Genomic DNA, 96,718 nt, shown 5'->3' with positions numbered 1-96,718 from the left:
CACCGCGCCACTGGCGGATGTGGCGTGAACGCCTTATCCGCCCTACATGTGTGTTCCGTAGGCCGGATAAGACGCGGCAAGCGTCGCATCCGGCACTTGCACCGCGCCACTGGCGGATGCGACGTAAACGCCTTATCCGCCCTACATGTGCAATCCCGTAGACCGGATAAGACGCGGCAAGCGTCGCATCCGGCATTTATTGCGCCGCTGCGTACAGGCCGACAATCTGCTCCAGGCTGGCGGTACGCGGGTTGCTGCGCAGACAAATATCTTCCTGCGCGGCCTGCGCCCATGCACCGTAATGCCCGGTTGTTGCACCCACATCAGCCAGCCGCTTGTTGATCCCAACTTCCGCTATCAGCTCACTTACCGCATTAATAGCGTCACGATCGTCGGATTTTTTAGTTCGCAGCGCCCGACCAACCTGGCTAAACCGATCACGACAAACCATCCGGTTAAATTCCATCACCGTTGGCAGCAACATGGCGTTCGCCAGACCGTGCGGAATATGCAGCGCCGCCCCTGGCTGATGCGCCATCGCGTGGCATAACCCAAGCCCGGCGCTGGAAAACGCCATTCCCGCCATACATGAAGCCAGCAACATACTCTCGCGCGCAGCCAGGTCGTGACCGTAACCCACCGCTTTCGGCAGCGATTGACCAATCATCGCAATGGCGCCAATCGCCAGGCTGTCGGTAAATGGGGTGGCGTTCAGCGCGCTATACGCTTCAATGGCGTGAGTTAACGCATCGATGCCAGTCATCGCCGTGACATGCGACGGCACGCCTTCGGTTAGCGCAGCGTCGAGGATCGCCACATCCGGCATCAGCGAGGCATGTGCTAACACCTGTTTGCGCCCGCTTACCGCATCGATAATCACCGTCACGTTAGTCGTTTCAGAGCCGGTTCCGGCGGTCGTTGGAATGGCAATCAGCGGCAATCGTGGTTGCAGAACGCTGGTTTCTGACATTTTTGCCAGCGTGCTATCGGAATTCGTCACCAGCAACGCCACGGCTTTCGCTGCATCGAGCACCGAGCCACCGCCAAACGCGATGACACCATCGCAGCCTGATTCACGCAGCTGCGCCACGGCTGCGCACACGTCAGTAATGCACGGTTCGCCCACCGGACACGGCCAGAGCGTCATGGCGATGCCTTTAACGGCCAGGCTACGCGTCAGCCCGGCGGTCATCCCTGCCTGATGCAAAAAGCTGTCTGCCATCACGAACAGATGTTTCAGCCCACGCATTTGCGCTTGCTGCCCGCAACTGCTCACCGCGCCCGGACCGCAGAGTGTGACAGGCGGGACGCTAAATGTTTTTACCCGTTGCAGATTCAGGGTATCGAACGCCTGAAAGAGCGCGGTCTGCAATTCATTTTGCATAGATCCCCTCCGCTTTCTCTCGCCCGCTACTGGCGATCGCCAGTGGGGTCATAAACAAACTGTGCTGCGGTAAATGCACCTGTAACGCCGGGAATTGTTTGCGAAACAGTTCCGCCACGCCCGGTTGCATACAAGAGCCGCCCGCCAGCCATAAATCAGTAATGCCCTGCCCTTCAATATGCCGGGCGACAATGTCCGCCATTTTTTCGTACACCGGTTTCACCGCCGGCCAAATCTCTTCACCGTGACCGCGCTTGTACTGCTCTGCCTCTTCCAGCGAAATACGACGATTTCCGGCGAGAGTCAGAGAGATGTGATGTCCGCCAGTCGCTTCATCCGCCGAGTACGTCACTTTGCCCTTTTTCACGATGGCAATGCCGGTAGTGCCGCCGCCGATATCCACTACACCTGCGTTGTCCAGTTGCAGCAGATCCGCGACTGCGGTTGGCTCATCCAACACATGGCTCACTTCCAGCCCGGCAGATTCCAGCACGTTGATGGAAATACGCGGGTCCGTACCAGGAGGAAATGAAGTCGCCGCATGGCTAAAACGACGACCGAATTGCTGCTCAAGAGTGTCGAGATGGCGACGAACAATGGTGACAGCGCCGAAGAAATCCCAGACGATGCCGTCGCGGACCACATCGGCCCAGTCGAGGCATACCGCCACCGGCTGACCGTCGCGGTCGACAACCATCGACACCACATCGCAGGTGCCCAGATCCACCCCTAACCACAGCGGAGATTCCGTCGCGGCAGGCGTCTGGTTACACAGCGTTGCCGCCGTTTGCAGACGTGGGGTGAGCCATTGTTCGTCGTGCGCCATCGGTTACTCCTTAAACAATGCGAAACGCATCGACTAATACACAGCGACGCAGACGGACAAACGTCCGCGCGCTGGTTACCCCTTCACCGGTTGGCGTGGTGATGGTCATGGTGGTCCAGCCTTCCCCGCCCAGCCCCAGCCCGGCAATGCACGGTCCGTTCTTAACGAAAATGCTGGTATCAATGGCGTTCGCCATCTGGTTCATGTTCTCAATATTGCGCGAGTGCATTGCCGCCGTGTGGTGGCAACCGCCTTCCAGTTTCACCGCCAGCGCAATGGCATCCGCCACGTTGGCCACGCGCACGACGGGCAGCACCGGCATCATCAGTTCGGTCACAGCAAACGGATGTTCTGCGGTGGTTTCTACAAACAGCAATCGCGTTTGTTCCGGAACTTTAAGGCCGATTGCCGCCGCGATTTTCGCCGCATCGCGACCTACCCAGTCACGGCTGACGGCGCCTTTTCCGCGCTCGTCGATATTTTTCAGCAACACCGGTTGCAGTTGCTGCGCCTGCTCTGCGGTCAGTTTCACCGCGTGCTGGCCTTCCATCAGACGCATCAGTTCATCGGCTACGCTATCAACAACAATCAGCACCTTTTCATCGGCACAGATGATGTTGTTATCGAAAGAAGCGCCTTTGACGATGGACTGAGCGGCACGGGCGAGGTCGGCGGTTTCATCCACCACCACTGGCGGGTTACCGGCACCTGCGGCAATCAGGCGTTTATTGGTGTGTTTGCGCGCCGCTTCCACTACCGCTTCGCCGCCCGTCACCACCAGCAGGCCGATGCCCGGAAACTTGAACAAGCGTTGCGCGGTTTCGATATCCGGATTGGCCACGGTAACCAGTAAGTTTTCCGGCCCGCCTGCGGCAACAATCGCCTGGTTGAGCAGCGTAATCGCCCGCTGGGAGACTTTTTTCGCCGCCGGATGCGGGGCAAAAATGACGCTGTTGCCCGCGGCAATCAGGCTGATGGCGTTGTTAATTACGGTTGCCGCCGGGTTTGTGGAAGGCGTCACCGAAGCCACCACGCCCCAGGGCGCGTTTTCAATTAAGGTCAGGCCGTTGTCGCCCGTCAGCACCTGCGGAGAGAGACACTCAACGCCGGGTGTGCCGCGCGCCTGGGCGACGTTTTTGGCAAATTTATCTTCAACGCGGCCCATACCGGTTTCACTGACGGCAAGTTCCGCTAAATCTCTGGCGTGTTTTTCGCCTGCTTCACGAATGGCAGCAATGGCTAACTGGCGCATTGCCACGCTCTTTAACCCTTGCTGGGCAACTTTGGCTGCCGCAACGGCGTCATCCAGGGAAGCGAAAACGCCCATCTCATGAACGGCGGCGGGCGGTATGTCACTGCTTTGCATTTTCAGCAGTACCGCTTTCACCACCTGTTCAATATCCTGTTGATTCATGATGTTCTGCCTTATTTGTGGAAAATTACCTGACCGCCAGACACCACCTCATCGACGATGCCAATCACGCACAGATCGACCGGTGACGTTTCGCTTTTATGCGCCTGGCGGGCGGAACTGCCACTCACCAGCAACACCCACTCCCCGGTTCCCGCGCCAATATTGTCGATGGCGACGGCACATTGCCCGTCAGGATTACCTTGTGGATCAATCATTTCCACCATCAGCAATTTGTCATGCGCCAGTCCGTGATGGCGTACGGTACAAACAATTTGTCCAGTGACGACTGCCAGTTTCATACCCGCCTCCGTGGCGTATTTCAGGTAAAAGCTCCCCCTACCCTCCGCGGAAGGTAAAATGAAAAAGGAGAGAGCGTGACGCCCGAATCGACGTCACACAGGGTGATTACAGGTTGCTGCTGTCGCCTTTCAGGCCGATCGGGAAGACTTCTTCCAGGTCGCCGTGCGGACGCGGGATAACGTGTACAGATACCAGCTCGCCAATACGCTGTGCCGCTGCGGCACCGGCATCGGTCGCGGCTTTACAGGCTGCAACATCACCGCGAACCATCGCAGTACACAGGCCGCCGCCAATCTGCTTCACGCCGACCAGTTTGACGCGCGCAGCTTTCACCATCGCGTCAGAAGCCTCAATCAGTGCAACCAGGCCCCGGGTTTCGATCATTCCTAATGCTTCCATTGTGTTTTCCTCTTTATAGGGGTCCAGAACGGGACCGTTCATTCAACCAGTGTTTGTAAACTGCTTTCGCGGTTCACTTCTGTCTGACGCGGCACAGCTGCCACCAGCGCCAGCTCGATAATTTCCTGCACGCTACAACCACGAGAGAGATCGTGCATCGGCGCGGCAAGTCCTTGTATCAATGGCCCGACGGCACGATATCCGCCAAGTCGTTGTGCGATTTTGTAGCCAATATTTCCGGCTTCCAGCGACGGAAAAACCATCACATTGGCTTTGCCCTGTAGCGAGCTGGCAGGCGCTTTTTGCGCCGCCACTTCCGGCACGAAGGCGGCGTCAAACTGTAATTCTCCATCCACCACCAGCTTTGGTGCGCGCTCACGGACGATGTCTGTCGCCTGCTGCACATTGGCAACGCAGGGGTGACGGGCGCTACCGTTGCTGGAAAACGACAGCATCGCCACGCGCGGCTCTTCTCCGGTGATGGCCTGCCAGGTTTCGGCGCTGGCAAGCGCGATATCCGCCAGTTGTGCCGCCGTCGGCTGTGGCACCACGCTGCAATCGGCAAAGCCCAACGCCGGGCCGCTATACTGTGGCAGCATCAGGAAGATGGATGAGAGCGTTTTACAGCCTGGCTGCAAGCCGATAATGCGTAATCCGGCACGCAGCACATTTGCCGTGGAAGAGAGATTGCCTGCAATGCAGACATCCGCTGTACCGGCGCTAACCATTGCGGCGGCGAACATCAGCGGATCGGTGAGTTTTTCCAGCGCATCCGGCGGCGTTTTTTCGCCCGCACGGGCCAGCCAGCGATGGGCAAATTCTTCCCGCATTGCGAGGTTGCCATGCGGATCAATCACCTGTAGGCCATCCATCGCCACGCCGTGACTGAGCGCAAACTGGCGAAGTTCAAACGGATTGGCGACCAGAATGGGCGTTGCCAGACCTTGTTGATGTAAATATTGCGCAGCTTTCAGCACACGTTGATCTAACGCATCCGGAAAAACCACTCTGGCGGGCGCTCGCAACGCCAGTTCACGACAACGTTCAATAATCATTGCGTCTCCCCCAGTCGTTGTTGGATCTGCTTCACCGTAAGCGGCTGCTTCGTTACGCTCAGGATCATCATCACGTAAACCGTGCTCGAAAGGCGGTTCAGCGCCTGCAAGATGTCCGGGCGTAATACTTCAAAACTACGAGTGATAAACACCTGCGCCGCTACGGTTTCGGTTTCCCGCACTTTAGTGCGTAGCAGATTCAGCAACGCCGCATCGCGTCCGTGGCTGGCTTCCGGCACCAGATGATCGTGGTCGAGATAGCGCAGCGGCTGGTGAGAAAGCCGATGCAGATCTTCATCAGAAAGCCCGACAATCGCCTGGCAGCCCAGCGATTCCCCCAGCGCATCGGCGCGCATAATGTTGCCAAGACGCGAACGGATGTCCGCCAGCCACGGCTGCCACGGTTCCGCCAGTTCAATTTGCAGCCACACTGTCAGCGCAATGGTGCTGTCGAGAACGGCGCGAAAACCCAGGCGCGGATCGCTTTTGGCGACCATTTTTTCAGCCGACAGGTGAGTCAGCGTGTCCGGCTTTTTTGCCACCGGCTGGCGGCACAGTTCGCAGCACGCCTGCGGATGTTCATCGCTACTGGTCAGTCCGTGAACGGGCTGCGGCTGCTGCTGTTCATCGTCAACAAACAGGCAGCCCTGCTCGTCAATAAACTTGATGCGCAGATGGCGGCTTTCCAGTAACTCCCGGGCAGAGGGCGTCAGGCGACTGTCCGCAGGGAGATGGATCTCTGCGCCTTCGCTGAGCGTATGGTTCGCTCTTAGCCATGCTTCGGTGATGAAATCTTTCATAGGGATTGCCAGTTAGCCGGCCAGGCGACATACAGGAATTTCACGCTGGATGTCGTACCAAATTCGATGCTGGAACCTTTCGGGATAAACATCACGTCGCCCGCTTTGGCGATCATGGTTTCGCCTTCGTGGCGAACATGCAGCTCCCCTTCCAGTACCATGTCGATTTCGTCGTAGTTCAGGGTCCACGGGAAGAAGGCGTTGTCCCACTGCATGAAACCAGCGGCCATACTGCTGCCGTCGTCTCCGGTCACAAGATCAGTTAAGCCCACGCAGTGCGGTTCAGCGCCATCGAAACGACCAAACTTGACGCTGCTGCCATCAATCACTTTGATGCCGCCTTTGCCGGTCACCGATTTGAAGCTCGGCTGCATTGCCCCCTGCTCCAGCGACTGCTTTTCCTTCATCACTTTTTCCATCAACTGCGCGACCAGGCTTTCGGTAAACTGGCCTTCCGGCAGCTGGGCAATGATGGTTTCGCGGATGCGCTGGCTTTCGGTTTTATCGGCTGACGCACTGGCGGGAACGGATGCCGTTACAGGCGTCGATTCATCGCACTCGGTGATGGTAAAACCCAGTAGATCCGCCACTTCGCGCGCTTCAGGGGTAATAATGCTGGCGCGCAGAACCACGGACATTGCCTGTTCGCCGCGCGCGTGTGCTTCACGAATATCATTCGCTGTGATGAGTTTTTTCACCTGCTTCCTCCTGTTCGGTGAGAGATGCCAGATAATCCACCAGTTGCTGCACGCTTTGCGGGTCATGGTTGTTTAGCGCGAAAATTGGCTCTTCAAAGCCAGTCTCAAGCAATAACTGTCGCGTTGCGGTGACGTCAGCATCCGGCATGTCCGTTTTACTGATGACGGCGATTTGCCGTTTACTGGCGCCAATATCCAGCAGCCCGGCAGGTAATCGGCTTTCTGGATCATTTGCGCCGTGGACATATATCAGCATGTCCACATCCTGTAGCGTGGTTATTAAGGCGTGATACCAACGGGGATGGCTAAAATATTCACCCGGAGTATCAATATCGCCATTATCATTAAATTCCACGGCCTGTGTTTTTCTGGCGAGGGTATAATCTCCCTGCAACGCATTAAATAACGTTGTTTTTCCTGCCCCGACGCTACCCACAAACGCAATTCGCTTCATGAATGCCTCGTATTAACTTTTGGTCATTTCACACAGCGTATAATTTAATAAACGCCCTAAACCGCTGACGGTTTGTGATAACGCTTCTTCGACTGCGCCCACCGAGCCATAAATCACCAATGCGCCGCTGAAGCGGTCGAGAAAACCGATGTGTACATCGGCAGCTTTTAATGCTAAATCACCGGCAATCATCGCTGTTTCTCCGGGAGTTAGCGTCATAATGCCAATTGCGCCAGCATCCGGAACGCCGATTTTCTTCGCCAGTTCTTCACCCGGATGCGCAATCAGATGCGCCAGCGTGACCTGTTTCCCGGGTACGAATTCCTGAATGATGCGTTCTTTGTCCATGAGTCGCCGCCTGTAAAAAAACGTGCGTGTATCGTGACAATTTTTCGTCAGAGTAAATAACAAAATTCGGCAAACGCGTTTAAAAGGTGAGGTAGATCACTAAGAATGGAGAGATATTTACCGTGATAGATAAACTTTCATATGCAGAGCATGAATAAATATAAAGATATTACTTTATTTTTATGTCGGGTAATTTATTTGCTATTAGTAAAAGCAGTAAGACGTATTAATAATATAAAATCGCTTACCCCGAATTACTCAGGGTAAGCGTGATAGTTAAGGAAGAATTACAGCGGTTGGGTTTGCGCTTCAACCACGGCGAGCGCCACCATGTTGACGATACGACGTACTGACGCGATCGGTGTTAACACGTGAACCGGTTTCGCCACGCCCATCAGCACCGGGCCGACGGTGACACCTTCCGAGCTGGAAACGCGCAGTAAGTTGTAACTAATACGAGCAGCTTCCATGTTCGGCATCACCAGAATATTGGCGGAACCTTTCAGGGTACTGTCCGGCATACGGTCGTTGCGAATCGCTTCTACCAGCGCCGCATCACCGTGCATTTCACCATCAATCATCAGCTCAGGCGCACGTTCCCTGACCAACTCCAGCGCTTTACGCATTTTGCTCGACGACGGGCAGTCAGAAGAACCGAAGTTAGAGTGCGACAGTAAGGCAACGCGCGGCTCAATACCGAAACGACGGACAGTTTCTGCCGCCATCAGCGTGATCTCCGCCAGCTCTTCTGCGTCTGGGTCATCATTAACATAGGTATCAGCAATAAAGGTGTTACCACTCGGCAGCAACAGCGCGTTCATTGCGCCTGCGGTGTGAACGCCATCGCGATAACCAAAGACATTTTTCACTACGCTAAAGTGTTCGTGATAATCGCCCACCGTTCCGCAGATCATCGCATCGGCTTCACCACGCTGAACCATGATCGCACCGATCACCGTCGGGTTGCTGATCAGCGCACGTTGTGCCTGTTCCTGAGTGACACCACGACGCTTCATGATCTGGAAGTATTCGCTCCAGTACTCTTTAAAGCGTGGATCGGATTCGTTATTGACGATCTCAAAATCAACGCCCGCTTTGATCTGCAAGCCCAGTTTCTGAATACGCATTTCGATCACGTTCGGACGGCCAATCAGGATCGGTTTTGCCAGTCCCAGGGTTACCAGTTCCTGCGTCGCATGCAGAACGCGCGCCTCTTCCCCTTCCGGCAGAACAACGCGCTTCGGCGCTTTGCGAGCCTGGGAGAATATCGGCTTCATAAACAGGTTGGTTTTGTAAACGAACTCGGTCAGCTTGTCGATGTAGACGTCAAAATCGGCAATCGGACGCGTCGCCACGCCGGACTCCATTGCCGCTTTGGCGACCGCAGGGGCGATCTTAACGATCAAGCGCGGATCAAACGGTTTTGGAATAATGTATTCGGGGCCAAAGCTCAGATCCTGATCACCATACGCAGAAGCCACCACTTCGCTCTGTTCGGCATGGGCCAGTTCCGCAATCGCGCGGACTGCCGCCAGTTTCATCTCTTCATTGATAGCCGTTGCGCCAACATCCAGCGCGCCTCGGAAGATGAACGGGAAGCAAAGCACGTTGTTGACCTGGTTTGGATAGTCGGAACGACCGGTACAGATGATGGCATCCGGACGCACTTCTTTCGCCAGCGGCGGCAGAATTTCTGGTTCCGGGTTCGCCAACGCCAGGATCATCGGCGCGCGGGCCATTTTCTTCACCATTTCCTGAGTCAGTACTTTCGGGCCGGAACAACCAAGGAAAATATCCGCGCCTTCAATCACATCGTCGAGGGTACGTTTGCCGTCATCCACCACCGCGTAAGCCGCTTTGGTTTCCGCCATGTTCGGCTCACGACCCTGATAAATAACGCCTTTTGAGTCGCATACCACGATGTTATGTTTTTGCAGACCCAGCGCCACCAGCAGGTTCATACAGGCAATTGCCGCTGCGCCCGCACCAGAAACTACCATCCGTACGTCAGAGATATTTTTCTCTACTACGCGTAAGCCGTTGAGAATGGCGGCGGTGCTGATGATTGCCGTCCCGTGTTGGTCGTCATGGAATACCGGAATGTTCATCCGCTGGCGCAGTTTCTGTTCAATATAGAAACATTCTGGCGCTTTAATATCTTCGAGGTTGATACCGCCGAAGGTCGGTTCAAGTGCGGCGACCACTTCGATAAATTTGTCCGGGTCGAGTTCATCAACTTCGATGTCAAACACATCTATCCCGGCGAATTTCTTAAACAGAACGCCCTTACCTTCCATCACCGGTTTGCCTGCCAGCGCGCCAATATTACCCAACCCCAGCACTGCAGTACCGTTAGAGATAACTGCCACCAGGTTGCCGCGCGCGGTATATTTGTAGGCGTTTAACGGATCTTTTTCGATTTCAAGACAAGGCGCGGCGACACCCGGTGAATAGGCCAGCGCCAGATCGCGCTGCGTTGCCAGAGGTTTGGTCGGAGAAACCTGGATTTTTCCTGGTACAGGAAATTCATGGAAATCAAGTGCACTTTGTTTTAACTGCTCATCCATTTGGTTGTTCCTTTCACGTAACGTTCACAAAAATAGGTGTGGGCAACTGCCTCAGCCCACAACGTGGCGCACATTATTACCTTGCCGGAGCGTCGAGACTCTGAGCAAGCCCAAACTCTCCCCCATCAAATAATGTTTTGGTAATAATCCCATAACACCGATGTTACCTGCTTCATCCAGCAATACCATGCCTGTCTGCTATGCTTTTTTGATGCGTTTAGCGAAATTTCTCAGAAGTGTGAATTAACGCACTCATCTAACACTTTACTTTTCAAGGAGTATTTCCATGAACGAGTTAGACGGCATCAAACAGTTCACCACTGTCGTGGCAGACAGCGGTGATATTGAGTCCATTCGCCATTATCATCCCCAGGATGCCACCACCAATCCTTCGCTGTTACTCAAGGCTGCCGGTTTATCACAATATGAACATTTAATAGACGATGCTATTGCCTGGGGTAAAAAAAATGGCAAGACCCAGGAACAACAAGTCGTCGCGGCCTGCGACAAACTGGCAGTCAATTTCGGTACAGAAATTCTCAAAATCGTACCCGGTCGCGTGTCGACAGAAGTTGACGCACGCCTCTCTTTTGACAAAGAAAAGAGTATCGAAAAAGCGCGCCACCTGGTGGACTTGTATCAACAACAAGGCGTTGATAAATCACGAATTCTGATAAAACTGGCCTCAACCTGGGAAGGAATTCGCGCAGCAGAAGAACTGGAAAAAGAAGGCATTAATTGCAACCTGACGCTGCTGTTTTCCTTTGCTCAGGCACGGGCCTGTGCAGAAGCTGGCGTTTTTCTGATTTCACCGTTTGTAGGTCGTATTTATGACTGGTATCAGGCGCGCAAACCGATGGATCCGTATGTGGTAGAGGAAGATCCGGGTGTCAAATCTGTGCGCAACATCTACGACTACTATAAGCAGCATCACTACGAAACCATTGTGATGGGAGCCAGCTTCCGTCGTACCGAACAAATCCTCGCGTTAACCGGATGTGACCGTCTGACCATCGCGCCGAATTTGCTGAAGGAGTTGCAGGAAAAGGTTTCGCCAGTGGTTCGCAAACTGATCCCGGCATCGCAATCCTTCCCTCGCCCCTCCCCGATGAGCGAAGCGGAATTTCGTTGGGAGCACAATCAGGATCCGATGGCGGTAGAAAAACTGTCTGAAGGCATCCGCCTGTTCGCCGTTGATCAACGCAAACTGGAAGATCTTCTTGCCGCCAAATTCTAAAACCAGCCACGGAGTGTTTTATGTCCCGAAAAGACCTTGCCAATGCGATTCGCGCGCTCAGTATGGATGCGGTGCAAAAAGCCAATTCTGGTCATCCCGGCGCGCCGATGGGCATGGCCGATATTGCCGAAGTGCTGTGGAACGACTTTCTTAAACATAACCCCACCGATCCGACCTGGTATGACCGCGACCGCTTTATTCTTTCCAACGGTCACGCCTCGATGTTGCTCTACAGTTTGCTACATCTGACTGGTTATGACCTGCCGCTGGAAGAGCTGAAGAACTTCCGTCAGTTGCATTCGAAAACCCCAGGTCACCCGGAGATTGGCTATACGCCAGGTGTTGAAACCACCACAGGTCCACTTGGACAAGGTTTGGCGAACGCGGTTGGACTGGCGATAGCGGAGCGCACGCTGGCAGCGCAGTTTAACCAGCCAGATCATGAGATTGTCGATCACTTCACCTATGTGTTTATGGGCGACGGCTGTCTGATGGAAGGCATCTCTCATGAAGTCTGTTCGCTGGCTGGAACGCTGGGACTCGGCAAGCTGATCGGCTTTTACGATCACAACGGTATTTCGATTGATGGTGAAACCGAAGGCTGGTTTACCGACGATACGGCAAAACGGTTTGAAGCCTACCACTGGCATGTTGTCCACGAGATCGACGGCCACGATCCGCAGGCGGTTAAGGAAGCGATCCTTGAAGCACAAAGCGTGAAAGATAAGCCGTCGCTGATTATCTGCCGCACGGTGATTGGCTTTGGTTCGCCTAATAAAGCGGGTAAGGAAGAGGCGCATGGCGCTCCGCTGGGCGAAGAAGAAGTCGCGCTGGCACGGCAAAAACTGGGCTGGCATCATCCACCCTTTGAGATCCCCAAAGAGATTTATCACGCCTGGGATGCCCGCGAAAAAGGTGAAAAAGCCCAGCAGAGCTGGAATGAGAAGTTTGCCGCTTATAAAAAGGCCCATCCACAACTGGCTGAAGAGTTTACCCGTCGGATGAGCGGTGGTTTACCGAAGGACTGGGAGAAAACGACTCAGAAATATATCAATGAATTACAGGCAAATCCGGCAAAAATCGCTACCCGTAAAGCGTCGCAAAATACGCTTAACGCCTACGGCCCTATGCTGCCGGAGCTGCTCGGTGGTTCGGCGGATCTGGCCCCAAGTAATCTCACCATCTGGAAAGGGTCTGTGTCGCTGAAGGAAGATCCGGCGGGCAACTATATTCACTACGGGGTGCGTGAATTTGGCATGACCGCTATCGCCAACGGCATCGCGCACCACGGTGGCTTTGTGCCGTATACCGCGACGTTCCTGATGTTTGTTGAATACGCCCGTAACGCCGCGCGGATGGCGGCACTGATGAAAGCGCGGCAGATTATGGTTTACACCCACGACTCGATTGGCCTGGGAGAAGATGGTCCGACGCACCAGGCTGTTGAGCAACTGGCCAGTCTGCGCTTAACGCCGAATTTCAGCACCTGGCGACCGTGCGATCAGGTGGAAGCAGCGGTGGGCTGGAAGCTGGCGGTTGAGCGCCACAACGGGCCGACGGCGCTGATCCTCTCAAGGCAGAATCTGGCCCAAGTGGAACGTACACCGGATCAGGTTAAAGAGATTGCTCGTGGTGGTTATGTGTTGAAAGACAGCGGCGGCAAGCCGGATATTATTTTGATTGCCACAGGATCAGAGATGGAAATTACCCTGCAAGCGGCAGAGAAACTGGCGGGCGAAGGGCGTAATGTTCGCGTGGTTTCCCTGCCCTCGACCGATATTTTCGACGCCCAGGATGAGGAATATCGCGAGTCGGTATTGCCTTCTAACGTTGCGGCCCGCGTGGCGGTAGAAGCGGGTATAGCCGATTACTGGTACAAATATGTTGGTTTGAAAGGGGCGATTGTCGGGATGACGGGTTACGGGGAGTCTGCTCCGGCGGATAAGCTGTTCCCGTTCTTTGGCTTTACCGCCGAGAATATTGTGGCAAAAGCCCATAAGGTGCTGGGAGTGAAAGGTGCCTGATGCTGATTGCCGGATGCTGATTGCCGGATGCTGATTGCCGGATGCGACGCTGACGCGTCTTATACGGCCTACAGCGTCTTATCCGGTCTACATGTCCCCGCCATTTTGTTTAACGGGTGATCCACAACGTGGGCCAGGCGTCTGGCCCATGCCAGTTATCGCAGGTCGGTTCTGCGGCGTAACGCACCAGGCGAAAACGCTGGCCATCAAAACGCCAGCGCGCCTGAATGCCACAATCGCTTAATCCGCGACCTTTCGCTAAGGTCACCAGTTCACGCGTTTTTTCATCAAATGTTGCGTTCATCAGTTCCAGTTCATTCGTCTCCTGACCGTTGTTGAACGGCAAACGTAACCGTACCGGGCGCGAGGCAAGCGGCTTTTTACGCGACACAATCCATGCCAAATCAATGGTGTTATAAGCACCTGCCTCACAGCTAATCATCATCAGCGCTTTATCATCGGTCAGTGCTGTAACGCTCACCTCACGCCGCAATGGATCAAGCGAGCAGCGCAGACCATTCATTCGCCAGTTTCCATAATCCAGCAAATCGTTACGTTCTTCGAGTGAGAGTGGCGTCGGCGTTGGGTTAACCACCGCGACCTCTTTCAACGCAGGCGCTGGCGGTACGCTGAGCGGCGGTTCGTCCCCTTTCTTTATCCACGCGGTTTCACTGCCAACGCGCTTTTGCTGGGCATCAATAAACAACAACGCCGCTTTTAAGCCATTCAAAGAAATGGTCTGATCGCCATCGCGTAAGGTGATTGCCTTCCCTTCCTGAATCATCTGCAAAAACGCGGTGATGGTTGCCGTATCATCGGTTACTAATAACCATGATGAAATCCGCCACTTGTCACCACTTAACGCCAACGGCTCACCATCTAACAGCAGCCGTGGCGCTATTTCCCCTTCCGACACATCCGGTGATTTCAACCCGCCGCGCTCAATACGTAAAACAGCGTCGGTATGCGCCCCGGCGCTGCGGCTCAGGGTCATCACCAGTCCATTATGATCGCCAGTATTGCGCGCCACGCAGAAGTTTTGGTTATTACAGGTGACCTGCCAGTCGGAAAACGCCCGTTGCGCTGGTGCCGCCCACGCCAAAGACGTCGGCAACAAAGCGAAAAAAAAGAGAAGGAAAATGCGATAGCGCATGGACGGTACGACCCCAGAAGTTCAAACAAACAGCACAAGTCGTATCTTCGTTGCGCAGGTAGCGCGGCTCAATCGGATTTATCGGATTGAGCCAATAATAAACTACGAAATATTATTGTTATTTTTCAGTCCATTAAATGTGACGTTTGCAAATAGTTAAGCAATAACACCGTCTTACCGTCTCGTATCTCACCGGTTTTGATCATCTCCAGCGCCTGGCTGAACGGCAGCTCGAGCACTTCAATATCTTCATCTTCGACACCGCCACCGGCGTTAGCGCGCTGATTGTCACTGTATTCGGCGATAAAAAAGTGGATTAGCTCAGTCACACCGCCTGGCGACATATACAGTTCAAATAATTTGCGCACTTCGCCCACTTCATAACCCGTCTCTTCAATCGCTTCTTTGCGAATGCACACTTCCGGTTCGTCGTTATCCAGCAACCCGGCGCAGGTTTCAATCAGCTGCCCGCTTTCATTGCCATTAACCCAGGTAGCGACGCGGAACTGACGAATCAGAACCACGGTCTTTTTCTTCGCGTTGTACAGGAGGATCGTCGCACCATTACCGCGATCGTACACTTCACGTTTATGGCGGATAACTTCGCCATCTTTGCGGGTAAGATCGTAGGTAATGTTGTGCAGGGTGAAATAGTTATCGGAGAGAATTTTGTCTTTAACGAGGGTGATTTGTTGCGTCATACCGACTCCACAGCGCGAAATGAACAATTATCTTACGCTGTGAAGTCGAGTTTGTCTGCGCAGGCTATCAGTGAGATTTGACTGATTTTACGCCCAGCCAGTCAATGATCCCCTGTGCCGCATGACGTCCTTCTGCCATTGCGGTAACCACCAGATCCGCACCACGTACGGCATCGCCACCGGCGAAGATTTTCGGATTGGTGGTCTGGTAACGGTACTGGCTTTCAACGTCCGCCACGATGCGTCCCCATTTATCCACCGTTACACCGTGCGACTCCAGCCACGGCATCCCGTGCGGATTAAAGCCAAACGCCATGATCACCGCGTCGGCTGGCATCACAAATTCACTGCCCTCAATCGGTACCGGACGCCGACGCCCTTGTGCATCCGCTTCGCCAAGACGCGTGCGCAGGAAACGAATCCCGCAGACATGACCTTGTCCATTCAGCTCAATCGCCACTGGCTGAACATTAAACTCAAAGTTCGCCCCCTCTTCGCGGGCGTTCTTCACCTCTTTTTTCGAACCTGGCATGTTGGCTTCATCACGACGGTAGGCACAGGTGACGTTGCTCGCGCCGTGGCGCAGCGCAGTACGCACACAATCCATCGCGGTATCCCCACCGCCCAGTACTACCACATTCATCCCGGCGGTATTAATAAATGGCTCTTCCGGTAACTCTTCAAGTCCCATCACCTGTTTGGTGTTGGCAATGAGGAACGGCAGCGCGTCATAAACGCCCGGCGCATCTTCATTAGGTAAACCCGCTTTCATGGAACGGTAAGTGCCTACGCCAACGAAGACTGCATCGTATTGTTCCAAAAGCGAATCCAAAGAGACATCTTTACCCACTTCACAATTGAGTTCGAAGTGAATCCCCATCGCGCTGAAGATTTCCCGACGGCGTGCCAGCAGGGATTTATCCAGTTTGAAAGAAGGAATGCCGAAAGTGAGCAAGCCACCGATTTCGGGATGGCGATCGTACACCGTCACCGCCACGCCATTGCGCGTCAGGACATCCGCACAGGCCAGCCCTGCCGGCCCCGCGCCAATAATCGCCACTCGCTTGTCGACTTTGGTGACATGACTTAAGTCAGGACGCCAGCCTTTCGCCAGCGCCTGATCTGAAATATAGCGTTCAATATTGCCGATAGTCACCGCACCGTGCTCATCGCGAATAGTACAGGCACCTTCGCACAGACGGTCTTGCGGGCAGACGCGTCCGGTAATTTCCGGCAGGGTGTTGGTCTGGTGAGAAAGCTCAACGGCGGCGTCGATGTTTCCAGATTTCACCAGTTCAATCCATTGTGGAATGTGGTTATGCAACGGGCAGGTCCATTCACAGACGCTATGCTCGCCGCACTTCAGGCAGCGCGAGGCTTCCCGTTGAGCCTGGTCGGCACGAAACGGCAGATAAATTTCATCAAAACCGGTTTTGCGCGCTTCAATCGCCAGTTTATCCGGCTCGCCACGCGCGGGCGTTGCCTGCATTTGCTCGACTTTACTCATTACCGGCATTTCTTGTGCCGCGGTACTGGCATGCCACGGTTGATGTTCCTGGCGCGCGGTGCGCAGGCGGCGGGATTTCGCCATGCCGGAGAGTGCGGAGTCGGTCACCAGTTGCAGCGCGTCCGCCGGGCAATTCTCGACACAGGCAGGGCCGTTTTCGCGCCCTGCACACAGGTCGCATTTATGCGCGGTGGCTTTAACTTTACCCACGGCGACGGGCGTCAGGACGATTTGCATCGTACCAAATGGACAGGCCACCACGCAGGATTTACAGCCAATACACTTTTGCTGATTGACCTGAATGCTGTCATCAACGTGGCTGATCGCGCCATTAGGGCAGCTACGGGCGCAGGGCGCATCTTCACAATGGTGACAGGTCACTGCGCTACGTTGCTGCTGATGTTTAATAACCGTAATTCGGGGGTGAAAATGGTGCTGACTCAACACGTGTTGCTCATCATTGTGAGCCATCACACAGGCCACTTCACAAGCATGGCACCCCAGACATTGCTGACTGTTGGCCATAATAAAACGATTCATAACGACCTTCTTTTTTGGTTGTAAAAACCTTATTCTTTATATGAGTGTTGTTATTACCCGACTTAGACGGGGATCGGCAATGTTCATGTGCCCAGAACAAGTAACTATTTCGCTATAAACTGTGGCAGATCAAATAATCTCATCGCTTATCAAATTGCGTTTCAGCGAGCTGTAACATTCATTATTTTATGTGGAGAAGACGCGTGTGATTGTCAAACGCCCCGTCTCGGCCAGTCTGGCCCGGGCCTTTTTTTACATTGTGCTGCTGTCGATTCTTTCCACGGGTATCGCTCTGCTAACTCTGGCGAGCAGTTTACGCGACGCTGAGGCTATCAATATTGCCGGATCGCTGCGTATGCAGAGTTACCGCCTGGGCTACGACTTGCAAAGTGGCAGTCCACAACTTAATGCTCATCGCCATCTGTTTCAGCAGGCACTGCATTCACCGGTATTAACCAATCTCAACGTCTGGTATGTGCCAGAGGCAGTAAAAACCCGCTATGCGCATCTGAATGCCAACTGGCTGGAGATGAATAATCGGCTCAGCAAGGGTGATTTGCCGTGGTATCAGGCCAATATCAATAATTATGTCAATCAGATAGACCTGTTCGTGCTGGCTTTACAGCACTACGCTGAACGAAAAATGCTGCTGGTGGTGGCGATTTCGCTGGCTGGCGGTATTGGCATTTTCACGCTGGTCTTTTTTACTTTGCGCCGCATACGCCATCAGGTGGTAGCCCCGCTGAATCAACTGGTTACCGCCAGTCAGCGTATTGAACACGGGCAGTTCGACTCGCCGCCGCTGGATACCAGCCTACCCAATGAACTGGGCCTGCTTGCAAAAACCTTTAACCAGATGTCGAGCGAGCTGCATAAGTTGTACCGCTCGCTGGAAGCGTCAGTAGAAGAAAAAACTCGCGATCTCCACGAGGCCAAGCGTCGCCTGGAGGTGTTGTATCAGTGTTCGCAGGCACTGAACACCAGCCAGATTGATGTGCATTGTTTCCGCCATATTTTGCAGATTGTTCGCGACAATGAAGCGGCTGAATATCTGGAGCTGAACGTTGGGGATAACTGGCGGATTAGCGAAGGGAAGCCAAACCCTGAGCTGCCAATGCAGATTTTACCGGTCACCATGCAAGAGACGGTTTACGGCGAGTTGCACTGGCAAAATAGCCACGTGTCATCATCAGAACCACTACTTAACAGCGTTTCGTCGATGCTGGGACGCGGTTTGTACTTTAATCAGGCGCAGAAGCATTTTCAGCAGTTACTGTTGATGGAAGAACGTGCGACCATCGCCCGCGAACTACACGACTCTCTGGCCCAGGTGCTTTCTTACTTACGTATCCAGTTGACGTTACTGAAGCGTTCGATACCCGAAGATAACGCCACTGCACAAAGTATCATGGCCGATTTCTCCCAGGCGCTGAATGATGCTTATCGGCAGTTACGCGAGCTGTTAACCACTTTCCGCCTGACGCTACAGCAGGCGGATCTTCCCTCTGCGCTGCGTGAAATGCTGGATACATTACAAAACCAAACCAGCGCCAAACTGACGCTCGACTGCCGTCTGCCAACCCTGGCGCTGGATGCGCAGATGCAGGTGCATTTGTTGCAAATTATTCGCGAAGCGGTGCTGAACGCCATGAAGCACGCCAACGCCAGCGAAATTGCCGTTAGCTGCGTCACCGCGCCGGATGGCAATCACACAGTTTATATTCGCGACAACGGTATTGGCATCGGTGAACCGGAAGAACCCGAAGGCCATTATGGTCTGAATATCATGCGCGAGCGCGCGGAAAGATTGGGTGGGACGCTGACTTTTTCGCAACCTTCCGGCGGCGGCACGTTAGTGAGTATTAGCTTTCGCTCTGCGGAGAGCGAGGAAAGCCAGCAGATATGATGCTGCCTACTGTTCATTAAATACTGGCATTTTAGGTTCAGTATAAAAGGGCATGATAATTTACATTATCTCCTTTTTTTCTCCACGATTGGCTCGTACCTTGCCGCTACAGTGAAGCAAGGCATGCCCATAACGATACGCAGAACTACGAGGTCCTCTTTTAATGGCGAATTTCTTTATTGATCGCCCCATTTTTGCCTGGGTGCTGGCAATTCTGTTGTGTCTGACAGGAACCCTGGCCATTTTCTCATTGCCCGTTGAACAGTACCCGGATCTCGCACCACCGAATGTGCGAGTGACCGCTAACTATCCTGGCGCATCAGCCCAGACACTGGAAAACACCGTGACCCAGGTTATCGAGCAGAATATGACAGGCCTCGATAACCTGATGTATATGTCATCACAAAGCAGCGGTACTGGACAGGCGTCAGTAACGCTCAGTTTTAAAGCTGGCACAGATCCGGACGAAGCAGTGCAACAGGTGCAGAACCAGTTGCAGTCGGCCATGCGTAAACTACCGCAGGCGGTGCAAAATCAGGGCGTGACGGTGCGTAAAACCGGCGATACCAACATTCTGACCATTGCCTTCGTCTCAACCGATGGTTCGATGGATAAACAGGATATTGCCGATTACGTTGCCAGTAATATTCAGGACCCGTTAAGCCGCGTGAACGGCGTTGGTGATATCGACGCTTACGGTTCGCAATATTCGATGCGTATCTGGCTGGATCCGGCAAAACTGAACAGTTTCCAGATGACCGCCAAAGATGTCACTGACGCCATTGAGTCGCAGAACGCACAGATTGCGGTTGGGCAGCTTGGCGGTACACCGTCGGTCGATAACCAGGCACTCAACGCCACCATTAACGCCCAATCACTGTTGCAAACGCCAGAACAGTTCCGTGATATCACTCTGCGGGTAAATCAGGACGGTTCGGAAGTGAAACTAGGTGATGTCGCCACCGTCGAAATGGGAGCGGAGAAATACGATTATCTTAGCCGTTTCAACGGTAAACCAGCCTCGGGGCTGGGGGTAAAACTGGCCTCCGGTGCGAACGAAATGGCAACGGCAGAACTGGTGATCAACCGTCTGGATGAACTGGCGCAGTATTTCCCGCCCGGACTGGAGTACAAGGTGGCGTATGAAACCACCTCGTTTGTTAAGGCCTCCATTGAAGACGTAGTGAAAACGCTGCTGGAAGCTATCGCCCTGGTTTTCCTCGTTATGTATCTGTTCCTGCAAAACTTCCGCGCCACGCTGATACCCACTATCGCCGTGCCGGTGGTGTTGATGGGAACCTTCTCCGTACTTTACGCCTTCGGTTACAGCGTCAACACCTTAACCATGTTCGCGATGGTGCTGGCGATCGGTCTGCTGGTGGATGACGCCATCGTGGTGGTGGAAAACGTCGAACGTATTATGAGTGAGGAAGGACTCACTCCTCGCGAAGCCACACGTAAATCGATGGGGCAAATCCAGGGCGCACTGGTCGGGATTGCAATGGTGCTTTCTGCCGTATTTGTGCCAATGGCCTTCTTTGGCGGCACCACCGGGGCTATCTATCGCCAGTTCTCTATAACCATTGTTGCGGCAATGGTGCTGTCGGTTCTGGTGGCGATGATCCTGACTCCGGCATTGTGCGCCACGCTACTTAAGCCACTGAAAAAAGGTGAGCATCACGGGCAGAAAGGCTTTTTTGCCTGGTTTAACCAGATGTTCAACCGCAACGCCGAACGCTACGAAAAAGGGGTAGCGAAAATTCTCCACCGCAGCCTGCGCTGGATTTTGATTTACGTTCTGCTGTTAGGCGGCATGGTGTTCCTGTTTCTGCGTCTGCCGACGTCGTTCCTGCCTCTGGAAGACCGTGGCATGTTTACCACCTCGGTACAGTTACCCAGCGGTTCGACTCAGCAACAGACTCTGAAAGTGGTGGAACAGATCGAGAAGTATTACTTCACCCATGAGAAAGACAACATCATGTCGGTGTTTGCCACTGTCGGTTCTGGCCCAGGAGGGAACGGGCAAAACGTGGCACGAATGTTTGTCCGCCTGAAAGACTGGAGCGAACGCGACAGTAAAACAGGCACCTCGTTTGCCATTATCGAACGTGCAACAAAAGAATTTAATAAAATCAAAGAAGCTCGCGTTATCGCCAGTAGCCCGCCTGCTATCAGCGGTCTTGGCAGTTCCGCTGGATTTGATATGGAGTTGCAGGACCACGCCGGGGCTGGTCACGATGCGCTGATGGCCGCGCGTAATCAGCTGCTGGCGCTCGCGGCGGAAAACCCAGAACTTACTCGTGTGCGCCATAACGGTCTGGACGACAGCCCGCAATTGCAGATTGATATCGACCAGCGCAAAGCGCAGGCGCTGGGCGTTGCCATTGACGATATTAACGACACGCTGCAAACCGCGTGGGGCTCGAGCTATGTGAATGACTTTATGGATCGCGGTCGCGTGAAGAAAGTCTATGTGCAGGCTGCCGCGCCGTATCGCATGCTGCCAGATGACATTAACCTGTGGTATGTGCGTAACAAAGACGGCGGCATGGTGCCTTTCTCCGCCTTCGCGACCTCTCGCTGGGAAACAGGCTCGCCGCGCCTGGAACGCTATAACGGCTATTCTGCGGTAGAGATTGTCGGGGAAGCCGCCCCGGGCGTCAGTACGGGTACCGCGATGGATATTATGGAATCGTTGGTGAAGCAGTTGCCGAACGGCTTTGGACTGGAGTGGACAGCGATGTCGTACCAGGAACGACTTTCCGGTGCGCAAGCTCCGGCGCTGTATGCCATTTCATTGCTGGTGGTATTCCTGTGTCTGGCTGCACTTTATGAAAGTTGGTCAGTACCGTTCTCGGTAATGCTGGTTGTACCGCTGGGGGTTATCGGCGCACTGCTGGCAACCTGGATGCGTGGGCTGGAAAACGATGTGTACTTTCAGGTTGGCCTGCTAACAGTCATTGGTTTGTCGGCGAAAAACGCCATCCTGATTGTTGAGTTTGCCAACGAAATGAATCAAAAAGGCCACGACCTGTTTGAAGCTACGCTCTACGCCTGCCGTCAGCGTTTACGTCCGATTCTGATGACATCGCTGGCGTTTATCTTCGGCGTATTGCCGATGGCGATCAGCAGTGGTGCCGGTTCCGGTGGTCAACACGCAGTCGGTACCGGCGTAATGGGCGGGATGATTTCTGCCACCATTCTGGCGATTTACTTCGTGCCGCTATTCTTTGTGCTGGTGCGTCGTCGCTTCCCACTGAAGCCTCGACCAGAATAAGCAATAAAAAAGGCGACATACGTATGTGTCGCCTTTTTCAACTCTCTGATAAAGAACCTGACGTCAGGTTCTTTCATTTCCTGTTCTGGAAATTACTTACGAAGCATAACTTCGATAAAGTCTTTCCAGTTCCCCAGTTCACGTTCAATCATAACAACCTCTCTTATAATTATGGGTATTCTACGGAAACAATATACCGTGGTGAAGCTAATTTATTCGATTGCTGTGATTACTACCTCCGGGGCAAAGCCTACGTTAATACTATGGCCCTGTGACAGGGATTTTTATGTGATGAACAGCAACATTTCGACATATTCATACGGATTCTAATACTGAATTAATTCTGTTTAAAATACAAAAATATACCAAGAGGAACATTCTTAATAATGGCATTAAAATTGTTCACAACCATTTAATAATTGTTAAGTTAAATACCTTAATAATGTTATATTGCCTGATAATCATTTACGGGAAATATGTATCAACCGCCAAATGATTAGTTATTCTTAATAATCGCAAAAGGATTCATTATGGTTACCCTTTACGGTATCAAAAATTGTGACACCATTAAAAAAGCACGCCGTTGGCTGGAAACCAATAACATCGACTTTCGCTTTCACGATTACCGTGTTGATGGCCTGAACAGTGAATTGTTGAACTCTTTTATCAATGAATTAGGCTGGCAAGCGTTACTTAACACCCGTGGCACCACCTGGCGCAAGCTGGACGAAGCCACCCGCAACAATATCACCGATGCGGCCTCCGCTATGGCATTAATGACTGAAATGCCTGCAATCATCAAACGCCCATTGCTCTGTGCGCCAGGGAGGCCTATGCTGCTGGGTTTCAGTGAATCCAGTTATCAGCAATTTTTCCATGAGGTGTAGTCTATGTCGTGTCCGGTTATTGAGCTGACACAGCAGCTTATTCGCCGCCCATCCTTAAGTCCTGATGATGCAGGATGTCAGGCAATCATGATCGACCGTCTGCAGGCAATCGGTTTTACCATTGAACGCATGGATTTTGCGGATACGCAGAATTTTTGGGCATGGCGCGGACAAGGAGAAACCCTGGCCTTTGCCGGACATACTGACGTAGTCCCCCCTGGCGATGCCGACCGTTGGATCAACCCACCATTTGAGCCAACCATTCGCGATGGCATGTTGTTCGGGCGCGGCGCGGCTGATATGAAAGGCTCGCTGGCGGCAATGGTAGTGGCAGCAGAACGTTTTGTCGCGCAACATCCCAACCATAAAGGCCGACTGGCGTTTCTGATCACCTCAGACGAAGAAGCCAGCGCCCACAATGGCACGGTCAAAGTCGTCGAAGCTTTAATGGCGCGTAATGAACGGCTGGATTACTGCCTGGTCGGTGAGCCGTCGAGTATCGAAGTGGTTGGCGATGTAGTGAAAAATGGCCGTCGTGGATCGTTAACCTGCAACCTTACCATTCATGGCGTGCAAGGGCATGTGGCCTACCCGCATCTGGCTGATAATCCAGTACATCGCGCAGCACCTTTCCTTAATGAATTAGTGGCTATTGAGTGGGATCAGGGCAATGAATTCTTCCCGGCGACCAGTATGCAGATTGCCAATATTCAGGCGGGAACCGGCAGTAACAACGTTATTCCGGGTGAACTGTTTGTGCAGTTTAACTTCCGCTTCAGTACCGAACTGACTGATGAGATGATCAAAGCACAGGTGCTTGCCTTGCTGGAGAAATATCAACTGCGTTATACGGTGGATTGGTGGCTTTCCGGGCAGCCATTTTTGACCGCGCGCGGTAAACTGGTGGATGCAGTCGTTAACGCGGTTGAGCACTATAATGAAATTAAACCGCAGCTACTGACCACAGGCGGAACGTCCGACGGGCGCTTTATTGCTCGCATGGGGGCGCAGGTGGTGGAACTCGGGCCGGTCAATGCTACCATTCATAAAATTAATGAATGTGTGAATGCTGCCGACCTGCAGCTACTTGCCCGTATGTATCAACGTATCATGGAACAGCTCGTCGCCTGATGAGTCGTTCTGTAAGAGGAAATAAGCATGGACTGGCTGGCTAAATATTGGTGGATTCTGGTGATTGTCTTTTTGGTGGGCGTCCTGCTGAACGTGATTAAAGATCTCAAGCGCGTCGACCATAAGAAATTTCTCGCCAACAAGCCGGAGCTTCCCCCGCATCGTGATTTCAACGATAAGTGGGACGATGACGACGACTGGCCGAAAAAGGATCAACCGAAGAAGTAAGCTGAGGGGCCGGATAAGGCGTTAACGCCGCATCCGGCAACGGAGAACAATGCCTGATGCGACGCTCACGCGTCTTATCAGGCCTACTCAGCTGTTATTACATCATTTCAATTACATCATCATCGCCAGGCTTACCGCCACTTAGCGCTTCGTCGAAATAATGTTTCGGAATGGTATAACGCAAGTGATCCAGGGCAAATTGCATACTGCGATTGTCGATCGCATGGCCTAAATCCTCCACGATATCCAGCGTCACATCACCACCGGCACTGATTAACGCTTCCTGCGCCGCAACCGCATGCGCCAAATCGATAACCGGATCTTCACCACCATGAATCAAGTGAATTGTCGTGGCCGTAGACGCGGTTTCCGGCAGGCTGGCATAGCGTCCGTTAAAAGCAATGACGCGTGAGGCAAGGCCAGGCTCGGCTTTAATACTCTCCAGCGCCATAATCGCGCCTTGTGAGAAACCGATTAGCGCCGTGGCGTTAGCCCCTACTCCGCTCTGTTTCTGCCAGTAGCGCACCGTCTCAATAAACGTCGGCATGATGGCATCCACACGCGCCTGGCGATTATCTTCCGTAATACCCTGCACCGAAAACCACTGGCGCCCCGCCGGATTACCGCTCGGCTCCGCGCCACCGACACTCACCACCAGCGCATCCGGGAACAGCGGTGCAAACCAACTGCCGATCTCCCCCATCGCTACGGGGTTATCGCCGACACCGTGAAAAAGCAGCAACAACTGTTGCGCAGGTTTATCCGGGCTTTGAACAACAAAATGGTCATGTTTCATGGCGAACTCCTTAACTGATGTCATTAATTTTACGCCGCTGACTCACAATGACCATGGGATAAAATTGAAGGAGTCAGTGAAAAAATTGCCATTGCGTTATGCGATCGCGCAGGCGTTCAGTGCGGGTATCATCAAGCGCGAATAGCGCCTGTGCCGCCTCTTCACGCTGACGGGCCAACAACGCCTTACGCCCCGAAAGTTTAAGTGTGGTACATAACTGCGCGTCGCTGACGTTTTTCTGCAAGCACCCACGCAGCGCTGGTAATGTCAGTTCGCTGATTTGCAGCAGACGCATTAAACAGCCTAATGACGTTAAAAGCGGACGATGAGCGAAAGCAAAACCAGCCAGTTCCAGCCAGTCGCCGTCAGTAACCACGATATCGTTAAGCGGATCGACTGGAATAGTTTCGCCATTCCACTGCGCGATAATTTGCGCATCGCGGCGTAAACGAAAATGCTCACGTTCTGCCAGCTGTTTACCCGCTTCGCTAATCGGTAACAACGCCATCGCCGTATAACAGCCGCTGCTGGCTTCGCGATGATTGCCCATCCGCACCAACACAAAACCACAGCGTTGCCAGAAACGCCATAATTCCTCGGTGTAGCCAAAGCTTACCGAAAGGTAGTCGAGGCCAGGTGTATATTGCAAAGCGCTGGCAATGAGCTGTTGCCCAACGCCTTCGCGCTGACGCGCCGGATGGACTGCAATCCGGCTGACCCGCCGTCCGCGCAATGTCGCCGCCTGTGGATTGCTGCCGTGCGCCGCCAGCGACTGGGCCACCAGATTACCCCGCGGGCGACGAAAACCCGCCCATACCGCCTGACTGAGTTCTTGAGATAATCCGCCCTCATCCACCAGCCACAGCGCCCCGGCAATCTCGTTGTCGCCAGCCGCCTGTAAAAAATGTTGCCCTGGTGCATCCATCATCCGGCGTAAATCCAGCGGCGAGGTCCGGTAATGTGCACCAGACAATAGCTGATATACCTTTAACGGCGTTTCTGGTTCGCTTCGCCATAACGTCTGTTCAAATGCGGAAATGACGATATTGCCTTGTGGTTCGTGAGTGAAGTTTTCGTCGTCAAAAACCAGTGCCTCACTGACTATTTTTTCCAGCGGGCATCCCTGCGCCCAGCGGATCGGCTGTTGCAATTCAAAACGCTGAAGACGCGGAAAGCGAGCGCAAAATTTCAGCAAAAAACCACGTCCGGTGCCTTCATAGCCCTGTACCGTTGTAGTTAACAAAGTGCGTGAGAAACGCGATACCAGTTGATGCAACAGTGGCGCAGGTATGGCTGCGGCTTCATCGACCACCAGCCAGTCGGCTTGCTCATCGCTGGCTAACAAGGCATCCGGCGCCACAAAGCGATACTTCTCGCCCGCAAACTGAGCCAGCACATCCGTTGCAGCCTTCGCAGGTGCTGTAACAATCGCACTGCCAGAGATACGGGAAATGAGTTGCCCCGCCAGCGCCGACTTACCGCGCCCGCGCGCAGCAGTTACCGCAGCCACGCCCGGCGGCATGGTCAGCAGTTGCTGTAATATGTGCTGTTGTTCTGGTTGCGGCTCGCCAGTAGCAGGACGCCAGTCTGAATAAGGAGCAAAATGCGCCAACCTGAACGGCTGATTTTGTCGCCAGAGGATAGCGTTGTTATCCGCCGCAAGTACGCGTTTGAGATGTTGGACAAAATGCGGAGTCGCAATAGGACCAGGGCAATCACTCCAGCGCAGCGAATCGACATCAGGATAGTTTTCCCATTCTTCCCACGCGGGGAGCAACAACACCAGCCAGCTTCCCGCTTTCAGCGTTCCGCTAAGTGCCGCAAAGGCAGCGGCATCAAAACCCTGGCTAGCGTCGAATACCGCATGCCGGAACTCGCGCCCAAGTAAAGTTTGTAGTGCTGATGGCGTACAGTGGTTTTCAGAAGCTGGCTGCGGCGAAACCCACAGCCAGTCGCCCGGTAATGCGTCACGCAACTTAAGCGCATACCCACCGCACCAGCTTCCTTCGCCGCTCAACACTAACAAGCGGCGAATCCCTTCGCGTTTCATTTGCGCTGTTAATGTGTGAAGCGCAGTCAGTTCAGCCATCCCTGCCCCGGAAGTTAAATGCTTTTACCAAAAGTATTGCATTGTGCCGGATCGCCGCTGTCGAAACCACGTTTAAACCAGCTGTAGCGTTGCTGAGATGTACCATGGGTAAAGCTGTCTGGCACCACCTGCCCCTGACTTTGCTGTTGTAAACGGTCATCGCCGATGGCCTGCGCCGCGTTCAGCGCCTCTTCCAGATCGCCGGTTTCCAGAACGCCTTGCTGCTGCATGCTATGCCCCCAGACACCGGCAAAGCAGTCGGCCTGGAGTTCCATACGCACAGATAAGCGGTTGACTTCCGCTTGCGTCGCGTTTTGTTGCAATTGACGGACTTTCGGCTCGATGCCTAACAGTTTCTGCACGTGATGACCGACTTCATGGGCGATAACGTACCCTTGAGCAAAATCACCATCCGCGCCCAGTTTGTCTTTCATGTCATCATAGAAGGAGAGATCGATATAGACTGTGCCATCCGCCGGGCAATAAAACGGTCCCATAATGGACTGCCCCGCCCCGCAACCGGTGCGAGTCATTCCACGGTACATGACCAGCTTCGGTTGCTGGTAGGTCTTACCCATCTTCTCGAATTGCTGTCCCCAGGTGTCTTCCGTGGTTGCCAGAATCACCGAAGTGAATTTTGCCGCTTCGTCTTCATTTGGGCTAATTGAACGCGTTGATTGCTGTTGGGAAACGGGCTGCCCGGTCATCAATCCAGTTAAATCAACACCATAGTAGCCAGCGACCAACACAACCACCAGTAAAATTAACCCACCTTTACCGGTTGGTAGGCGAAAACCGGGACCGCCCATTGACGGACCACCGGAGCTGTTTCGCCTGTCTTCAACATTGTCACTTTCACGACGCCCTTGCCAGCGCATAGATACCTCAACAATATATTCATTATAGGAATGATCGTAGGTGGTTCAGGGGAAGATTACCACAGGAAAACGGGAGGAAATGATGGAGGAATGAGCGTTCAATGCACATCTTACGAGAGCGGTTGTCTTGCCGTGCCAGCAGCACGGCAAGACGATGAACAGAAAAATCAGTCCAGCTGTACACCCAGGCGGCGGGCGACGGCTTCATAGGCTTCGATCAGGCCACCGAGGCTCTGGCGGAAACGGTCTTTGTCCATTTTCTCCAGCGTTTCTTTGTCCCACAGGCGGCTACCGTCCGGGGAGAACTCATCACCCAGTACCACTTCGCCTTTGTACAGACCAAACTCCAGCTTGAAATCGACCAGAATCAGACCGGCATCGTCGAACAGTTTTTTCAGCACGTCGTTCGCTTTGTAGGTCAGCTCTTTCATGCGCGCCAGGTTCTCTTTGCTTACCCAGCCAAAGGTTTCGCAGTAAGATTCGTTGACCATCGGATCGTGCATGGCGTCGTTTTTCAGGAACAAATCGAACAGCGGCGGGTTCAGCTCAATACCTTCTTCGATTCCAAGACGTTTCACCAGAGAGCCAGCAGCACGGTTACGTACGACACACTCAACCGGCACCATATCCAGCTTTTTCACCAGACATTCGGTATCAGAGAGCAGACGCTCCATTTGAGTCGGGATACCCGCTTCAGCCAGTTTGCTCATAATGAAGTAGTTGAACTTGTTGTTCACCATACCTTTGCGATCAAACTGCTCAATGCGCGCGCCATCCCCTGCTGACGTATCATTGCGGAATTCGAGCACCAACAGGTCCGGGTTTTCCGTGCTGTATACGGTTTTCGCTTTACCACGATACAACTCAGCTTGCTTTTGCATCTTTATCACTCCTGGGTGTGAATTAACGTTTTAAAATCTTTTGCTGTCTGGTGTGCCTGTCGTTTTGTCGGCTGTACCGTGAATACCTTAACCGACCTACGCCGACAAACAAATTTCGTGCGAATTAACGCTAAAATCGCGTTTTTCTGCTGACGCACACGTTTGCGTATCATATCAGAAAAAAGGGCCGGATAACTCCAGCCCTGTATTTTTACTTGCTAAACGCAGCCTGGAAGACTGATACCAGTGCGTCGTTTTGGCTTTGGGTCAGCGTATGACCTTTTGGATCAATAAACTGTAAGCTGCTGCGGTTATCTAAATCACCGACCTGCAATTTGTAGTCGCCGGATGCCAGTTCAGGATCACGGGCGCCCAGTTCCTGCCAGTCGCTGTCAGACAGTGGCTTATAAGTTACGGCCATGCTGCCCTGTGAACGAGTGCTGTCGGTCACTTTCATGCCCACTTTTTCCAGCGCAGCAGGCAGACGTTGCCATACTACGTTGAACGGACCACGCACGACCAGCATCGGTAAACCAGTGTCGTCAGCGCCGCTTTGTACATCCATTGTTGTGGAAGCACGGTTTTGCGCCGCATTAGCCGCGTCAGTGACGGATTTATCCAGGCCAGCGGAAATGACGTTCATCATCTCAGCACTGTAACGCTGCATAGACGCCGCATCTGCAACCGGTTTGCCAGCCTGCTCCAGGTTCAGCAATTTCACCGTTACCGCCTGCTGATAACCCTGCGGTTTAACAGAGATTTGATAACGACCACGATACTGCTCGTCTTCGTCCAGACGGTTCCATTGTACCCAATCGGTGGTCAGCGTCTGACCGGCATCATCGCGTTGGGTAATGGTATAGTTTTTCGCCTGCAGCACGCTAACGACCTGCGGCCACAGAGTATTGCCACGACCATTTTCCACCAACAGCGAAGCGGTATCGCCCGTGAACTGGGTACGCGCGCCTGAAACCAGCGCCAGCGGCTGGGCTGGTGGACGAATATCTAACGCTTTGCCAACTGCGCCACTACCGTTAGTTACCGGAATCGCATAGTCGCCGGAGGTCACCGGCAAAATCATTCCTGCCGGGGCGTGAAGTTCTGCAAGCGGTGCCGCTTCCAGGTAGGCTTCATCGCCGCTCACCTGACGCTTATAACGTGAGTCCGAACTACAGGCTGCGAGTAAAAGAACAAGCGAAACACCCGCAACCTTCGCCAGGCGCGACTTTTGTACAGAGTAAGCCATCAAATCTCCCTAAACTTTACAGCAAACCGGCATGCTTAAGCGCCGCTCTGACCGTCTCACGACCACTGTCGGTGATTGGCGTCATTGGCAGGCGTAGCGTATCGGTCGCCACAAGACCCAGTTCCTTACATGCCCATTTCACCGGGATTGGATTGGGTTCGACAAATAGTTTGTTGTGTAATGGCATCAGACGCTGATTAATAACGCGTGCCTCGGCAAAATGCCCTTCTGCCGCCAGTTTGCACATCTGGGCCATATCTCGCGCTGCGACGTTAGCCGTAACGGAAATTACGCCATGACCGCCTAACTGCATGAAGTCCAGCGCGCTCGCATCATCGCCGCTCAGCAGAACAAAATCGTCTGAAACCAGCTCTTTGATCTGGTTTACCCGCGTTAAGTTCCCTGTTGCTTCTTTGATTCCGACAATATTTTTTACTTTCGCCAGACGGCCCACCGTTTCTGGTAGCAGATCGCAACCAGTACGGGACGGCACATTATACAGAATTTGCGGCAGGTCAGTATGTTCAGCGATGGCTTTGAAATGCTGATACAGACCTTCTTGCGATGGGCGGTTGTAATAAGGGGTTACCGTCAGGCAGCCAACAATACCGCTGTCGTTGAAGCGCTGCGTCAGGTTAATGGCTTCTGTGGTGGCGTTAGCACCGGTCCCGGCAATCACCGGAATGCGCCCATCAGCCAGCTCCAGCGTCATCATCACGACATCGACATGCTCGTCATGGTTCAGAGTGGCGGACTCACCAGTAGTACCAACAGAAACGATCGCCGAAGTACCGCTGGCGACATGATAATCAATCAGTTTTTTTAAGCTAGCCCGACAGACATTACCTTTTTCATCCATCGGAGTAACAATCGCGACAATACTTCCCGTGAACATGGGCCATCCTCTGTGCAAACAAGTGTCTCAATGGTACGTTTGGTATGGCATTAAAAGCAAGCAAACAGAACCGTTCTGATTGTTGTATGCATGTTTTTTTTATGCTTTCCTTAGGAACATCTCACCCCCTTAAAGGAATAACCAGTTTGACACTGTCATCGCAACATTATCTGGTGATCACTGCGCTGGGTGCCGATCGCCCAGGAATTGTGAATACCATCACCCGTCATGTCAGTAGTTGCGGCTGTAATATCGAAGACAGTCGCCTGGCGATGTTGGGAGAAGAGTTCACGTTTATCATGCTGCTTTCCGGTTCATGGAACGCCATCACCTTGATTGAATCAACGTTACCGTTGAAAGGCGCCGAGCTGGATCTTTTAATCGTGATGAAACGAACGACCGCTCGCCCACGTCCACCAATGCCCGCATCTGTCTGGGTTCAGGTCGATGTGGCGGACTCCCCGCATTTAATTGAGCGCTTCACAGCACTTTTCGACGCGCACCATATGAACATTGCAGAACTGGTGTCACGCACGCAACCTGCTGAAAATGAAAGGGCTGCGCAGCTACATATTCAGATCACCGCCCACAGCCCGGCGTCTGCGGACTCAGCAAATATTGAGCAAGCGTTCAAAGCACTATGTACAGAACTCAATGCGCAAGGCAGTATTAACGTCGTCAACTATTCCCAACATGATGAACAGGATGGAGTTAATTAATGAATCCACTGAAAGCCGGTGACATCGCACCGAAATTTAGCTTGCCGGACCAAGACGGAGAACAAGTTAATTTGACCGACTTCCAGGGACAGCGTGTTCTGGTTTATTTCTACCCGAAAGCCATGACCCCCGGCTGTACCGTACAGGCCTGCGGCTTACGCGATAACATGGAAGAGTTAAAAAAAGCGGGCGTTGATGTGCTCGGTATCAGCACCGATAAACCTGAAAAACTTTCCCGTTTCGCAGATAAAGAACTACTTAACTTTACGCTTCTGTCCGATGAAGACCACCAGGTGTGCGAACAATTCGGCGTCTGGGGCGAGAAGTCTTTCATGGGCAAAACCTACGATGGTATTCACCGTATCAGCTTCCTGATCGATGCCAACGGCAAAATCGAACACGTATTTGACGATTTCAAAACCAGCAATCACCACGACGTAGTGCTTAACTGGCTAAAAGAACACGCCTGATTACTTTGCTCCATTCCGTGCTGGCTGCGCTTGCGGCCAGCACATTTCACATCCGGTGATGTAAATCACGCCTGCGACACTCGTTTCAAAGCCCTTTTCGCTGAAGATTACTCTTGCGGGATTTGACCATCCGGCCAGGCATGGATTACTGCTTTGATTAGCGTTGCCAGTGGGATAGCGAAGAATACGCCCCAGAATCCCCACAGCCCGCCGAAAATCACCACCGATAAAATAATCACCAGCGGATGCAGGTTCACGGCTTCAGAGAACAACACCGGTACGAGTAAGTTGCCGTCCAGCGCCTGGATAATCAGATACACCGCGAAGCAGCTCCAGAACTCGGTGCCAGCGCCAAACTGGAATAGCGCCACGCCGACCACCGGAATGGTCACCACAAATGCGCCAATGTACGGAATAAGCACCGAGAAACCGACTAGCACCGCCAGCAGCAGAGAATAGTTCAGCCCGAAGAGTAAGAATCCCAGCCAGGTGGCGATCCCCACCACGATCATCTCCAGTACCTTGCCACGGATGTAGTTGGTGATTTGCTGGTTCATCTCCTTCCACACCTGCCCTGCCAGTCCACGGTTGCGCGGCAGCACCCGACGAACGGCATTCAGCATTTGCTCTTTGTCTTTCAGCAGGAAGAAGACCATCAATGGCACCAGCACCAGATAGACGGCAATGGTCAGCAAACCGACCAGCGAGGCGAGGGAGATTTTCACCACTGAATCGCCCATGGTAAGCATCCGGCTACGCATATTGTCAGCCATCGCATCAATAATGCCCGCGTCCATCAACGCCGGATAACGGCGCGGCAACGTGGCGGCAAAATCAGAAAGCTTATTGAGCATGCCCGGCATATCGCGGATTAAATAAATGCCCTGTTGCCAGGCGATAGGCATGACCACAAATGCCATCAGTAGCAGGATGCCAACAAACAGGACCAGCACAATCGACGTCGCCCAACGGCGGGAACAGCCAATAGATTGCAGGCGCACAGTGGGCCATTCCAGCAAATAGGCCAGCACAATAGCCACCAGCAGCGGCGCGAGTAATCCACTAAAGAAAAAGATAATGCCAAAACCGGCAACTAAAATAACCAGCAAGGCAATCGCTTCCGGGTCGCTAAAACGGCGGCGATACCATTGCATCAACATTTCGAGCATAAAGACCTTCCCTGAACCTCAAGAGGGGGATTGCGATCCGCAATTGTATCGAAATGTCACAAAAAAGACTTCGCTTTTTATGACGGATTAAGGAAACTGAAAAGCCATTTGAGTGGGCTAATCTTCGTCGTTACACTCAAAGGCGGCGCGGTGGGAACGATATTTCACAGTATCGGTCAAATGACTATCTCCAGAAATACAGGACAGAGGTTATGTTCAGGCAGTTGAAAAAAAACCTGGTTGCTACCCTCATTGCTGCTGTGACCCTCGGTCAGGTAGCCCCGGCGTTTGCCGATAGCGCAGACACCTTGCCGGATATGGGAACCTCCGCAGGAAGCACGCTTTCCATTGGTCAGGAAATGCAGATGGGCGACTATTATGTTCGCCAGTTACGCGGCAGCGCGCCGTTAATTAATGATCCGCTATTAACGCAATACATTAACTCGCTGGGGATGCGTCTGGTTTCGCATGCCAATTCAGTTAAGACGCCATTCCATTTCTTTCTGATCAATAACGACGAAATTAACGCCTTTGCTTTCTTTGGCGGCAACGTAGTGCTGCATTCTGCCCTGTTCCGTTATTCCGATAACGAAAGCCAACTGGCTTCGGTTATGGCGCATGAAATCTCCCACGTCACCCAGCGCCACCTGGCGCGAGCGATGGAAGATCAGCAACGTAGCGCACCACTCACCTGGGTCGGGGCGTTAGGTTCTATTTTACTGGCGATGGCCAGTCCGCAGGCGGGAATGGCAGCGCTGACCGGTACGCTGGCGGGAACACGCCAGGGGATGATCAGCTTCACCCAGCAAAACGAACAGGAAGCAGACCGCATTGGGATTCAGGTGCTGCAACGCTCGGGGTTCGATCCACAGGCGATGCCGACCTTCCTCGAAAAATTGCTCGATCAGGCGCGTTACTCTTCGCGTCCGCCGGAAATTTTGCTGACTCACCCGTTGCCGGAAAGCCGTCTGGCTGATGCTCGTAACCGTGCTAATCAGATGCGCCCGATGGTGGTGCAATCGTCAGAAGATTTCTATCTGGCGAAAGCGCGTACTCTAGGGATGTACAATTCCGGACGTAATCAGCTCACCAGCGACTTGCTGGATGAATGGGCGAAAGGCAATATTCGTCAGCAACGGGCGGCACAGTATGGCCGTGCTTTACAGGCGATGGAAGCCAATAAATACGACGAGGCGCGTAAAACGCTGCAACCGTTACTGGCGGCAGAACCTGGCAACGCATGGTATCTCGATCTGGCTACCGATATCGATCTTGGGCAAAACAAAGCCAATGAGGCGATCAATCGCCTGAAAAATGCCCGCGATTTACGCACCAGTCCGGTGTTGCAGCTCAACCTGGCAAACGCATATCTGCAAGGCGGTCAACCGCAGGAAGCGGCCAATATTCTGAATCGCTATACTTTTAATAATAAAGATGACAGCAATGGCTGGGATTTGCTGGCACAGGCGGAGGCCGCGCTAAATAACCGCGATCAGGAACTGGCTGCGCGAGCAGAAGGTTATGCGCTGGCCGGGCGACTCGACCAGGCCATTTCTCTGTTAAGTAGCGCAAGTTCGCAGGTGAAATTAGGCAGCCTACAACAAGCGCGTTACGATGCGCGCATCGACCAGTTGCGCCAGTTGCAGGAACGCTTTAAGCCTTATACCAAGATGTAATTCGCATTAAAGGAAGAACAATGACCAAACAGGTAAAAATCTACCACAACCCACGCTGCTCAAAGAGCCGTGAAACGCTGAACCTGCTGAAGGAAAATGGTGTGGAGCCGGAAGTGGTGCTCTATCTTGAGACACCCGCCGATGCGGCAACGCTACGTAATTTGCTGAAAATGTTGGGGATGAATAGCGCCCGTGAACTGATGCGCCAGAAAGAGGATCTTTATAAAGAGTTGAATCTTGCAGACAGTTCGCTTAGCGAAGAAGTGCTGATTCAGGCGATGGTGGATAATCCGAAGCTGATGGAACGCCCGATTGTGGTCGTGAATGGCAAAGCGCGTATTGGTCGCCCACCGGAGCAAGTGCTGGAAATCGTTGGTTAAGATGTACCCTTTCGGTAGCTAAGGTACATTGCCGGATGCGACGCTTGCCGCGTCTTATCCGGCCTACAAATACTACGAATACAATGGACGCGCATCCGACAATAAACGTCCTGTCTACAGCTTCAGGATCTCTTTCACAAACGGAATGGTCAACTTACGTTGTGCCGTAATCGATGCGCGATCCAGCTGATCCAACGTCATAAACAACGTGCGCATTTCTCTGTCGAGCCGCTTCAGTAAGAAACGCCCCACATCTTCCGGCAGTTCAAAACCACGCAAACGGGCGCGTAACTGTAATGCCTGCAATTTGTCTTCATCAGAAAGTGGCTGCAACTTGTAGATCTGCCCCCAGTCGAGACGTGACGCAAGATCCGGTAACCCCAGATTCAACTGACGAGGTGGACGATCACCAGTGATCAGCAACCGTGTTTTACCTGACTCCAGAATCCGATTGTAGAGATCAAAAATCGCCATCTCCCACAACTCATCGCCAGCAATACACTCAATATTGTCGATGCAAACCAGTGACAGTTGCTCCATACCATCGAGCACTTCCGGAACAAACCAGGTGCGTTTATCCAGCGGGACATAACCTACCGCATCGCCACGCTGCGACAATTCCGCGCAAGCCGCGTGCAGCAGATGGCTGCGCCCCGCGCCTTCGCGTGCCCAGAGATAGATGTAACCGCTATGTTCCTGACGCAGCACGTTTTTCATCGCGGCCAGTAAAGAGGAGTTATCCCCCGGCCAGAAACTTGCAAAGGTTTCGTCGTCAGGAAGATAAAGTGGCAAAGAGAGCTGTGCCGGTGTGTTCAGAGATACCTCAACCAGGGATTTCACAAAATCACGAGAAGTTTACCACAGAATTCCATCATGTTTGAACCGGGCAGCATTACTGCCCGGTCGCTACATTATTTTTCTGTTATATCGGCGTCTTCTGCATCCAACACCACTTCTTCCGGACGGATCACGCTAATCAATTTAAAGATCAGGCTTAAGCCAATGCCGACGATGGTCGCCAACGCCATACCTTTCAGCTCTGCCGCACCGATGTTTACCTTCGCGCCGCTGACGCCGATGATCAGGATCACGGAAGTCAGGATCAAGTTCTGTGCTTTGTTGTAGTCCACTTTCGATTCAATAAGTACGCGAATACCAGAAGCGCCGATGACACCGTAAAGCAGCAGCGAAACGCCGCCCATCACCGGCAGTGGGATCATCTGGATAGCAGCAGCCAGTTTACCAACACAGGAGAGCAGAATGGCGAAGATCGCCGCACCACCGATTACCCAGGTACTGTAGACGCGGGTGATCGCCATAACGCCGATGTTTTCCCCGTAGGTAGTGTTTGGCGTGGAACCAAAGAACCCGGAGATAACGGTCGACAGGCCGTTAGCGAACATGGAACGGTGCAGGCCAGGATCGCGCAGCAGATCTTTTTTCACGATGTTAGCCGTTACCACCAGATGCCCCACGTGTTCGGCAATAACCACCAGCGCCGCAGGCAGAATGGTCAAAATGGCAAACCACTCAAAGCGCGGCGTGTAAAAGGTCGGCAGAGCAAACCAGTGAGCATTAATAATCGGCGTGGTATCGACAATACCCATTGCGAAGGAGAGCGCGTACCCCACCAACACGCCAATCAAAATCGGGATAATCGCCAGGAAACCGCGGAACAGAACGGAACCTAAAACCGTAACCGCAAGGGTAGTAATGGAGATAATGATGGTTTTGGAATCTGGCGTTTGCCCTTCAGCCGGGAGTAAGCCAGCCATGCCAGCAGCCACGCCCGCCAGCTCCAGACCGATGACAGCAACGATTGCCCCCATTGCCGCTGGAGGAAACAGCACATCCAGCCAGCCAGTCCCTGCTTTCTTCACAATAAAAGAAACCAGACAGAACAGCACGCCGCACATAATAAAGCCGCCCAGCGCGACTTCATAACCCAACGGCAACAGCAATAACACCGGAGAAATAAAGGCAAAGCTCGAACCAAGATAAGCCGGAATTTTCCCTTTACAGATGAAGAGATACAGCAGCGTTCCGATACCGTTAAATAACAGTACGGTCGCCGGGTTGATATGAAATAAGACGGGCACCAGGACGGTTGCACCAAACATGGCGAACAAATGTTGTAAACTAAGCGGGATTGTCTGTAAAAGTGGCGGTCTTTCACTCACCCCGATAGCACGGCGCGTCATAGTATTATCCTCTGTATATTATGTGTTATAGGCGCTTTACTCAAAAAAAAGCCGACTCTTAAAGTCGGCTTTAATTATTTTTTATTCGTTATTTCGTACCAAAGATTTTATCACCAGCATCGCCGAGGCCCGGGATAATGTATCCGTGCTCATTCAGCCCCTGGTCAATCGATGCGGTATACAGCTCGACGTCCGGATGCGCTTTTTCCAGCGCAGCGATACCTTCTGGCGCAGCCACCAGCACCAGCACTTTAATGCTGCTGCAGCCCGCTTTTTTCAGCAGGTCGATGGTCGCGATAACGGAACCACCGGTTGCCAGCATTGGGTCAACGATCAGCGCCATACGCTCATCGATGTTAGAAACCAGTTTCTGGAAGTACGGTACCGGCTCCAGTGTTTCTTCATCACGGTACATACCGACTACGCTGATGCGCGCGCTCGGAACGTTTTCCAGAACACCGTCCATCATCCCCAGACCCGCACGCAGAATTGGCACCACGGTAATTTTCTTACCTTTGATCTGGTCGATTTCTACCGGGCCGTTCCAACCTTCAATAGTGACTTTTTCCGTTTCGAGGTCGGCGGTCGCTTCGTAAGTCAGCAGGCTACCCACTTCGGAAGCGAGTTCGCGAAAGCGCTTGGTGCTGATATCTTGCTCACGCATCAGTCCCAGCTTGTGTTTGACGAGTGGGTGTTTGACTTCCACGATCTTCATACTCTTTCTCCTTTGAGGGCAGCCACAAAAAAAATCGACGGATTATACCGCCTTTTTTTAAGGCGGCAATATAATTTTCGTTGACTTTAGACAAACCAACAACGATTAGATAATAAATTATTTTATATTCAAATGGTTACTAATTACAAATATCGCTCAGAACAATCATTCATTGTCTTTGTTTATGCATCACTTCACTACAATGTAGGCTGAAAAAGGTTATGTAAAGCAGTCTCGCAAACGTTTGCTTTCCCTGTTAGAATTGCGCCGAATTTTATTTTTCTACCGCAAGTAACGCGTGGGGACCCAAGCAGTGACCGATAAAACCTCTCTTAGCTACAAAGATGCCGGTGTTGATATTGACGCGGGTAATGCTCTGGTTGGAAGAATCAAAGGCGTAGTGAAGAAAACGCGTCGTCCGGAAGTCATGGGCGGTCTGGGCGGCTTCGGTGCGCTGTGTGCATTGCCGCAAAAATATCGTGAACCCGTACTGGTTTCCGGCACTGACGGTGTAGGCACCAAGCTGCGTCTGGCGATGGACTTAAAACGTCACGATACCATTGGTATTGATCTGGTCGCCATGTGCGTTAATGACCTGGTGGTGCAAGGCGCGGAACCGCTGTTTTTCCTCGACTATTACGCAACCGGAAAACTGGATGTTGATACCGCTTCAGCGGTGATCAGCGGCATCGCGGAAGGTTGTCTGCAATCGGGCTGTTCACTGGTGGGTGGCGAAACAGCAGAAATGCCGGGGATGTATCACGGCGAAGATTACGATGTCGCTGGTTTCTGTGTTGGGGTGGTAGAAAAATCAGAAATCATCGACGGTTCTAAAGTTAGCGACGGCGATGTGCTCATTGCGCTCGGCTCCAGCGGCCCGCACTCGAACGGTTACTCGCTGGTACGCAAAATTCTCGAAGTCAGCGGTTGCGACCCGCAAACTACAGAGCTGGACGGAAAACCTTTAGCCGATCATCTGCTGGCGCCAACCCGTATTTATGTGAAGTCAGTGCTGGAATTGATTGAAAAGGTTGATGTTCACGCCATTGCGCACCTGACCGGCGGCGGTTTCTGGGAAAACATTCCTCGCGTATTACCTGAAAACACTCAGGCAGTGATTGATGAATCCTCCTGGCAGTGGCCGGAAGTGTTCAACTGGCTGCAAACAGCAGGTAACGTCAGCCGCCATGAAATGTATCGTACCTTCAACTGCGGCGTCGGGATGGTTATCGCCCTGCCTGCTCCGGAAGTGGACAAAGCTCTCGCCCTGCTCAATGCCAACGGTGAAAACGCGTGGAAAATCGGTATCATCAAAGCTTCTGATTCCGAACAACGCGTGGTTATCGAATAATGAATATTGTGGTGCTTATTTCCGGCAACGGAAGTAATTTGCAGGCAATTATTGATGCCTGTAAAACCAACAAAATTAAAGGCACCCTACGGGCAGTTTTCAGCAATAAGGCCGACGCGTTCGGCCTTGAGCGCGCCCGCAAAGCAGGTATCGCAACGCATACGATTATTGCCAGCCAATTTGACAGTCGGGAAGACTATGACCGGGAGTTGATGCACGAAATCGACGTGTACGCCCCCGATGTAGTCGTTCTGGCCGGTTTTATGCGCATTCTCAGCCCAGCGTTTGTTTCCCACTACGCCGGGCGTTTGCTGAACATTCACCCTTCCCTGCTACCGAAATATCCCGGTTTGCATACCCATCGTCAGGCGCTGGAAAATGGCGATGAAGAACACGGTACATCAGTGCATTTCGTCACCGATGAGCTGGACGGCGGCCCGGTGATTTTGCAGGCTAAAGTTCCGGTTTTTGCCGGTGATATGGAAGATGAAATCACCGCTCGCGTGCAAACTCAGGAACATGCTATTTATCCGCTGGTCATTAGCTGGTTTGTTGATGGTCGTCTGAAGATGCATGAAAACGCCGCGTGGCTGGATGGTCAGCGTCTTCCACCGCAGGGCTACGCCGCCGACGACGAGTAATCTTCCGCATATTTAAAGCGCCAGCGCTACTGCTGGCGCTTCTCATTTATCCTGTAAATCGCAGGCTTCAGCAGTTTTTTTCCCCCTTTTCTGGCATAGTTGGACATCTGCCAACATTGCTCGCCATAATATCCAGGCAGTGTCCCGTGAATAAAACGGAGTAAAAGTGGTAATGGGTCAGGAAAAGCTATACATCGAGAAAGAGCTCAGTTGGTTATCGTTCAATGAACGCGTGCTTCAGGAAGCGGCGGACAAATCTAACCCGCTGATTGAAAGGATGCGTTTTCTTGGGATCTATTCCAATAACCTTGATGAGTTCTATAAAGTTCGCTTCGCTGAACTGAAGCGACGTATCATTATTAGCGAAGAACAAGGTTCTAACTCTCATTCCCGCCATTTGCTGGGCAAAATTCAATCCCGCGTGCTGAAAGCCGATCAGGAATTTGACGGCCTTTACAATGAACTGCTACTGGAGATGGCGCGTAACCAGATCTTCCTGATTAATGAACGCCAACTCTCCGTTAATCAACAAAACTGGCTGCGTCATTATTTTAAGCAGTATCTGCGCCAGCACATTACGCCGATTTTAATCAATCCTGACACTGACTTAGTACAGTTTCTGAAAGATGATTATACCTATCTGGCGGTGGAGATTATTCGTGGCGATACCATCCGTTACGCGCTGCTGGAGATCCCATCAGATAAAGTACCGCGCTTTGTGAATTTACCACCAGAAGCGCCGCGTCGACGCAAGCCGATGATTCTTCTGGATAACATTCTGCGTTACTGCCTCGATGATATTTTCAAAGGCTTCTTTGATTATGACGCGCTGAATGCCTATTCAATGAAGATGACCCGCGATGCCGAATACGATTTAGTGCATGAGATGGAAGCCAGCCTGATGGAGTTGATGTCTTCCAGTCTCAAGCAGCGTTTAACTGCTGAGCCGGTGCGTTTTGTTTATCAGCGCGATATGCCCAATGCGCTGGTTGAAGTGTTACGCGAAAAACTGACTATTTCTCGTTACGACTCTATCGTCCCTGGCGGCCGTTACCACAATTTCAAAGACTTTATTAATTTCCCTAATGTCGGCAAAGCGAATCTGGTTAACAAACCGCTGCCGCGTTTACGCCATATCTGGTTTGATAAAGCCCAGTTCCGCAACGGTTTTGATGCCATTCGCGAACGCGATGTTCTGCTCTATTACCCTTATCACACCTTTGAGCACGTACTGGAACTGTTGCGTCAGGCCTCGTTCGATCCGAGCGTGCTGGCGATTAAAATCAACATTTACCGTGTGGCAAAAGATTCACGCATCATCGACTCGATGATCCACGCTGCGCACAACGGCAAGAAAGTGACCGTGGTGGTTGAGCTACAGGCACGTTTTGACGAAGAAGCTAACATTCATTGGGCGAAGCGACTAACCGAAGCTGGCGTGCACGTTATCTTCTCTGCGCCGGGGCTGAAAATTCACGCCAAACTGTTCCTGATTTCACGTAAAGAAAACGGTGAAGTCGTGCGTTACGCGCATATCGGGACCGGGAACTTTAACGAAAAAACCGCACGTCTTTATACCGACTATTCGCTGCTGACCGCCGATGCGCGCATCACCAACGAAGTGCGGCGGGTGTTCAACTTTATTGAAAACCCATACCGTCCGGTGACATTTGATTATTTAATGGTGTCGCCGCAAAACTCCCGCCGTCTGTTGTATGAAATGGTGGATCGCGAGATCGCCAGCGCACAACAAGGACTGCCCAGCGGTATTACTCTGAAACTGAATAACCTGGTCGATAAAGGACTGGTCGATCGTCTGTATGCAGCATCCAGTTCCGGCGTGCCGGTAAATCTGCTGGTACGCGGGATGTGTTCGCTGATCCCCAATCTGGAAGGCATTAGCGACAATATTCGTGCTATCAGCATTGTTGACCGTTACCTTGAACATGATCGGGTCTATATTTTTGAAAATGGTGGCGATAAAAAGGTTTACCTTTCTTCCGCCGACTGGATGACGCGCAACATTGATTATCGTATTGAAGTGGCTACGCCGCTGCTCGACCCGCGCCTGAAGCAGCGGGTACTGGATATCGTAGATATTCTGTTCAGCGATACGGTGAAAGCACGTTATATCGATAAAGAACTCAGTAATCGCTACGTTCCCCGCGGTAATCGCCGGAAAGTTCGGGCGCAGTTGGCGATCTACGACTACATAAAATCACTCGAACAACCAGAATAACCTATGCCAATACACGACAAATCCCCTCGCCCGCAGGAGTTTGCTGCGGTCGATCTTGGTTCAAACAGTTTCCACATGGTTATTGCCCGTGTGGTGGATGGCGCCATGCAGATTATTGGCCGCCTGAAACAACGGGTACACCTGGCAGATGGTCTGGGGCCAGATAATATGTTGAGTGAGGAGGCGATGACGCGCGGTTTAAGCTGTCTGTCGCTGTTTGCCGAACGCTTGCAAGGTTTCTCTCCTTCTAGTGTTTGCATTGTCGGGACACATACACTGCGCCAGGCGCTGAACGCTACTGATTTTCTGAAACGCGCCGAAAAGGTTATTCCCTATCCGATTGAAATTATTTCCGGCAACGAAGAAGCTCGTCTGATTTTTATGGGTGTGGAACATACCCAGCCGGAAAAAGGTCGCAAACTGGTTATTGATATTGGCGGCGGCTCAACGGAGCTAGTAATTGGAGAAAATTTCGAACCGATTCTCGTCGAAAGCCGCCGGATGGGTTGCGTTAGCTTTGCCCAGCTTTATTTTCCGGGCGGGGTCATCAATAAAGAGCATTTTCAGCGCGCACGCATGGCGGCTGCACAAAAACTGGAAACATTAACCTGGCAATTCCGTATTCAGGGTTGGAACGTTGCTATGGGGGCTTCCGGTACGATTAAAGCCGCCCATGAAGTGTTGCTGGAAATGGGCGAGAAAGACGGCATCATTACACCAGAGCGCCTCGATAAACTGGTGAAAGAAGTATTGCGTCATCGAAATTTCTCGGCGTTAAGTTTGCCGGGTCTGTCGGAAGAACGGAAAACGGTTTTTGTTCCTGGTCTGGCGATTTTGTGTGGTGTCTTTGATGCCTTAGCCATTCGCGAACTGCGGCTTTCTGACGGGGCGCTGCGTGAAGGCGTTTTGTATGAAATGGAAGGACGTTTCCGCCATCAGGATGTGCGTAGCCGCACCGCCAGCAGCCTGGCCAACCAGTATCACATTGACAGTGAACAGGCCCGACGGGTGCTCGACACAACTATGCAAATGTACGAACAATGGCGGGAACAGCAACCGAAGCTGGCCCATCCACAACTGGAAGCATTACTGCGCTGGGCCGCCATGCTGCATGAAGTCGGATTAAGCATTAATCATAGCGGCCTTCATCGCCATTCGGCGTATATCCTGCAAAACAGCGACTTGCCAGGATTTAATCAGGAACAACAACTGATGATGGCGACGCTGGTGCGTTATCATCGTAAAGCGATTAAGCTCGACGATCTGCCGCGCTTTACGCTGTTTAAGAAAAAACAGTTCCTGCCGTTAATTCAACTGTTGCGTCTTGGCGTATTACTTAACAATCAACGTCAGGCAACCACAACACCGCCGACATTGACTCTGATTACTGATGATAGCCACTGGACGTTACGTTTTCCGCATGACTGGTTTAGCCAGAACGCGCTGGTATTGCTTGATCTGGAAAAGGAGCAAGAATACTGGGAAGGCGTGAGTGGCTGGCGGTTAAAAATTGAAGAAGAAAGCACGCCGGAAATCGCGGCTTAATATGAAATAAAAACGGGCCAACCTGTTGCGTTGGCCCAAATGAATTACGCGCTTTCTCGAACAGGTTCTCTTTCAGCCGTAATCGCAATTAACGGCTGCGGTTCACCAATCAAAGAGCCTTGCAGGTAATCAATACCCAAAGAGTGTACGGCTTTGCGAATCTCTTCATTTTCAACATACTCCGCAACCACTTGCATTTTCTTCATTCGTGCCAGATGACAAATCGATGCCACTATCTGGTAATCCAGGCTATTCGAGGCAATATTACGGATGAAGCTGCCATCAATTTTTAATAAATTGGCATTCACATTTTTTAGCCGTGCATAGCTTGCGTATCCGGTACCGAAATCATCAATAGCAATCTGGCATCCTAACTCCTGCAGATGTTGTAACGTGTTCTGTGCCTGCTTAACATTGGTAAGGGCATTACTTTCGGTGACTTCAAAGATAAGCTGCCACGCCTCTATTTGGTATTTCGCCAATAACTTACTAAGTTTAACAGGAAAGCGAGCCTGACAAACTGAAGTTGGCGACAAATTAATCGCAAATCGTTGGGCGGGCATTTTCTCTTTATTTTCCGCCATAAATTGCAATGTATGTTCGATGACCCACATGTCGATACTGGACGATAAGCCAAATTCATGCGCAACCGGCAAGAAATTATCAGGATTGATGAGTTCATCATTCTCCCCTCTCATACGCAGCAAAATTTCATGATAGACATCGCCGCGCACTCCAATAATTGGCTGGGCCATAAGGCAAAAATCGTCGTGCTCAAGCGCCTGCTGTAGCCGATTCATCATTGCCACTTTGTCTTTTAATTCTCGTTGCAGATACATTGCTCCGCGACGCTGCATATTTTCCGGGGCATTAGTCACTATAGAGAGTTCAGCAACCGTACTTAGCTCACCTAACAGCAAATAAATATGATTCACTGGCGAACGGACATAGCAATAGCTGACACCAATCTGTGGTTGCAATGGCATATCATCCCAAAAGAAACGAAACTGCTTAAGATGGTTATCCAATGCGATAATGCGCTCCTGGTGAGACTCTGTATTCAGTCGCAGCGCGAGATCATTGCCAGAAAGCTGATAAACGTCTTCTCCGGGTTCCAGTAAAGGTGCCAGCCAATGTGAAAGCTTTTGTTTGTATTGGATACGCAACATGATGCCATAGTTCTTTACCAGCATTTCCATACCGGGAATGCGTAAATAACATAGCGCGGACCAGGGCGCATCACGCAGCGCGCGATTCAAAGCGCGGATATTCGGCAGATGAACAACCGGGTCCACGTAAGCCAGTCGCTGAATGCGTCTGGTCACCGCTCGTTGACGCGTTGCCAGAACAGCCATGTAATTGACGATAAAAGAAAATACCAGATAGCTGGAGGAGGTTATGGTTAGTTGAGTGGTATACCCATGATAAAGGGGAATATAATTCTGGTAGCTATGAATACTGATCATCAGCACTATTGCCCAGAGCAACGAGATCAGCTTGTAGCCATAACGCATCGCTCCCCACATCATCAGCGGCAGCAATAACGACAAGGTATAGTTGGTGCTGAAAATTGTGCTTTTTTCATTTAAAGGCATACATAGCAGAAATAACAATGCGCCCAGAGCAAGCAACCACAGCGCGAACTCTTTTTTTGTAACTTTACTGTCAATCTGTTGTTTTAATTGAGAATAATAACTTCGTAAATAAAATGGATTTCGTACAGAACGAATGATGAAGTAGCAAAGCGGGACGCCTATCAGATTACCCACCAGCAAGGCCTGGTAATTGATTAAGGTTCCCAGATTTAAGGGCATGACGCCAACCAGATTTGTTCTGCTCGCCAGTAAACCTACAAACGCAGCAAACTGGAAGAGCACCAGAAACAACGTTGCAGGGAAAACAATCTGCCAAAAAATGCGCTGGGAAATTAAGCGGGTATCACCATGTGAAACGTTGTTACGCCGGGGCGTAAACACCTTATAGCCCCCCCAACAAAGAATAATAATGATAATGAAATTAACCGTTAACGAGAGCGTTTCATAAAAACCAAGTTCGGCATACTTACGAACAAAAATCCCTAAAGCAATACCTGGTAATGCTGCCCAGCTAAAAAACATCATCATGCTGATCATCAGCGCAAGCGGCAGATAAAAGAGAAAAACTTCACCAGAAGAAATATGTGCGAAAGTATTTATATGGGCGAAAACAGGCAAGATTATAGACGGCAGGATCAGCGGAAGCCCCCACCATTTATCACGTATATTTATATAAGTTGCATTCAATTTCATAGATGCTCAGCAGAACCCCCTACATCCTGAAAGGGTGTATTCAGACAGGCATCCCACCTGACTTCGATGGATGATTATTCATCGCTATTAAGGAGCATTGATTTTAAGTGTCATATGAAAGTTCCAATTGATATATATCAAACAAAATTACCCTAATTAATGAATTATTACGTTTATAATGTTAGCTCGTCATTATTACATCATTGTTGTAAATAATTAAATTAACTTCCATAACATTAAAACATGTATCAGCTAACGCTTTTTTACATAATGAACAATTGACCATTGAGTCTGGGTATGCCTTAATGTAAGTACCGTCCATGGCATGGACATACCTTGAGGAACCCTTTGTGAGTCAGCCAACCAGTATGCGAAAACGACACCGATTTAACAGTCGCATGACTCGTATCGTATTGCTTATCAGCTTTCTCTTCTTCTTTGGCCGCTTTATCTACTCGTCCGTTGGCGCCTGGCAGCATCATCAGAGCAAAAAAGAAGCTCAGCAATCCACACTCTCTATCGAATCCCCGGTACAACGTTAGCGATTACCTTCGTCACCTTTACTGAACAAGACAGCTCAATACTGTCAGACACGGTTGCTCTTTGTTGTTATCAAAGCGGCAGGCATTTATTTATCTAAATTTTACCTCTTTGTCCTGATTTCGAATCATTCTGCAATAAGATGCAATGTATATTAGACATAATATATATGTTTTTATTATGCGTTAACGCGTATTTATTTACTCAATGAATTCAAATAAATTTAATCTATTCCTCCATAGTCTATACATTTACTTTCCTCTTTCGATGATCTTAAATGTCTTGTTTTTCGTAAAGTCTATAACAAGGAATAGTGATGAAATTTAAAAAATGTCTTCTGCCTGTGGCAATTTTAGCGTCATCCATGTTGGCAGGATGCCAATCAAATGCTGACGATCATGCCGCCGATGTTTATCAAACTGATCAACTGAATACCAAACAAGAAACCAAAACCGTTAATATCATTTCCATTCTACCTGCAAAAGTAGCGGTAGATAATTCGGAAAATAAAAGGGCAGCACAGACGTTTGGCGCACTGATTGGTGCTGTCGCTGGCGGTGTGATTGGACATAACGTAGGGTCTGGCAGCAATTCAGGTACTACTGCGGGTGCAGTTGGCGGCGGTGCCGTAGGTGCGGCTGCAGGTTCTATGGTGAATGATAAGACGTTAGTGGAAGGGGTTTCGTTAACCTATAAAGAAGGGACCAAGGTGTATACCTCTACTCAAGTGGGTAAAGAGTGCCAGTTCACAACGGGTTTAGCCGTTGTCATTACCACTACGTATAACGAAACTCGCATTCAGCCAAACACAAAATGTCCTGAAAAAAGATAGCAATCAGGAGGACTCATGAAGAAAGTTTTTCTTTGCGCCATTTTAGCCGCTGTTAGTAGCTCGGCTTTCGCCTCTTCATTACAGGATCAACTTTCAGCTGTCGCTGAAGCTGAACAGCAAGGTAAAAATGAAGAGCAAAGACAGCATGACGAATGGGTAGCAGAGCGCAACAGGGAAATTCAGCAAGAGAAACAACGGCGCGCAAACGCTCAGGCCGCCGCCAATAAAAGAGCGGCGGCAGCAGCAGCGGATAAGAAAGCTCGCCAGGATAAACTGGACGCCGAAGCCACTGCGGATAAAAAACGCGATCAAAGTTATGAAGATGAGCTGCGCAGTTTAGAGATTCAGAAACAAAAACTGGCGCTGGCGAAAGAAGAAGCCCGCGTTAAGCGCGAGAACGAATTTATCGATCAGGAGCTGAAGCACAAAGCCGCGCAAACTGATGTCGTGCAATCTGAAGCTGACGCTAACAGGAATGTGACAGAAGGTGGTCGCGATTTGATGAAAAGCGTGGGTAAAGCAGAAGAGAATAAATCGGACAGTTGGTTTAACTAATCGATGTCAGTCACTTCAAGCCTATGATTCGTGAGGATTATAGGCTTTTTTATATTGCTGACTTTAGTCCGCAATATAAAAAACCCTCTGTAGCAACAGAGGGTTTTGTTCATTCATAGTGCAGGAATTAAATCATTCCCACTCAATAGTCGCTGGTGGCTTGCCGCTGATGTCATACACCACGCGGGAAATACCGTTCACTTCATTGATAATGCGGTTGGAAACACGCCCCAGGAAGTCGTACGGCAGGTGCGCCCAGTGTGCTGTCATAAAGTCGATGGTTTCGACAGCACGCAGAGAGACAACCCAGTCATACTTACGACCATCGCCCATTACGCCAACGGAACGTACTGGCAGGAAGACGGTGAACGCCTGGCTGACTTTGTCGTACAGGTCCGCTTTACGCAGTTCTTCAATGAAAATGGCATCAGCACGGCGCAGCAGGTCACAATACTCTTTCTTCACTTCGCCCAGCACACGAACGCCGAGGCCCGGTCCCGGGAACGGGTGACGGTACAGCATGTCGTATGGCAGGCCCAGCTCCAGACCAATCTTACGCACCTCGTCTTTGAACAGCTCTTTCAGCGGTTCAACCAGGCCCATCTTCATCTCTTTCGGCAGGCCACCAACGTTGTGGTGAGATTTGATGACGTGTGCTTTACCGGTTGCAGACGCGGCAGATTCGATAACGTCAGGGTAGATGGTGCCCTGCGCCAGCCACTTCACGTCTTCCAGTTTCAGCGCTTCCTCATCGAATACTTCAACGAAAACGCGACCGATGATTTTACGTTTTGCTTCTGGATCGTTTTCGCCAGCCAGCGCTGACAGGAAGCGATCTTCTGCCGGAACGTGAACAATGTTCAGCCCAAAGTGATCGCCAAACATATCCAGAACCTGCTCTGCTTCATTGAGACGCAGCAGGCCGTTGTCGACGAATACGCAAGTCAGGTTTTTACCGATAGCGCGGTGCAGCAGCATTGCGGTTACGGAGGAATCCACGCCACCAGAAAGGCCGAGGATGACTTTATCGTCGCCCACCTGCTCGCGGATGCGGGCTACGGCGTCGTCGATAATTTTTGCTGGCGTCCACAGGGCTTCACACTGACAGATATCCAGTACAAAACGCTCCAGCATACGCATGCCCTGACGGGTGTGAGTCACTTCCGGATGGAACTGCACGCCGTAGAAACGTTTTTCTTCGTTGGCCATAATGGCAAACGGGCAGTTTTCGGTGCTGGCAACGGTGATGAAGTCGGACGGAATAGCGGTAACTTTATCGCCGTGGCTCATCCAGACGTCTAGCAGCGGTTTACCGTCTGCGGTCAGAGCATCTTCGATGCCGCGAACCAGTGCGCTGTCGTTAACGACTTCAACCTGCGCATAACCAAATTCACGTTCGTTAGAGGCCTCAACGTGACCGCCCAGCTGCATTGCCATGGTCTGCATGCCATAGCAAACGCCAAATACCGGTACGCCTGCTTCAAAGACATACTGCGGCGCACGCGGGCTGTTTTCTTCGGTGGTACTTTCCGGGCCGCCGGAAAGAATAATGCCGCTTGGATTGAAGTCACGAATTTGTGCTTCTGTCACATCCCACGCCCACAGTTCGCAGTAAACGCCCAGCTCACGCACGCGGCGCGCAACCAGTTGAGTATACTGGGAACCGAAGTCCAGAATGAGGATGCGATGCTTATGAATGTTTTCCGTCATTGACGCTTATTCCGAGGCAAGTGAAACAGATAATATAAATCGCCCGACATGAAGTCGGGCGAAGAGAATCAGGAGCCCAGACGGTAGTTCGGGGACTCTTTGGTGATGGTCACGTCGTGAACGTGGCTTTCCTGAATACCCGCACCGCTGATACGTACAAACTCCGCTTTAGTACGCAGTTCGTCGATAGTACCACAGCCAGTCAGGCCCATACAGGAGCGCAGGCCGCCCATCTGCTGGTGAATGATCTCTTTCAGACGACCTTTGTAGGCTACGCGACCTTCGATACCTTCCGGCACCAGTTTGTCGGCAGCGTTGTCGCTCTGGAAGTAACGGTCAGAGGAACCTTTAGACATCGCGCCCAGAGAGCCCATTCCACGGTAAGATTTGTAAGAGCGGCCCTGGTAGAGTTCGATTTCACCCGGGGATTCTTCAGTACCAGCCAGCATGGAGCCGACCATCACCGCGCTTGCACCTGCGGCGATGGCTTTCGCGATATCGCCGGAGAAGCGAATACCACCGTCAGCAATAACCGGAATACCGGTGCCTTCCAGCGCTTCAACTGCGTCAGCAACGGCAGTGATCTGCGGAACACCGACACCAGTAACGATACGAGTCGTACAGATAGATCCAGGGCCGATACCCACTTTAACCGCGCTGCAACCTGCTTCTGCCAGAGCGCGTGCGCCCGCAGCTGTTGCCACGTTGCCGCCGATGATTTGCAGATCCGGATATTTAGCACGAGTTTCACGGATACGCTGCAGAACGCCTTCAGAGTGACCGTGAGAGGAGTCGATCAGCAGAACGTCAACGCCTGCGGCAACCAGCGCGTCAACACGCTCTTCGTTACCCGCACCTGCGCCAACCGCAGCACCAACACGCAGACGACCTTGTTCATCTTTACAGGCGTTCGGTTTACGTTCCGCTTTCTGGAAGTCTTTCACGGTGATCATGCCGATCAGGTGGAATTCGTCATCAACCACCAACGCTTTTTCAACGCGTTTTTCGTGCATTTTTGCCAGCACCACTTCACGGGCTTCGCCTTCACGCACAGTTACCAGACGCTCTTTCGGCGTCATGTAAACGCTAACCGGCTGGCTCAGGTCGGTCACAAAACGCACGTCACGACCAGTGATGATACCGACCAGTTCGTTTTCTTCGGTAACAACCGGGTAGCCAGCAAAGCCGTTACGCTCGGTCAGTTCTTTCACTTCACGCAGAGTGGTTGTCGGCAGCACGGTCTGCGGATCAGTTACCACGCCAGATTCGTGTTTTTTCACACGGCGAACTTCTTCAGCCTGGCGCTCAATGGACATGTTTTTGTGGATAAAGCCGATACCGCCTTCCTGAGCCAGAGCAATAGCCAGGCGCGCTTCCGTTACAGTATCCATTGCTGCGGAAAGCATAGGGATATTCAGACGAATCGTTTTCGTCAGCTGGGTGCTGAGGTCAGCAGTATTCGGCAGAACGGTAGAATGAGCAGGAACGAGGAGAACGTCGTCAAACGTCAGAGCTTCTTTAGCGATACGTAGCATGGGCAATATCTCGACCAGAGTGGTTAATAAATATTGCCGCGGCATTATACAGAGCGTAACCGATTGCATCTACCCCTTTTTGCAAATAATGCTTGCGCTCCCCGGTCAGCACGTTACTATCGATTGAATAACCTGCTGATTTAGAATTTGATCTCGCTCACATGTTACCATCTCAATCCCCCGCAATTTTTACGGTTAGTCGCCTGAATCAGACCGTCCGTTTGCTGCTTGAGCAGGAGATGGGGCAAGTGTGGATCAGCGGCGAAATTTCTAATTTCACGCAACCGGCTTCCGGTCATTGGTACTTTACGCTTAAAGACGATACCGCCCAGGTACGCTGCGCGATGTTCCGCAACAGCAACCGCCGGGTCACCTTTCGCCCGCAGCACGGGCAACAGGTTTTAGTTCGCGCCAACATTACGCTCTATGAGCCGCGCGGCGACTACCAGATTATCGTAGAAAGTATGCAGCCGGCCGGTGAAGGCTTGCTACAACAAAAGTACGAACAGCTCAAAGCGAAATTGCAGGCTGAAGGTTTGTTCGATCTGCAATACAAAAAATCACTCCCCTCCCCTGCGCATTGCGTTGGTGTGATCACCTCAAAAACCGGTGCTGCGCTACATGATATTTTGCATGTGTTAAAACGCCGCGATCCGTCTCTGCCGGTGATCATCTACCCCACTGCCGTTCAGGGCGATGATGCGCCGGGGCAAATTGTTCGCGCCATTGAACTGGCGAATAAGCGCAACGAGTGCGATGTGTTGATCGTCGGGCGCGGCGGCGGTTCGCTGGAAGATTTATGGAGCTTTAACGACGAACGCGTGGCGCGGGCGATTTTTGCCAGCCGCATTCCGGTAGTCAGCGCCGTCGGGCATGAAACCGATGTGACGATTGCCGATTTTGTCGCTGATCTGCGTGCGCCAACGCCGTCAGCCGCCGCTGAAGTGGTGAGCCGCAATCAACAAGAGTTACTGCGCCAGGTGCAATCGGCCCGTCAACGGCTGGACATGGCGATGGATTATTATCTCGCCAACCGCACGCGTCGCTTTACGCAGATTCATCACCGATTACAGCAACAGCATCCGCAGCTCCGGCTGGCACGCCAGCAAACCATGCTTGAGCGCCTGCAAAAACGGATGAGCTTTGCGCTGGAAAATCAGCTTAAGCGTGCCGGGCAGCAACAGGTGCGATTAACACAGCGGCTGAATCAGCAAAATCCACAGTCGCAGATTCATCGCGCGCAAACGCGTATTCAGCAACTGGAATATCGTCTGGCTGAAACCCTGCGCGCACAGCTTAGCGCCACGCGTGAACGTTTCGGTAATGCGGTGACGCATCTGGAAGCGGTTAGCCCACTGTCAACGCTGGCACGCGGTTATAGCGTCACCAGCGCCGCAGATGGCGCGGTGTTAAAGCAGGTGAAACAGGTAAAAGCGGGCGATACGATGACCACGCGTTTAAATGATGGCATTGTGGTAAGCGTAGTGAGCGACGTGACGAAAACCCGCAAGCCACGCAAAAAAACGGCTAATCCGTAGGTCGGACAAGATGCGCCAACATCGCATCTGGCAATATCACCAAGTCAGCACCAGATACAACCGTGTCATCACTGAAAGCAGGTGATTAAACCTGCTTTATTTTGCAGAACTACACTACAATCCTGCCCCCCAGTGTCTTCAAACATCCCGCATTGCTCGGAAGATAAATAGGGATAGCTTGGCGTAATTGAAGGCCACCCCAACGAGCTAAAACTTGTGTGTAGCGTTTCTAACTCACTGTACGTTGGCGCATTGCTCATACTTCCACACTGTTTTGCTATATCCCATTTGCCTGAATCAACTCTGTGTCCCAATGCCCAGGTTTCGTTGACTGCATTTGGTGCCACCACAGCAACCGCATCAGAAGGTAATTCTGTTTTCAACAGAGGTCGATGTAATGTTTTACCTTTCACCACTACCGTGTCTGCCATGTGTCCCCAGAAGTGCGCAGAAGAAACATTGGGACTGGTTAATACGGTGAAAATAGTGTCCATCGTTGCTGTCAATGTTGGGTACTCATCCAGTGTTACCGTTAGTGGTGTTTTATAACCTGGCGTATTATCCTGGCGAACCGTAAAGCTTGCCGTGCCGTCTGCCCCGTCACGCCACTGATCTTGTCCCCACTGGCAGCTAACAGGGTAGCCGCTCCTGATGATGACTGAATGGTAATATCATCCATTGCTGCCACATTACCATACAACGTCGCCCCCGTATTACGCGGCGAAGCATCGCCGCGTTTCAGGGTAAAGGCCACGTTCGGCACCGGTTTCCCGGCGCCGTCTTTGACCGTCACGGTCAACGGCATCGCCTCGCCTTTTTTCACGACCGCCGCCTGATAAGCGGCATCAAACGCCGTCGATGTGAGCGTCACGTTCGATACGGAAACGTGCGGATGCACCAGGCACGCCTGGAAGGCGCGAGATTTATTCGTAGGCAATTGCTCCGTATACAGATCAATTGACTCGCAAGCATTCGTACCGGGCTTCGGAGGACAGGTGGCGTTGGTCCACCACGCATAGCCACCCTGTTTCACCGGCCAGCCAATCGCGTCCACGATGCTGCCATTCGGATAGCGATCGTATAACGATTCAAGTTCATCCAGCGACGGATGGCGCGCATCTTCACACGGGTCAACATCGGGGTTACTTCTTTGTCCTATCGAATAGAGCGCAGGCCAGTCTTCATTATTATATTTCACCGCACTGACATTCATACCTCCGCCAGTGGTTGCGCCTAATTCAGCCAACAGTTTTGGCCGCTCAAACTCTGTACCGTCTGCGCCGCTCACCGTTTCCGGCATATGGCCCCACATGTTTGCCTTCGGAGTATCCGGGCTGGTGACGACGCTGAAAATCACGTCAACCGAGGCGGTTGGCCTCGCACTGCTACCCATTGCCGTGGCGCTTATCGGCGTTTTCAACCCGTTCGAGTTGTCCTGGTGGAGATTCAGCGTTGCCTGCCCCTGTGCATCAGTCTGAATAAACAAATAACTGTCATTGCTCTGCCCGTTCATGGTGGCATTCTGCATAGACTGCGCCGGGGCGAAGGTATCAAATACTAAATCATCGGTGTTAGCGCTACTGGTGGCATCCGCCCCCTGGCGGTTTTTACTGACGCCGCGCATAATGCCCACCGACTCATATGGCGCAGGCGATCCATCGGCGAGCGTAACCTTGATTGTCAGAGAAATCGGCATCCCCTTATGCGCCTTTCCGGCAGACTGCGCGCTGTCCCAATTTTCCGGGGCGACGGACAGGGTAATATTACCCACCGATTCAGCTTCGTTCAGACAGGTCTGAGAATACGTCTCAGAAGAGGTGTAACTTATCAGCCCAACGAGCCCGGCCCTGAGATCGATAAACTTATAGGAAGGACTGGTCGAGCTTGCACTCGAAGAGACCGTCCGCGACCAGAAAAACGGTTTCGAAGGCGCGGATTTATCCAGCGGCCAGCCCTGTTCTGACTCTATCGCTCCTGAGGGATATGCTTCATATAATGATTGCAAATCGTTGATAGTAGGAAGCTTATCTTTACATCCGCCCTGTGCGCCACTCAGCGCATTGTTAATAGTGAGCCGCTGCCAACTCTCGTTATTGATGAGTAAGGAAACCGAAGAACCGGCTTCAGCTCTTAACAACGGTCGATGAAAGACCTTCCCATTTTTCGCGGTTAAGGTTTCCGGCATATGTCCCCAGAAGTTCGCGTCTGGCGTATCCGGGCTGGTCACGGTAGTGAAAATAGCACTCAGGGTGTTTGATGTGATTCCCCGACCGTCATCGATTTCTGCTGTTAGTGGGATACGCGTCCCCTGGCCTTGATACTGCTGCCAGAAAGTCAGAGTGAGCGTACCCTCGCCGTCGGTCATGCTGTAGTACTTCTCACCGTTGTCGAGATAGATACTGGGATTATTGTAGCTATCGTGTATATAAATCAGTGATCCCTGATTGGTGATTTTGCTTTTATTAGTCGAATTAGAAATACGAGGCTCCGTGATAGCATGATTCAGGGTAATCGGCACATCACCTTTAGGATTCCCCTGGGCATCGCGCGTTGTCACCGTCATGGTGATCAGATCGCCAGTCTTTGTGTAGTTGGTTCTGACTTTTACTGCTTCAAAACCATCATATTTCGCCGTCTGGGCTGAACTCAATTCGATGGCGCTCGCCACTGAATTGGCCGTCGTCTGACAGGTCAGATACCCCATATCGGCTGACGCCAGGCTACTACTGGTGCCGTCATTCAGTTTCACGCTTTTATATTTACGATCGCTGTTGCTCTTCTCATCCGGTGTGCTGGAATCATAATTTTTCAGCACTGGCCAGCCATCAACTTCATGTCCATGCCAACTGCCGGAGAGCGCAACCAGTGCGGAATGAGAAGGAATATAGTCAACGCCGCAGCCATTATTTTTGGTATTTCCTGCCTGAGCTTCGGTAAACATGGCCCAGAATTCATTATCTTCTTCAGGCGATTTGCGTTTTGCCGCAGGGCTACCAGTTAACTCAGCGAACAACAGTGGGCGTTTAAAGGTTAACCCTCCAGCCTCCAGCGTTTCTGGCATATGCCCCCACATTTTGGCTTTTGCGCTATCCGGGCTGGTGACCACGGTGAAGATGGTATCTAGCGTCGCTTTTTTGGTCGGTTCGGAGTAGAGCGCGGCGGTGAGCGTCGTTTTGGTACCGTGAGTATCCGGGCGAGTAATATTGAGAATTTTGCTGCCGTCGCTGCCAGTCATACCGGTATAAACGGTAGTGGTATCGTTTAGCGTCACTTCATCAGGCTGACCGCCATCGACAACCACGGAAGAAACGATACCATCGCCACTGCCTGCCGTATGGCGCTCGCCGGAACGGGTATAGCCATCGCCGCGCCCGAGGGTAAACGGCATATCCGGCATCGGGTTGCCTGCCGAATCTTTTATCGTCACCCTCACCTGTAGCGTTTCGCCTTTTTTCAGTTTCGCGGCACTCAGAGCGCTGGTCCATTGCGCCTGATCTACTGCCTCCAGAGTAATACTGCTGGCTGAAGGGTTCGCCGTGGTCAGGCAGCTCAGATAAATGGGCAACTCGTTGTTATTCACCACCCTGCCGTCATTCAACCAGTTGGCGTAGAGATGCGGCACTTTATCAGCGGGCGTGCTGCTCCAGTACTCTTCATCCTGAGTTGGCCATCCGTGAACGGTCTGAATCGCGTTGTTGCTGTTGGCTGCATACAGCGCAGCCAGTTGCGTCCTACGCGGAACTTTATTTATTTCACAACCTCCGGCAGCGGTGTTTTCGATATCCGTCTGCGCCACGCGCACCCACTCTTCGTTATTTTCAGCCTGCGATCTCTGCCCGCCGCTCACTTCCGAGATTAATTTCGGGCGAGTAAAAGTCATAGAGTCAACTTTTATCGTGTCATCCATATGTCCCCACATTTTCGCCCCCGTTACATCGGGGCTGGTAGGTACAGTAAAAATCACATAGTAGTTTACCGTGTTTGGCAGTGCAGAATTGGTGGGGGTAACGATGAGTTTGGTTTTTAAGCCTACCCCCTGTGGCTGCTCAATAATGACCGTCGCCACGCCCCGTGCGTCTGTAATACCGGAGTAAATCATTGAAGACTGCGCAGTGCCATATTGCATACCGTTCAGCGTAATTGCCCCAGAGGTAGGATCGGTATAGCCGGTTGATAGCTCTTCACGGTTCAGACTAATATCTTTGGTAATCGTAAAAGCGGCATAAGGAACAGGGGCATTATTATTAACCCCATTGACGGTATGTACCGTCATGGTGATTTTCTCCCCCACTTTCGCTTTAGCAAGCTGCGAATCCGGCGAAATATCTCTGTCAGTATTCACTACCACGTGTGCCACCAGTTCGTTCGCCGAACAGGTAAGATAATTTGGTTTAAAACCCGAATAGGTGTCGACGTTCCCCGTCGCCAGATCAACAGATGTGTGTGTATCGGGCAACTGTGCCGCAGAGAGATAATCGTAGTTTACCGTTGGCCATCCGAACTCCGTGCCGATAGTGTTACCCTGGTGGCCTGCATATAAACTCTCCAGCGAGATTTGCGACGGAATATGTCCCACGCCACATTCCGCTTGCATGCTGGTTTTCTGGTCAAATAGCGCCCAGTCTTCGTTATTTTCACGCACCGAACCGATTTCATGGGTCGTTTCATCCGCTAACCGCGGACGTTTGTAGAGATTACCAGCTTCGATAATACCTTTACTCATATGTCCCCACATGCGGGCATACTCACTGTCCGGGCTGGTGACAACAGTGAAGATGACATCTTTGGCATCCGTTGCGCTGTAATTACTGCGCATAGCCGCCGTAAGATGCGTTTTTACGCCAACACCATCGGGCTGGCTTAGCGTCAGTGTGGCCTGGCCATTGGCATCTGTAATGCCTTCATAATTATGCACATCGACCTGTCGCAAATTTGCACCACCAGCTATTTGTACCGGATGCGCTTCCCAGGCAGGATCAGATTGATTCTTACGGTTAATACCATCATCCAGATGCAGGGAAAAATAGTAATAGGCTAACGGCTGATCGTTATTTTTACTGTCAGTGATGGTCAGACGCATGACTGCGTTCTCGCCAACATGTGCTTTCATCGCCTGCGCCGTATCGTCAAAATTTGCAGGCGTCAGGACAATTTTCGGCTCCACATCAGGCGCTTCTTTATCGACACAACTGACCAGAAACCGGGCACTGTCTGACATTTGCGACTCGCTGCGATTAGAGACATCTGCCGCATGGTGCTGCCCGGTTATCCCCGCCAGCGACGACCAGTAATAATCCCCCTGCATTGGCCAGCCGGCAACCTCCTGGATTGAAGTCGGAACCACCGTTGCCATCGCGCCAAACTGGCGCATTCCCGGCAGAATCTCGCAATGGTTATCGGCCCCACTCCAGCTGAAGGTTGACCAGGTTTCGTTATGGTCACCAACTGTGCCATCCTCATTACTCACTTCCGCTGCCAGTTTCGGGCGACTGAAGGTGTATTGCTGGGCTTTCAGCGTATCCGCCATATGCCCCCACATATTGGCCTGCGGTACGTCAGGGCTGGTGAATACGGTAAAAATAACTGCCGTTTCGCTGGTTTGAGTAATTCCCGGCAGGCTGACCACCAGCGGCGTTTTCACCCCCGGCCCCGCAGGCTGAGTTACGGTGATGGTCGCAGTACCGTTGACATCCGTCGTACCGCGATACTCCGTCGACGTAGTGGTAAGTTCCGTGCTGTCCAGGATGACCGGATCGTTATTATTTGTCGCCCCCTGTCGGTTTAAGGCGTCTTTCCGTTTAATAACAAAGGGAATCTTTCCTGCCAGGTTACCCTCACAGTTTTTAGTGGTGACTGTTAAGGTTATTGAACTGCCGACGGTGGTTTTTGCTGCCTTTAGCGAATCATCAAAACCGCTGGCGTTCACCGTCACTAAATCGCCCTGGGCTGGGGCAATATTGAGCGTAACCTGCTTTTCATTGAGCAATACCGCGCCCTGATTCGGCACGCCGGTAAAGGTAAAGAGATTCAGCGTCGGGAGCGTTTCTTTAGGGTCAAACTGCGGGATCGCCACCAGCTTATGTCCCGCAAGGTTTTGTGCGCAGAAGGAGCGATCGGGGCGAGGTTGTGGATTAAGTGGCACATCAGGTGTGGCAGCCTCTGCCCAGACCAGCGAGACGGCAGGCAACGTCTGGTTTTGCCAGCGCAGCAATGGCGGGTTATTGAACATGTCGCCTTCGGTGTCGCTCGGGTTAATTAACATCATACTGGTCGCGCTGGCGTCAACGCTGAAGCTACTCGGGGTCGCAGCACTGGCGACATCATGCTCTTTGGCGGGATCAAGCTGGACGCTGCCCTGATAAACGGGCACGCTGGCGCTGTCTGCTATGGGAGGAGTACCGTTAATAGCATCGGTTGAAGCATCTGATTGTTGCCACTGCCCGCCTTTTAAGGCCGCCACTGCAGGCGCAATCAGAGATAGCATTAAAACCGCCGTTATCGCTTTTATCAGTTTCAAAGTCCCACCCATGATTGAAACCTGCCCGTTTAAAGTTTCGTTTTCACCTCAACCCACTTTGCTTAACGCTGGCTAAGCAAAGTGCGCGGAAAAACACCATTCCCTTACGGGAATGGTGCTGGAAACGATTATTTTCTCTGGTAGTCGATAGATAAGCCGTAGCCCTGGACACCATCGTTGCCGAGGACAACGCCACTTCCGGCAAAATCGAACGCGGTTTTCGCTTCGGCATTGGTAACAGGGATAACCAGGTCGCTGTTGTTATAAGTCGGATTAACAAGACCACCGGCTGTGCCCAACTGGAGGCTGGTTCCGGTAAAGCGCCAGCGATAGTTGTACTGGCTGGTAACCTCTTCGCCTGCATCATAAGTACTGTTGTTGTTTTTATCTTTCCACAACATGACTTGATAGGTGGTATTCGTTTTGAGTTTCGTCGTTTTACCCAATAGATTCGTATTGATGTCTTTTTCGTGAATTACGACATGGACTGCATCATCGAACACCGGACCTTCAGGAATATCATCGCTGTCAGAACCACCACCTGCATTGGTGGAGAGGTCAAGCATCACAACCTGGTCCGCAACGTTCGGATCACCGGTTGTCGTGGTTGGCGTGATCTTCAAGCCTATGTATCGATCAGCATCCGCAGCCGCGATGGTATATGTATCGCTCCCTACGGTACCAATCTCTTTAGGATCCGTGCCTGACTGGTCGCTATAACTCATCCACTGGAGGGTTGCTTTAGTCGCTGTGTTATTGTCATCAAGGTCCCCTTGGGTATCACCAATCGCCCAGCTGGCTGTCAGTGTGTCACCCACATGAAACTGCTTATCACCGTCCGTTGTGACCGTGCGGCTGCCACGATCAATAGCAATAACGACATGTGATTTATCAGCATCGCTCGTTTCTGATGCGCTACGAGTGATCCACGGCACGGTCCCCTGAATGGTGCCGGTACTTTGTGATTCTGACTGCCACTGACCCGCCCTGAGATTACCCTGCCCTTCAGCCATCGCGGCAGGCACTGCACAGTATCCCGCTAAAGCCAGCGCCAGCGCGACTTTCGTCATCGGCCGCGTTAAATGATTGTTCATTCAATTCTCTCCTTGATTAATATCCAGCACGCCGATCTAATGCTTGCTGTAAACCACACGTAATCCATACCCCTGCACGCCATCTTCTTTTTGGGCACCAAATTTCTGTACGGCCTCTTCGTTTGTCGCAGGGATGACAATATCTTCATTACTGGTATTCGATTGCGCACCGGTATAGCCATTGACGCTGTGCCCGGTAAACTCCCACTGGTAGTCGTATTGCGCCATTTCCTCTTCCGTCAGTTTTTCCGACTGCTGGAAAACGCCATCGTTGTTGACATCGCGCCACAAGACAAAGCGATAGGCATTATCAACAGGCAAATGCTCTTTCTCATTGCCGATAAGATTGACAGGGTTAGTCGCAGATACACGGTAGATAAAGGCATTAACATCATTGCCCCCCGCGCCGAGGAAAGTCACATCTACATAGTTACTGTCGTCATACGGCGCGGCTCTCGCTTTCCAGCGGAAAGTACCGGGTAGCGTACTGGAGAGCGTAACGGTGCCTTTTTCTTTATCCTGCTTAGCGATAAAGACGCAGGGATTCTCGGTTGAACAGGGTTTATTGGTGAGCGTAACTTTTTTATCCTGCGCATCGTAAAGCTGCGGCGAAAGGTTATCTACTGACAGAGCATTGCCGTTGCGGTCAGTGTCATCCCCAAAGCTATCGGTGACGTCGAGATCCATCACCACGCCATCGACGCCGTCTGCCTGGGCGCTGGCTTCGTGGCTGTGATTGTTCTCATCCGGCACATCTGCGATGTTGTTGACGATCAGCTCAATTTTACGATCCTGCTGCACGGTGATTTCCACCACACCGGAGTTTTGCCGGTTGCCCTTTTCATCTTCCAGCGCCAGACGCACGCGCCAAGTATTGAGTTTTTCCTGGTCGGCAGGATCGGAGCTGTACTGCCAGGCGGGCAGCACCAGATCCCAGTGGTTGTTGTTACCTTCAGTGATGGTATTCGCTTTAACAACAGGCATGACCAGCGTGCGGGAAGCGTTATTTTTCGCCTGCCACGAGGCGGCGACAATTTTGTAATGGTGGTTGATCAGCGCGTTGATGGTCCATTTACATTTTTCCAGGCCAACCGCTTCCTCTGGCGTGTCTTTAATCACGCATTCCGGGTGCTCATTGGTGGCGTCTGCTTTAAGCCACAAGGTGACATCAAGTGGGTCTTTTTCTTTGTATTCCAGCACGATAAAGTTATTACGTTCGACGAAGTCATGGCGGCTGCCCATCAGCGAATGAGCGACTTTGACGTTATCGCTATTCAGTTGATCTTTTAGCGGAACACCGAACTGATAGTTAATCGTGGCGTTAACACTAAGATCACTGTTATCTCCGGTACCAGCTTTATAGTCCGTCCCGACCGTCAGTAACGGAACGGGTTGATAGCTCACGCCGAGCGTCACTGCATAGGGATCTTTTTCTAAATTATCGGTGCCGAAGAGCGCCACTTCATCACCATAATATTGCTCGAAAACAATTTTGCCCCCCAGCTGCGGATAAGAAGGTAACCAGGCTTCCGCCCGGATATCCCAACCACGTGCGGGTCGTTCTAAATAGAAATCAAAATCTTTTGAATCTTTCCAGTCTGAAAGCGGATGATAATAGTTACCAGAAAATTTTAAATAATCCGTCCAGGCTTCTGTTCCTAAGCCTAAACGGCGATGTCCGCGGGTGAAATCATAATCATAAAATATATTTCCCCCCAGAAGCCATTTATCAAAATTATGTCTTACGCCTAAACCTATATTACCTATCGTGCGCTCTTCTTTTCGTTGCGCAGAAAACTGACTGAAATATACCGTACTCTGATTATCATACCAGGGGACAAAATAGTCGATTGAACTGCCGTCCAGATCGCCATCCTGACCGATGGAAAGGTTAGTGCGAACTTTACCATAAGGAGAAAGCGCACCTTCGATATAAGACTGTGCGGATGATGTGATTTGCCCTTGCAGATAGCTTCTCGCCTGGGATTCAAGCGCTTCTGGAGTCAGGTTCTCGAAGCCCTGCTGGGCGGACTCGGTAACGTAATTGGCACCACGTTCCTTGACGGATTTGCCTTTGTTACTTTGTTCTTCTTGTTGAGCAGCTTCGCTTGCCAGATCAGGTAATGAAGATTCGCTTTGCTTAATATTTATCTCCGGTGCTGCATAAGCAGCACCGGAGATAAATATTAGTGTTATATAGCGGATCCATTGCAACATGTTTTTCCCTGTGGGAATTTAATTCTAAAATAATGTCTAATATTGTATTCCAGATAACGCAGCAACTGCACACCAGAAGTGCTAAACATAGTCTTAAAGTATAACAATGAGACTTTGCTCATTTTTAATTAGTCGTTAATCTAATAGAGATGAGATTATAATATTTATATTAGGAATATATGATGCGAAATCATATATTCCAGTGATATTAAGAAATGACAAATTCAATACGGGTTTTAGAAATTAAACCGTGACCATGCTGGCAGAAATAATCCACCGCACCACACGCTTTTAACACCTGTAACGGTTGGTGGCAGTCAGGGCAAAGTGCCTGGACGGTGAAATCTTTGTCGCAAGTTACGCAGTGAGCCGTCTCGCCTTGGCGTTCGAGAGGATTTTGGCAGATTGGGCAGCTGAGTTCCATAAATGATCCTCATATTTTCATGGGTTTCCCTTTCCATATGGAAAGGGAAACCAGATAAGTAATTACTTACTTTTCTTGATATGCTTCATCAGGCGCTTACGCTTGCGCATCTGGGTCGGCGTCAGGGTGTTACGCTTGTTCGCATATGGGTTTTCCCCTTCTTTGAACTGAATACGAATCGGCGTCCCCATTACGTCCAGAGACTTGCGGAAATAGTTCATCAGATAACGCTTGTAGGAATCCGGCAGGTCTTTCACCTGGTTACCGTGAATCACCACAATCGGCGGGTTATAACCACCAGCGTGGGCATATTTCAGCTTCACGCGACGCCCGCGAACCAGCGGCGGCTGGTGATCTTCAACAGCCATGGTCATGATTCGTGTCAGCATAGACGTACCCACGCGACGGGTAGAGCTGTCATACGCTTCACGCACTGATTCAAAGAGGTTACCAACACCACTGCCGTGCAATGCAGAAATAAAGTGCACGCGAGCAAAATCGATAAAGCCCAGACGGAAGTCCAGCGTCTCTTTCACCTGCTCTTTCACTTCCTGGCTCAGGCCATCCCACTTGTTCACCACAATCACAAGTGAGCGCCCACTATTGAGAATAAAGCCCAGCAGGGAGAGATCCTGATCGGAAATACCTTCGCGTGCATCAATGACCAGCATCACCACGTTGGCATCTTCAATTGCCTGCAACGTTTTGATTACTGAGAACTTCTCTACCGCATCGGTGATTTTGCCGCGTTTACGTACGCCTGCGGTGTCAATGAGTACATACTCACGTCCGTCACGTTCCATTGGAATGTAAATACTGTCACGCGTTGTGCCTGGCATGTCGTAAACCACAACGCGTTCTTCACCGAGAATACGGTTAGTGAGCGTAGACTTACCGACGTTCGGACGCCCCACAATCGCCAGTTTGATCGGCAGACTTTGAGGATCGAAGTCGTCTTCCTCTTCCTCTTCGCCGTTCTCTTGCGCTTCAAATTGCGCCCAGTATTCTGCGTCTTCGTCCACTTCTTCTTGCGGCGCGAGATCTTCCATCCACGGCAGAAGGACGTGCTCCAGCAGGCTTAATACGCCACGACCATGAGACGCGGCAATTGGGTAGATTTCGCCTAAACCGAGCGAATAGAAATCAACAACTGCCTGGTCTGGATCTAAACCATCAGTTTTGTTTGCCACCAGGAAAGTAGGTTTTTCTCGGGAGCGCAGGTGCTTGGCAATAGCTTCATCTGCCGGCATCAGGCCAGCACGCGCATCAACCATAAACAGTACAACGTCTGCTTCTTCAATCGCCAGCAGCGACTGTTCCGCCATGCGGGTTTCAACACCGTCTTCCGTACCGTCAATACCGCCGGTATCAATACAGATAAACTCGCGGCCTTCAATTTCTGCACGACCGTACTTACGGTCACGAGTCAGACCCGGGAAATCCGCAACCAGCGCATCTCGGGTGCGAGTTAGACGGTTAAATAACGTGGATTTTCCTACGTTAGGGCGCCCGACAAGCGCGACCACAGGTACCATGTTTAAAGCCTCATTTTTATAAATCATCAGACAACGATCGCTTTTTTTGCGTCGTTGTTAAAAACAGGAAAACGGCCCCTGTCCAGGAGCCGTTTTCAAAGTGAACGACAGAGACGATTAACGTGTAATGGAGTACACAGTCCCGTCTTTTGCCTGGATCAGCAGTTTGCCATCAGCGGCAACCGGTTCGGTCTGGAAACCGGAGCTATCAACTTTTTGCTGGGCAACGAAACGACCATCTTCGACGTTAATCCAGTGCAGATAGCCTTCACTGTCACCCACCACCAGGTTGCCATTATACAGCACCGGAGAAGTCAGCAGGCGATGCAACAGATCGCTTTGCGTCCACAGCGTAACGCCGCCATCAATGGTCAACGCCATCACCCGGTCATTTTGATCGACCAGATAGATGCGGTTACCGTCGACGATGAAATCATTCACCGAACCCAGTTCGCGTTTCCACATAATCTGACCGCTGCGCAGATCAAGCGCCGTCAGGTTACCATTATAGGCCAGTGCAAAAACAACGCCGTTAATGATTACTGGAGTTGTGTCAACATCGCTCAGACGGTCGATTTCAGTAGAGCCGGTCGCCTGGGAGATGCGCTGTTGCCAAATCATCTGGCCCTGTTGCATCAGTACTGCACTGACGCGGCCATTATCACCACCAACGACTGCTGCGCCAAACGCTGTGGCTGGCGCAGATTCGCCACGCAAAGAGAGCGAAGGCATATCAAGGTTAACTGTCCATTTAACAGCACCGTCTGCTTCGTTCAGCGCTTGCAACTGACCATTACTGGTGTGGATAAGTACCAGACCATCGCTAACCACCGGGCGAGAAAGTGCTTCACCCGCGACTTTAGTTTGCCATGCTACAGTACCATCACTGGTATTCAGCGCGTAAACCTGCGCCTTTTCGCTGCCAATGTAAACATGACCACCTGCTACGGTCACGCCGCCAGAAAGCAATGCCGGCTCTTTAGACAACCAGCCATCTTTCTCGGCCAGACTGACAGACCAGATTTCTTTGCCGTCATCCGCATTCATCGCTTTTACTAAACCAGCGCGATCCGCTGCATAGACAACGTTGTCCGCCAGTGCCGGATGAAGATTAGAATAGAAGTTGCCAATGCCGCTACCAACAGAGGTGCTCCACGCCGTGTCGGCGTAAACTGGTTTTCAACGGTCGGCAATGGGGACATCTTTACCACATCTTCTTCGCTGTTAAACAGCGAACAGCCGCTTAAAAGAGTAACGGAAAGCAGTCCTGGCAGCAGTAATTTACGCAATTGCATCGGGTCCCTCTCAGATGGACAAATTATTAATTTTCATCTGCATCATTTCGCTCAGTGCCGGGGTAGCATCGCTTTTCACGCCTGCTTCCCATGCACTACGCGCACCTTGCTTATCACCTTTGCTCAGCAATGCTTCACCACGCAGGTCGGCAACAATAGCAGCCCACCCTTCACCTTTAATGGTTTCAAGGGTTTTCAGCGCGGCATCAGCCTGCTTGAGCTGCACCTGAACTCGGGCAAGACGCAGATTTATCACGGCTTTGAGATTTTCATCGCTCGTGTCCGCCAACCCCTGTTGCAATTGGGCGGCAGCTTTCTCTAGTTCATTTTTGTCAACAAATTGCTGCGCAAGTTCCAAAGAAGCCAGCGCGCCATAAGTATTTTTATTTTCAGCAGCGAATTTTTCCGCCGCCGGAATGCTGTCTGGTTTGCCTTCGCTAACTGCGGTAACCGCATTGTGATAGGCAAGAGAAGTGGAGCGTGCGGAATCAACCTGATGGCTGTTCCAGTAGCGCCAGCCAATCAGTGCGCCAACGCCCAAAATCACCCCAACAGCCAGTGCTTTGCCATTTTCAGCAAAAAAGCGTTTAACCGCTTCAACCTGGTCGTTTTCGTTCTCGTAAATTTCCACGCTGTCCTTCTCCTTCCTTAACCCAGTAACGTGCGCAAATGCGCGGCTACGCTATCCTGCGCAACTGCCGTTTGCTCACCAGAGCGCAAATCCTTCACTACTGCCGTGCCGTTGGCCACTTCGGACTCACCCAGCACCACAGCAACGCGTGCGCCCCATTTATCAGCACGGGCAAACTGTTTCTTAAAGTTGCCGCCGCCGTGGTTGGTCATCAATTTCACACCCGGTAATTCATCACGCAGACACTCAGCTAATGCCAGCGCCGCAGATTGTGTATCGGTGCCTGAAGCCACCAGGTATATATCGACAACGGGATCGGCTTTAAATTCCGGATTAACTGCCTGAACTAACAACACAAGACGTTCGAGGCCCATCGCAAAACCTACTGCCGGTGTTGCACGGCCACCCAGCTGTTCCACCAGACCGTCATAACGACCGCCTGCGCACACGGTTCCCTGGGAACCGAGGCTGTTAGTCACCCATTCGAAAACGGTACGATTGTAGTAATCCAGACCACGCACCAAACGCTGGTTGACGGTGTAGGCAATACCTGCGCTCTCCAGCAGTTTGCACAGACCAGCAAAATGCTCGCGAGACTCCTCGTCAAGATAATCGCCTAACGCCGGAGCGTCATTGAGTAACGCCTGCACTTCCGGATTTTTGGAATCCAGCACGCGCAGCGGGTTGGTGTACATGCGGCGTTTGCAGTCTTCGTCCAGCTTTTCTTTATGCTGTTCGAGGAATGCCACTAAAGCGTCGCGGTAGTTCGCTCGCGCTTCCAGTGAACCGATAGAGTTCAGTTCGAGGGTAACGTGTTCAGAGATACCCAGCGCACGCCACCAGCGAGCAGTAAGCATGATCAGTTCGGCGTCAATATCCGGACCTTGCAGACCGAAGACTTCACAACCTAGCTGATGGAATTGACGATAACGGCCTTTTTGCGGACGCTCATGGCGGAACATCGGCCCGATATACCACAGACGCTGTTCCTGATTGTACAGAAGACCATGCTCGATGCCGGCGCGTACACAGCCCGCCGTCCCTTCAGGGCGCAAAGTCAGGCTGTCGCCATTGCGATCCTCAAAGGTGTACATCTCTTTTTCAACCACGTCGGTGACTTCACCAATCGCACGTTTGAATAGCGGGGTCTGCTCTACAATCGGCAAGCGGATTTCACTGTAACCGTAGCTGCCGAGCACGTTTTTCAGTGTGCCTTCAATGCGCTGCCAAATGGCCGTTTCGCCAGGCAGGTAATCGTTCATGCCGCGAATGGCTTGAATGTTTTTTGCCACGTTTATTCTCTTTCTGAATATAAAAATGAACCCTCAACGCTTCCGTCAATGTTTCGGGAGCTATGCGGGTTCAATCATACACGGGAAGCGAGGCGCTTCCCATCACGTTATTATTTTTCAACCTGCTGAACGTCAATTCGACGCGCTTCGTCCAGCTGACTGGCTTTTGCACGAATGCGCGCCTCCAGCTGATCGATCATGTCATTGTTGTCCAGACGGTCTTTGCGCACGCCATCTTCATAAAGGCCGCTTTTCTTGTTGCCGCCCGTGACGCCGAGTGTAGAAACCAGTGCCTCGCCAGGGCCATTCACCACGCAACCAATGATCGAAACGTCCATCGGGGTAATGATATCTTCCAGACGCTGCTCAAGTGCGTTAACCGTACCAATGACGTCAAACTCCTGACGAGAACAGGTCGGGCAGGCGATGAAGTTGATCCCGCGCGAACGGATTCGCAGCGATTTAAGGATATCGAAACCGACTTTGATCTCTTCAACCGGATCGGCAGCCAGCGAAACGCGCAGCGTGTCACCAATACCTTCAGACAGCAACAGACCTAAACCGATGGCAGATTTCACCGCCCCACTGCGTGCGCCGCCGGCTTCGGTGATCCCAAGATGCAGTGGCTGATCGATCTGTTTTGCCAGCAGACGATACGATTCTACTGCCAGGAAAACGTCTGACGCTTTGACACTGACTTTAAACTGATCGAAATTCAGACGATCAAGATGATCAACATGGCGCATGGCAGACTCAAGCAACGCCTGCGGCGTCGGTTCGCCATACTTTTCTTGCAGATCTTTTTCCAGCGATCCCGCGTTAACGCCAATACGGATCGGAATGTTTTTATCGCGCGCACAGTCAACCACCATGCGAATACGCTCTTCATTACCGATATTGCCTGGGTTAATGCGCAGGCAATCGACACCGTATTCCGCCACTTTCAGCGCAATGCGATAGTCAAAGTGGATGTCGGCCACCAGCGGTACGTTAACCTGCTGTTTGATGAGTTTGAACGCTTCTGCCGCGTCCATCGTCGGTACTGAAACACGGACGATATCGGCACCAACACGTTCCAGTGCCTTGATTTGATTGACCGTCGCTTCGACGTCTGTCGTGCGCGTATTAGTCATGGACTGTACGGCGATGGGAGCTCCATCGCCAATCGGCACATTCCCAACGTAAATACGTGTTGATTTTCTACGTTGAATTGGAGCCTGGTTATGCATGCAAAATCTCCCGCGTTACCCGTCTGTTACTGCGCCGGTGATTGTTCGGCATTTAGGGTCAGACGCGCAACCTGGTTAGTTCTGATAAAACGACTCAGATCGACAGGTTTCCCTTGATACTGGATCTGTACTGCGGCTGGCGCACCAATTTTCAGTTTGTACGGCGCCTGACCGGCTAAATTCAAGTTACCGCCTTTACGCTGCATCCCGCTGAACAGTTTTTTGCCGGTAGAATCGGTGACTTCCAGCCAGCAATCGGCAGTAAAGTTCATGACCAGCGCATTCGGGTCAGCCGCTGGTGTTGTTACACCAGCCTGATCGGTTGGCAATGGTGCAGCAGCATCTGGCGTCGTTGCAGTTGGCGCGGTCGTAGCAGCGGTATCCACATTCGCCTGCGAAGGCGGAACAACTGCGTTCTGCTGTGGTTCAACGGCAGGTGCTGGGGTGGTCACGTCTGACGTTTGCGTGTTTGCAGTGGTAGTATCCGCAGGTGCTGACGTCGTGGTGGAGTCACTCTGACTAGCATTTGAGGAGGTATCTAACGGCACGCTCTGCGCCTGGCCGCTATTACCGTTCAGTTCCGCTGTGGTCTGATCGGCCATAGTCGTGATCTCTTCCTGCTGGGCTTTGTGATCTTGCCACCACCAGGCACCGCTCAGTCCAATCACCACGAATAACACCAGCCAGGTGAAGGTCATCAGCCAGCCATCGCGTTTTTTACGTCGCTTGCCGAGAGAGAAACTCTGCATGGGCGCAACTTTTGCGGCCCGTAACGGAGCCTGTTTTTCCAGCCCCGGCAGCAGTTCTTCTTCCGGAATATGCACCAGTCGTGCATAAGACCGGATATACCCGCGCAGGAATGTTGATGCAAGGTCGGCTGGCGCCTTATCCTCTTCAATATCGCGTACCGTGGAAACCTTCAGACAAAGTCGTTCGGCAACGGCTTGCTGGCTAAGTCCAAGTTGTTCGCGGGCATTACGCAAGCGAGCGCCGGTAGTAAGTGCTTCATTTTGGTCGTGCGTGGCTTCAGTATTCATTCGCTGCAGGTACGTTTAAATGAGAATTGAGATGCCGATGAGTCATCATACTCACCCACACCGCGAGACATCCATTAAGTTAACCTTTATCATACAGTATAAGACTGTCTGTGTGCTCATGACAAAGCCCACATGAATCAAAGCTAACTCACTGTTGCATCGTTACATACTGCCTTAAAGTCAGCAAAAACGCACCGTTAATATTGATCAGACAATTGCAACTTAATGCTATATTCATAAAAGATTACGCCACGGTACAAAAAGTAACCGTGACGCAAGAGACATCAAACCGTTTTCACGTCGATGGCTTCTCCCTGCATCCGTTTGCGCAGGGTACGTTTAGTACGGTCGATAACCTCGCCCGCTAATTGCCCGCAGGCTGCATCGATATCATCCCCACGCGTTTTACGCACGATGGTTGTGAACCCATAGCTCATCAACACTTTTGAGAAGCGATCGATACGACTGTTCGAACTGCGGCCATACGGCGCGCCCGGGAACGGGTTCCACGGAATCAGGTTGATCTTACACGGCGTATCTTTCAGCAACTCCGCCAGTTGATGCGCGTGCTCAGTACCGTCGTTAACATGGTCAAGCATCACGTATTCAATGGTGACGCGGCCCTGATTGGCATTGGACTTTTCCAGATAACGGCGCACCGCAGCGAGGAAAGTTTCGATATTGTACTTTTTGTTGATCGGTACAATTTCGTCACGAATTTCGTCGTTCGGCGCATGCAGAGAGATTGCCAGCGCAACGTCAATCATATCGCCCAGTTTATCCAGTGCCGGAACAACACCCGATGTAGAGAGCGTCACGCGACGTTTAGACAAGCCAAAGCCAAAATCGTCGAGCATGATTTCCATCGCCGGAACGACATTGTTCAGGTTGAGCAGCGGTTCGCCCATGCCCATCATCACTACGTTAGTGATCGGGCGCTGACCGGTGACTTTTGCTGCGCCGACGATTTTCGCCGCACGCCACACCTGGCCAATAATTTCCGACACCCGCAGGTTACGGTTGAAACCTTGCTGGGCAGTGGAACAGAATTTACACTCCAGCGCACAGCCAACCTGCGAGGAGACGCAAAGTGTGGCGCGGTCGTCTTCCGGAATGTACACCGTTTCAACGCGCTGATCGCCCACGGCAATTGCCCATTTAATGGTGCCGTCAGATGAACGCTGTTCTTCAACCACTTCCGGTGCGCGGATCTCCGCCACCTCTTTCAGTTTGCCGCGCAACACTTTGTTGATGTCGGTCATCTCATCAAAGTTGTCGCAGCAATAGTGATACATCCACTTCATCACCTGATCGGCGCGGAAGGGTTTTTCACCTAAATCTTTAAAAAACTCCCGCATCTGCTGACGGTTGAGATCCAGCAGGTTTATTTTTCCATCTTTTGTGGTGACGTTTTCAGGTGTGACTAATTGTTCAGACATATGCTATTCCGGCCTCGTTATTACACGTTATGGCCCCTGGAGGGTTGAAAAAAGAAACGCCCCGGTGAGCTACTGCTCGTCCGGGGGCGCTGCATTGTACAAATTCTGGCGCATGGATGCCACGTTTGCACGCGGCATTTACGAAAATATTAACGTGTGCGCGGACACACTTCGCCTTCACCGAAGAAGAAGGCGATTTCGCGAGCGGCAGATTCGACGGAATCAGAACCGTGGGTACCGTTTTCGGTCAGGCTGTCAGCGTAATCAGCGCGCAGAGTACCGGCCAGTGCGTTTGCCGGATTGGTCGCGCCCAGCAGATCGCGGTGACGCTGAACGGCGTTTTCACCTTCCAGCACGGAAACCACGATCGGGCCAGAGGTCATGAACTCAACCAGACCATCAAAGAACGGTTTTCCATCGTGTTCAGCATAAAAGCCACGAGCCTGTTCAACGGTCAGGTGCAGCATTTTGGTGCCGACAATTTTGAATCCAGCAGCTTCAAAGCGCGCAAAGATATTACCAATAACGTTTTTTGCTACCGCATTCGGTTTGATGATGGAAAAAGTACGTTCAATAGCCATTTTTACCTCTGTAAATTATTCTGTTGTTGTCTGTACCAGCGTACGAGATGGCGCGGATTATAATGAGCTACAGGGCCGTTGACTATTGATGAAGGTAACATTTTTTTAAAATAAACCGAGTTTAAGCAACAAAATCTGACAAAACAGACTACTGCATGGCAAATCTCACCGTCGCGACCTGTCCCATTTCATCCATCACCAGTAACTGATAATCACCTTTTTCACTCAAACGCAACGTAATGTTACGCCCACGTTCAGTTAACGGCGCACCATTAAGAAACCACCATCGTTCACCTGCGCCACCCGTGGTTTGCACAGGCAAAGAAGCATCAGCAGTGCCAGGTAAACGTTTAATAATCGCGCCATCGCGAACGCCTGTCAGCTGCAGCGGGAGCTGGGCATCGTGACCGTACGGCGGGCAACTTGTTGATGCCGATGGCAGGCGTGCGGCGCGGCGCTCCGATGCGGGCAGCCAGGGTTCCAGCGGTAGCGGCCAGACATTTATCATTTCTTGTCGCGCCTGAGGGCAATCAGCGGCAACACGTTTGCCGTTTTCATCCAGCCAGATGGGGAAACGAATGCCATTAATGCCTTCCTGCTCCGGCAGTAATAGCGTTGGCGGCTGGCTCCCGTCCAGCAGCCAGGTTGCCAGGCGGCGGCGACAGTTACCGTCACCTTCCGGCAAAGACTGTCCGCCAGGCCAGCAGATAACGCCACGGCTTACGGAGTCAGGACGCGGGTCTTCCGGCAGATTCGCACTGCGCGACAGTAAGATATTATTGACCTGATTCAACAGCGGTACGGCGCTGGCAAAACCAAACTGACCGACAACGGGCGTGCCGTCCGGCCTGCCGGTCCAGATACCGATCACATAGCGAGCGTTTATCCCTATTGCCCATGCATCGCGATAGCCATAACTGGTTCCTGTTTTCCACGCCAGTGGTACGACGCGTGGCAAGGCACCATCCGGAAGCGGCTGCGCTTCATCTGCCATAATACGGCGGATAATCCACGCAGCCCCCGGCGACATTAACGGTCGCTCAAGTAATGGGTCGCCCGGCTGTAAGCGCAACTTACCCGCCTTACCGTGGCGAGCAAACGCGGTATACGTTGCGGCCATATCTTCCAGTTTTGCACCAGCGCCGCCAAGAATGAGCGAAAGATTGGGCGCAGCACCGTTGGGCAGATACAACGGCAATCCAACATTGCGTAATTTTGCCGCAAACCGTTTCGGGCCATAGGCTTCCAGCACCTGCACAGCAGGTAAGTTCAGCGAGCGCACCAGCGCCTCGCTCATGCTGATCGGGCCATGAAAACCGCTGTCAAAGTTACCGGGTCGATAATCACCGGTGCGTCGGGGGACGTCTTGCAACAGCGATGCCGGGTGGATCAAACCTTCATCCAGCGCCAGACCATAAACAAATGGTTTGAGCACCGATCCTGGCGATCGGATCGCATTAACCATATCAACATGACCAAAGCGTGAATCATCGTTGAGATCGACCGATCCTACCCAGCCGCGAACACGCATATCGGTATGATCAACCACGATCATTGCCAGTGAGCTGCGCGCCGGCAATCGTCCTTTCCAGTTTTGCGCCAGTTCTTCCAGACGTCGTTGAAGACCTGCATCCAGCGTAGTAACGATTTTGTCGCTTTTACTTTTACCGAGCATCATGCGCGAAAACAACGGTGCCAGTTGCGGCATTTGTCGGGGAGCCAGCCAGATAGGCTCTTCACTAGATTCTTTTACCTGCTCACGGGACCACACACCTTGCGCAGCCATCCGTTTGAGCACTTTATTACGTGCGGCCTCGGCACGTTCCGGCCAGCGATCCGGGCGCAGTCGGCTGGGCGCTTGCGGTAACACCGCCAACATTGCTGCCTCGGAATAGCTCAAATTTGCAGGCGATTTCCCGAGATAAGCCCAGCTTGCCGCACCGATCCCCTGTAACGTACCGCCAAACGGGGCGCGGTTAAGATACAAGGTCAGAATTTCACGTTTAGACAGGTGCCATTCCAGTTGAAATGCGCGCCAGAGTTGGCGAATTTTACCGCCAAAGGTTTTCGAATGTGGATCAAGCAGGCGAGCTACCTGCATAGTGAGCGTACTGCCGCCGGAGATAACCCGACCAGAAGTAAGATCCTGCCAGGCAGCACGAGCCACCGAGAATGGGTTCACGCCTGGATGCTTCCAGAACCAGCGATCTTCGTAATTGATCAGTGCTTCGAGATAACGCGGAGAAACATCTTCGATGGTTACCGGATAACGCCAGATGCCATCAGCATCGGCAAAGCGCCAGAGCGGCGTCCCATCCTGCGCCACGACGACGCGTGCGGGGTTAACTTCATGTAGCGGCAGAGGCCAGAGTTTATCTGCCCCCCACGCCGCCAGAATGATAATAAAGGGCGTGACTGCCAGCGTTATCCAGCAGCCACGTTTGGTTAACAGACGAGCCATTTACGGTCTGATAATCAGCAAATCTTCAGTAGCGCCAGTCGCCCGCCATTGGGGAACATACATTGATTCCACCATCGGTTGCGGAACCTGATACGTTCCCGGCGTTACCGCCCGCGCCAGATACACCAGCGTTACCGGCTGATATTCATCAACAGCAACCGCCGCCACAAAGCGATCGTCCCGAAACTCAATATGCTTAATGTTCGCTTGTTGCATTTGATTGAGTAGGTTTTGCACTTCGCTGCCACTTTGCTCCAGGCTGGCGCTGCCGTTAGCCAGGTTCTGGTTTTCCAGTTCCAGGCCCGCTGGCAGTAAATCAACGACCAAAGCATCCGGCACGCTGTCACTGGCTTTTACCTGCAACCAGACCAGCACCAGATCGCCGCTACGCAACGAGTCCAGAGACTTACTCTTACCGTCAGTACCAAGAATATGACGCTCAATTTGCAGCACATTGCTCGCTGGTTGTGGTGCGGATTGCGGATAACCGCTGGCATCCACACGCAGCCATAACGGCTGGTCACCACGGTTGGTCACCTGCAAGGTGGCAAGTTGATCGCTATTCAGATTGCTGTTTTGCGCTTTCTCGCCTGTCAGCGGCTCAGTTGAGAAAGAGGTTTGCGCCTGCCATTTACCCGGTAAATCCTGAATCGTACGGGCAGCCAGGAACAACGCGTTACTTTCCTGCGTCGAGAGCCAGCGTTCACCGAACGCCTGCTGAGAAAGCGTGTTCAGCAAAGTGTTCTGCTCATCGGGTAGCAGTTTATTTTCTTCCAGCAAGGAGAGCATTAACGCGTTGTCGCGCAGTGGGCTACCGTAATCCCCCAGCCATTTCCGTTCATCGTTACGCGGCGTTTTCAGCGCCAGCGCAATCGCCTCTTCACCGCGCGTCGCATCACCCATGGTATTCAGCGCAACGCCAAGTTGCAGCAGCGGTAAACCAGAAGCCGCATCTGCACGACGCTCCCAGATTTCACGTAGCGCACCCAGCGGTGCTTTTTGCTGCCGTGCCAGGATCAGTGCAGCGTAAGACTGAACGGCAAACTTACTGGCTTTAAGATTATCAGCGTACGGAATCGACATCATGCCCGGATCTTGTAAATAGCGCAGCAGACGCTCGTTTCCACGATTAATGGCTTCTGTCGGCACGCTGTAACCCTGTTCACCAGCGCGGACAAGGAAATCCATCACGTAGGCGGTCAGCCAGTACTCTTCGTCACCGTTTTTATCCCACAGGGCAAAGCCGCCGTTATCCCGTTGCATTTGCAGTAAACGAGAAACACCAATATCGACTGCCGCACGGCGTTTATCATCGCTGTCGCCTTTTATCCCCAACGCCTGCAGTTGGGCTGCATTGGTATAAAGTGACGGGAACAGACCGCTGGTGGTTTGCTCCAGACAGCCGTACGGATACGCTTTTAACTCTTTGATATAACGTGCGATGTTCAGCGGTGGTTTGCCGCTCAACAACAACTGCCCTTCCAGCGTAACAGGAGAGAAGTTTTGCAACCCATCAGCCGGGAGCGCCCATGTCTCACCAGGCTGCAACGCCGTACCGTAATTAACCGTTTGTGCCGGGAATGCCGGACGGACGCCGATTTTCCACTGCTTATGCTGATCGGCAACGGTTTCACCTGGTAACGCTAACCCGCTAATGGTGGCCTGAATTTCACCATCGCCAAACCCCGTCAGAGCACGCACCGGGATAAACAGCGTGGTTCGCACACCTGGCGCTAATTCAACTGGTGCGGGGGAATTACTCACCAGTTCAAGCAAGCCACTGGCGGTCAGAGCAACGTTAAGTTTTTGCGGTTTGTCGGTAAGATTAGTGATGTCCAGCGTCAGACGTGAGGTGTCGCCGCTAGCCATAAAGCGCGGCATGTTCAGTTCCGCTATCACGGGTGCCGCAACAACCACTTTGCTTTCGTTGCTGCCGAAATCATCTGCCGTCCATGCTTGCGCCATGACGCGCAATTCACCGTTAAAATCGCCAATCGGCAATGTAACCGTGCCTTCGCCCTGTTCGTTGAGCGTTACCGGCAGCGCCTGTTGCGCGACAATATTGACGTGATTTACTGGCGGTTTGCCACCGCGTTTCAGTTCATCACCATCGCCACCAAAACGCAGTGCAGCCAGACGCCCCTGACCTTCAATAACCTGACCGTAAATATCGTAAATGTCTGCGCCATAGCGTTTCTGACCAAAGAACGCCTGCCACGGATCTGGCGTGACGTAGTCAGTAATATTCAGCACACCACTATCAACGGCAGACACCAGCACATTCACCTGTTTAGGCTTCTCGCCATTTTTAGTGCTGGCTTTAATTTTCACGGTTAATGGTTGATTAGGACGCATTTTTGCTGGTGTTTCCAGCGCCAGATCGAGGCGACGGTTTTCATCACCAAGCGGCAAATGCAACACACCAACTGCGCGTTTTGGCGTCGCGGAGCGAGATTTATCACCAGGACGCACCACCAGCGTACTTAAATACAGATCATGACGATTCCAGGTTTTATCGACCGGAATCGTCAGATCCAGCCCTTGAGCCGGAACATCAATCTCTTGCCACCACAGCGGCCCTTCACTGGACTCGACCATCGCATAACCTTTACCCGCCGTTGGCGCGGCGATATGCAACTTAATGGTGTCGCCCGGGCGATAACTGGCCTTATCCAGTTTCAGCGTGACACGGTCCGGACGCACTGCGCCGCTACCGTCGCTATTATCCTGCCAGCTATATCCGGCCCAAAAACGCACGCTACTGACCGCTTCATTCGGCGCTTTGACTTCCAGACGATAAGCGCCCCACTCTACCGGAAAACTGACCTTGCCGGTTTCGTCCGCTTTCAGATCCAGCGTTTGCTCATTTTCGATCAGATCTTTTTGATCGAACTGTGACTTCCAGCCTTCATCTTCCGACCAGTTCCAGTAGTAATCGCGACGTTCGCGAATCAGTCGCACCTGCAAGCCCGACACTGCTTTTTTCACGCCCTGCGCATCGCTATAAACGATATCAAAAACAGCGTTACTGTCTTCATCAACAATGGGCTGTTTTACCATGCTGTCAGTACGATAATCGTAAACTGATTTTGAAGAGAACTGCGGACGGATCCCCGGCAATGCATCGGCTGGCCAGATAGCCTGCTCAGCGCGGCGCGTCACGGGGCGACCGCCCGATTCCAGCAAACTGCCCTGGAAAATAACCTGCAATGGGGAATGTACTTCCTTCCACTGGCTTTCAGTGGAAACTTCGCCGCGTCCTTTATCATCCAGCGTCAACTGAACTTCATCCAGCGTGCGGGAAAGGTTTTCGGCAGCAATATCGCCAAATTCGAAACCAGGCAATGCAGAAACCGCTTCACGCAGCGGCCGCAAGAAAAGCTGTCCCTGCAAGGTATTGCCATTAGCGGGCGCACCGTACAGGTAGTACCCCACCACGGAGAATTTCACTTCGTCTTTTGGCGTTAATGGCGTTTTCTCTCCGGTCAGATTCAACGCCATGCGCTCCGGCATAAAATCTTCGACGTGGAAATCCCACATCCGATACTGGTTATCCCCAGTGTTGGCTCGGATATGCCACATTCCGGTTGCCGCAGTGCTATCCAGCGGCCAGGTAAAGTGGTAGAGGCCATTTTCCGGCTGGCTAACAACACTACGCAGTACCTGCCCGTCAGGTTTAATCACGTCCAGTTTGATGGGTTGATCCGGCAGAGCTTTACCGTCTGCATCACGCAGTAAGCCGTTGAGGATGACCGTTTCGCCAGGGCGATAAAGATCGCGCGGGCCAAACATAAAGAACTGTTTGCTGTAGCCTGGCGCGCCAGCAATGTTAAATTCCGCTAAGTCCAGTGCCGGTAGTTTTAAATCGAGCAGCGTTGTTTGACCGTCTTTACGCGCCAGCAGTAGCGCCGCGTTTTTATCATTTTCCAACTGCACATGGCCTTGTGAATCACTGGTCGCCTGAGTCAGAGTCTGCCCTTTCTCATTTAATAGCGAGACTTCAATTCCTTGCTGGGCCGCGCCGTTTTCCAGGCTTTGAGTAAAGATATCCAGACGATTGTGATAACGGTGGGCCGATACGCCGATATCACTTAACGTAAATAGCGTGGCTGGATTACTGTAATCGTAATGTCCGGCCTGATTCATTACAGCCAGATACACACCCGCCTGCTGAAGCGGCTTGATATCGCCCAGCGGCAGCAATAATTTTTCGCGAGTGTTACGCGCAGGATTGAGATCAAACCGCCCGGTATAGACCAGGTCCGCCATCTCCAACAGTTTGTCCGATTGCCAGTTCGCCAGCGAATTGCGGTATTCCCATTGGCTAATGAAAGCTGGCAGCGATTCCGGCTTAACACGGAAGAAGTTAACATCGACATTGTTAACGTTGAGCGCCATTACTGGCAGTCCTTCCACGACTTTTCCGGGCAGCAGCGAACCACGGCTGGCAAAGCCGACGCTGGGTTGGATATCGCGGGTGGTGATGGTTTTTTCGTAATCTTTACTGAAGGTTGCGTTATTGAGTGCCTTAACTTCCTTGCCAATAGTGACGATCAAATCACGTTTCGGTTCGAGGTGGCGTAAACGCAGTTCTTTGAGATTATCTGACAACTCCCAGGCGCCATCCACTTTGCCGCTCTTTTTATCGACGACATGAATAACACGCGAGAAGTCCTGATCCGGGTCGAGGGGGACAGAGAAAGTCAGTACCAGCGTGGCTGCGCCATCGAGCTGTACCTCAGAGAGATCCAGCAATGTCAGTGCCTTACCCGCACTCTGTTGTGCCAGTTTTTGTCGCGCCGGCGAGGAGAGTTTCGCAGAAGTCGCATTTGTCGAAGATGACTCTTTAGCAACTTCAGAAGACGTATCTTTTTTCACTGCAGTTGGCGCGTTATCGTTGTTGTCGCACCCTGCCAGCGCCAGCATCAACATACAGGCGGCTAAGCGTAACTTTTTCATCTCTCATCCCTGCCACAATGGCCCGTTAGCAACGTCGAATGATTATTATGCGTGAGAAATGACGTTATGTAATTCACTATCACATCTACAAAATCCGAATTTTAGTGAGAAATGTGGCTCAGGCAGCCAAATCAGCCTCTTTTGCTTGTCGCTTTTCGGCAAACATCCGACAATTTAACTTAACCCCGGCAAAAATGGAGATGCCTATGTCCACGACATGGTTTGTAGGAGCCGACTGGCTCGCCGAACATATTGATGACCCGGAAATTCAGATTATTGATGCTCGTATGGCGCCGCCCGGGCAGGAAGAGCGAAACGTTGCCCAGGAGTATCTGAACGGTCATATCCCCGGTGCAGTATTTTTCGATATCGAAGCTCTCTCTGATCATACATCCCCCCTTCCGCACATGCTGCCTCGCCCGGAAACGTTCGCCGTCGCGATGCGTGAACTGGGCGTTAATCAGGACAAGCATCTGATTGTCTATGATGAAGGAAACCTATTTTCTGCGCCGCGCGCGTGGTGGATGCTGCGCACTTTTGGTGTGGAGAAAGTGTCAATCCTTGGCGGTGGCTTAGCGGGCTGGCAACGTGATGATCTGCTGTTAGAAGAAGGTGCAGTGGAACTGCCGGAAGGAGAGTTTAACGTCGCGTTTACCCCGGAAGCCGTGGTGAAAGTGACCGATGTGTTATTGGCAAGTCATGAAAAAACGGCACAAATTATCGATGCCCGCCCGGCTACACGTTTTAACGCAGAAGTTGATGAACCTCGCCCAGGTTTACGTCGCGGACATATTCCCGGCGCGCTGAATGTTCCATGGACAGAGCTGGTGCGCGAAGGCGAACTGAAAACGACCGATGAACTGGATGCGATATTTTTTGGTCGCGGCGTCAGCTACGACAAACCAATTATCGTCAGCTGCGGTTCTGGCGTAACGGCAGCCGTGGTTTTGTTGGCACTCGCAACGCTGGATGTGCCAAATGTGAAATTATACGACGGGGCGTGGAGTGAATGGGGCGCGCGGGCAGATTTACCGGTTGAGCCATTGAAATAAGCTTTTTACAGGCAATAAAAAACCGCCGAATTTGGCGGTTTTTTATTGCTGGTCTGGTTCGCGGCCTTTCCAGCAGGTTGACTTGTGTTGCATGAACAACGCAGGTGCTTCACAGCAGAGCAATACTCGCCAGTAACTCTCTTTTTGTCAAGCCAAAGAGAGTAATTTTTGTTCAGCCAGTGTATTATCCACTATGGCCCTTTCCGCCGTCTCGCAAACGGGCGCTGGCTTAAGGAAAGGATGTTCCATGGCCGTAAATGCAGGTGTTTCACAGCGCTTGCTATCGCGGCAATATCGCCAGTGGTGCTGTCGTGATGCGGTCTTCGTATGGACCGCACAATGAAGATACGGTGCTTCTGTATCGTACTTATTGTTTCTGGTGCGCTGTTTTCCGAAGTAAATAATAACCGGAGTCTCTCCGGTAACAATTTACTGGTGGTTAACAACCTTCAGAGCAGCAAGTAAGCCCGAATGCCGCCCTTTGGGCGGCATATTTTATATTATCCGATTCTGTTTAAAGTCACGCAAAAAACCACCCCAGCGACGTTCATAGAATGGCGCAATATGTTCGGTAATAAAGTGGCTAATTCCTTTTTCCCCTTTTTTTACCTGGCAAATATCTATCGGTTCATCGCCAGGTAATGTATCGGTTGCTACACTTCCCGCCGCCTGAATAATTTCTTCGATATCACCATCGGCTTCAATGCCAATAAGTAAATTAGGCTGTGCCTCTTCGTTCTCTTTAATTGAACAAATAAAAGCACGCTTCACTGGCTTAATGGTTTTAAATAAGGTGGTGAGTGAATCAATCATTTGTGCTGGTGGCTCTGCGACTTCCGATAATATCAGCGATTCACCGCCTTCCAGTACTTCCTGACTGCTCAGCGGATTCCCTTCTTCACCAATCAACAAACTGATTTCACGCGGCATAAATTCTTTACCGGTTGGCAGTTTGGCATTAAGGAAGAGCGTTTCACCAAGGGTCATCTCAAACAATGTGCGAACGGGCATTACGACAAATGCCTGTTCGTCTTCAACCGCCTGTTGAAGCGCTTCTAACGAGGTAAAAAAAGGAATGACGCTGGTGCCGTCTTCTTTTTCCCAGTGCTGTAAATCAAGCGCGCTATCTTCAACCACTGCCTCGCCCTGCGCCGCCGTACCAGGCACCCAGACGGTGGATTCCAGTAGAGTACGGAAAAAGGCCGGGCGATGCGCCGGTTCGGTTGCTGCTTTTTCCAGCAGGTCTTCAAGTTCGTTTTTTGTTTCGGACATAAGAACCACAATTCATTCAACGTTCGGGGCACAAGTGCCTGATGCGCTACGCTTATCAGGCCTACAAGGGATTCGCAATTTATTGAATTTGCAATACTTTGTAGGCCGGATAAGGCGTTTACGCCGCATCCGGCATATTAGTTTACGCCGTTAACAGATTAGCAATCGTGCGCACACCCAGCCCGGTCGCGCCTGCAGACCACTGTTCAACCGGCGCTTTACGGTAAGTCGCCGAGCAGTCAATATGCAGCCAACCTTGCTGATAATTCTCAACAAAGTGCGACAGGAAGCCCGCCGCCGTACTTGCACCTGCCGGATAAGCAGCACTGCCCGTGTTGTTCAGTTCGGCAAAGTTAGACGGCAGCTGGTTGCGGTGGAACTCCGCCAGCGGCAGACGCCAGAACGGTTCGTTCTCCTGCGCGGCACTCGCCAGTAAGCGACCGGCCAGCGCATCGTCAAAACTGAACAGCGCGTGATAATCATTACCCAGCGCGGTTTTCGCCGCCCCGGTGAGGGTCGCCGCATCAATGATCAGTTCCGGTTTCTGCGCACTGGCATCAATCAGGCCATCGGCCAGCACCAGACGCCCTTCGGCATCAGTGTTCATCACTTCGACTTTTTTACCGTTGCGATAGGTGATGATATCGCCCAGCTTGAACGCATTGCCGCTGATCAGGTTATCCGCACAGCAGAGGAACAGCTTCACGCGCTTGTTCAATCCGCGAGTAATGGCAAATGCCAGCGCCCCGGTAACCGTTGCCGCACCGCCCATGTCCGACTTCATCGAGTCCATAAACGCGGTCTGTTTGATGCTGTAGCCGCCGGAATCAAAGGTGATGCCTTTACCAACCAGGCACGCGTACACCGGCGCTTCTTTATCGCCAGTCGGGTTGTAATCCAGCGCCAGCAATACCGGAGAACGTTCTGAACCGCGTCCGACGGTGTGCAGCCCCATATAACCTTGCTCACGCAGATCTTCGCCTTTGGTGATCCGATAAGTCACACGATCGCCTGCGACGTTGCTGATCAGATCAACAGCACGCTGTGCCAGTTGCGATGGCCCCAGCTCTTCTGCCGGTGCGTTGATGGTGTCACGCACCCAGTCGATGATCATCAGGCGGTTATCCAGTTCCTGGCGCTGGGCATCGTCCAGATCCGGCCACTCCACTTTACGCGTGCCTTTCGGGGCTTTGTAACCTTGCCAGAATGCCCAGCAACGATCCGCATCCCAACCTTCACCGCTTAACTGAATATGCTTGATGCCCAGACCGTCAATCTTGCGCGCCGCACGCTGGATCAGCCCCAGATCGTCCGCTCCATTCAAATGCAGGGTAATGCCATCATTATTAATGCTGTAAGTCGCTTTTTCTCCCCAACGTGCGTCGGCAGGCTGGGTAGAGAGGGTAATTTTCATCGCTTCTGTCATTTTAGTTATCCTTATTCGTTTAACAGCAAAACGGGCTACCCCAGGCAGCCCGTTTATTCATTCGGCTTCGTCCAGCCAGACTAACAAAATCGCTTCGAGGATTTTCTCGTTGGATGCCTGCGGATCGTCGTCGAAATCTTCCAGATCGCAAATCCACTGATGCATATCGGTGAATCGAACCGTTTTCGGATCAAGATCGGGATACGCATCGTACAGTGCTTCGCCAATTTCGCGGCTATCGGTCCACTTAAGTCCCATACTAACCTCTGTTAATGCTCACGCGCATGGTTGATAGTGTAACGCGGGATTTCGACTACTAAATCTTCGTCGGTGACGCGCGCCTGGCAGCTTAAACGGCTTTCCGGCTCCAGTCCCCAGGCTTTGTCCAGCATGTCGTCTTCCTGCTCTGAGCTTTCCGGCAGTGAGTCAAAACCTTCACGAACGATGCAGTGGCAGGTGGTGCAAGCACAGGATTTTTCACAGGCGTGTTCAATCTCGATACCGTTACGCAGCGCAACGTCGAGAATGGTTTCACCGCTATTCGCTTCCAGAACAGCGCCATCAGGGCAGAGATCCTGATGAGGCAAAATAACAATCTTTGGCATATTAAACCTCGTCCACGGAATGGCCTTTCAGCGCACGACGAACCGACTGGTCCATGCGGCGAGCGGCGAAATCCTGGGTTTGTTTGTCTACGTTTTTAATCGCTTGTTCGATGGCGTCAACATCATCGCCCTGCGCCACTTCACTCAGGTGAGCGGCAGCATCGTCAATAACCTGACGCTCTGCGGCACTTAACAGCGCGGCATCAGCAGCCAGCGCGCCATGCAAACTTTCCAGCACACGCGCCGCTTCTACTTTTTGTTCTGCCAGCATACGGGCTTTTACGTCCTGCTCGGCATAGCTCATTGAGTCTTTGATCATCGAGGCGATTTCGCTGTCGGTCAGGCCATAAGAAGGTTTGACCTGAATAGACGCCTCAACGCCGGAGGATTTCTCCATCGCCGTCACGCTCAAAAGACCGTCGGCATCGACCTGGAACGTCACGCGAATATGCGCCCCGCCAGCCGGTAGCGCCGGAATACCACGCAGCGCAAAACGCGCCAGCGAGCGGCAGTCCTGCACCAGTTCGCGCTCACCCTGCATCACATGGATAGACATCGCCGTCTGACCATCTTTAAAGGTGGTGAAATCCTGGGCGCGGGCCACCGGAATCGTGGTATTACGCGGAATCACTTTCTCCACCAGGCCGCCCATGGTTTCGAGGCCCAGCGACAGTGGGATCACATCAAGCAGCAGCATTTCGCTGTCCGGCTTGTTACCCACCAGAATATCCGCCTGAATTGCTGCACCAATGGCGACGACTTTATCCGGGTCGATGGAGGTCAGCGGCGGACGACCGAAAAACTCGCCCACCCGTTCACGCACCAGCGGCACGCGAGTAGAACCGCCAACCATCACCACTTCCAGCACTTCGGAAGCCTCTACGCCAGCATCTTTCAGCGCACGACGACAAGCCAGTAAGGTTCGTTTTACCAGTGGCGCGATCAGTTCATTGAATTGTTCACGGCTGATTTCGCCCTGCCAGCCCGCAACATTCACAGTCACGGAGTCCGCATCGCTCAGCGCGATTTTGGCCGCAATGGCGGCATCCAGCAGTTCACGCTGAACGCGGTTATCGCTACGATCAGGAATGCCCGCCTGCTCGCGAATGTAATCCGCCAGCAGATGGTCGAAATCATCGCCGCCGAGCGCGGAATCACCGCCGGTCGCCAACACTTCAAACACGCCGCGACTTAAGCGCAGAATGGAAATATCAAACGTCCCGCCGCCGAGGTCATAAACAGCGATCACGCCTTCCTGACCGGAATCCAGCCCGTAGGCGATAGCCGCAGCGGTCGGTTCGTTAAGTAAGCGCAGGACGTGAAGGCCCGCCAGACGCGCCGCGTCTTTGGTGCCCTGACGCTGGGCATCGTCAAAGTACGCCGGAACGGTGATAACGACACCATCCAGCTCGCCTGCCAGGGCTTCAGTTGCCCGCGCCGCCAGTGCTTTGAGGATGTCCGCCGAAACGCGCACCGGGTTCAGCAGCCCCGCCGCCGTTTCAATCATCGGCAGGCCGTTTTCGCTGGCCTGGAATTGATAAGGCAGATGCGGATAGCGTTGCTGGATATCAGCCAGCGAGCGCCCCATCAGGCGTTTAACAGAACTAATGGTGTTGGCGGTGTCAAGCGCTGCGTTAGTACGCGCGTCATAACCCACCGAATGCCCTTGCTGTTGATAGTGAACAACAGACGGCAGCAGGTGACGGCCTTCATGGTCGGCTAACGTTTCGGCCTGACCGCTGCGCACTGTCGCCACCAGCGAGTTGGTTGTGCCCAGGTCAATACCGGCCGCCAGACGACGCTGATGCGGCGCAGCACTCAAACCAGGTTCACTAATTTGTAATAAGGCCATGTTTAGCTTCCAGAAATTAAAAATCGAGCAGTTTTTCTTCGAGTTGTTCGGCACTGCTTCGCAGTTTATCGAGAAAACGCAGCTTACGCACGGTATCCGCCGCCGCGTCCCACGTCTCGTTGTCTAACTGTTCAACCATCAACTGATGGCGGGTATCAAACATCTTTTTCACACGTTTGATAAAGCTTTCCAGCCGCGCTTCATCTTTCGCCTGTTCGATCTCGTCCAGTTCTTCGCGCAGCTCCAGCTGTTCCATCAGGAACGCGGTGTCGCGCACAGTATGCTGCTCGCTGGCGAGATCAAAACCGTGCAAAGAAAGCAAATATTCCGCGCGCATTAACGGATGACGCAGCGTTTGCCAGGCCTGGTTAATGGTTGCAGATTGCTGTACGGCGGCGAGTTGTTCCGCCTGGCTTCCGCTGGCGAATTTATCAGGATGATACTGACGTTGTAGATCCTGAAAACGCAGGCTCAGTGCCTGGGTATCGAGTTGATAACGGGCAGGCAAGCCAAAGAGGGTGAAGTAATCCATAACATTCTCAGGGCTGCGATCCGCCGCGATAACGGCGAATCAGGTAAAACAAACCCCACGCGCAGGCGACCACGGTGGGGTTATCGGTATGCGCATCAAACGTGGAAGCTTTCGCCGCAACCACACTCATCTTTGACGTTCGGGTTGGTGAATTTAAACCCTTCGTTCAGGCCTTCTTTTACGAAGTCCAGCTGCGTACCGTCCAGAAATTGCAGGCTTTTGCCATCGACCACGACTTTCACGCCTTTGTCTTCAAACACGATGTCTTCCGGCGTCGGTTCGTCAACAAATTCCAGTACATAAGCCATACCTGAACATCCGGAGGTTCTCACGCCCAGACGCAGGCCAAACCCTTTGCCGCGGTTAGCCAGAAAGGTATTTACTCGCGCTGCTGCACTGTCGCTCAGTGTAATCGACATAACCAAACCTCAACTCTTATTTTGCTTCACGTTTGCTTTTATAGTCCGCAATGGCGGCTTTGATCGCGTCTTCTGCCAGAATAGAACAGTGAATTTTCACCGGCGGCAGTTCAAGTTCTTCAGCAATATCGGTGTTTTTGATCGCCTGCGCTTCGTCGAGAGACTTCCCTTTCACCCATTCGGTGACCAGGGAGCTGGAAGCGATAGCAGAACCGCAGCCGTAAGTTTTAAAACGCGCGTCTTCAATGATACCTTCATCGTTGACTTTAATCTGCAACTTCATCACGTCGCCACAGGCCGGCGCACCCACCATGCCGCTGCCGACGTTCTCGTCGTTGTTGTCAAAGGAACCCACGTTACGCGGATTCTCGTAATGGTCGATAACTTTTTCGCTGTAAGCCATTATAAATTCTCCTGATTCCGATACCGATTAATGATGAGCCCATTCGATGCTGTTCAGATCCACGCCCTGCTTGTACATTTCCCACAGCGGAGAAAGGTCACGCAGACGACCGATGGATTTACGAACTAACTCGATGGTGTAGTCGATCTCTTCTTCAGTAGTAAAACGACCTAAAGAGAAACGGATAGAGCTATGTGCCAGCTCGTCGTTCAGCCCCAGCGCGCGCAGCACGTAGGACGGTTCGAGGCTTGCTGACGTACAGGCGGAACCTGAAGAAACTGCGAGGTCTTTCAGCGCCATAATCAGCGACTCACCTTCAACGTAGTTGAAGCTGACGTTGAGAATGTTCGGCGCACCGTGTTCCAGGTCACCGTTCAGGTAAACTTCTTCGATATCTTTGATGCCGTTCCACAGACGGTTACGCAGGCCGCGCAGACGTTCCATCTCGGTCGCCATCTCTTCTTTTGCGATGCGATAGGCTTCGCCCATACCGACGATCTGGTGAACAGGCAGAGTGCCGGAACGCATACCGCGCTCGTGACCGCCGCCGTGCATTTGCGCTTCGATGCGTACGCGTGGTTTACGACGCACATACAGCGCACCGATACCTTTCGGGCCATAAATTTTGTGGCCGGAGAAAGACATCAGGTCAACTTTCAACTGGCTCAGATCGATAGGCAGTTTGCCCACGCTCTGGGTTGCATCAACGTGATAGATAATGCCACGAGCACGGCACATTTCGCCGATAGCCGCGATATCCTGCACCACGCCGATTTCGTTATTCACGTGCATGATAGAAACAAGGATGGTGTCGTCACGCATCGCTGCTTCAAGTTCTTTCAGGTCGATAATGCCGTTACGCTGCGGTGCCAGGTAGGTGACTTCAAAACCTTCGCGCTCCAGCTGACGGCAAGTATCCAGTACCGCTTTGTGTTCGGTTTTGCTGGTGATGATGTGCTTGCCTTTTTTCTGATAAAAGTTGGCTGCACCTTTGATCGCCAGGTTGTCAGATTCGGTTGCACCAGAGGTAAAGACGATTTCACGCGGGTCAGCGCCGACCAGATCGGCAATCTGATTACGGGCGATATCTACCGCTTCTTCAGCCTGCCAGCCGAAACGGTGAGAACGGGAGGCCGGGTTACCAAAGGTTCCGTCCATCGTCATAAACTGCATCATTTTCTCGGCAACACGCGGGTCCACCGGCGTGGTTGCGGAGTAGTCGAGATAAATCGGTAATTTCATTGCTCTATAAACTCCGTACATCACTCAATGCAAGGAACCAGGCTACCGGCTGGATGTACGACCGTGTTTACGGAGCGCGATACGCCCCGGCCTGATTCTGAATACTTTTTATCTTTTATGCGCGCAACTTAACATCAATTGCATCGTTACGATTGCTGCGTGGCGCGTCGTGAGTATGCTGACGACCAGACACATCCAACACTTCCTGGTTATTAACCAGTTCGCCTAAAGTAATGTTGTTGAGAAAACCGGTGAGACGGTCGCTCAAATCACGCCACAGCGCGTGGGTCAGGCATTTATCCCCGCCCTGGCAGCCGCCTTTACCCTGACAACGGGTGGCATCTACAGATTCGTCAACGGCGCTAATCACTTCGCCAACGGCGATGCTGCTGGCATCTTTGCCTAACAGATAACCACCGCCTGGTCCGCGTACGCTGGAAACCAGACCATTTTTACGCAGACGGGAAAACAGTTGTTCCAGATAAGAAAGGGAAATTCCCTGTCGTTCGGAAATATCAGCCAACGGTACCGGGCCTGCTTCGGAGTTGAGCGCAACGTCAAGCATTGCGGTCACGGCATAGCGCCCTTTAGATGTCAGTCTCATGTCTTACTTCACCTCAAACTCGCCCCTGCCCGGGGTTTTTATTGTAAAAGTGGGGGTATTGCATAGCAGGGTCAAGTCTGACATTCCCGAGTAATTTGGTCAACTATTTACTTGACTGATTTAGTCAGGTATTTAACCTTCAGTGCCATTTTTTATCGTGGCGTTTGTACCTGTTGTCGGATGCGGCGTGAACGCCTTATCCGACCCACGATTGCGTGCACTTCCAGGCCTGATAAGACGCGATAAGCGTCGCATCAGGCAATCACTGTTATTCGGCCTTATTACCTTTATTTTGCTGTTCAATAGAAGCCAGAATCCCGCGCAGGATATTCAACTCCTGGCTTTCCGGGCGCGCACGGGTAAACAGACGACGCAGTTTATTCATCACCTGCCCCGGATGGTTTTCACGGATAAAACCGGTTGCCAGCAACGTTTGTTCGAGATGGCCATAAAAACGCTCCAGATCATCGACCAGCGGATACGGCGTCTCTTCATGCTCAACCTGCTCGCCGTTTTCCTGAGTTGCCAGCCAGGCCATGCGCACTTCATAGGCAATAACCTGAACCGCCATCGCCAGGTTCAGCGAGCTGTATTCCGGGTTAGCGGCAATCGCGACATGATAATGGCACTTCTGCAACTCTTCATTGGTCAGGCCGACACGTTCGCGACCAAAAACCAGCGCCACCGGGGTATTTGCCGCTTCAGCGACGCTTTTCAGACCGCATTCGCGCGGGTCGAGCATCGGCCACGGCAACGTGCGAGAACGTGCACTGGTGCCAACCACCAGGCTACAACCGGCTAATGCTTCGTCGAGCGTATCGACGATGTGAGCATTACCAATCACATCGCTGGCGCCTGCCGCCAGGGCAATCGCCTGGGAGTCGGGTTTCACCAGTGGATTAACCAGCCACAGATTGGTTAATCCCATTGTTTTCATGGCACGGGCAACAGAACCCATATTGCCGGTGTGTGACGTCTCCACCAGCACAATTCGAATATTTTGCAGCATTGTCTTTCTTCGTCTAAAGATTATTCGCGCATCTTAACATAAAACGAAGACAGATGCCGATCTCGCTGCTATACTCTGCGCCGTTTTCCCGTTCTTTAACATCCAGTGAGAGAGACCGATGCATCCGATGCTGAACATCGCCGTGCGCGCAGCGCGCAAGGCGGGTAATTTAATTGCCAAAAACTATGAAACCCCGGACGCTGTAGAAGCGAGCCAGAAAGGCAGTAACGATTTCGTGACCAACGTAGATAAAGCTGCCGAAGCGGTGATTATCGACACGATTCGTAAATCTTACCCACAGCACACCATCATCACCGAAGAAAGCGGTGAACTTGAAGGTACTGATCAGGATGTTCAATGGGTTATCGATCCACTGGATGGCACTACCAACTTTATCAAACGTCTGCCGCACTTCGCGGTATCTATCGCTGTTCGTATCAAAGGCCGCACCGAAGTTGCTGTGGTTTACGATCCTATGCGTAACGAACTGTTCACCGCCACTCGCGGTCAGGGCGCACAGCTGAACGGCTACCGTCTGCGCGGCAGCACCGCTCGCGATCTCGACGGTACTATTCTGGCGACCGGCTTCCCGTTCAAAGCAAAACAGTACGCCACCACCTACATCAACATCGTCGGCAAACTGTTCAACGAATGTGCAGACTTCCGTCGTACCGGTTCTGCGGCGCTGGATCTGGCTTACGTTGCTGCGGGCCGTGTTGACGGTTTCTTTGAAATCGGTCTGCGCCCGTGGGATTTCGCGGCAGGCGAGCTGCTGGTTCGTGAAGCGGGCGGCATCGTCAGCGACTTCACCGGTGGTCATAACTATATGCTGACCGGTAACATCGTTGCTGGTAACCCGCGCGTTGTTAAAGCCATGCTGGCGAACATGCGTGACGAGTTAAGCGACGCTCTGAAGCGTTAATGACTCAGGCGGGTGATATCACTCACCCGCCCTCGCCTTTCAGGCGCTATTCCGAAATACTTCCTCACCGCTTTACTTTCTTTCGTCACTCTCCCACCATCTTTCCCCGATTAATGGATGATAAAGAAGTCGCAAGGAAAGGTTATGGCGCTGCCAGTGAACAAACGCGTTCTCAAAATTCTGTTTATTCTCTTTGTTGTTGCCTTCTGCGTTTATTTAGTGCCGCGCGTTGCCATCAACTTCTTCTATTATCCTGACGATAAAATTTACGGTCCCGACCCCTGGTCGGCGGAATCCGTCGAATTTACGGCTAAGGACGGTACTCGTCTGCAAGGCTGGTTTATTCCTTCTTCGACGGGCCCCGCTGACAACGCCATCGCAACCATCATTCATGCTCATGGCAATGCCGGGAATATGTCCGCCCACTGGCCGCTGGTCAGTTGGTTACCAGAACATAATTTCAATGTTTTTATGTTTGATTATCGCGGGTTTGGTAAATCTAAAGGCACGCCATCACAAGCCGGATTACTGGACGATACGCAAAGTGCCATTAATGTGGTACGCCATCGTAGCGATGTAAACCCCAAGCGGCTGGTGCTGTTCGGGCAGAGTATTGGCGGGGCGAATATTCTGGATGTTATTGGTCAGGGTGATCGTGAAGGCATACGTGCGGTGATCCTCGACTCCACATTTGCCTCTTATTCGACCATCGCCAACCAGATGATACCCGGCAGCGGCTACTTACTTGATGAGAGTTACAGCGGCGAAAATTACATCGCCAGCGTCAGTCCTATCCCGCTTTTACTGATTCACGGCAAAGCTGATCATGTTATTCCATGGCAGCATAGCGAGAAATTATTTGCCCTGGCGAAAGAGCCAAAACGCCTGATTTTGATCCCCGATGGCGAACATCTTGATGCCTTTTCCGATCGTCACGGAGACGTTTATCGCGAGCAGATGGTGGACTTTATCCTTAGCGCATTGAATCCACAGAATTAACCTTATGGTCGAAACCAGATAAAACAGCAAGAAATCACCTTATGGGATGGCATTAAACTGCCAAAAAGTGTTTATATCGATAAAAATTCTGTGATGTTTGTCATCATTTCTGATTAATAGCATTCCATTCACCGTATCCCTAAGCAAACTTTAGCTATTCTTATAAATTATGCTTATGGGAGATCTACAGATGATACCTACACTTGCCCCACCATCTGTACTTTCAGCTCCCCAGCGCCGTTGCCAGGTATTGCTGACGCTGTTCCAGCCGGGGTTGAGCGCCACCACGGCAACTTTCAGCGAGATTAATGGTGTGGATGATGAAATGGTGGGTCGCGATATCAGCGAAACAGGACGGGAGATCCAGCGCTATCATCAACTCACCATTACAACTGGATATGACGGGAGCTACCGGATTGAAGGTACAATACTTAACCAACGCTTATGTTTATTTCATTGGCTACGACGCGCTTTTCGCCTTTGTCCATCATTTATCAGCAGCCATTTTACGCCCGCGTTAAAGGGGGAGCTAAAGCGTCGGGGGATTGCTCGTAATTTTTATGACGACACCAATCTACTGGCGTTAGTTAATCTCTGCTCGCGAAGGCTGCAAAAACGCTTTGACGCGCGTGATGTTCATTTCCTGTGTTTGTATCTGCAATATTGCTTATTGCAACACCATGCCGGAATCTCGCCCCTGTTTAACCCGCTGCAACGTCACTGGTTGGAATCTTGCATTGAATTTCAGGTTGCACAAGAAATTGGCCGCCACTGGCAACGGCGGGCGCGTCAACCAGTCCCCACTGATGAGCCACTATTTATGGCATTGCTTTTTTCCCTGTTGCGGGTTCCCGATCCACTGCGAGACACCCATCAGCATGGCAAACAGTTGCGCCTGTCAATTAACCGTCTGGTACAGCATTTTCGGCAGTTGAGTAACGTCCATTTCTATGATGAACAGGGGTTGTGCTATCAGCTTTATACTCACCTCGCCCAGGCGTTAAACCGCTGTTTGTTTTCTATCGGCATTGATAACACTTTACCGGAAGAGTTCCGTCGACTTTATCCACGGCTCGTCCACACCACCCGCGAAGCGCTGGTCGGGTTTGAAAATGAGTACAACGTCAGTCTTTCCGATGAAGAAAGTTGTCTGGTGGCAGTGATTTTCGGCGCATGGCTGATGCAGGCAAATGAAATTCACGAAAAACAGATTATTTTGCTGACGGGCAATGACAGCGAACGAGAAGCGAATATTGAGCTGCAATTGCGTGAGCTAACGATACTGCCGCTCAATATTAAACACATGTCTGTGAAGACATTTTTGCAGATTGGCGCGCCGCGCAACACCGCGCTTATTATTGCGCCTTATACCATGCCACTACCGCTTTTTTCACCACCGCTGATTTATACGGATCTGACCCTGACGGCACATCAACAGGAACAGATCCGCAAAATACTTGAATCAGCATGAGGGAACGACTTTCGGGCGCAAAAACATTGCCGGAAACGCCACCAATGCCATCACCCAGAACACGCCATGCCCCAGATATTGATACAGGAAACCGGCGAAGACGGTCATGATGGCGATACTGCCGCCCATCGCGACGGCAGAATAAACTGCCTGCAAGCGGATAACCTCACTTCCCTGACGAGCGGCAATGTAGCGCATGGCCGCCAGGTGGCACACGGTAAAGGTGCCGCAATGCAAAATTTGCACCATAATCAACCACGGTAGCTCAGTGGTTGCCCCCATAATTCCCCAACGCAATACCCCACATACTGCCGAGATCAGCAACATATCACGGGCGCTACAACGGCGGAAAAGCTTATTACTCAGCGCAAAGATAATGACTTCCGCCACCACGCCCAGCGACCACAAATAGCCCACCGCCGAAGCCGAGTAGCCAGCTGCCTGCCAGTAAATGGCGCTAAAACCGTAATAGGCCGCATGCGCCCCCTGCAATAAACAAACGCAGGCCAGAAAACGCCAGTTCTGGCGGACCAGCGCCAACCACGCTGGCCACCCCGTGCTCTCCTGCTGACGGCTTGCCCCTTGTGGCTGAATCGTCGGACGGATAAGAAAGCCGAGCAGCATGGATGCCACGCCCAACGTCAACAGCGCGAGGATCACCCGATAATCAAACATAGTGACCAGTTTGCCCGTCAGCGCCGAGCCAATGACAAACGCCACCGAGCCCCAAAGTCGCACTTTGCCATAATCAAGCGGGAACTGCTTTTGCCACGTATTCGCCAGTGCATCGGTCAACGGTACCAGCGGTGAGAAAAAGAGGTTAAAACCAACCATCACCACCATCAACCACGCCACGTGCGCACCCGCCCAGAAGGCGATGGCAAAGAGTAGCGTCAGCAACGCCAGCACACGCAGCGCAGAAATCAGGCGAGAAGGATCGCTGACGCGAGGCGCAATTATCAAACTACCGAGAAAACGGGCAACCAGCCCGGCCCCCAACAACAGGCCGATGGTTTCTGGCGTTAAGCCAATTCCCTTAAGCCAGACGCTCCAGAAAGGTAGAAAAATACCGTAGCTAAAAAAGTATGTGAAATAACCGAGCGCCAACCAGCGCGTGGATTGCAAAACCATGAGTCCCTCCCGTCAGGAGGCGTTAGTCTGGAGTTAATCGAATGTTGGTGCAAGTTGAAAAATAAGAAAATTCGAGTCCGCTTCCCGCCGATTGTCATGCATATCAGGAAATGACAAAAAGATGCGACCTGCGACGTATCTTGCAAAAATAATGCGTAATTATGCCGTTACGCTTGCCAAACGTTCCTGCACAATGGCGATGAAATCACGTAACGCCGGTTTCATCCCCCCTTTCTTCCACGCCATCAGTAAAGCAATGGAAGGCACATTTCCGGCAATTGGCCGAAAAACAACCTGCCCGGTATTAAAATTATTCATATAACCGGGTATCAAAGTGACGCCCAACCCCATCCCCACCAGATTCATGGTCACCAGAATATTAGTTGCCACCTGCACAATATTTGGCTGGCTGTTTTCTTGCGCAAACCAGGTTTTAACAATCGGTGCAAGCGAGCCGGAATACGCCGGATCGGTACTGACGAAATTAACGCCATTAAGCTGCGCGGCGGTAATCTCTTTTTCTTGTGCTAAAGGATGATCAACCGGCAAAACCACCACTAATGGTTCGTCAAAAAGTTCCAGATAATCAATCTCCGGGCTATAAACAGGATGGCGCATTAAGCCGACGTCCAGTTCACCACGGCGAATTTTTTCTTCCTGTTCCGTGGTAATTAAACTCACCAGCTCAATCAAGGTTTCTGGCTGCTTCAGTCGGAACATGGGCAATACTTTTGGCAGTAAATTCACTTCCGCCGATGGCACAAAACCGATAGTCAAATGCTTATCTTCCTGAACAATTTTCCGCGCCCGTTGTTTGGCATTTTCCGCTTGTTCGAGAATCGCCTGCGCGTCCTGGAGAAAACATTCTCCCGCCGCCGTCAACGCGACTTTGCGCTTATCCCTCACCAGTAACGGAACACCGACACAGTTTTCGAGATCGCGGATCTGGCTGCTTAACGAAGGTTGTGATGTATGCAGTTTTTCCGCCGCACGAGTGAAGTTCAGCGCCTGAGCTACTGCGACGAAATAGCGTAAATGCCGTAGTTCCATCACCTTCCCCTTGTTATCGAAAAAACGTCTCAGTTGGTAGAAATTAACTATTTCACACATTAGCAACCAACCTGCAACATCCTTATGGCACAAAAATAGAAGGTCAATACATCTTATCTTTCAGGATTAAAAAATATGACCACACCCTCAGATTTGAACATTTACCAACTGATTGACACCCAAAATGGTCGGGTCACTCCGCGTATTTATACCGACCCGGACATTTACCAACTGGAGCTTGAGCGCATTTTCGGTCGTTGCTGGCTATTTCTCGCCCACGAAAGCCAGATCCC

The 96,718-nt window shown here is 51.9% G+C and carries 80 protein-coding genes and 2 pseudogenes (1 of these 82 running past the window's edge); 25 read left to right on the top strand and 57 right to left on the bottom strand.

Features of this window, described 5'->3' with window-relative positions:
- From AACU94_RS03895 to maeB, 12 genes are all read right to left on the bottom strand, one after another.
- Positions 1-196 (bottom strand): hypothetical protein (locus tag AACU94_RS03895; RefSeq protein ID WP_205713090.1); only part of this gene is annotated, 196 nt, incomplete at its 3' end.
- Positions 197-1,384: an ethanolamine utilization ethanol dehydrogenase EutG gene (eutG, locus tag AACU94_RS03890; protein ID WP_135488963.1), complete on the bottom strand. Its 1,188-nt coding sequence runs from the start codon at positions 1,382-1,384 to the stop codon at positions 197-199.
- Positions 1,374-2,210, bottom strand: a complete 837-nt coding sequence (eutJ, locus tag AACU94_RS03885) for an ethanolamine utilization protein EutJ (RefSeq protein ID WP_001551440.1) — start codon at positions 2,208-2,210, stop codon at positions 1,374-1,376. The genes eutG and eutJ overlap by 11 nt, the downstream gene beginning before the upstream one ends.
- Before the next feature lie 10 nt (positions 2,211-2,220).
- Complete coding sequence (locus AACU94_RS03880; protein ID WP_135488962.1) at positions 2,221-3,624, bottom strand: aldehyde dehydrogenase family protein; 1,404 nt, start codon at positions 3,622-3,624, stop codon at positions 2,221-2,223.
- A gap of 11 nt (positions 3,625-3,635) precedes the next feature.
- Complete coding sequence (eutN, locus tag AACU94_RS03875) at positions 3,636-3,923, bottom strand: ethanolamine utilization microcompartment protein EutN (RefSeq protein ID WP_000762196.1); 288 nt, start codon at positions 3,921-3,923, stop codon at positions 3,636-3,638.
- A 106-nt stretch (positions 3,924-4,029) separates the two neighbouring features.
- Positions 4,030-4,323 (bottom strand): ethanolamine utilization microcompartment protein EutM, encoded by a 294-nt coding sequence (gene eutM / locus AACU94_RS03870; RefSeq protein WP_000387713.1) that lies wholly within the window; start codon positions 4,321-4,323, stop codon positions 4,030-4,032.
- Between the two features lie 38 nt (positions 4,324-4,361).
- Positions 4,362-5,378: a phosphate acetyltransferase gene (pta, locus tag AACU94_RS03865; protein WP_135488961.1), complete on the bottom strand. Its 1,017-nt coding sequence runs from the start codon at positions 5,376-5,378 to the stop codon at positions 4,362-4,364.
- Complete coding sequence (eutT, locus tag AACU94_RS03860; RefSeq protein ID WP_135488960.1) at positions 5,375-6,178, bottom strand: ethanolamine utilization cob(I)yrinic acid a,c-diamide adenosyltransferase EutT; 804 nt, start codon at positions 6,176-6,178, stop codon at positions 5,375-5,377. Before eutT ends, pta begins: the two co-directional genes overlap by 4 nt.
- Complete coding sequence (gene eutQ / locus AACU94_RS03855; RefSeq protein ID WP_130216810.1) at positions 6,175-6,876, bottom strand: ethanolamine utilization acetate kinase EutQ; 702 nt, start codon at positions 6,874-6,876, stop codon at positions 6,175-6,177. The genes eutT and eutQ overlap by 4 nt, the downstream gene beginning before the upstream one ends.
- Positions 6,851-7,330, bottom strand: coding sequence for an ethanolamine utilization acetate kinase EutP (gene eutP / locus AACU94_RS03850; protein ID WP_000820758.1), 480 nt, complete (start codon positions 7,328-7,330; stop codon positions 6,851-6,853). Before eutP ends, eutQ begins: the two co-directional genes overlap by 26 nt.
- Positions 7,331-7,342: 12 nt before the next feature.
- Positions 7,343-7,678 (bottom strand): ethanolamine utilization microcompartment protein EutS, encoded by a 336-nt coding sequence (gene eutS, locus AACU94_RS03845; RefSeq protein WP_000356956.1) that lies wholly within the window; start codon positions 7,676-7,678, stop codon positions 7,343-7,345.
- Between the two features lie 287 nt (positions 7,679-7,965).
- On the bottom strand, positions 7,966-10,245 hold the full coding sequence (gene maeB / locus AACU94_RS03840; protein WP_130216808.1) for an NADP-dependent oxaloacetate-decarboxylating malate dehydrogenase: 2,280 nt from the start codon (positions 10,243-10,245) through the stop codon (positions 7,966-7,968).
- A gap of 286 nt (positions 10,246-10,531) precedes the next feature.
- Here maeB and tal point away from each other — a divergent pair, with 286 nt between their 5' ends.
- A complete protein-coding gene (gene tal / locus AACU94_RS03835; protein WP_130216806.1) occupies positions 10,532-11,482 on the top strand; it encodes a transaldolase in 951 nt (316 codons plus the stop codon).
- 20 nt (positions 11,483-11,502) lie between these two features.
- Positions 11,503-13,506 (top strand): transketolase, encoded by a 2,004-nt coding sequence (gene tkt, locus AACU94_RS03830; RefSeq protein ID WP_130222005.1) that lies wholly within the window; start codon positions 11,503-11,505, stop codon positions 13,504-13,506.
- Positions 13,507-13,615: 109 nt separating this feature from the next.
- Here tkt and AACU94_RS03825 read toward each other — a convergent pair whose 3' ends face one another.
- The 3 genes from AACU94_RS03825 to aegA form a co-directional block, all read right to left on the bottom strand.
- Positions 13,616-14,659 (bottom strand): DUF1176 domain-containing protein, encoded by a 1,044-nt coding sequence (locus AACU94_RS03825; RefSeq protein WP_135404539.1) that lies wholly within the window; start codon positions 14,657-14,659, stop codon positions 13,616-13,618.
- A 125-nt stretch (positions 14,660-14,784) separates the two neighbouring features.
- Positions 14,785-15,360: a GDP-mannose pyrophosphatase NudK gene (nudK, locus tag AACU94_RS03820; protein ID WP_130216800.1), complete on the bottom strand. Its 576-nt coding sequence runs from the start codon at positions 15,358-15,360 to the stop codon at positions 14,785-14,787.
- A 67-nt stretch (positions 15,361-15,427) separates the two neighbouring features.
- Positions 15,428-17,407 carry a formate-dependent uric acid utilization protein AegA gene (gene aegA, locus AACU94_RS03815; RefSeq protein ID WP_135488959.1) on the bottom strand — a complete coding sequence of 660 codons (1,980 nt, stop codon included), beginning with the start codon at positions 17,405-17,407 and terminating at the stop codon, positions 15,428-15,430.
- 205 nt (positions 17,408-17,612) lie between these two features.
- Between aegA and narQ the strand changes: the two genes are divergently transcribed.
- Both narQ and acrD read left to right on the top strand, forming a co-directional pair.
- Complete coding sequence (gene narQ, locus AACU94_RS03810; RefSeq protein ID WP_135488958.1) at positions 17,613-19,313, top strand: nitrate/nitrite two-component system sensor histidine kinase NarQ; 1,701 nt, start codon at positions 17,613-17,615, stop codon at positions 19,311-19,313.
- 163 nt (positions 19,314-19,476) lie between these two features.
- Positions 19,477-22,590, top strand: a complete 3,114-nt coding sequence (gene acrD, locus AACU94_RS03805) for a multidrug efflux RND transporter permease AcrD (protein WP_064526280.1) — start codon at positions 19,477-19,479, stop codon at positions 22,588-22,590.
- 92 nt (positions 22,591-22,682) lie between these two features.
- Here the strand turns inward: acrD and ypfM are convergent, their stop codons facing one another.
- Positions 22,683-22,742: a protein YpfM gene (ypfM, locus tag AACU94_RS03800; RefSeq protein WP_001386977.1), complete on the bottom strand. Its 60-nt coding sequence runs from the start codon at positions 22,740-22,742 to the stop codon at positions 22,683-22,685.
- A 378-nt stretch (positions 22,743-23,120) separates the two neighbouring features.
- Between ypfM and AACU94_RS03795 the strand changes: the two genes are divergently transcribed.
- From AACU94_RS03795 to AACU94_RS03785, 3 genes are read left to right on the top strand one after another with little or no spacing between them, the layout of a single operon-like run.
- A complete protein-coding gene (locus tag AACU94_RS03795; RefSeq protein ID WP_135488957.1) occupies positions 23,121-23,477 on the top strand; it encodes an ArsC family reductase in 357 nt (118 codons plus the stop codon).
- Between the two features lie 3 nt (positions 23,478-23,480).
- Positions 23,481-24,608 (top strand): succinyl-diaminopimelate desuccinylase, encoded by a 1,128-nt coding sequence (dapE, locus tag AACU94_RS03790; RefSeq protein WP_130214573.1) that lies wholly within the window; start codon positions 23,481-23,483, stop codon positions 24,606-24,608.
- 27 nt (positions 24,609-24,635) lie between these two features.
- On the top strand, positions 24,636-24,836 hold the full coding sequence (locus AACU94_RS03785) for a YpfN family protein (RefSeq protein ID WP_000383836.1): 201 nt from the start codon (positions 24,636-24,638) through the stop codon (positions 24,834-24,836).
- A gap of 97 nt (positions 24,837-24,933) precedes the next feature.
- On the opposite strand, the gene ypfH is transcribed toward AACU94_RS03785, so the two are convergent.
- The 6 genes from ypfH to dapA form a co-directional block, all read right to left on the bottom strand.
- The gene (ypfH, locus tag AACU94_RS03780) at positions 24,934-25,632 is read right to left on the bottom strand and encodes an esterase (RefSeq protein WP_000679812.1); all 699 of its coding nucleotides are present in this window, start codon (positions 25,630-25,632) and stop codon (positions 24,934-24,936) included.
- A gap of 73 nt (positions 25,633-25,705) precedes the next feature.
- Positions 25,706-27,721 carry a tRNA cytosine(34) acetyltransferase TmcA gene (gene tmcA / locus AACU94_RS03775; RefSeq protein ID WP_135488956.1) on the bottom strand — a complete coding sequence of 672 codons (2,016 nt, stop codon included), beginning with the start codon at positions 27,719-27,721 and terminating at the stop codon, positions 25,706-25,708.
- A 14-nt stretch (positions 27,722-27,735) separates the two neighbouring features.
- Positions 27,736-28,599, bottom strand: coding sequence for a KPN_02809 family neutral zinc metallopeptidase (gene ypfJ / locus AACU94_RS03770; RefSeq protein ID WP_130214579.1), 864 nt, complete (start codon positions 28,597-28,599; stop codon positions 27,736-27,738).
- 167 nt (positions 28,600-28,766) lie between these two features.
- Positions 28,767-29,480, bottom strand: a complete 714-nt coding sequence (gene purC / locus AACU94_RS03765) for a phosphoribosylaminoimidazolesuccinocarboxamide synthase (RefSeq protein WP_001295467.1) — start codon at positions 29,478-29,480, stop codon at positions 28,767-28,769.
- Between the two features lie 211 nt (positions 29,481-29,691).
- Positions 29,692-30,726, bottom strand: a complete 1,035-nt coding sequence (gene bamC / locus AACU94_RS03760; RefSeq protein WP_130207447.1) for an outer membrane protein assembly factor BamC — start codon at positions 30,724-30,726, stop codon at positions 29,692-29,694.
- 16 nt (positions 30,727-30,742) lie between these two features.
- Positions 30,743-31,621 carry a 4-hydroxy-tetrahydrodipicolinate synthase gene (dapA, locus tag AACU94_RS03755; RefSeq protein WP_130214581.1) on the bottom strand — a complete coding sequence of 293 codons (879 nt, stop codon included), beginning with the start codon at positions 31,619-31,621 and terminating at the stop codon, positions 30,743-30,745.
- A gap of 146 nt (positions 31,622-31,767) precedes the next feature.
- Between dapA and AACU94_RS03750 the strand changes: the two genes are divergently transcribed.
- Together AACU94_RS03750 and bcp are read left to right on the top strand one after the other, a co-directional pair.
- Complete coding sequence (locus AACU94_RS03750; RefSeq protein ID WP_130207451.1) at positions 31,768-32,340, top strand: glycine cleavage system transcriptional repressor; 573 nt, start codon at positions 31,768-31,770, stop codon at positions 32,338-32,340.
- Complete coding sequence (gene bcp / locus AACU94_RS03745; protein WP_130207453.1) at positions 32,340-32,810, top strand: thioredoxin-dependent thiol peroxidase; 471 nt, start codon at positions 32,340-32,342, stop codon at positions 32,808-32,810. The genes AACU94_RS03750 and bcp overlap by 1 nt, the downstream gene beginning before the upstream one ends.
- A gap of 107 nt (positions 32,811-32,917) precedes the next feature.
- Here bcp and AACU94_RS03740 read toward each other — a convergent pair whose 3' ends face one another.
- Positions 32,918-33,979 (bottom strand): AI-2E family transporter, encoded by a 1,062-nt coding sequence (locus tag AACU94_RS03740; RefSeq protein ID WP_130214583.1) that lies wholly within the window; start codon positions 33,977-33,979, stop codon positions 32,918-32,920.
- A 212-nt stretch (positions 33,980-34,191) separates the two neighbouring features.
- On the opposite strand from AACU94_RS03740, the gene bepA reads away from it, so the two are divergent.
- Entirely contained in the window at positions 34,192-35,655 is a 1,464-nt protein-coding gene (bepA, locus tag AACU94_RS03735) for a beta-barrel assembly-enhancing protease (RefSeq protein WP_130222013.1), read from the top strand.
- A gap of 20 nt (positions 35,656-35,675) precedes the next feature.
- Complete coding sequence (gene arsC, locus AACU94_RS03730) at positions 35,676-36,035, top strand: arsenate reductase (glutaredoxin) (RefSeq protein ID WP_130222014.1); 360 nt, start codon at positions 35,676-35,678, stop codon at positions 36,033-36,035.
- Between the two features lie 114 nt (positions 36,036-36,149).
- On the opposite strand, the gene AACU94_RS03725 is transcribed toward arsC, so the two are convergent.
- From AACU94_RS03725 to upp, 3 genes are all read right to left on the bottom strand, one after another.
- Positions 36,150-36,851 carry a DnaA inactivator Hda gene (locus tag AACU94_RS03725; protein ID WP_074399451.1) on the bottom strand — a complete coding sequence of 234 codons (702 nt, stop codon included), beginning with the start codon at positions 36,849-36,851 and terminating at the stop codon, positions 36,150-36,152.
- Positions 36,852-36,946: 95 nt separating this feature from the next.
- Complete coding sequence (gene uraA, locus AACU94_RS03720; RefSeq protein ID WP_130257405.1) at positions 36,947-38,236, bottom strand: uracil permease; 1,290 nt, start codon at positions 38,234-38,236, stop codon at positions 36,947-36,949.
- A gap of 88 nt (positions 38,237-38,324) precedes the next feature.
- Positions 38,325-38,951 carry a uracil phosphoribosyltransferase gene (gene upp / locus AACU94_RS03715; RefSeq protein ID WP_130207463.1) on the bottom strand — a complete coding sequence of 209 codons (627 nt, stop codon included), beginning with the start codon at positions 38,949-38,951 and terminating at the stop codon, positions 38,325-38,327.
- 313 nt (positions 38,952-39,264) lie between these two features.
- Here upp and purM point away from each other — a divergent pair, with 313 nt between their 5' ends.
- From purM to ppx, 4 genes are all read left to right on the top strand, one after another.
- Positions 39,265-40,302: a phosphoribosylformylglycinamidine cyclo-ligase gene (purM, locus tag AACU94_RS03710; protein WP_064526256.1), complete on the top strand. Its 1,038-nt coding sequence runs from the start codon at positions 39,265-39,267 to the stop codon at positions 40,300-40,302.
- The gene (gene purN / locus AACU94_RS03705) at positions 40,302-40,943 is read left to right on the top strand and encodes a phosphoribosylglycinamide formyltransferase (RefSeq protein ID WP_135488955.1); all 642 of its coding nucleotides are present in this window, start codon (positions 40,302-40,304) and stop codon (positions 40,941-40,943) included. The genes purM and purN overlap by 1 nt, the downstream gene beginning before the upstream one ends.
- A 172-nt stretch (positions 40,944-41,115) precedes the next feature.
- Entirely contained in the window at positions 41,116-43,182 is a 2,067-nt protein-coding gene (gene ppk1 / locus AACU94_RS03700) for a polyphosphate kinase 1 (RefSeq protein ID WP_135488954.1), read from the top strand.
- A gap of 3 nt (positions 43,183-43,185) precedes the next feature.
- Positions 43,186-44,727 carry an exopolyphosphatase gene (gene ppx, locus AACU94_RS03695; RefSeq protein WP_130222016.1) on the top strand — a complete coding sequence of 514 codons (1,542 nt, stop codon included), beginning with the start codon at positions 43,186-43,188 and terminating at the stop codon, positions 44,725-44,727.
- 44 nt (positions 44,728-44,771) lie between these two features.
- On the opposite strand, the gene AACU94_RS03690 is transcribed toward ppx, so the two are convergent.
- Positions 44,772-47,015, bottom strand: a complete 2,244-nt coding sequence (locus AACU94_RS03690; RefSeq protein WP_135488953.1) for a bifunctional diguanylate cyclase/phosphodiesterase — start codon at positions 47,013-47,015, stop codon at positions 44,772-44,774.
- A gap of 181 nt (positions 47,016-47,196) precedes the next feature.
- Positions 47,197-47,337 (bottom strand): hypothetical protein, encoded by a 141-nt coding sequence (locus AACU94_RS03685; RefSeq protein ID WP_167856179.1) that lies wholly within the window; start codon positions 47,335-47,337, stop codon positions 47,197-47,199.
- A 28-nt stretch (positions 47,338-47,365) separates the two neighbouring features.
- Here AACU94_RS03685 and AACU94_RS03680 point away from each other — a divergent pair, with 28 nt between their 5' ends.
- The 3 genes from AACU94_RS03680 (at position 47,366) to AACU94_RS03670 (ending at position 48,942) form a co-directional block, all read left to right on the top strand.
- Positions 47,366-47,557 (top strand): YfgG family protein, encoded by a 192-nt coding sequence (locus tag AACU94_RS03680; protein ID WP_165382789.1) that lies wholly within the window; start codon positions 47,366-47,368, stop codon positions 47,555-47,557.
- 311 nt (positions 47,558-47,868) lie between these two features.
- On the top strand, positions 47,869-48,387 hold the full coding sequence (locus tag AACU94_RS03675; protein WP_165383134.1) for an outer membrane lipoprotein: 519 nt from the start codon (positions 47,869-47,871) through the stop codon (positions 48,385-48,387).
- A 15-nt stretch (positions 48,388-48,402) separates the two neighbouring features.
- Positions 48,403-48,942 carry a DUF5384 family protein gene (locus AACU94_RS03670; protein ID WP_135488952.1) on the top strand — a complete coding sequence of 180 codons (540 nt, stop codon included), beginning with the start codon at positions 48,403-48,405 and terminating at the stop codon, positions 48,940-48,942.
- Between the two features lie 132 nt (positions 48,943-49,074).
- On the opposite strand, the gene guaA is transcribed toward AACU94_RS03670, so the two are convergent.
- Together guaA and guaB are read right to left on the bottom strand one after the other, a co-directional pair.
- On the bottom strand, positions 49,075-50,652 hold the full coding sequence (guaA, locus tag AACU94_RS03665; RefSeq protein WP_064526237.1) for a glutamine-hydrolyzing GMP synthase: 1,578 nt from the start codon (positions 50,650-50,652) through the stop codon (positions 49,075-49,077).
- 68 nt (positions 50,653-50,720) lie between these two features.
- Positions 50,721-52,187, bottom strand: a complete 1,467-nt coding sequence (guaB, locus tag AACU94_RS03660; protein ID WP_001296289.1) for an IMP dehydrogenase — start codon at positions 52,185-52,187, stop codon at positions 50,721-50,723.
- A 161-nt stretch (positions 52,188-52,348) separates the two neighbouring features.
- Between guaB and xseA the strand changes: the two genes are divergently transcribed.
- Positions 52,349-53,725 (top strand): exodeoxyribonuclease VII large subunit, encoded by a 1,377-nt coding sequence (xseA, locus tag AACU94_RS03655; protein WP_135488951.1) that lies wholly within the window; start codon positions 52,349-52,351, stop codon positions 53,723-53,725.
- 68 nt (positions 53,726-53,793) lie between these two features.
- On the opposite strand, the pseudogene AACU94_RS03650 reads toward xseA, so the two are convergent.
- The 14 genes and pseudogenes from AACU94_RS03650 to yfhM form a co-directional block, all read right to left on the bottom strand.
- Positions 53,794-60,254, bottom strand: a pseudogene (locus tag AACU94_RS03650) (adhesion domain-containing protein).
- Positions 60,255-60,370: 116 nt separating this feature from the next.
- On the bottom strand, positions 60,371-61,336 hold the full coding sequence (locus tag AACU94_RS03645; RefSeq protein ID WP_135488950.1) for a SinI family autotransporter-associated protein: 966 nt from the start codon (positions 61,334-61,336) through the stop codon (positions 60,371-60,373).
- Positions 61,337-61,372: 36 nt separating this feature from the next.
- The gene (sinH, locus tag AACU94_RS03640; protein ID WP_135488949.1) at positions 61,373-63,553 is read right to left on the bottom strand and encodes an intimin-like inverse autotransporter SinH; all 2,181 of its coding nucleotides are present in this window, start codon (positions 63,551-63,553) and stop codon (positions 61,373-61,375) included.
- Positions 63,554-63,761: 208 nt separating this feature from the next.
- Positions 63,762-63,977: a zinc ribbon domain-containing protein gene (locus AACU94_RS03635; RefSeq protein ID WP_130258879.1), complete on the bottom strand. Its 216-nt coding sequence runs from the start codon at positions 63,975-63,977 to the stop codon at positions 63,762-63,764.
- Positions 63,978-64,039: 62 nt separating this feature from the next.
- Positions 64,040-65,512: a ribosome biogenesis GTPase Der gene (gene der, locus AACU94_RS03630; protein ID WP_032281443.1), complete on the bottom strand. Its 1,473-nt coding sequence runs from the start codon at positions 65,510-65,512 to the stop codon at positions 64,040-64,042.
- A gap of 117 nt (positions 65,513-65,629) precedes the next feature.
- Positions 65,630-66,807, bottom strand: a pseudogene (bamB, locus tag AACU94_RS03625) (outer membrane protein assembly factor BamB).
- Positions 66,808-66,817: 10 nt separating this feature from the next.
- Entirely contained in the window at positions 66,818-67,438 is a 621-nt protein-coding gene (gene yfgM, locus AACU94_RS03620) for an ancillary SecYEG translocon subunit YfgM (protein ID WP_130214611.1), read from the bottom strand.
- 17 nt (positions 67,439-67,455) lie between these two features.
- Positions 67,456-68,730, bottom strand: a complete 1,275-nt coding sequence (gene hisS / locus AACU94_RS03615) for a histidine--tRNA ligase (protein WP_130214613.1) — start codon at positions 68,728-68,730, stop codon at positions 67,456-67,458.
- A 110-nt stretch (positions 68,731-68,840) separates the two neighbouring features.
- A complete protein-coding gene (gene ispG / locus AACU94_RS03610; RefSeq protein ID WP_000551807.1) occupies positions 68,841-69,959 on the bottom strand; it encodes a flavodoxin-dependent (E)-4-hydroxy-3-methylbut-2-enyl-diphosphate synthase in 1,119 nt (372 codons plus the stop codon).
- Between the two features lie 26 nt (positions 69,960-69,985).
- Positions 69,986-70,996, bottom strand: coding sequence for a cytoskeleton protein RodZ (gene rodZ / locus AACU94_RS03605; RefSeq protein ID WP_135488948.1), 1,011 nt, complete (start codon positions 70,994-70,996; stop codon positions 69,986-69,988).
- A gap of 284 nt (positions 70,997-71,280) precedes the next feature.
- Positions 71,281-72,435 carry a bifunctional tRNA (adenosine(37)-C2)-methyltransferase TrmG/ribosomal RNA large subunit methyltransferase RlmN gene (locus AACU94_RS03600; protein WP_130207500.1) on the bottom strand — a complete coding sequence of 385 codons (1,155 nt, stop codon included), beginning with the start codon at positions 72,433-72,435 and terminating at the stop codon, positions 71,281-71,283.
- A gap of 149 nt (positions 72,436-72,584) precedes the next feature.
- The gene (ndk, locus tag AACU94_RS03595; RefSeq protein WP_000963835.1) at positions 72,585-73,016 is read right to left on the bottom strand and encodes a nucleoside-diphosphate kinase; all 432 of its coding nucleotides are present in this window, start codon (positions 73,014-73,016) and stop codon (positions 72,585-72,587) included.
- Positions 73,017-73,164: 148 nt separating this feature from the next.
- Positions 73,165-75,477, bottom strand: a complete 2,313-nt coding sequence (pbpC, locus tag AACU94_RS03590) for a peptidoglycan glycosyltransferase PbpC (RefSeq protein WP_135488947.1) — start codon at positions 75,475-75,477, stop codon at positions 73,165-73,167.
- Positions 75,478-80,436 carry an alpha2-macroglobulin gene (gene yfhM / locus AACU94_RS03585; RefSeq protein ID WP_135488946.1) on the bottom strand — a complete coding sequence of 1,653 codons (4,959 nt, stop codon included), beginning with the start codon at positions 80,434-80,436 and terminating at the stop codon, positions 75,478-75,480.
- 206 nt (positions 80,437-80,642) lie between these two features.
- On the opposite strand from yfhM, the gene sseA reads away from it, so the two are divergent.
- Positions 80,643-81,488 carry a 3-mercaptopyruvate sulfurtransferase gene (sseA, locus tag AACU94_RS03580; RefSeq protein WP_135488945.1) on the top strand — a complete coding sequence of 282 codons (846 nt, stop codon included), beginning with the start codon at positions 80,643-80,645 and terminating at the stop codon, positions 81,486-81,488.
- Between the two features lie 339 nt (positions 81,489-81,827).
- Complete coding sequence (gene timP / locus AACU94_RS03575) at positions 81,828-81,953, top strand: small toxic inner membrane protein TimP (RefSeq protein WP_276319951.1); 126 nt, start codon at positions 81,828-81,830, stop codon at positions 81,951-81,953.
- Positions 81,954-81,983: 30 nt separating this feature from the next.
- Here the strand turns inward: timP and sseB are convergent, their stop codons facing one another.
- The 11 genes from sseB to trmJ form a co-directional block, all read right to left on the bottom strand.
- Positions 81,984-82,760 carry an enhanced serine sensitivity protein SseB gene (gene sseB, locus AACU94_RS03570; RefSeq protein ID WP_001298396.1) on the bottom strand — a complete coding sequence of 259 codons (777 nt, stop codon included), beginning with the start codon at positions 82,758-82,760 and terminating at the stop codon, positions 81,984-81,986.
- 142 nt (positions 82,761-82,902) lie between these two features.
- Positions 82,903-84,186: an aminopeptidase PepB gene (pepB, locus tag AACU94_RS03560; RefSeq protein ID WP_135488944.1), complete on the bottom strand. Its 1,284-nt coding sequence runs from the start codon at positions 84,184-84,186 to the stop codon at positions 82,903-82,905.
- A 57-nt stretch (positions 84,187-84,243) separates the two neighbouring features.
- On the bottom strand, positions 84,244-84,444 hold the full coding sequence (iscX, locus tag AACU94_RS03555) for a Fe-S cluster assembly protein IscX (protein ID WP_000523616.1): 201 nt from the start codon (positions 84,442-84,444) through the stop codon (positions 84,244-84,246).
- A gap of 11 nt (positions 84,445-84,455) precedes the next feature.
- A complete protein-coding gene (gene fdx, locus AACU94_RS03550) occupies positions 84,456-84,791 on the bottom strand; it encodes an ISC system 2Fe-2S type ferredoxin (protein WP_001124471.1) in 336 nt (111 codons plus the stop codon).
- Between the two features lies 1 nt (position 84,792).
- Positions 84,793-86,643 (bottom strand): Fe-S protein assembly chaperone HscA, encoded by a 1,851-nt coding sequence (gene hscA / locus AACU94_RS03545; protein ID WP_135488943.1) that lies wholly within the window; start codon positions 86,641-86,643, stop codon positions 84,793-84,795.
- Positions 86,644-86,659: 16 nt separating this feature from the next.
- Entirely contained in the window at positions 86,660-87,175 is a 516-nt protein-coding gene (hscB, locus tag AACU94_RS03540) for a co-chaperone HscB (RefSeq protein WP_000384413.1), read from the bottom strand.
- Positions 87,176-87,270: 95 nt separating this feature from the next.
- Complete coding sequence (gene iscA / locus AACU94_RS03535; RefSeq protein WP_000028953.1) at positions 87,271-87,594, bottom strand: iron-sulfur cluster assembly protein IscA; 324 nt, start codon at positions 87,592-87,594, stop codon at positions 87,271-87,273.
- A gap of 16 nt (positions 87,595-87,610) precedes the next feature.
- Positions 87,611-87,997 (bottom strand): Fe-S cluster assembly scaffold IscU, encoded by a 387-nt coding sequence (iscU, locus tag AACU94_RS03530; protein ID WP_000331707.1) that lies wholly within the window; start codon positions 87,995-87,997, stop codon positions 87,611-87,613.
- Positions 87,998-88,024: 27 nt separating this feature from the next.
- Complete coding sequence (iscS, locus tag AACU94_RS03525) at positions 88,025-89,239, bottom strand: cysteine desulfurase (protein WP_001295373.1); 1,215 nt, start codon at positions 89,237-89,239, stop codon at positions 88,025-88,027.
- Between the two features lie 115 nt (positions 89,240-89,354).
- Complete coding sequence (gene iscR, locus AACU94_RS03520; protein ID WP_001241354.1) at positions 89,355-89,843, bottom strand: Fe-S cluster assembly transcriptional regulator IscR; 489 nt, start codon at positions 89,841-89,843, stop codon at positions 89,355-89,357.
- A gap of 268 nt (positions 89,844-90,111) precedes the next feature.
- A complete protein-coding gene (trmJ, locus tag AACU94_RS03515) occupies positions 90,112-90,852 on the bottom strand; it encodes a tRNA (cytosine(32)/uridine(32)-2'-O)-methyltransferase TrmJ (RefSeq protein ID WP_000940019.1) in 741 nt (246 codons plus the stop codon).
- Between the two features lie 118 nt (positions 90,853-90,970).
- On the opposite strand from trmJ, the gene suhB reads away from it, so the two are divergent.
- From suhB to csiE, 3 genes are all read left to right on the top strand, one after another.
- Positions 90,971-91,774, top strand: coding sequence for an inositol-1-monophosphatase (suhB, locus tag AACU94_RS03510; RefSeq protein ID WP_000553451.1), 804 nt, complete (start codon positions 90,971-90,973; stop codon positions 91,772-91,774).
- A gap of 144 nt (positions 91,775-91,918) precedes the next feature.
- Positions 91,919-92,773 (top strand): alpha/beta hydrolase, encoded by an 855-nt coding sequence (locus AACU94_RS03505; protein ID WP_135404522.1) that lies wholly within the window; start codon positions 91,919-91,921, stop codon positions 92,771-92,773.
- 190 nt (positions 92,774-92,963) lie between these two features.
- Positions 92,964-94,244 carry a stationary phase inducible protein CsiE gene (gene csiE, locus AACU94_RS03500; protein ID WP_130214629.1) on the top strand — a complete coding sequence of 427 codons (1,281 nt, stop codon included), beginning with the start codon at positions 92,964-92,966 and terminating at the stop codon, positions 94,242-94,244.
- Here csiE and AACU94_RS03495 read toward each other — a convergent pair.
- Positions 94,236-95,375 carry a 3-phenylpropionate MFS transporter gene (locus AACU94_RS03495; protein WP_135488942.1) on the bottom strand — a complete coding sequence of 380 codons (1,140 nt, stop codon included), beginning with the start codon at positions 95,373-95,375 and terminating at the stop codon, positions 94,236-94,238. The two genes, csiE and AACU94_RS03495, sit on opposite strands and share 9 nt — an antisense overlap.
- 159 nt (positions 95,376-95,534) lie before the next feature.
- A complete protein-coding gene (gene hcaR, locus AACU94_RS03490) occupies positions 95,535-96,425 on the bottom strand; it encodes a DNA-binding transcriptional regulator HcaR (protein ID WP_130214633.1) in 891 nt (296 codons plus the stop codon).
- Between the two features lie 135 nt (positions 96,426-96,560).
- Between hcaR and hcaE the strand changes: the two genes are divergently transcribed.
- Positions 96,561-96,718: the 5' portion of a 3-phenylpropionate/cinnamic acid dioxygenase subunit alpha gene (hcaE, locus tag AACU94_RS03485; RefSeq protein ID WP_130258868.1), read on the top strand. The gene runs 1,204 nt beyond the window's last position; the window shows 158 of its 1,362 coding nt (coding positions 1-158); its start codon is at positions 96,561-96,563; the stop codon falls past the right edge of the window.

It is taken from the genome of Escherichia sp. E4702 (assembly GCF_963883545.1).
In the GTDB taxonomy this organism is placed as follows: domain Bacteria; phylum Pseudomonadota; class Gammaproteobacteria; order Enterobacterales; family Enterobacteriaceae; genus Escherichia.
Note: the sequence above shows the minus strand (reverse complement) of the source record. Positions and strands in the feature narration are given on the sequence as shown.

What these genes read in the sequence shown, in the direction of transcription:
- eutG (WP_135488963.1), bottom strand. Translation starts at nt 1,384, where the DNA reads ATGCAAAATGAATTGCAGACCGCGCTCTTTCAGGCGTTCGATACCCTG.
- eutJ (WP_001551440.1), bottom strand. Translation starts at nt 2,210, where the DNA reads ATGGCGCACGACGAACAATGGCTCACCCCACGTCTGCAAACGGCGGCA.
- AACU94_RS03880 (WP_135488962.1), bottom strand. Translation starts at nt 3,624, where the DNA reads ATGAATCAACAGGATATTGAACAGGTGGTGAAAGCGGTACTGCTGAAA.
- eutN (WP_000762196.1), bottom strand. Translation starts at nt 3,923, where the DNA reads ATGAAACTGGCAGTCGTCACTGGACAAATTGTTTGTACCGTACGCCAT.
- eutM (WP_000387713.1), bottom strand. Translation starts at nt 4,323, where the DNA reads ATGGAAGCATTAGGAATGATCGAAACCCGGGGCCTGGTTGCACTGATT.
- pta (WP_135488961.1), bottom strand. Translation starts at nt 5,378, where the DNA reads ATGATTATTGAACGTTGTCGTGAACTGGCGTTGCGAGCGCCCGCCAGA.
- eutT (WP_135488960.1), bottom strand. Translation starts at nt 6,178, where the DNA reads ATGAAAGATTTCATCACCGAAGCATGGCTAAGAGCGAACCATACGCTC.
- eutP (WP_000820758.1), bottom strand. Translation starts at nt 7,330, where the DNA reads ATGAAGCGAATTGCGTTTGTGGGTAGCGTCGGGGCAGGAAAAACAACG.
- eutS (WP_000356956.1), bottom strand. Translation starts at nt 7,678, where the DNA reads ATGGACAAAGAACGCATCATTCAGGAATTCGTACCCGGGAAACAGGTC.
- maeB (WP_130216808.1), bottom strand. Translation starts at nt 10,245, where the DNA reads ATGGATGAGCAGTTAAAACAAAGTGCACTTGATTTCCATGAATTTCCT.
- tal (WP_130216806.1), top strand. Translation starts at nt 10,532, where the DNA reads ATGAACGAGTTAGACGGCATCAAACAGTTCACCACTGTCGTGGCAGAC.
- tkt (WP_130222005.1), top strand. Translation starts at nt 11,503, where the DNA reads ATGTCCCGAAAAGACCTTGCCAATGCGATTCGCGCGCTCAGTATGGAT.
- AACU94_RS03825 (WP_135404539.1), bottom strand. Translation starts at nt 14,659, where the DNA reads ATGCGCTATCGCATTTTCCTTCTCTTTTTTTTCGCTTTGTTGCCGACG.
- nudK (WP_130216800.1), bottom strand. Translation starts at nt 15,360, where the DNA reads ATGACGCAACAAATCACCCTCGTTAAAGACAAAATTCTCTCCGATAAC.
- aegA (WP_135488959.1), bottom strand. Translation starts at nt 17,407, where the DNA reads ATGAATCGTTTTATTATGGCCAACAGTCAGCAATGTCTGGGGTGCCAT.
- acrD (WP_064526280.1), top strand. Translation starts at nt 19,477, where the DNA reads ATGGCGAATTTCTTTATTGATCGCCCCATTTTTGCCTGGGTGCTGGCA.
- AACU94_RS03795 (WP_135488957.1), top strand. Translation starts at nt 23,121, where the DNA reads ATGGTTACCCTTTACGGTATCAAAAATTGTGACACCATTAAAAAAGCA.
- dapE (WP_130214573.1), top strand. Translation starts at nt 23,481, where the DNA reads ATGTCGTGTCCGGTTATTGAGCTGACACAGCAGCTTATTCGCCGCCCA.
- AACU94_RS03785 (WP_000383836.1), top strand. Translation starts at nt 24,636, where the DNA reads ATGGACTGGCTGGCTAAATATTGGTGGATTCTGGTGATTGTCTTTTTG.
- ypfH (WP_000679812.1), bottom strand. Translation starts at nt 25,632, where the DNA reads ATGAAACATGACCATTTTGTTGTTCAAAGCCCGGATAAACCTGCGCAA.
- tmcA (WP_135488956.1), bottom strand. Translation starts at nt 27,721, where the DNA reads ATGGCTGAACTGACTGCGCTTCACACATTAACAGCGCAAATGAAACGC.
- ypfJ (WP_130214579.1), bottom strand. Translation starts at nt 28,599, where the DNA reads ATGCGCTGGCAAGGGCGTCGTGAAAGTGACAATGTTGAAGACAGGCGA.
- purC (WP_001295467.1), bottom strand. Translation starts at nt 29,480, where the DNA reads ATGCAAAAGCAAGCTGAGTTGTATCGTGGTAAAGCGAAAACCGTATAC.
- bamC (WP_130207447.1), bottom strand. Translation starts at nt 30,726, where the DNA reads ATGGCTTACTCTGTACAAAAGTCGCGCCTGGCGAAGGTTGCGGGTGTT.
- dapA (WP_130214581.1), bottom strand. Translation starts at nt 31,621, where the DNA reads ATGTTCACGGGAAGTATTGTCGCGATTGTTACTCCGATGGATGAAAAA.
- bcp (WP_130207453.1), top strand. Translation starts at nt 32,340, where the DNA reads ATGAATCCACTGAAAGCCGGTGACATCGCACCGAAATTTAGCTTGCCG.
- AACU94_RS03740 (WP_130214583.1), bottom strand. Translation starts at nt 33,979, where the DNA reads ATGCTCGAAATGTTGATGCAATGGTATCGCCGCCGTTTTAGCGACCCG.
- bepA (WP_130222013.1), top strand. Translation starts at nt 34,192, where the DNA reads ATGTTCAGGCAGTTGAAAAAAAACCTGGTTGCTACCCTCATTGCTGCT.
- arsC (WP_130222014.1), top strand. Translation starts at nt 35,676, where the DNA reads ATGACCAAACAGGTAAAAATCTACCACAACCCACGCTGCTCAAAGAGC.
- uraA (WP_130257405.1), bottom strand. Translation starts at nt 38,236, where the DNA reads ATGACGCGCCGTGCTATCGGGGTGAGTGAAAGACCGCCACTTTTACAG.
- upp (WP_130207463.1), bottom strand. Translation starts at nt 38,951, where the DNA reads ATGAAGATCGTGGAAGTCAAACACCCACTCGTCAAACACAAGCTGGGA.
- purN (WP_135488955.1), top strand. Translation starts at nt 40,302, where the DNA reads ATGAATATTGTGGTGCTTATTTCCGGCAACGGAAGTAATTTGCAGGCA.
- ppk1 (WP_135488954.1), top strand. Translation starts at nt 41,116, where the DNA reads ATGGGTCAGGAAAAGCTATACATCGAGAAAGAGCTCAGTTGGTTATCG.
- ppx (WP_130222016.1), top strand. Translation starts at nt 43,186, where the DNA reads ATGCCAATACACGACAAATCCCCTCGCCCGCAGGAGTTTGCTGCGGTC.
- AACU94_RS03690 (WP_135488953.1), bottom strand. Translation starts at nt 47,015, where the DNA reads ATGAAATTGAATGCAACTTATATAAATATACGTGATAAATGGTGGGGG.
- AACU94_RS03685 (WP_167856179.1), bottom strand. Translation starts at nt 47,337, where the DNA reads ATGGACGGTACTTACATTAAGGCATACCCAGACTCAATGGTCAATTGT.
- AACU94_RS03670 (WP_135488952.1), top strand. Translation starts at nt 48,403, where the DNA reads ATGAAGAAAGTTTTTCTTTGCGCCATTTTAGCCGCTGTTAGTAGCTCG.
- guaA (WP_064526237.1), bottom strand. Translation starts at nt 50,652, where the DNA reads ATGACGGAAAACATTCATAAGCATCGCATCCTCATTCTGGACTTCGGT.
- guaB (WP_001296289.1), bottom strand. Translation starts at nt 52,187, where the DNA reads ATGCTACGTATCGCTAAAGAAGCTCTGACGTTTGACGACGTTCTCCTC.
- xseA (WP_135488951.1), top strand. Translation starts at nt 52,349, where the DNA reads ATGTTACCATCTCAATCCCCCGCAATTTTTACGGTTAGTCGCCTGAAT.
- AACU94_RS03645 (WP_135488950.1), bottom strand. Translation starts at nt 61,336, where the DNA reads ATGAACAATCATTTAACGCGGCCGATGACGAAAGTCGCGCTGGCGCTG.
- sinH (WP_135488949.1), bottom strand. Translation starts at nt 63,553, where the DNA reads ATGTTGCAATGGATCCGCTATATAACACTAATATTTATCTCCGGTGCT.
- AACU94_RS03635 (WP_130258879.1), bottom strand. Translation starts at nt 63,977, where the DNA reads ATGGAACTCAGCTGCCCAATCTGCCAAAATCCTCTCGAACGCCAAGGC.
- der (WP_032281443.1), bottom strand. Translation starts at nt 65,512, where the DNA reads ATGGTACCTGTGGTCGCGCTTGTCGGGCGCCCTAACGTAGGAAAATCC.
- ispG (WP_000551807.1), bottom strand. Translation starts at nt 69,959, where the DNA reads ATGCATAACCAGGCTCCAATTCAACGTAGAAAATCAACACGTATTTAC.
- rodZ (WP_135488948.1), bottom strand. Translation starts at nt 70,996, where the DNA reads ATGAATACTGAAGCCACGCACGACCAAAATGAAGCACTTACTACCGGC.
- AACU94_RS03600 (WP_130207500.1), bottom strand. Translation starts at nt 72,435, where the DNA reads ATGTCTGAACAATTAGTCACACCTGAAAACGTCACCACAAAAGATGGA.
- ndk (WP_000963835.1), bottom strand. Translation starts at nt 73,016, where the DNA reads ATGGCTATTGAACGTACTTTTTCCATCATCAAACCGAATGCGGTAGCA.
- pbpC (WP_135488947.1), bottom strand. Translation starts at nt 75,477, where the DNA reads ATGGCTCGTCTGTTAACCAAACGTGGCTGCTGGATAACGCTGGCAGTC.
- yfhM (WP_135488946.1), bottom strand. Translation starts at nt 80,436, where the DNA reads ATGAAAAAGTTACGCTTAGCCGCCTGTATGTTGATGCTGGCGCTGGCA.
- sseA (WP_135488945.1), top strand. Translation starts at nt 80,643, where the DNA reads ATGTCCACGACATGGTTTGTAGGAGCCGACTGGCTCGCCGAACATATT.
- timP (WP_276319951.1), top strand. Translation starts at nt 81,828, where the DNA reads ATGAAGATACGGTGCTTCTGTATCGTACTTATTGTTTCTGGTGCGCTG.
- sseB (WP_001298396.1), bottom strand. Translation starts at nt 82,760, where the DNA reads ATGTCCGAAACAAAAAACGAACTTGAAGACCTGCTGGAAAAAGCAGCA.
- pepB (WP_135488944.1), bottom strand. Translation starts at nt 84,186, where the DNA reads ATGACAGAAGCGATGAAAATTACCCTCTCTACCCAGCCTGCCGACGCA.
- iscX (WP_000523616.1), bottom strand. Translation starts at nt 84,444, where the DNA reads ATGGGACTTAAGTGGACCGATAGCCGCGAAATTGGCGAAGCACTGTAC.
- fdx (WP_001124471.1), bottom strand. Translation starts at nt 84,791, where the DNA reads ATGCCAAAGATTGTTATTTTGCCTCATCAGGATCTCTGCCCTGATGGC.
- hscA (WP_135488943.1), bottom strand. Translation starts at nt 86,643, where the DNA reads ATGGCCTTATTACAAATTAGTGAACCTGGTTTGAGTGCTGCGCCGCAT.
- hscB (WP_000384413.1), bottom strand. Translation starts at nt 87,175, where the DNA reads ATGGATTACTTCACCCTCTTTGGCTTGCCTGCCCGTTATCAACTCGAT.
- iscA (WP_000028953.1), bottom strand. Translation starts at nt 87,594, where the DNA reads ATGTCGATTACACTGAGCGACAGTGCAGCAGCGCGAGTAAATACCTTT.
- iscU (WP_000331707.1), bottom strand. Translation starts at nt 87,997, where the DNA reads ATGGCTTACAGCGAAAAAGTTATCGACCATTACGAGAATCCGCGTAAC.
- iscS (WP_001295373.1), bottom strand. Translation starts at nt 89,239, where the DNA reads ATGAAATTACCGATTTATCTCGACTACTCCGCAACCACGCCGGTGGAC.
- iscR (WP_001241354.1), bottom strand. Translation starts at nt 89,843, where the DNA reads ATGAGACTGACATCTAAAGGGCGCTATGCCGTGACCGCAATGCTTGAC.
- trmJ (WP_000940019.1), bottom strand. Translation starts at nt 90,852, where the DNA reads ATGCTGCAAAATATTCGAATTGTGCTGGTGGAGACGTCACACACCGGC.
- suhB (WP_000553451.1), top strand. Translation starts at nt 90,971, where the DNA reads ATGCATCCGATGCTGAACATCGCCGTGCGCGCAGCGCGCAAGGCGGGT.
- AACU94_RS03505 (WP_135404522.1), top strand. Translation starts at nt 91,919, where the DNA reads ATGGCGCTGCCAGTGAACAAACGCGTTCTCAAAATTCTGTTTATTCTC.
- csiE (WP_130214629.1), top strand. Translation starts at nt 92,964, where the DNA reads ATGATACCTACACTTGCCCCACCATCTGTACTTTCAGCTCCCCAGCGC.
- AACU94_RS03495 (WP_135488942.1), bottom strand. Translation starts at nt 95,375, where the DNA reads ATGGTTTTGCAATCCACGCGCTGGTTGGCGCTCGGTTATTTCACATAC.
- hcaR (WP_130214633.1), bottom strand. Translation starts at nt 96,425, where the DNA reads ATGGAACTACGGCATTTACGCTATTTCGTCGCAGTAGCTCAGGCGCTG.